Genomic DNA, 112,636 nt, shown 5'->3' on the forward strand with positions numbered 1-112,636 from the left:
GGCCCGAGGTTACGAACGGCGAGCGTGGGTCGTTGGGTACCGAGTTCTTGTTGACGGTGATGAAGGCTTTGCCTAGGGCAGCGTCAGCGTCTTTGCCGGAGATTTCCTGCTTGATCAGCGACAGCAGGAACAGGTGGTTCTGCGTGCCGCCGGAAACAACGTCGAAGCCGCGCTCGATGAACACTTCGGCCATGGCCTGGGCGTTCTTCACCACTTGTTGCTGGTAGGCCTTGAACTCAGGCTGCAGCGCTTCCTTGAAGCAGATCGCCTTGGCCGCGATGACGTGCTCCAGCGGGCCGCCCTGGGCGCCAGGGAATACCGCCGAGTTGAGCTTCTTCTCGATTTCTTCGTTCTTGCGCGCCAGGATCAGGCCGCCACGTGGACCGCGCAGGGTCTTGTGGGTGGTAGTGGTGACCACGTCGGCGAATGGCACGGGGTTCGGGTACACGCCAGCGGCGACCAGGCCAGCGACGTGGGCCATGTCGACGAACAGGTAGGCACCGACCTTGTCGGCGATGGCGCGGAAGCGGGCGAAGTCCAGGACCTGCGAGTAGGCCGAGAAACCAGCGACGATCATCTTCGGCTTGTGCTCGACGGCCAGGCGCTCGACTTCGTCGTAGTCGATCAGGCCGTTGCCGTCGATGCCGTACTGCACGGCGTTGTACAGCTTGCCCGAGGAGCTCACCGAGGCGCCGTGGGTCAGGTGACCGCCGTGGGCCAGGCTCATGCCCAGGATGGTGTCGCCCGCCGACAGCAGCGCCAGGTAGACCGCGGCGTTGGCCTGCGAGCCGGCGTGCGGCTGGACGTTGGCGTAGTCGGCGCCGAACAGTTCCTTGGCGCGGTCGATGGCCAGTTGCTCGACCACGTCGACGTATTCGCAGCCGCCGTAGTAACGCTTGCCTGGGTAACCTTCAGCGTACTTGTTGGTCAGGACCGAGCCCTGGGCTTCCATCACAGCGGGGCTGGTGTAGTTTTCCGAAGCGATCAGCTCGATATGCTCTTCCTGGCGCAGGGCTTCTTGCTGCATGGCTTCGAAGAGCTCGGCGTCGTACTTGGCAATGGTCAAATCACGGCTGAACATGGCGGTCCTCAAGGATCGGGGTAATTTGGGGGGGCATTCTAACCGATTGATCCGCGCCTGGCATATGAAGTGGCGTCAAGTCGCGGACCAATGGGCCTCATGTTGCAGGCCGCGCCGTTTGTGGGCTGGGCGGGGATTGGAATTGACTCTGGAGTCCGGTTTTTGCGGCGCGTGCGGTGTTCCGGTGGGATCGGCCTCCCTTTCACTTTCAGAGAATTCTGTATGCCGCAGCCGCTGCTTCACTGGAACATGAACAGCGTTTCGTTGGCGAACTGCGCATCGAACTGATTGGCCGGCATGGGCCTGCCGAACAGATACCCCTGCACCTCATCGCAACCATGCTCGCGCAGGAATTCCAGCTGTTCGTGAGTCTCCACGCCCTCGGCGATCACCGCCAGGTTCAGGCTGTGGGCCATGGCGATGATCGCGCGGGCGATCTGCGCATCCTGCTCGCCCTCGGGCAGGCCGTCGACGAAGGTGCGGTCGATCTTCAGCACATCGATCGGGAACTGCTTGAGGTAGTTGAGCGACGAATAGCCTGTGCCAAAGTCGTCTACCGCGATGCTCAGCCCAAGGTTCTTCAGGCTCGCCAGGATCTGCAACGCCTCGGTCACCTCGCGCATCAGGATGCTCTCGGTCAACTCCAGCTCCAGGCACGCAGGCGGCAGGCCGGTTTCCTCGAGGATCGTGGCGATGCGCGTGCCCAACTGGCCATCGGAGAATTGCCGCGCCGAGATGTTCACCGACACTTTCGGCACCCGCACCTTGTTCTTGTGCCAGACCTTCAGCTGCCGGCTGGCCTCGCGCAACACCCAGTCGCCGATATCCACCACCAGGCCCAGCTCCTCGATCACCGGGATGAAGTCCCCCGGCGGCACCAGGCCGCGGGTTGGATGGCGCCAGCGCAACAAGGCTTCGGCGCCGGTCAGGCGCTTGCCATCACCGCTGAACTGCGGCTGGTAATAGAGAATGAATTCGTCCTGCTCCAGGGCGTGGCGCAGGTCGCTTTCCAGCTCCAGGCGCTCCAGGGCGCTGGCGTTCATCTCGGTCTGGTAGAACTGGAAGTTGTTCTTGCCGCGTTCCTTGGCGTGGTACATGGCCGTGTCGGCGTTCTTCATCAGCTGGCTCAGCTCGTTGCCGTCCTGCGGGCTGAGGGCGATGCCGATGCTGGCGGTGACGAAGAACTCGCGGTTTTCCAGCACGAACGGCCGCACCAGGCTGGCAAGGATGTGCTCGGCCACGTGGATCGCCCGGTTCAGGGCCACCTCGCGGGTCGCGCCCGGTTGCAGCAGCAAGGTGAATTCATCGCCGCCCATGCGCGCCACGGTGTCGTCGTCATCGACACAGGCCAGCAGGCGCAGGGCCATGTCCTTGAGCATGCGATCGCCTGCGGCATGGCCGAGGGAGTCATTGATCGGCTTGAACCGGTCGAGGTCGAGGAACATCAACACCACCCAGGACTTCTGCCGCTCGGCGTGTTGCAGGGCCGTGTGCAGGCGGTCCTGGAACAGCGTGCGGTTGGGCAGGTGGGTCAAGGCATCGTAGTAGGCCAGGCGGTGAATGCGCTGCTCGCTGGCCTTGCGCTCGCTGATGTCGGTGAAGAAACACACATAGCTGGCCAGGTCGCCCTCATCGTCGAGCACGGCGGTAATCCCCACCCATGCCGGGTAGCGGTCGCCGTCGCGACGCTTGAGCCACACCTCGCCCTCCCAGCTGCCGCGCTGGTGCAGTTGCTTGAGGATGTAGCGCAGGTGGCTTTCCTGCTGGTCTTCGACCACCAGCATGGTCGGCAACTGGTCGAGCACGTCACCCACCGTGTGGCCGCTGACCCGGCTGAACGCTTCGTTGGCCTGGACGATGTAGCCGGCCGGGTCGGTGATGAGGATCGCCGAAGTGGAATGCTCGAACACCGTGGCAGCCATGCGCAGGTCTTTTTCCGCCCGGCGCTGCTGGCTGATGTCGCGGCCCACGCCGAGCACGCCCTCGAAGCGCTGCTGGTCGTCCCACACCAGCACCAGGCGCAGCTCGATGGGGATCTTGTGGCCATCGGCGCGCAGGCAGTCGAACAGGAACAGCTGGGTCGGCAACTGGCTGCGCAGCTGCGCCAGTTGCGCGTTGTCGCCCATGGCCTGGCTGACCCGCTCCATCAGGCTGTAGATGCCCGTGAGCTGGGCCGGGTTGGCGATGATCGACTGCCAGCCATTGGCGAAGATCCAGTCGGCCTGATAGCCCAGCACCGCATTCACCGACGGGCTCACATAGTTGAGCTGCAAGCGGCTGTCGGTGGAGAAGATCACGTCGCTGATGCTCTCGGCGAGCATGCGGTAGCGCTGCTCGCTGTCACGCAGCGACTGGCTGGCTTCGATCTGCACCGTGACGTCCTTGCCGATGCCGATGATCCGCGTCACCAGGCCATCGGCCTCGCGCGCCAGCACTTGCTCGCGGATGTCGTAGCAGCGCCAGTTGCCGTCGCGGTGGCGGAAGCGCAATTGCGTGTGCAGCGATTGGTCATGGCCACTGTCGCGCTGTTGCTGGCGCAGCGCCTGATAGTGCGCGGCGTCCTCGGGGTGCAGGAGCATTTCCCAGAAGCGGTCGCCCATGTGCGCCAGCTCATGGCGGTCGTAGCCCAACGTCTGGCCCAGGTGGCGGTTGCTGAAGATCATGCGCTGGCTCAGCACATCCTGCACGTACAGCTGGTCGGGCACCGTGCGCACCACGTCGGACCAGAAGCTTTCGCGCTGCAGCAGCGACAGCTCGACCTGCTTGCGGCTGGTGATGTCGCTGATGCTGAGGATCACTGCCTGGTAGTCGCGGCGCTGCTGCGGCAGGCGCGCCATCAGCCACAGGTGCAGTTCGCCGCCCAGTGGCGCGGGGATGCGCACTTCCAGCTCCAGTGACGGGCGCTGCTCGATCAAGGCATCGATCAACTGCGCCCCGACGCTGCCGCGACCGTCGCCGCTGCCATCGATCAAGCGTTGCCAAGCGCCCTGGTGGTTCTCGACATTGAGCAGCTGGCGCGCCACCTGGTTGATCTCGGTGATCTTCAGCTCGTGCAGCAGCGAGCGGCGCAGGTTGGGGTCCAGCGCCAGGCTTTGCTTGAGCCCGGCCAGGTTGCGCAGGTGATAGCGGTCGAGCTGGCCCGGCAGGCTCGACAGGTCGAGCACGCACAAGGCCACGCCGGTGCCCTCGAAGATGTCCTGGTAGCGCCGGCGGTCTTCGTGCAGGGCGCGCTGGCGGCGGCGCATGTTGGCCAGCGCCAGCACTGGCAGCAGGGCGCACAACAGCACCAGCAGGCACTTGCCGATCAGCGCAGGTAGTAGTTCATGGCGCGCCTGGCGCTCATCGAACAGGCCGCGCAGCTGCCAGGCGCTGTGGTCGATGAAGGCCAGCATCACGCTTTGCAGCGCCCCATTGTCGTCGGCCAGCGGGGCATGGCGCTCCAGCACCTCGCCACTGCGGCTGTTTTCCAGCAGCCACAACGGTTGGCCCGGCCCGTGCAGGCGGCCGGTGAGGGTGGGGTAGTAGTCGGCCGACAGGCGCAGCAGCCAGTAGCCGCGGTCCTGCTCGGGCGGCTGGCGCAGCAGCAGATAGACCGTGCGGTTATCTGCCGAGTTGGAGAAGTAGTGGCCGTGGCCCTGATTGAGCGCGAGCATTTCGCTGATCGCCGCCAGGTCCGGGCTGCCGGCCAGGCTGTCCCTGCGCGGGCGCCCGCTCTGGTCGAGCCAGGCCATCTCGCGCAATGCCGGCAGGCGCTCGCGCAGCGTCGCCATCAGGCTCGGCAGGGCGGCAGGCGTCGGCGCGGCGGCGTAGGGCTGGATCAGGTTGAGCACCTGCTGCGCCTGCAAGGCCATGTTCAAGCTCAACTGGTCGGCCAGCTTGGTGCTGACATCCAGGCTCATCCGGCGCTGGTCGTCCTGGGTGTGACGGTATTGCGAGAACAACTGCCACAGCAACAGGCTCAGCAGAATCAGTGCCAGCAAGGCCAATGCGCCTTTCACCGAGCCGCGCAGCGAAGCGACCGATGCCGGTGTAGCGGGGCGCAGCGGGGTCGGATGATTGAGATTGGTCAAGCGTTGGTCCTGCTATTGGGCTGGCGACGGCAGGTGGGAACGAGCACGGCGTATGCCGGTATCTGCAACAGGCCTTGACCGCGGCTGTGCACTATAAAGCCGGACATCCGAACGGGATAGCATGCCTGTGATTATGGCAATGTGCCAGCCCGAATATCTGCCGCCAGCGGTCGAGCTGTGCCGTGGGCGGTTCGGCAAGCCCGTGCATCCTGTGCGAGAATGCCGCCCGCTTCAATGACAACGCATCGGAGATGTTCGGTTTTGGTTACTCACTTTTCCACCAATGGCCTCGATTCCGCCTGTGGGCGCAGCAGTCAGACCCTTGTCAGCACTGCCGTGACCACGGACGTATCCTGCAAATCGTGCCAGCGCTCGCTGGTCAAGCCGAGCCCGGCGGCGGCGGCCGTACCCAAGTCGCCATCGCTGGCCGAGCTGCGCAAGACCGCCAAGACCGCCAAAACGGTCAGCGCGCCAGCCGCCCCGGCGCCTGCCGTCGTGCCAGCGCAGCCTGTACGCAGCGCAGGCTTCAGCGTCAAGGCCGCCTGGGCCGCACGTTTGACCGGGCAAGGCGACCGTTGCCGCCTGCCACGGGGCAAGGCGGCCAAACAGCGTCACGTCTGAGCCTGCGTCAGCTGCCGTGCCGGCCCCCAGCGTGCAGCGCCGAGGGGCCGGCACGGCACCAGGCCCCCACCATCCGACCACCCTGTGCAACGCTGCGCGTTGGCGTAGAATGGTCGACTTTGTTCACTACACCCTGTAAACACATCCCCCTGGCCGCGTGGCCGGGGCGCGCGTCGATGTCTTTACCTATCTGATTAGAGGGCTTGGTTTTGGCTCAATACGTCTACACCATGCATCGGCTGAGCAAGGTCGTGCCGCCGAAGCGGGAAATTCTCAAGAACATCTCCCTGTCGTTCTTCCCAGGCGCCAAGATCGGCGTACTCGGCCTGAACGGCGCCGGTAAGTCCACCCTGCTGCGGATCATGGCCGGCGTCGACAAGGAATTCGACGGCGAAGCGCGTCCGATGCCCGACATCAATGTCGGTTACCTGCCTCAGGAGCCGCAACTGGACCCGAGCAAGTCCGTGCGCGAAGTGGTCGAGGAAGCCGTCAGCGTGATCAAGGACGCCCAGGCCCGCCTGGACGAGGTCTACGCCGCCTACGCCGAGCCTGACGCCGATTTCGACAAGCTGGCTGCCGAGCAGGCCAAGCTCGAAGCCATTCTGCAGGCCGCCGACGGCCACAACCTCGAGCGCCAGCTCGACGTAGCCGCCGACGCCCTGCGTCTGCCGGCCTGGGATGCACGCATCGAACACCTGTCCGGTGGTGAGAAGCGCCGCGTCGCCCTGTGCCGTCTGCTGCTGTCGGCCCCCGACATGCTGCTGCTCGACGAACCGACCAACCACCTGGATGCCGATTCGGTGGCCTGGCTCGAGCGCTTCCTGCACGACTTCCCTGGCACCGTGGTGGCGATCACCCACGACCGTTACTTTCTCGACAACGTCGCCGGCTGGATTCTCGAACTCGACCGCGGCGCCGGTATCCCGTACGAGGGCAACTACTCGGGTTGGCTGGACGCCAAGTCCGATCGTCTGGCGCAGGAATCCAAGCAGCAGAGCGCCCACGAGAAGGCCATGAAAGAGGAACTGGAGTGGGTGCGCAAAGGCGCCAAGGCCCGTCAGTCCAAATCCAAGGCGCGTCTGCAACGCTTCGAAGAACTGCAATCGCAGGAATTCCAGAAGCGCAGCGAAACCAACGAGATCTACATCCCGGCCGGTCCGCGCCTGGGCGACAAGGTCATCGAGTTCAAGAACGTCACCAAGGGCTACGGCGACCGCGTGCTGATCGACAACCTGTCGTTCTCCATGCCCAAAGGCGCCATCGTCGGGGTGATCGGCGGTAACGGTGCCGGTAAATCGACCCTGTTCCGCATGCTGATGGGCAAGGAACAACCGGACTCGGGCAGCATCGAGATCGGCGAAACCGTGCAACTGGCCTGCGTCGACCAGAGCCGCGAAGACCTCGACGGCAGCAAGACCGTGTTCCAGCAGATCTCCGACGGCTCCGACCAGATCCGCATCGGCAGCTACGAGATTCCATCGCGCACCTACGTCGGCCGCTTCAACTTCAAAGGCGGCGACCAGCAGAAGTTCGTCAAGGACCTCTCCGGTGGTGAGCGTGGCCGTCTGCACCTGGCACTGACCTTGAAGGAGGGCGGTAACGTCCTGCTGCTCGACGAACCGTCCAACGACCTCGACGTCGAGACCCTGCGCTCCCTGGAAGAAGCCCTGCTGGACTTCCCAGGCGCGGCGATCGTGATTTCCCACGACCGTTGGTTCCTGGACCGTGTGGCCACTCACATCCTGGCCTACGAAGACGACTCCAACGTGGTGTTCTTCGAGGGCAACTACACCGAGTACGAAGCGGACCGCAAAAAGCGTCTGGGCGATGCTGCTGCCCAGCCGCACCGTGTGCGTCACAAGAAGCTGGCTCAGTAAGCCGGTTTCCGATGCACGATCATGGGGCCCAAGTGGCCCCATTTTTGTGCTCGCTTGAAAAGCCTGTGGGCCTATGAATCAGGGATAGCGAGCAGTGGCTTTGTATACATTTATATAAAACGCACCAAATAATTTCATAAAAACGACATTGCGCCCTGTTGCAGTGCGATTGCTTCTTGGTACATTCGGGAAAAACCAATAAGTCCAATCCTCTTGGTGAGATGTCTACCATGATCGAATCCGTCGACCATTTCCTCGCACGCCTGCAGCAACGTGACCCCGGCCAGGCCGAATTCCATCAGGCGGTAGAAGAGGTGCTGCGCACCCTGTGGCCGTTCCTCGAAGCCAATCCGCGTTACCTGCAATCGGGCATTCTCGAGCGCATGGTCGAGCCTGAGCGCGCTGTGCTGTTCCGGGTGTCGTGGGTAGACGATCAGGGCAAGGTCCAGGTCAACCGTGGCTATCGCATCCAGATGAACAGCGCCATTGGCCCGTACAAGGGCGGCCTGCGCTTCCACCCGTCGGTGAACCTGAGCGTGCTCAAGTTCCTGGCCTTCGAGCAGGTGTTCAAGAACTCCCTGACCTCGCTGCCCATGGGCGGCGGCAAAGGCGGCTCGGACTTCGACCCCAAGGGCAAGAGCGACGCCGAGGTCATGCGCTTCTGCCAGGCGTTCATGAGCGAGTTGTACCGCCACATCGGCGCTGACTGCGACGTGCCGGCCGGTGACATAGGTGTCGGTGCGCGCGAGATCGGTTTCATGTTCGGCCAGTACAAGCGCCTGGCCAACCAGTTCACCTCGGTGCTCACCGGCAAGGGCATGACCTACGGCGGCAGCCTGATCCGCCCGGAGGCCACCGGCTACGGCTGCGTGTACTTCGCCGAAGAAATGCTCAAGCGCAAGGGCCAGCGCATCGATGGCCGCCGCGTGGCGATCTCCGGTTCCGGCAACGTGGCCCAGTATGCGGCGCGCAAGGTCATGGACCTGGGCGGCAAGGTGATCTCGCTGTCCGACTCCGAGGGCACCTTGTACGCCGAGGCCGGCCTGAGCGACGCACAGTGGGACGCCTTGATGGAGCTCAAGAACGTCAAGCGCGGGCGCATCAGCGAGCTGGCCACGCAGTTCGGCCTGGAGTTCCGCAAGGGCCAGACGCCATGGAGCCTGGCTTGCGATATCGCCTTGCCCTGCGCCACCCAGAACGAGCTGGATCTCGACGATGCGCGGACCTTGTTGGGCAACGGCTGCATATGCGTGGCCGAAGGCGCCAACATGCCGACTACCCTGGCTGCGGTCGACCTGTTCATCGAGGCCGGCATTCTGTATGCGCCAGGCAAGGCGTCCAATGCTGGCGGCGTAGCCGTGTCGGGCCTGGAGATGTCGCAGAACGCCATGCGTCTGCTGTGGACGGCGGGGGAGGTCGACAGCAAGCTGCACAACATCATGCAGTCGATTCACCATGCGTGTGTGCATTACGGCGAGGAAGCCGACGGTACGGTGAACTACGTCAAAGGCGCCAACATTGCCGGGTTCGTCAAAGTAGCTGACGCCATGCTGGCGCAAGGGGTGGTCTAGTAGCCCATCGGCTGCCGCGCTTTGGCCTGTGGGAGCAACTGTCTTGCGCAGCCATCAAACCCGTGGCGATCTTCTTGTGGGAGCAAGACAGCTGCTCCCACAAAGTGAATCCCACCGGGTGATCCCTCAGGGTGCGGTGACGCAGCCTTTGCAAAGCCACTCACCCAATCTCGAGAATCTCGATCATCTGATCCCCCACCGGTCGCCGCCATACCACTTCATCCCCTGGCCCCGCGCCCAGCAAGGCCCGGCCCAGGGGTGAACCCCAATTGATCAGCCCGCGCCCGGCGTCGGCCTCATCTTCACCTACCAATTGCACAAGATGCTCCTGGTCCTGCTCATCGACGAAGCGCACCCGGCTACCGATCTGCACCTTGCTGCGCGAGGACGCCTGCGGTACCACCTGAGCGCTCTGCACCCGCGCGCTGAAGTAGCGCAGATCCCGCTCCGCATCGGCCAGGCGCTGTTTGTCGGCGCGCTCGCCCTGGGCCTGCAGTTCGCTGCGCAAGGCGTTGAGTTCGGTCACCCGCAGCTGCAGCTGCTGCAAGCCGTTGGCGGTCACGTAATTGGGTTGTTCGCTGACCCGTCGCTCTACCGGCTGAACAGCCTGGGCGGCGGCTTGATCTTCGTTGACGAATGCTCGGCTCATCAATGGCCTCCTTTTGCAGAAGACCAGCATGGCAGCCTGGCGGTTTCAGTGGATGTCCGCCTGCGACCTAGTCAGGGCGGTAGGCCCGTGCAGCGCCACGGTGCTTTTCCTGCTGCCACTGGCGCTCACGCTCGTCCCAGAACTGCTCATGGTACTCACGTTGCGCTTCGCTGTTCTGCATGGCCTGGCACTGGCGAAAGCCGTCGTCCCAGCCATTTTCGTACTGGCGCTCGTGCAGGTAGCGCTGCACGTTCTTGCGATACTCGCCGGCTATCGTCCCGGCCGCCTGGCGGCCGCTGCTGCAGCCGTCCTGGAAGCCATCGGCGAATGCCGGGGGATAACCGCGCTCGACCATTTGCTGGTGAGTGCTTTCACACCCTGCCAGCAACAATGCCAAGCACAAGCCTAAGCCTAATCGCGACATGACCACCTGGACCTTTGCAGCGTTACTGTCAGTCTAGGTGGCGATCTGTCGCAGCGCTGTCAAATCAATGTCAAAGGCTCGCGTGGCGCACACGTCAGTAGTGATACCACTTGAGCTCGAGCATCACCTCGTTCTGCGCCGTGGCCAGGTGGCTGAACTGGCGCGAAGCACTCAGGCGCAGGCCCAGGTTCTGGCTGATTTCCCACTGCTGGTTGAGGCTCACACTGCGGCGTACCTCGCCATTGGTGAAGTAATCGCCCTTGGCCTCCAGGGTCATGTTGCCCAAGCCGTTGCGCCACAACAGGCCGCTGTTGAACCCGGCTGCCGGGGCGATGAACTGGGCGAAGTCGTTGTGGTGCTCGACCCGCACCGTGCCCAGGGCAAAGCCCAGCAAGCCGTCGGCCAACTGCCAGGTGCCGCCGGCGCCGCCATTGACGTGGCTGACCAGCACCTCGTCGTCATGCTTGCCCGGCACCCGCTCGAGGCCGCCCGCCACCTGCCACGACCACGGCTTGAGCAGCGCGTTGCGCGGGGTCAGCGAGCGAATGGTCGCCAGATCGAGGCGCTGCACCTGCCAGTCGTTGCCCTCGTACTGACGCACCTTGAGCTGCAGGATTTCGATCTGCGCACCCAGCGGGAAGCCATAGGCGTTGTCGTTGAGGTCGTGATAGGCCATGCGCAGGCCGTACTCGGCATAGGCGCGGTCTTCACGCGTGCCGACGCCCAGCTGCCAGGTGCGCGAGTCGTGGCCATCCTCGGGCAAGCCGGGGCGCTCGATCTGCAGCGCTGGCGGCGGGTTGCTGTTGATCGCCCGCAACAGCTCGAAGCTGCGCTTGGCCTGGCCAGGGTCGCGCTCCTGACCATTGGCGCGGTAGCGCTCCAGGCGGTAGGCGGCGTCCTGCACCAGCGCCTGGCGCTCGCGCGGCATGGCCTTGAAGGCAGGGCTCTGCAGTTGCGAGGTGTCGGCGCTGACCGCCAGTACCTGCTGTTTTTCGGCGTGATCGAGCGGCTCGGCACGGGCCAGCAGCTCGCGCTCGCGGGAGGGGCGATAGACCTCGCTGGCCACCAGGCCAGACTGTTTGACGGCCTTGACCGTGTCGGTCGGAATGGCCGTGAGCGGAAACTGCGAGGTCAGGTCCAGGCTCGGCCGGGCCACTTGCAGCAGCTCCAGCAGGCGGTACGAGCAGTTTTCGTCGAAGAAGAAGTAATCGAACTGGATCTGCTTGAGTTCCCAGACGTGTTCGACCATGCGCCCGGTTTCTTCCGGCGTCAGGTCCAGCTGGTACTCCCACAGGTCGCGGTTCTCCAGGCTGCGGTATTCGGAGAGCTTTTCCTGGTAGGGCATCATCGCGAACAGGCCGGGGTAGCCGCCCATCAGGCCTTTCCAGGCGTACAGGATGCTGTTGTCGCTGCCTTCGATGTAGGCGCCGAAGTTGATCGCGTAACTGAGCAACGTGGTGTCGTCGCTGCGGGTATTGGACTGATCGATGCGCAGCAGGGTATGGCCGAACATCGACGAGGGGCTGTTCAGGTAGGCTGCGGGGAAGATCAACGCCGCGCTGTGCGGGTCGATCGACGTGTACCACGTCTTGTACTCCTGGCAGTCGGGTTGCGGCAGGCCTTGCAGGTCGAGCTGCTCGCGTAACCATCGGGTGCGCGCCGGGAACACGCATTGGGCATGTTTGTCGCCCAGGCTTGCAGGGGCGTACAGGGCTTGCACGGTGGCCGCCAGCTCCTGGTCGGGATGGTGCGCGCCGTCGGCGGCGAGGAAGAACTTGTCATCGTCCACATAGCTGCGCCAACCGCCGAGCTTGGCCGTTTCATAGTGACCCAGGGCGATCCAGTAAGGGGTGTTGGCCAGCTGTTGCAGGCGGCCTGGGTCCAGCACTGGCGTGGCATGAACAGGGGCGCAGGCAATCAGCGCCAGAGATGCGAGGCGTTTGAGCATGGGGGGCAACTACTTCTTGAAGATTGCCGAAAAGGCGAAACCCGCCCCGGGGTCGGGGCGGGCGTAGCTGCACTCAGGCCTCGGAAGCGTACTTGGCCAGGCGTGGGTCGTTCTTCAGAACGGCCAGGGTGTTGCTGTGCACGGTTTCAGCGTTCACGTCAGCACTGCTGAAGATCTGGTTGAAGTGCTGGTGGGTGACCGAGTTGAAGTAGCCACGGTCTTCCGGCGCTACGCCCAGAACCACAGCGTAGGTGGTCAGGGCTTCGCCCTGGCCCATAGCCATGTCTTCGGACAGTTCGTTCATCATGCCATTCATGGCGAACCAGGATTTGCCGCCGTAGGTCAGCGCGGCCTTGGTCGAGCAGCCGTTGGTGCCGGAGGTCATGCCGAAGGTGGCGTTACCCGAGGTACCGTTGGTGGTGGAGGCCAGGAAGTGGGCCGGGGTGCCGCGCTGGCCTTCGAACAACAGGTTGCCCCAACCGCAATTCGGGCCACCTGGCGCTTCTGCCATGGCGTTGAGGGAAACCACGGTGAACAGAGTACCCAGAAGAATCCGTTTCATAGCTTTGTTCTCTTATGTCTTAGACGTTAACCAAGGGTCAGGTTACTGGCAACGTGATTGCCAGGTCGGGAAAGCATTTCACCCACCCGCGCAGCTTGGAGTTTAGGCACGATCTAAAGGTTGCGTCATTGATTGCGAAAAATTTGCTTGGTTAACCGGTATCGCAGCTGCGACATAAAGTCCGCTGGAGCCTTGCAAGGCGCGCGCAGGCAGCGCCAGAATGCTGAGTATCTGCCCCGCCGAAGTAAGGAAACCCAATGCCCGATCCTGTCGCTGCGCGCCTGCGTCTTGCGCCTGAAGCCCTGACCCGGCGTTTCTCCCCCGAGCAGTTTGCCTTTACCCACACCGACGATCTGGAGCCGTTTCGCGGAGTCCTGGGCCAAGAACGTGCTGTCGAAGCCCTGCAGTTCGGCGTGGCCATGCCACGTCCCGGTTACAACGTGTATGTGATGGGCGAGCCCGGCACTGGGCGCTTCTCGTTCGTCAAGCGTTACCTCAAGGCCGAGGGCAAGCGTCAGCAGACCCCGGCCGACTGGCTCTACGTCAACCACTTCGACGATACCCGCGAGCCCCGGGCATTGGAGCTGCCCTCGGGCAGTGCGGCAGCGTTCATCAGCGACATGGGCGGGCTGATCGACAACCTGCTGGCCACTTTTCCGGCGGTGTTCGAACACCCTTCGTACCAGCAGAAGAAGGGCGCCATCGACCGCGCCTTCAACCAGCGTTACGACCGCGCCCTGGATGTGATCGAGCGCGCCTCGCTGGAGAAGGACGTGGCCCTGTACCGGGACGCCAGCAATGTGGCCTTCACCCCCATGGCCGACGGCAAGGCGCTGGATGAGGCAGAGTTCGCCCAGCTGCCCGAAGAGGTGCGCGAGCAGTTCCACGAAGACATCGCCCTGCTCGAAGAGCGCCTGAACGAAGAGCTGGCCAGCCTGCCGCAATGGAAGCGCGAGTCGAATAACCAGCTGCGCCAGCTCAACGAAGAAACCATCACCCTGGCCTTGCAGCCCTTGCTGGCGCCGCTGTCCGAAAAATACGCCGAAAACGCTGCGGTCTGCGCCTACCTGCAATCGGTGCAGCTCAACCTGTTGCGCACCGTGGTCGAGCAACTGGTCGACGACAGCAAGACCGACGCGGTGGCGCGCAAGCTGCTCGAAGAGCAGTACATGCCGAGCCTGGTGGTCGGCCATCACGCCGATGGCGGTGCGCCGGTGGTCTTCGAGCCGCACCCGACCTACGACAACCTGTTCGGGCGGATCGAATACAGCACCGACCAAGGCGCGTTGTACACCTCCTACCGCCAGCTGCGCCCCGGTGCGTTGCACCGGGCCAATGGCGGCTTCCTGATCCTCGAAGCGGAAAAGATGCTCGGCGAGCCGTTCGTCTGGGACGCGCTCAAGCGCGCCTTGCAGTCGCGCAAGCTGAAGATGGAATCGCCGCTTGGCGAGCTGGGCCGCGTGGCTACCGTCAGCCTCACGCCGCAGATGATCCCGCTGAACATCAAGTTGGTGATCATCGGCTCGCGCCAGCTGTACTACGCGCTGCAAGACCATGATCCAGACTTCCAGGAAATGTTCCGGGTGCTGGTCGACTTCGACGAAGACATGCCGATGGTCGACGAGAACCTCGAGCAGTTCGCCCAACTGCTGCGCACCCGCACCAACGAAGAGGGCATGGCGCCGCTGACCAGCGACGCGGTGGCGCGCCTGGCCACCTACAGCGCCCGCCTGGCGGAAAACCAGTCGCGCCTGTCGGCGCGCATTGGCGACCTGTTCCAGCTGGTCAGTGAGGCCGACTTCATTCGCCAGTTGGCCAGCGACGAAATGACCGACGCCGGGCATATCGAGCGCGCACTCAAGGCCAAGGCGTTCCGCACCGGCCGGGTCTCGCAGCGGGTGCTCGACGACATGCTGGCCGGGATCATCCTGATCGACAGCGAAGGCGCAGCCATCGGCAAGTGCAACGGCCTGACCGTGCTGGAAGTCGGTGACTCGGCATTCGGCATGCCCGCGCGCATTTCCGCCACGGTCTACCCCGGCGGCAGCGGCATCGTCGACATCGAGCGCGAGGTCAACCTCGGCCAGCCGATTCACTCCAAGGGCGTGATGATCCTGACCGGGTACCTGGGCAGCCGTTATGCCCAGGAATTCCCCCTGGCGATTTCCGCGAGCATCGCCCTGGAGCAGTCCTACGGCTACGTGGACGGCGACAGTGCCTCGTTGGGTGAGGCGTGCACGCTGATCTCGGCCCTGTCGCGCACACCGCTCAAGCAGTGCTTTGCCATTACCGGCTCGATCAACCAGTTCGGCGAAGTGCAGGCGGTGGGTGGGGTCAACGAGAAGATCGAAGGCTTCTTCCGCCTGTGCGAAGCACGCGGCCTGACCGGCGAGCAGGGGGTGATCATCCCGCGTGCCAACGTCGCCACGCTGATGCTCGACGAGCGGGTGCTGCAGGCGGTGGAAAACGGCGTATTCCATGTGTACGCCGTCAGCCAGGCCGACGAAGCCTTGAGCCTGCTGGTGGGTGAAGACGCCGGCGAGCTGGACGACAAGGGCCAGTTCACCGAGGGCAGCGTCAATGCGCGGGTGGTGGAGCGCTTGCGCGAGATCGCCGAAATGATCAGCGAGGAAGACATCGAGAAGGCGGAAAAAGAACGCCTCGAAGAGGTGATCGCCCAGGCTAAACCGGCCTGAGTCAAGAAACCGGCGCTAGCGGCCATGTGCTACCGTTCAGCGCCGGTTTTCCATCTTCGCCTGGCGATCTTCTATGCTGGAACTTAAGGACGGTATCAGGGTTCAGGATGGAAACAGCTCGGGTGTCCTGGGCTGAACAGGGCTTCATGGAGGGTACGCGGCCATGCGCAACCTCAGCCTTACTCGCCAGTGCCTGGGCCTGGTGACTCGCATCGAATGCAGCATCCGCCCACTGGCCGGGGATACTGGCATGTGGACCTTGCTGTTCGCGGCCGGCATGGCCGGCGAACAACCTTCCGCGATCAAGGCACAAGGGCCGTTCCACGGGCCGATGGTGGCCGAGTCGGTCCTCAGCGCCATCGTCGACAGCCTGACCTTGCACGGTTACCGCGTCGCCGACGACCCACAGATCTGGTGCCTGCATCTGCAAGCTCAGCTGCGCCGCATCAACGGCGAGCGCTGTCGCAACCTCGGCGACTACCAGTTTCATCCGGAAACCTGATCACACCCTGCGCCAGCGTGTCGCAGGCTTTTGCTGTCACAGGCGGCTGGCTATACTCGCGCTCGTTTCTCCAGTCACCTGACGAGTCCCAAACCCTCCATGGAACGTATTCTCGAAAACGCGATGTATGCCTCGCGCTGGCTGCTCGCCCCTATCTACTTTGGTTTGTCGCTAGGCCTGCTGGCACTGGCGCTGAAGTTTTTCCAGGAAGTGGTCCACGTCCTGCCCAATGTCTTCGCCCTCAGCGAAGCCGACCTGATCCTGGTGATCCTGTCGCTGATCGACATGTCGCTGGTCGGCGGCCTGCTGGTGATGGTGATGATCTCCGGCTACGAGAACTTCGTTTCGCAGCTGGACATCGACGAGAGCAAGGAAAAGCTCAACTGGCTGGGCAAGATGGATTCTTCATCGCTGAAGATGAAAGTGGCCGCTTCGATCGTGGCGATTTCGTCCATCCACTTGCTGCGGGTGTTCATGGACGCGCAGAACATCTCCACCGATTACCTGATGTGGTATGTGATCATCCACATGACCTTCGTCGTCTCGGCGTTCTGCATGGGCTACCTGGACAAGCTGACCAAGCACTGAGCCCCCCTGGGCGCCGCTACGGTCCAGCTGCCGAGCGGCGCCCAGTGTGCTAGGCTGCTCGCCCTTTTCATCAAGGGCGCGGCTGCACGGCGCCCTGCAGTGGAGCACGACAATGTCCGAACTCAACCTGTCCACCGACGAAACCCGCGTCAGCTACGGCATCGGCCGTCAGCTGGGCGGCCAGCTGCGTGACAACCCGCCACCGGGCGTTAGCCTGGAGGCCATCCTGGCCGGCCTGACCGACGCCTTCAACGGTGCCGACAGCCGCGTCAGCGAAGCCGACCTGTCGGCCAGCTTCAAGGTCATTCGTGACGTGATGCAGGCTGAAGCTGCTGCCAAGGCCGAAGCCGCTGCTGCCTCTGGCAAGCAGTTCCTCGCCGACAACGCCAAGCGTGACGGCATCACCACCCTGGCCTCGGGCCTGCAGTACGAAGTGCTGAGCACAGGTGAAGGCGCCAAGCCGAGCCGCGACAGCAACGTGCGCACCCACTACCACGGCACCCTGATCGACGGCACCGTGTTCGACAGCTCCTACGAGCGTGGTCAGCCGGCTGAATTCCCGGTGGGTGGTGTCATCGCTGGCTGGACTGAAGCCCTGCAGCTGATGAACGCCGGTAGCAAATGGCGCCTGTACGTGCCGAGCGAACTGGCCTACGGCGCCCAAGGCGTTGGCAGCATCCCGCCGCACAGCGTGCTGGTGTTCGACGTCGAGCTGCTCGACGTTCTGTAATGCCCGCTTGATGCGATTCGCGGCACTCGCCCGCTGCCACGGCCTAGCGCCGGGCAGCGGGCGGATGCCGTGAAACTGCCGGTTTCAATTCCAGTCTGTTCCCCCAGGGCGCAACGCCCGTGCATAGCAGAACAAAAACAGATTGCGCACCAGCTCCTTGAGCACGATCGGCTCGCTCGAATTCAACCCATTCAGGTCCAGGTCACCTTGGTCGCGCAGTTCGTCCAGGGCTTCTTCTTCGAGCACCGCGCACACTTCACCGGTTTCCCGATGAAGAATGCGCAGGTAGGGGTGGGGCCGGTCCAGCCAGGCGTCGATCAGATAAGTCATGGCTATTCTCCTTGGATAGCGGTTCCAATGAGAATAATTCTTATTATCAGAATAGCAAGTGCCAATTGGCGGATTTTGTCATCACACCTTACGCACGAACTCGGACTTGAGCTTCATGGCGCCGATGCCGTCGATCTTGCAGTCGATGTCGTGGTCGCCGTCGCACAGGCGGATGTTCTTGACCTTGGTGCCGACCTTGACCACCAGCGACGAGCCTTTGACCTTGAGGTCCTTGATCACGGTGACGGTGTCGCCGTCCTGCAGGACGTTGCCGACCGAATCTTTCTTCACCACGTCGTCGCTGGTGGCTTCGGCTTCAGCGTTGGCCGACCACTCGTGGGCGCACTCGGGGCAGATCAGCTGGGTGCCATCCTCGTAGGTGTATTCGGAATTGCAGTTGGGGCAGGGCGGCAAATTGCTCACTTCGGATCCTTAAACAGGCGGGCGGTTAAAGGCCCATATTGTATAAGGTTTTGTCGGGAAAGTGTTTCACCTGCCCAAACGCATCGCGGGCAAGCTGGTTGCCCAGCTTGCCCGCGATTGAAGCGAAGCGAGGGTCAGTGCGTGCGGGCGACTGCGAATTCGCTCAGCTCGACGAGGGCGTCGCGGTATTCGCTGGCCGGCAGCACTTCCAGGCAGGCGATGGCACGCTTGACGTAATCGCGGGCCATTTCGGCGGTGTACTTCAAGGCGCCGGAGTCTTGCACGGCCTGGCGAATCTGCTCCAGGTCCTCGAGCCCGCCTTTCTGGATGGCCTTGCGCACCAGTGCCGCTTGCTCAGGGGTGCCTTCGCGCATGGTGTAGATCAGCGGCAAGGTCGGCTTGCCTTCGGCGAGGTCGTCACCGACGTTCTTGCCCAGGGCTTCGGCGTCGCCTTCGTAGTCGAGCAGGTCGTCGACCAGCTGGAAGGCCACCCCCAGGTGGTCGCCGAAGGTGCGCAGCGCCTCGCGCTGTTCGGCGCTGGCGCCAGCCAGGGCGGCGGCGCTGTGGGTCGAGGCTTCGAAGAGCATCGCGGTCTTGCCGCGGATGACGTCCATGTACACCTCTTCGGTCGTGCTGGCATCGCGTACCCGCGACAACTGCAGCACTTCGCCCTCGGCGATCACCCGGGTGGCCTTGGACAGGATCTGCATCACCGGCATCGAGCCGAGCTCGACCATCATTTCGAACGAGCGTGAATAAAGGAAGTCGCCCACCAGCACGCTCGGTGCGTTGCCCCACAGGGCATTGGCGGTGGAGCGGCCACGGCGCATGCCGGACATGTCGACCACGTCGTCGTGCAGCAAGGTGGCGGTGTGCAGGAACTCGATGGTCGCCGCCAGCAGGCGCAGCTGGTCGCCTTCGCGGCCCAGGGCCTTGCCGCACAGCAGCACCAGCAGTGGACGCAGACGCTTGCCGCCGGCCGACGTGATATAGTCGCCGATCTTCGATACCAGCGGCACGCGCGAGGTCAGCTGCTTCTTGATGATCTCGTCGACGGCGCTGAAATCGTCAGCTACCGCGCGGTAGAAGGTTTGGGGTTGCATCGGCTGCTCCATTGGGGTTGCGCGGCATGCTAGGTCGCAGGTCCCGGTGTGTCAAGGCGCGGTGCCCGCGGGCCGGGGCCGGGACTTGCAAGCAAAACCGCGGTTGCGTACAATCGCGCACCCTAACTTCCTGGGCAGCACCTGCCTTACGCAATTGCACAGGGCCGTTCCAGCCCCATGCAGCCATGCCAGCCAATACTCATCATATAAAGCGCTGGGTGAGCAGGATTATCGGAGAAATACCCATGTCTTACGCAGTAATCGTTACCGGCGGCAAGCAGTACAAAGTCGCTGAAGGTGAATTCCTCAAGATCGAAAAACTGGAAATCGCCACTGGCGAGTCCGTGACCTTCGATCGCGTTCTGCTGGTTGCCAACGGTGAAGAAGTCACCATCGGCGCTCCAGTCGTCGCCGGCGCTAAAGTGGTTGCCGAAGTCGTTTCGCAAGGCCGTCACGACAAGGTCCGCATCATCAAGTTCCGTCGTCGTAAGCACCACATGAAGCGTATGGGCCACCGCCAGTGGTTCACCGAGATCAAAATCACCGGTATCCAGGCTTAATCGCCCGGTTCCCCTGAATTTATTTGGAGAATTGAACCATGGCTCACAAAAAGGCTGGTGGTAGTACTCGTAACGGTCGCGACTCAGAATCGAAACGCCTTGGCGTGAAGATGTATGGCGGCCAGGTTATCAAGCCAGGCAACATCATCGTCCGCCAGCGCGGCACCGAATTCCACCCAGGCTACGGCGTGGGCATCGGTAAAGATCACACCCTGTTCGCCAAGATCGAAGGCGTGATCAAGTTCGAGAAGAAAGGCGAGTTCAACCGCCGTTACGTGAGCATCGTCGCAGCCTAATCGCGACGTCGCTCCTGAAGCCCCGTCATGCGACGGGGCTTTTTCGTTTGTGGTGAGCCTCTTGCAAAGCTGTTTGTATGGGCTGCCGGCGTGGGTTTCTTCGGTCGTACGGGGCCGCCGCGCTCATTTTTGCAAGAGCCTCAGGTTTTTCAGTATTCAGCTCGCCGATCGGCGAGAGGCGGTTTTCAATGAAGTTTGTTGACGAAGTATCCATTCGGGTCAAGGCCGGTGACGGCGGTAACGGTTGCATGAGCTTCCGCCGCGAGAAGTTCATCGAGAACGGCGGCCCCAACGGCGGTGACGGTGGTGATGGCGGTTCGGTGTACATGGTTGCCGACGAAAACCTCAACACCCTGGTCGACTATCGCTACACCCGTCACCACGAAGCCCAGCGCGGCTCCAATGGCGGCAGCACCGATTGCACCGGCAAGAAGGGCGAAGACCTGTTCCTGCGCGTGCCGGTCGGCACTACGGTGATCGACGCCACCACCCAGGAAGTGATCGGCGACCTGGTCACCCCAGGGCAGAAGCTGATGGTCGCCCAGGGCGGCTGGCACGGCCTGGGCAACACCCGTTTCAAGTCCAGTACCAACCGTGCGCCGCGCCAGACCACGCCGGGCAAGCCGGGCGACCAGCGCGACCTGAAGATGGAGCTGAAAGTGCTGGCCGACGTCGGCCTGCTGGGCCTGCCGAACGCGGGCAAGAGCACCTTCATCCGTTCGGTTTCGGCAGCCAAGCCGAAAGTCGCCGACTACCCGTTCACCACCTTGGTGCCAAACCTGGGTGTGGTCAGCGTCGACCGTTGGAAGAGCTTCGTCATCGCCGACATCCCTGGCCTGATCGAAGGTGCCTCCGACGGTGCTGGCCTGGGTATCCGCTTCCTCAAGCACCTGGCGCGCACCCGCGTGCTGCTGCACCTGGTCGACCTGGCGCCGCTGGATGGCAGCAGCCCGGCCGACGCCGCGGAGATCATCATCAACGAGCTGACCCGCTTCAGCCCGTCGCTGACCGACCGTGAGCGCTGGCTGGTGCTGAACAAGTCCGACATGCTGATGGACGACGAGCGTGACGAGCGGGTCAAGGAAGTGGTCGAGCGTCTGCAGTGGGATGGCCCGGTGTATGTGATCTCGGCGATCTCCAAGCAGGGCACCGAGCAGCTGAGCCATGACCTGATGCGCTACATCGAAGACCGCGCCGACCGCCTGGCCAACGACCCAGCTTATGCCGCGGAAATGGCCGAGCTCGACCAGCGCATCGAAGACGAAGCGCGTGCCCAGCTGCAAGCCCTGGACGATGCGCGTACCTTGCGCCGTACCGGCGTCAAGAGCGTGCACGACATCGGCGACGACGATGCCTGGGATGATGATTTCGAGGACGACGAAGACGGCCCGGAAATCATTTACGTGCGCGACTGACCGGTTGCAGTACACTAAACGCCGCTCCTTTGAGCGGCGTTTTTGTATCCACGGTATCTATAGATTCGACATAGGTTGGAAGACGATGCGAAGCAAGGTGACGGGCGCCAAGCGCTGGGTCGTGAAGATTGGCAGTGCCCTGCTGACCGCCGACGGCAAGGGCCTCGACCGCGGCGCCATGGCCGTATGGGTCGAGCAGATGGTCGCGCTGCGTGAAGCGGGCGTGGAGTTGGTGCTGGTGTCCTCCGGGGCCGTGGCTGCCGGCATGAGCCAGTTGGGCTGGTCGTCGCGACCGAGTGCGATGAACGAGTTGCAGGCCGCCGCTTCGATTGGCCAGATGCGCCTGGTGCAAGCCTGGGAATCGAGCTTTGGCGAGCATGGCAAGCACACGGCGCAGATCCTCCTGACCCATGACGACCTGTCCGACCGCAAGCGTTACCTCAACGCCCGCAGCACCTTGCGCACCCTCGTGGACCTGGGCGTGGTGCCGGTGATCAACGAGAACGACACGGTGGTCACCGACGAGATCCGTTTCGGCGATAACGACACCTTGGCCGCGCTGGTGGCCAACCTGGTAGAAGCCGACCTGCTGGTGATCCTCACCGACCGCGACGGCATGTTCGACGCCGATCCGCGCAACAACCCTGAAGCCCAACTGATCTACGAAGCCCGCGCCGACGATCCGTCGCTGGATGCCGTGGCCGGTGGCACCGGTGGTGCGCTGGGGCGTGGCGGCATGCAGACCAAACTGCGTGCGGCGCGCCTGGCGGCCCGTTCCGGTGCCCACACCATCATCATCGGTGGGCGGATCGAGCGTGTGCTCGATCGGCTGAAGGCCGGTGAGCGCCTGGGGACCTTGCTGTCGCCCGAGCGCGGCATGTTGGCGGCGCGCAAGCAGTGGCTGGCCGGTCACCTGCAGACCCGCGGCACCCTGGTGCTGGATGCAGGGGCTGTGGAGGCCTTGCGCGGCGCCAACAAGAGCCTTTTGCCGGTGGGAGTGAAGACCGTGCAGGGCAGCTTCCGGCGTGGCGAGATGGTGGTCTGCGTCGGCCCCGATGGCGCAGAAGTGGCCCGCGGTCTGGCCAACTACAGCGCGCTGGAAGCGCAGAAGATCATCGGGCAGCCGTCCGATGCCATCGTCAGCACCCTGGGCTACATTGCCGAGCCTGAGCTGGTGCACCGTGACAATCTGGTGCTGGTATGAAACGTCTGAAGCAACTGTTGGCGCTGGCAGTTTTCAGCGTACCGATGCTGGCCGGTGCCGAAGAAATCGGCCAGGTGTCCACCGTGTTCAAGTTCGTCGGCCCTAACGATCGAATCGTTGTCGAGGCCTTCGATGACCCTAAGGTCGAGGGCGTGACGTGCTATTTGTCGCGGGCCAAGACGGGTGGCGTGAAGGGCGGCCTGGGCCTGGCCGAAGACCGCGCCGAGGCGTCGATCGCCTGTCGTCAGGTGGGGCCGATCAGCTTCAAGGGCGAGCTCAAGGATGGCGATGAAGTGTTCAAGGAGCGCACTTCGCTGGTGTTCAAGACCATGCAGGTGGTGCGCTTCCTCGACAAGAAGCGCAATACCCTGGTGTACCTGGTCTACAGCGACCGGGTTGTGGAAGGCAGCCCGCAGAATGCGGTGACTGCCATTCCGATTTTGCCTTGGGTGCAGTGATTGGCTGGGAGGCCTGCGGCCTCCAATCGCGACCTTCGGTCGCTCCTACCGTAGGAGCGACCATAGGTCGCGATGGGGCGCATGGCGGCCCCCAGGTTGTGGAAGGCAGCCTGCAGAATGCGGTGACTGCCATTGCGATTCTGCCGTGGGCGCAGTGATTGCCTGGGAGGCCTGCGGCCTCCAATCGCGACCTTCGGTCGCTCCTACCGGAGGAGCGACCATAGGTCGCGATGGGCCGCAAAGCGGCCCCCGGGTTGTCGAAGGCAGCCTGCAGAATGCGGTGAGTGCCATCCTGATTCTGCCTTGGGCGCAGTGATTGGCTGGGAGGCCTGCGGCCTCCAATCGCGACCTTCGGTCGCTCCTACCGTAGGAGCGACCATAGGTCGCGATGGGGCGCAAAGCGGCCCCCGGGTTGTGGAAGGCAGCCTCCAGAATGCGGTGACTGCGATCCTGATTCTGCCTTGGGTGCAGTGATTGGCTGGGAGGCCTGCGGCCTCCAATCGCGACCTTCGGTCGCTCCTACGGTAGGAGCGACCGCAGGTCGCGATGGGGCGCAAAGCGGCCCCCGGGTTGTGGATGGCAGCCCGCAGAATGCGGTGACTGCCATTGCGATTTTGCCTTGAGTGCAGTGATTGGCTGGGAGGCCTGCGGCCTCCAATCGCGACCTTCGGTCGCTCCTACCGTAGGAGCGACCATAGGTCGCGATGGGGCGCAAAGCGGCCCCGGGTTGTGGAAGGCAGCCTGCAGAATGCGGTGACTGCCATTCCGATTCTGCCGTGGGTGCAGTGATTGACTGGGAGGCCTGCGGCCTCCAATCGCGACCTTCGGTCGCTCCTACCGTAGGAGCGACCATAGGTCGCGATGGGCCGCAAAGCGGCCCCCGGGTTGTGGAAGGCAGCCTGCAGAATGCGGTGACTGCCATCCTGATTCTGCCTTGGGCGCAGTGATTGGCTGGGAGGCCTGCGGCCTCCAATCGCGACCTTCGGTCGCTCCTTCGGTAGGTGCGACCGCAGGTCGCGATGGGGCGCAAAGCGGCCCCCGGGTTGTGGAAGGCAGCCCGCAGAATGCGGTGACTGCCATTCCGATTTTGCCTTGGGTGCAGTGATTGCCTGGGAGGCCTGCGGCCTCCAATCGCGACCTTCGGTCGCTCCTACGGTAGGAGCGACCGCAGGTCGCGATGGGGCGCAAAGCGGCCCCCGGGTTGTGGAAGGCAGCCTGCAGAATGCGGTGACTGCCATTGCGATTCTGCCGTGGGCGCAGTGATTGCCTGGGAGGCCTGCGGCCTCCAATCGCGACCTTCGGTCGCTCCTACCGTAGGAGCGACCATAGGTCGCGATGGGCCGCAAAGCGGCCCCCGGGTTGTCGAAGGCAGCCTCCAGAATGCGGTGACTGCGATCCTGATTCTGCCGTGGGTGCAGTGATTGGCTGGGAGGCCTGCGGCCTCCAATCGCGACCTTCGGTCGCTCCTACGGTAGGAGCGACCGCAGGTCGCGATGGGGCGCAAAGCGGCCCCCCGGTTCTCAAACCAACGCTTCGGCCTGATCCTCACGCACGACCGCCTTCACCTCATCCAGACGGCTGATGTACTTCCAGTCGTCCTCGTCGATGTAGATGCCATTCGGCCCGCTGCCACCTTCAAGATCGATCGCCACGTGCGCCGATACCTGCGGCTTGACGCTCGCCAAGATCGGCACGAAGCCCAACTGCAAGCTGGTCTCCAACAGCGCCGCCTGGTTGCGTTCGTCGATGTCCGCCGCTTCGTCGAGGTAATAGGGCAGGCGAATCCGCCCGGCCAGGTCGCGGTCCATCAGGTGCAGCAACAGGTACATGTTGGTCAGCGCCTTGATGGTCATGGTCGTGCCGTTGGATGCAGCGCCGTCGATATCGGCATGAATGACCGGCTGGCTGTTGACCTTGGTGATCTCGAACGCCAGCTCGAACAGGTCCTTGAGGCCCAACTGGTTATGGTTGGCGGCCACCAGGCGCGCCAGGTATTCCTTGGCCTCTTCGTTCTTGTTGTCCTGCTCGGCGCTCTGGGTCAGGTCGAATACCGACAGGGTTTCGCCTTCTTCGTACTGGCCGGCGCTGTGGATAATCTGATCGATGTGCTTGAGCGCTTCCTTGTTCGGCGCCAGCACCACGCGGAAGCTTTCCAGGTTGGACACCTGACGCTTGTTGATCTCGCGGTTGAACAGCGCCAGCTGATGTTCCAGGCTGTCGTAATCGCTGCGGATATTGCGCAAGGTCCGGGCGATGTCGGTGACGGCAGCGCGGCGTGCCTTGGCCAGGGTCAGGGCCTCGTCGGTACGGTGCGCGTAGGCGTTGACCAGTAGCTGCAGGCGGCGCTCCATGTCGTCTTCGCTGTCGAACTTGGCCACGCCTTTGAGGCGCACCTGGGCATACAGCGCCTCGATCTGGTTGTCGACCCGTTGCAGGGCCTGCCAGCTGTCCTGGTAGTCGTTGAGCAGCGGCAACAGGTTGTCCATCGAATCGTCCACCGCTTCCATGAACGGCGTGCCGAAGGGCAGGTCGGCCGGCAGCAGCTGGCGACGGCGCAAGGCGTCTTCCAGGGTGCGCTGCTTGGATTCGAGATCGCCGATCTGCCGGCCAACCAGCTGCAGCTTGGCCGACAGCTGCTGAACGCGCTCGGTGAAGGCATCGCTCGAGCGCTTGAGCTCGTCCTGGGCGGCTTCGAGCTGTGCCAGTTGTTCGAGCTTCTCCGGCTCCTCGGCGCTCAGAGTTTCGCTGCGGCGGTAGTCTTCCAGGGCCTTCTGGGCATCCAGCACTTGCTGATACAGCGCTTCGGTCTGTGCCTTCGAGGCGTTGCGGTCGGCGGCGACCTGCTGCTGGGTCTTGAGCTGCTTGAGCTCTTTCTCCAGACGTTCCTTCTGATCGCGCAGCGCTGCGCGGTCAGCCAGTGCCTGCAACGCTGGCGGGTCGATGTGGGTAAGGTCGATCGACAGGCCTGGGGCTTCGAAGCGCTCGCCCTTGAACCTTTCAAGCACGGCTTCCAGGGACTTCACCCAAAGATCGCTGTCGTCCAGCTCGATGCCACGATCGCCCAGCGGCAAGCTGAACAGCGCACCGTTGAACAAACGCATCAGGCGGTCGACGTCCTGCTGCGAGAATTCCTCGCGCAAGCGGGCGTAGCTGTTGTTGTCGGCATGGTCGAGCTGCTGCTTGACCTGCTTGAGGCGTTTTTCCAGGTCGCGCACGCGTTCGTCGAGGTCTTCGGCACTGAACTGGCGTGACTGAGCCAAGGCACCGGCCAGTTCATCGTGTGCGTCCTTGGCCGCCAGCAGTTGCTGCTCGAGCATCTTCACGTCGTCGACCAGGGCGAAACGGTGCTTGAGCACCGCCAGCTCGCCCAGCCAGCGCTGGATGCCGGTGATCTCACGCTCCAGGCGCATCAGCTCCTGGGTGCCGCCGCGCTGGTCGTTCTGCAGGCGGTCCTGCTCGCTGCGCCAGTGCTCGGCCTGGATCACCAGCTCTTCCTTGCGCGCCATGGCGTATTCCTGCCAGGTGCCCAGCAGGTTGTCGAGCAGCGGCGAGAGGCGATGCAACTTGCCACGCAGGATGTCGCGCTGGGAAACACCCCCGGCCAGGGCCTCGACCAGCGGGCCGGCGGCCACCAGGGCGTTGTAGTCCTGTTCCATGCGGCGCACGTCGCGGAAGGCTTCTTCGCAGGCGGCGATGTAGTCGACGCTGCCTGAGCGCAGGCTGTGCTCGAAGGCATCGAGGAACAGCTGCTTGAGCTTGGCAGCAGTGATCTCGCGCATGTGCAGCAGGTTGATGAACAGGGCGCGGAAGGTCTTCAGGCTCTGCTCGCTGGTCGAGCGCAGCGGGATCAGCGTCAGGTCCAGCGGGCACGAGGTATGACCACCGACCAGCAGCCGACGCAACTCGTCGGGCTTGAGCTCGTAGGCCTTCAGTCCCAGGCGCTCGAGGTTGGTGAACAGCTCCTTCTGGCGCAGGCAGGTGTCATCTTTCTGGTAATGGGCCAAGTCCAGCTCGCCCTTGTAGGCGAAGAACTGATGACCGAAGCCGCCGCCCGGACCGCGCCCGACCACGCCAATCACGTGCGGGCCATGGGGCAGGTGCAATTCGCAGAGGATGTACGAGGTGTCGCTGGCGAAGTAGAAGCGGCGCGATTGCTCCAGGCTGTACTTGCCGAAGCTCATGTCGGACATGCGCGCCAGGATCGGGAACTGCAAGGCGTTGATCGACGCCGACTTACCCAGGTTGTTGGCCCCGTAGACCGACAGCGGATGCTCCAGTGGGAACAGGCCGAGGCTGTAGCCGGCGGTGTTGAGCAATGCGAAGCGGCGAATGCCGTAGCGTTCCTGGCTCATGCGTCAATCTCCTGTTGCTCTTCGCGGATGGCCCGGGCCAGGGCGTCTTCTTCGCTTTCTTCATCGCCGAACGGGGCGAGGTCCAGCGGGTCTTCGGTGTGCTCGAGCGCCTCGGGGCTTTCTTCCTCGGCCAGCACCGGCGTGGGCAGCGGCAGGTCGCTGTGCAGGCTGGCAGCCAGGTCGCGGTCCTGCTGCACCGACAGGCACACGTCGAGGAAACGGTGCATCGGCGGCAGGAAACGGTAGATGCCGCCCTCTTCATGGGCAAAGCCCAGCTGGGTCATGCGCCGCAGGATCTTTTCTTCGAGCTCTTCGACGGTCTGTACTTCAGCCTGCAGGAACAGGTCGCGGTACTTGTCCAGCAACGACGGCAGTTCGTCGCGGCCGATGCTGCCGCCGTCGAGCACGGCCATCGGGTCGCGGCCCTGGTCGGCCAGGTGCTCGACCAGGATGAAGGTGAACAGCGACAGGCGCTGGGCGGTCTTGTTGACCTGCGCGGCGGCCTGTTCGGGGACGAAGTAGTAGAAGCCGCGGGTGTCGCACACCAGGTCGAAGCCCAAGGCCTTGAACAGGGTGCGGTACTGGTCCTGGAAGTTCGACAGCTGGCTGTACATTTCCGGATCGCGGCGGCTGACGTGAAAGCCTTTGAACAGCTCGCGGAAGATCGGCGCGAGCTGGGACAGTTCGGAAAGATCAAGATGCATTGGCTGGGCTCGCGTGGGGTTCAGATGGCGTTTCGCGGCTGGACGTCAGGGCGAACGAGCGCAGGCTGACCAGGTGTTCGTGGGTGGCGTACTGGCGCCGCTCAAGACGCTTGCGCTTGAAACGCTTCTCACGCGACAGGCGCGAGAACCAGTACAGCAGTTCGTCGGTGGCGCCGTCTGGCTCCTGGTCCAGCAGCCAGACCATGAGGTCGGGCAGCGGCAGGGCGTCTTCGCAGCGCTCGAGCATCTCCTTCACGGTGCGCGGTGCACGCGGCAGCGGGCCTTTATGGGTCTTGTGCGCCTTGGGGAACTTGGCCGGTTTCGGCTCGAAGCGGGCCAGGACGTAGACATAGGCCTCGACCTGGCTGGCGCTGCCGAGGAAGGTGCTTTGCGGGCGAGTGAACAGCGGCATGGCGGCCTGGGGCACGGCGTCGATGCCCTTGCGCCGGATCACCGACAGGGCAAGCGCCGCGCCGCGGGTCACGGCGTTGTGCCGGCGCGCTTCTTCGCGCAGAGGCAGCAGCAGCTCGCGGGCATGGCGCAGGGTCAACTGGGCGCTGGTCTGCATCTCCAGGATGCGCGCATGGGTGCGCAGCAGCATGTCGTCATCGACCAGGTGGCCCAGGCGCGCTTGCTCGCCGAGCAGCTTGAGCAGCACCGTCTCGACCTTGCGCACGCCTTGTTCGAAGGCGCCATCGGCATTGACCAGCTGGATCATCGGCTCGACGTACTCGTCCCAGGTCGCCAGCACCTCGGCATAGCGCTGGCGCAAGGGAATCTGACGGTTGCTGGTCTTGGCCCGTTCGGCCACGGCGACCAGCGCCTGTTCGTCGTTGTCGAGTTTTTTCAGCACATCGCGCACGCGCATGTCGAGCAGGCGCAACTGGCGCGCCAGGTCATCGCTGTCGCGGTTGTCGAAAGCGTCCTGGATATGCCCGGCCAGGCGTTCCAGGTGGCGCAGGTAGGCCTCGATCTCCAGGCACAGGCCCAGCCGGTGCTCGCGCCGCAGGTAGGCGAGAAAGTCGTGAATCTGGGCATTGAGCTCGAAGCGGTTCGGGCTCTTGGCCACCGGCACCAGGATATCCAGGCGGATCCACACGTCGAGCAGCTGGGTGATGTCCTGCGGCGTGCTTTCCACTTGCTGGCGAGCCAGTTGCTGGCGCAGTTCCACCAGGCTCAGGGTGCCTTGGTCGAAACGCTCGCACAGCGGCTCGATCAGGGCCCAGTGTTCGGCTAGGGCGCGCAGGACGCGCTTGGGTTCGATCATTGGCGTCTACTCGTTGCCAAGTAAAAAGGGGGCGATTGTACTGCATCCGGGGGGGAGGATTTCACCCCTTGGTCTGTAATGAGGCATAACCCTGGCCGAAGTAGGGGTTTCACCGGTGTCGCCGGTAAATTTCCGCCGACCCGTTGCAGCACTGCCCGGCCAACAACGGTAGAATGTGCGTCGTTTGCAAACCCCGGACACCCCACCTTGCTGACCGAACCTCGCCGCCGCGCCTACCTTTCCGCCATGCAAGTGGCGCAATGGCTGCCGCGTGCCGAACTGCCGTTCGCCGCACCTTCACGCCCCGCGCTGCTGTTGCCGCAAGCGCCGCTGGAGGATGACGCGTTCGACGCACTAACGACCGCGCCGACGGCCAGCCCAGCCCCGGCCGTCGTGCAGACGCGTTCCGTCGAGCGGCCGAAAATCGAGATCCCGCGTCCGGGCAGCGGGCCCAAGGTCGTGGCCAAGCCGGCCGAGGAGCAGGCCCAGGCGCCTGCGCCGCGCCCCGCCCCGGTGCCGCCGCCACGCTTTGCGTTGCAGCTGCTGCGTGCCGGCGGTTGCCTGTTGCTGGTCGAACTGGCCACCGGGCAGCCGTTCCAGAGCCGCGACCCTTCGTACCTGCTGCTCAAGGACATGCTGCGCGCAGCCGGCCTGCCGGACGCCCCACAGATCATCGGCGAACCCGTACGCTGGCCGTTGTTCGTGCGCGGCACCATGGACCAGGGCCCGGAGGCCGCGCGCGATTTCGTGCAAGGGTTCATTCAGGCCCGCCTTGAAGAAACACCCTGCAGCCTGATCTGGTTGGTGGGGCTGCCGGCCTTGCGCTTCGCCGCCAATGCAGACACCGAAGCCTACTACCAGGTCTTGCAGATCGACGGCCTGGGCGCGGCCTGGGCGCTGCCGGGCCTTGAACTGTTGATGGACGAGCCGCAACGCAAGGCGGACGTCTGGAAAGCCATGCGCCAGCTGATGGCGCGCTGGAAGAGCGTTGAATGAGTGAATCGATCAGTTTCCGCCCGATGACCGAGGCGGATCTGGATGCCGTGCTGAAAATCGAATATGCAGCGTTCAGTCACCCCTGGACCCGTGGCATCTTTCAGGACGCACTCAAGTCCTACGAAGTGTGGCTGATGTTCGACGGGCAACAACAGGTCGGGCACGGGGTGATCAATGTGATCATCGACGAGGCGCATCTGCTCAACATCACCGTCAAGCCCGAGAATCAAGGCCGTGGCCTGGGGCTGAAGCTGCTCGAACACCTGATGGCGCGTGCTTATCAGCTCAATGGCCGGGAGTGCTTCCTGGAGGTGCGCGCCAGTAATCAGCCAGCCTATCGGCTGTATGAGCGCTACGGTTTCAACGAAATCGGCCGGCGCCGCGATTACTACCCGGTGGCGGGGGGGCGTGAAGATGCGCTGGTGATGGCCTGCACGTTGCTCGAGGACTGACGGCCGGAGGGCGACCCGCAGCGGGTGCTCGTCTTGTGTGGTGAGGGAATGCGTAGATCGAGCGCCCGCGCGGCGCTCGATCTCACCCGTGCCAAGAATGCTGTGGCGAACGCCGCTTAAGCCTTCGGACCACACGCCGTCTGTCGATCACAACGCCTTTGATGCCTCGATCGGCTTGCGCAGGTCACGCAGGGTTCGGTTCACTGGCCCGCTGTTGCACTTGGCGGCCGCCTGCTCTGGCGTGTATTTACGCACGCTGCGGAAGAACAATTCGCAGGTCTGCTTCTTCTGCGTCACCTGCCATTTGTCTGAGCAGGCCTGCAGGGTCATGTTCGGGTTGGCAGCCGGGTTGCGCCCCATGCCGGCCTGCCAGCAGGCCGCCGTGAGGTCCTGGCCCATCATCTTCAAGCCTGCCGCGTCGGCTGCGTCCTGGTCGCCGCCGTGGCTGTCCTTGTTCGCTGCGTACCAGATCGCGCTGGGGTGGTTGGCGCCGAGCACAGGCACCTGCATGCCTGTTTGCGGGCTGATGCTGACCAGGCCCAGTACACCTACCTGTGGGCCGTATTGCTGCTGCACCCAGCTGCGCACCGGGGCGCCGAAGGCGACCATGGGCAGCGCTTGCTCGGCACTTTGCAGGGTCATGTCCTTGACCATGCGCAGCTGATAGTCCTTGAAGTAACCATAGGTGCCGGTCAGGGCATCTCCGGCACTGGCGGGCGCTGCGATGGGGGCGATATCGATGATGGTCTGGTAGGCCGGCGTCTGGCTGGCGTCGACACCGTTGTACGTGAGCAGCTCGGCCCAGCGATCGGTGGTGTTCGAACGCAGATAGTCCTGCGCCTGGGTCAGCGAATAATCAGGCGGGAAGTGCAGCAATTCGATGCTGCGGCGGTTGTGCAACGCCATGCCCAGAGGCAGGAACAGGTACCAGTCATAGGACCATTTGCCGTCCTTGTTCAACTGCTTGGCGCCCTGATACGCCAGCTCGCCATTGTCGAGCAACCGCTGCAAGGGCAGGGCGTAGTCGGCCGGCACTTCGCTGATGGAAGCCCGCACCTGCTCGTTGGCACGGCTGACCTGTACCTTGGCAGTGGCATAGCCATCACGCCGTACGCTTTGCGTCAGGTAGTGCTCGACGGTCTGTTCCAGGCTCCAGTCGCGGTAGCAGATCACATGGCAGTTGTTGGGAAACGCGAACAGCCGAGCCACGCGCTGGGCGTCGCCCAGGACGATCTGGGCATCGGCCATGGCCGCGCCGCTGAAGGCGAAGGCGCCGAGGCAGGCGAGGGCAGTCTTGTGCATGCTTAACTCCTTGTTGAGGGCCACCAGGGTTGGCGGCGCAGCACATACTGGACAAGGGGCGAGGGGATGAGAAGAGCGACAGGCTTGATAGGCGCTGCTGGGGTGCTGCTCAGCGCCATGGCCCAGGCTGATGGGCGCGACCTGTGGATGTTCGCGCAGTGGGCCGGCGACCACCAAACCCGGCCGTTTCGCGAGATGCTGGTGCAAGCCCGCCTGTATGGCGTGGTGCCGATCCATCAACTGCTGCGCTCGGCGTCGGACTGGCAGTTGTGCCACGCCGCGCCGTTCGCGGTGCCACCGCATGGCAACTGGCCGGCAGTGCGTTCGACCCTGGCACTGCTGCAGACCCTGCGTCGGCAAAAGGTGGTGCCTGAGTTCGAGGTGGTTTCGGCCTACCGTGATCCGCTATTGAACCGCTGCGCAGGCGGGGCGCGGGACAGCGCGCACACCCGTGCCTTCGCCGTCGATGTGCTGTTGCCACCCTGGGCCGATCCCAATCCCCTGTGCCGCTTTTGGCAGCAGCAAGGTCAGGCGTGGAACATGGGCTTGGGTCGCTACCCGAGCGGGCGCATCCATATCGACACGGCGGGGTATCGGACTTGGGGTGGGGATGGCAGCGCCACGTCGTCTTTCTGCGGCAAAGCCTGACGACCGCGCTGGCTTTTTTGAGTGCAAAGAAAAAGGGCCTACCTTGCGGTAAGCCCTTTGACGTGTTTGGTGGCTACACAGGGACTTGAACCCCGGACCCCAGCATTATGAATGCTATGCTCTAACCAACTGAGCTATGTAGCCGATGGCGCGCATTATTCCCTTGTGAGGGGGGCATGTCAACACCTCGTTCAAAAAAAATTTGCACGCTTTCAAAAACTTAGCGGCGTGCCCGTACCCTTGCTGCGCGCGGAGCAAATAAAAGGTAGCTATGTATCTATTTGTTTCCCGATAATCGGATCCTATCTCCGCGCACGGTAACTCCCCCATGGCCACCAGTACCCCTTCGACCGCCAGCACCGGGACGGCGACCCAAGCCAATCCCCTGGTGATGCGCATCATCACCTTCTGTGCCCTGGCGCACCTGATCAATGACCTGATCCAGTCGGTACTGCCGGCGATCTATCCCATGCTCAAGGCCAACTACGACCTGAGCTTCGCCCAGATCGGCATGATCACCCTGACATTCCAGATCACCGCCTCGCTGCTGCAGCCATGGGTCGGCTTCTTCACCGACCGCCGCCCGACCCCCAACCTGTTGCCACTGGGTACGTTGTGTACCCTGGTCGGCATCGTCATGCTGGCGTTCGTCGGCAGCTTCCCGATGATCCTGCTCGCTTCGGCACTGGTTGGCATCGGTTCTTCGACCTTCCACCCGGAAACCTCGCGAATCGCCCGCCTGGCCTCCGGTGGCCGCTTCGGGCTGGCGCAGTCGACCTTCCAGGTCGGCGGCAATACCGGCTCGGCTTTCGGACCATTGCTCGCCGCCGCGATCGTCATTCCTTTCGGCCAGAGCCACGTGGCCTGGTTCGGTGTGGCGGGGCTGTTGTTCTTTGCCGTGACCCTGATGCTGCGCCGTTGGTACAGCGAACACCTGAGCCAGGCCAAGGCGCGTGCGGCGGTCAAGGCCAGCCACGGCATCTCGCGCGGGCGGGTGATCGCGGCGTTGATCGTGCTCGGCCTGCTGGTGTTTTCCAAGTACTTCTACATGGCCAGCTTCACCAGCTACTTCACCTTTTACCTGATCGAAAAATTCGGCGTGTCGGTGGCCAGTTCGCAGCTGCACCTGTTCCTGTTCCTCGGTGCGGTGGCTGCCGGCACCTTCTTTGGCGGGCCGATCGGTGACCGTATCGGGCGCAAGGCAGTGATCTGGTTCTCGATCCTGGGGGTGGCGCCGTTCACCTTGGCGTTGCCGTACGCCGACCTGTTCTGGACCAGCGTGCTGAGCGTGGTGATCGGCTTCATCCTGGCCTCGGCGTTTTCCGCCATCGTGGTGTATGCCCAGGAACTGGTGCCGGGCAGTGTCGGCATGATTGCCGGGATTTTCTTCGGGTTGATGTTCGGCTTCGGCGGCATCGGCGCAGCCCTGCTGGGCTATCTGGCTGACCTGCGCGGTATCGAGTATGTGTATGGCCTGTGTTCGTTCCTGCCGCTGTTCGGCTTGCTGGCGGTGTTCTTGCCGAGCACCGGCAAGCGCTGAAACGATTGGGGCTGCGTTGGCAGCCCCTTGACGAGCAGGATGACGCCACTGCAAGCCTTGCACCGGTAATTGACGATAGGCTCAGGCTTGGCCTAGAGTGCCGGCTCTTCTTCCAGACCCGTAGCCAACGCGATGCGCCGCAGCCCGTCACTCTCCCACACACGTCAGCCTGCCTTGCAGGCCATGCGTCGTGCGTGGCCGAGCGACACCGTGCTCAAGCGCCGTCGTAGCGTGCTGTTCGCCTTTACCTTCTCTCCGCACTTCGCGCCGAACTGACCTAGCGCCCGAGCCACCCCGCATGCTGCGGCGTGCGCGTGGGCGCCTGTAGCTGCACGTCTTTTTCAGGTTGCGAGGAGTTGTGAATGAACATGCGTTTGCTGGCGGGCTTGCTGTTCGCCGTTTCGGTCGTGGGCTTCAGCCTGGGCGCCAGTCTGCCGTTGGTCTCGTTGCGCTTGCACGAGGCCGGTGCCGATACGCTGAAGATCGGCATCATCTCGGCCATTCCTGCCGCCGGCATGATGCTCTCGGCGTTCATGGTCGACACCTGCTGCCGGCACCTGACCCGACGCACCATCTACCTGCTGTGCTTCAGCCTGTGCGCCGTGAGCGTCGCCTTGCTGGAGTGGGCCTTCTCGTCGCTGTGGCTGCTGGCGGCGCTGCGCCTAGGGCTGGGCATCGGCATGGGCGTGGCGATCATACTCGGCGAATCGTGGGTCAACGAGCTGTGTCCCGAGCATAACCGCGGCAAGATCATGGCGCTGTACGCCACCAGTTTCACTGGCTTTCAAGTACTCGGCCCGGCGCTGATCGCGCTGATCGGCGCCGGCAGCCCTTGGATCATCGGGGTGGTGACGCTCGGCTATGGCCTGGCTTTGCTGTGCATCGTGCTGACCGTGCCGGACGACCACGTCGAACACGCCGAGGAGAGCAAGAGCTTCGGCCTGGCGGGGTTCTTCAGGGTCGCTCCGGCGCTGTGCGTGGCCGTGCTGTTCTTCTCGTTCTTCGATGCCGTGGTGTTGTCGCTGCTGCCGGTGTACGCCAGCAGTCATGGTTTTGCCGTGGCGGTCGCGGCGTTGATGGTGACCGTGGTGTTCGCTGGCGACATGCTGTTCCAGTTGCCGTTGGGCTGGCTGGCCGACCGGGTCGAGCGCACGGGGTTGCACCTGGCCTGTGGCTTGGTGGCGATGACCATTGGCCTGGCCTTGCCTTGGTTGTTGCAGCTGACCTGGCTGCTGTGGCCGATGCTGGTGCTGCTGGGCGCGGTGGCAGGTGGCATCTACACCTTGGCCCTGGTGCTGATCGGTCAGCGCTTCAAGGGCCAGGACCTGGTCACCGCCAATGCCAGCGTCGGGCTGTTGTGGGGCGTGGGCAGCCTGGTAGGGCCGCTGGTCAGCGGCGCGGCGATGGACGTCGCCCCGCACGGCCTGCCGATGGCGCTGGCGGTGATGGCGGGGCTGTTCGTCTGCGTGGCCCGGCAGTCGTATCGCCGGGTCGGCAAGCTACGAGCCGTGGCTGACTGAGCCGCGAGTCGGCCTCAGAACGTGCCGCGCAAGGTCAACGATACGTTGCGCGGATCACCCCAGTAGTAACCGGTGGGGGTCGGCGCTACCTGGCGGTAGTACTTCTTGTCGAAGAGGTTGTTGGCGTTGAGCTGCAGCGAATAGTTGTCGTTGAAGCGATAATTGACCATCGCGTTGTACACCGCGTACCCCGACTGGCTGGCCACCGCGCCGGGGTTGACCCCACGGGCATTGGCCGGCGCTCGTGAATAGATCTCGCTCTGCGCCTGCACGCCGCCGCCGATGGTCCAGGCGTCGAGCGCGCCCGGCAGCCGGTAGCTGGTGAACAGCTTGAGCAGACGCTTGGGGTCGGTGGTGCGAATGGCATTGCCCTGGTTGGTCGGGTCGTTCAGGTAGCGGGTGGTGTTATAGGTGTAGCCGCCGCCAACGTTCCAGCCCGGCAGCACCTCGCCGGATACTTCCAGTTCGAAGCCCTGGCTGCGGTTCTTGCCCGCAGCGATCTTGCAGTAGCCGGTGTTCACGCCGCAGGGCTGACCGCTGGCGATATCGTCGATCGCGTTGCCGACCTGGTAAATGCGAAAGAACGCCAGCGAGGTATTCAAACGGCCTTCGTAGAACTCGCCCTTGATGCCGGTTTCGTAGGCTTCGCCTTCCACCGGCCGTAGTACCGAGCCGCTGACGTCGGTCGAGGTCTGAGGGTTGAAGATTTCCGTGTAGCTGGCATAGGTGCTGAAGTTGTCGTTGATGTCATAGATCAGCGCGGCGTACGGCACGACCTTGTTGTCGACGCTGAACGTGCCGCCACTGCTGGTGTTGTTTTCCTGCTCATAGTCGTACCAGTTGCTGCGCGCACCAATGATGGCGGTCAGCGGCTCGGCCAGCGAGATGCGCCATGTGGCGTAGGCACCCTCCTGGGTGGTGCGCGTACGCACCGGGTGGGCGAGGATGTCGATGTCAGGGTTGGACAGGCTGGTCTTGGGGTCCCACTGGCGGATATCGAAGTTGCCGGAGGTCACGAAATTGGTGGCCGAAGCGTAGGAATCGTTACGGATACGTTCGACGCCGAGCATCAGGTCGTGGCTGCGGCCGAACAGCTCGAATGGGCCGTTGAGGGTGGCGCTGAGGTTGTTCTGCAGGCTTTCGCCGCCATCACCCTCGGTGACCTGGTAGCTCATCAGGTATGGGTTGTTGGTCGGGTTGGCGGCGCCGCTCGCGCGGCTGAAGTAGGTTTGCTTGAAGCCGTCGTCAGCCAGCTTGAAATGGGTGCGCTGAGCCATCAGCTTGAGCTTCCAGTCGTTGTCGAAACGGTGTTCGAGCTCGGCAAAGGTCTGCAGGTTGCTGCGGTTCCAGCGGTTCCAGTCAGCGCCCAGGTAAGTGCTGCGGCCCAGCGGCAGCGGCGAGCCGTCGTAATCGGCAGGCAAGTTGCCCCACGCCCCGGTGGCATCGAGCTTGGTCCATTCAAGGCCGGTGGTCAGCGTGGTGCTGTCGCTCAGGTCGAAGGCCAGGACGCCATAGAACACCTCCTTGCGTTCCTCACGCGCGTCCTGGAAATGCGCCTTGTCGTCATGCACGGCAATCACCCGGCCGCGCACGTTGCCGCTCTCGGTCAGCGGCCCGGAGAGGTCGGCCACGTAGCGCTGGGCGTCCCAGGAACCGAGGGTCACGCTGCCTTCGCCCTGGAATGCATAAGTCGGGCGCTTGCGCACCCGGTTGACCGTGCCGGAGGGGTTGCCGGCGCCACGGATCATGCCGGTGGCGCCACGCAGGATTTCGGCGCGATCGATGATGGCCGAGTCGCTTTGAATGAACGAGCCGCCGCCACTGCTCTGCACGACGGTGGCGCCGTCGTATTGGATGGCGTCGATGGCGTAGCCGCGCGAGTAGTACTGCACGCGCTCGCTGTCGGTGAGGTTGACCACCACGCCTGGGGTTTGCTCGAGCAGGTTGGTGAGGTTGGTGATGTGCTGGTCGTCGATGCGCTGGCGGGTCACCACCGTGACCGACTGCGGCGTGCGCCGCAAGCTTTGCGCGGTCTTGCCGATGGTGACCGCGCCGGTGGTGTAGGAACCGCTGTGCTCGGTGGTTTCACCAAGTTGCTGACTGGAAATACTGGTCGCCCCCAGTTGCAACGCGCCACCAGCCTCGACCGGCGCGATCAGCAAGAAGCTGCTGTCACTTTCCTGCTGCACTTGCACGCCGCTGCCTTGCAGCACAATCGCCAGTGCTGTGGCGCGATCATGTTGTCCTTGCACACCTTGGCTGGTCAGGTCCTGCAGGCTGTTGGCGTCAAACGACAGGCTCAAGCCGCCTTGGCGTGCCAACTGATCCAGCGCCGCCGCCAGAGGCCCTGGCGCCACGTTCCAGGCGAGGGCCTGGCGCTGCTTGGCCGGCGCTGGCGCTGCAGGGGCTGCCCAGGCCTGACCTACGCTTATCCCAAGGCCCAGCACGGCGAGGCGCACCGCCAGGTGAAGGCGTTGGCCACGGGAAAAATGGGGGAGAATCATGGACGGCTCCTGAAGGGTTCTAGACCACTGTGCGGGTTTATTCCTCAAGGCCGGACGAGAATGAGATTCCCCCTCATTCTTTTTTCACTTTATTTATGCAGCGCCAATCGTCACCCAATAACGGGTGCGGTAGCTCACCCGCAGTGGCAAGCTGCGCGCGAGCAAATGCAGAATGCGCTCGGGGTCATCGAGCTGATAGGTGCCGGATACCTTCAGGGCAGCGACCTCTGGTGAGCAGCGCAGTACACCCGGGCGGTAGCGCGCCAGCTCTGCCACGAATTCCCCCAGTGGCATCTGTTGCACGCTGAGCACGCCGTCGGTCCAGCCCCAGGGATCGCCGTGCCATTGCGCGGGTTGGTAATCACCATTGCTCAGCACCTGCAGGCGCTCGCCGGCATGCACCTGCTGCTGCTTGGGCGAGGCGGGGAACAGCGTGACCTCACCCGCGCGCACTGCCAGCAGCAGGCCTCGATCGTTTTCGCGCAGCAACAACTGAGCGTCAGCCGTTGCCAGTTCGCCAAGGCGCGTGTGGATACGGAACGGGCGCGGATCGCCGCTGGCGCTGTCGAGGCTGACTTCACCGCGCACCAAGGTCAGTTCGCGTTGCACAGGGCTGTAGCGCAGGTCGATGGCGCTGGCGGTGTTGAGTTCGATGCGGCTGCCATCGCTGCCCTGCAGCCTTCGCCGTGCGCCGGTCGTTGTGCTGCTGTCGGCCATCAGCGCCGCGACACCCAACGGCTCGCGTGCGGCCCAGCCCAGGCTGCCGCCCACGGCCAGCACGGCGAGTAGCTTCAAGTGCTCGCGGCGGCTGACGCGCAGTCGGCGATGGCACTCGAGGGTATGTCGACTGAGGGTGCTGGGCAGCTCGGCCAGTTCATCGTTCAGCCCACTGACGCGTTGCCAGGCCAATGCGTTGAGCGCATCGGCCGCCAGCCAGTGATTGAATTGCGCCTCGATGGCCGGCCCCGGCCGATCGAAGCGTAGCTTGACCAGCCATTCGATAGCCTGGTCGACCTGCGCCTGGCTTGGCGCCTGTTCAGCCTTGCGCATAGCGCAACCGATAGCAGACGCCCACGGCCTTGGCCAAATCGCGTTCGACGGTCGCGCGCGACACCTTCAGTCGCAGGGCGATCTGGCTGATGCTCAGGCCATCGAGTTGCGCCAGCAAGAACGCCTGACGCGCCCGTGGCTTGAGTTGCGACAAGGCCCGGTCCAGGCGCTCGAGGGTGTCGAGAATCAGCAGCCGATGTTCTTCACTGGGGGCTTCGTTTTCAGGCAGCAGCGCCAGGCTTTCCTGATAGGCACGCTCCAGGGCACGCCGGCGGAACTGGTCGATCATCAAACCCCGGGCGATACTGCTGAGGTAGGCGCGTGGCTCGCGCAACGGCGCTATCTGGCGCGCCCGCAACAGGCGCACGAAGGTGTCCTGGGCGAGGTCTGCGGCATGTTCGCGACAACCCACCCGGCTGCACAGCCAGCCGCGCAGCCAGGCATGGTGGGACTGGTAGAGCAGGGCGACCTCGGCCGGTTTCAACGTGTCGTGGGTCTGCATCGTTACAGGGCCTGGTTCCGTGAGCGAGCGTGATTGTGAATAGTTCTCAATTCTATGCGGCCATGCTGGCACTGAGCAATGCCAGGGCGGCAATTACCCGCGCAAGATCCGGCAATCAGCCGATCAACCGCTGGGTTAAGCTGAATGCCTCGAACTGCTGGAGCCGAGCATGATCCTGGCCGACCTCTCGCCTGCGGGCTATCACGATGCCGTTGCCCACCTGAGTGCCACGGACCCTGACTGGGCACGGCACATCCAGGCGATCGGGCCGTGCCTGCACCGGGCCACGCCTGGCCGCGAGCCCTTTGAAGCGCTGGTGCGGGCGATTGCCTACCAGCAATTGCACGCGCGGGCGGCCGAGGCCATTCTCGGGCGCTTGTTGGCGCTGTTCCCGGATCAGGCGTTTCCAAGCCCAGAACAACTGTTGATGCTCAGCCCTGAGGTGCTGCGCGGGTGTGGCTTTTCAGCCAGCAAGCAGGCGACCCTTCGCGGCATTGCCCTGGCCCGCCTCGACGGCGTGGTACCTAGCCGGGCAGAGGCGCTGGCGCTTGCCGATCAGGTGTTGATCGAGCGCCTGGTGGCGTTGCGCGGGGTTGGCCGCTGGACCGTCGAGATGCTGCTGATCTACTGCCTCGAGCGTTCAGATATCCTGCCTGTGGACGACTTCGGCGTGCGTGAGGGCTATCGCCGACTCAAGGGGCTGGACACGGCGCCGACGCCGGCCCGGATGCGTGCATTGGGTGCAGCCTGGAGCCCTTATCGAACGGTGGCAGCCTGGTACCTGTGGCGCGCCTGAACCCGCCTGCGAGATCGAAGCGATGACAGCATTCACCACTGACGCCCAACGCTGGCACGCCGTCGCGATGCGCGATTCGAGCGCCGCCGGCCATTTCGTCTACGCCGTGCGCACCACCGGCGTGTACTGCCGACCGGATTGCAGTTCACGCCTGGCCAAACGGGAAAATGTCGCGTTTTTCAGCGATGCCGGCAGTGCCGAGGCCGCCGGTTACCGGGCCTGTCGTCGCTGCCTGGCCAAGGCCGAGCCCGCCCGGCGCGATGCGCTGGTGCTGCGCGCCTGCCGTTTGCTCGAAAGCGGCGATCCAGCCCCCAGCCTCGAGCAGCTGGGCATGCAACTGGCGGTCAGCCCGTTTCACCTGCAGCGGCTGTTCAAAGCTGTCACCGGGCTTTCCCCAAAGGCTTACGCCAGCGCGTTTCGTGCCAAGCGCCTGCGTGAGCGCCTGGCCGACGATCAGCGCTCGGTCACCGAGGCGATCTTCGCCGCCGGCTACAACTCCAACAGCCGCTTTTATGCAGACGCCGAGCAGCGCCTGGGCATGCGTCCTCGCACGTTTCGCGCAGGCGGCGCCGGGGCCACGCTGCATTTCGCTGTCGGCCAGTGTTTTCTTGGGGCCATCCTGGTGGCGCAGAGCGAGAAGGGCATCTGCGCGATCTTGCTCGGTGACGATCCCCAGGGCCTGCTCGAGCAGTTGCAGGATCAATTTCCCAAGGCCCGCCTGATCGGCGGTGATGCTGCCTATGAGCGCGTGGTCGCCGAGGTGGTAGGGTTCGTCGAGGCGCCGCAACTGGGCCTGAAACTGCCATTGGATGTGCAAGGCACCGCCTTTCAGGAGCGGGTCTGGCAAGCGCTCTGCCACGTGCCGCTCGGTAGCCGGGTCAGCTACACCGACATCGCCGAACGCATCGGCGCGCCGAAATCGGTGCGTGCCGTGGCCATGGCCTGCGCGGCCAATCCCATCGCCGTGGCCATCCCCTGCCACCGGGTGGTCCGCCGTGACGGCGAGCTCAGCGGCTACCGCTGGGGCGTCGAGCGCAAGCGCCTGTTGCTGGCGCGAGAAACGGCACTCTCCTGAACGCTGCAAGCGGCGTAGAATCCCCCGCCAAATCGATGTGTAAAGAGGAACATCCGATGAGGCGTGTCAGCCTTGCCCGATTCTACCTGGGGATCATGACCCTGATGCTGGCGCTGGCCGCCCCAGCCTGGTCGGCGCCGGCTGCGCCGGCGTCCGCGCTCAACGTCGCCGACCTGCCGGCACTGACCGAGGACGCCAGCTACGAGCAGTTGAGCGATCGCCTCGACCTGATCCGCCAGGGCGTTACCAGCAATGCCAACGATGACCTGCTGTCGCAGCTGCGCATGGCGGCGGTGCAGGTGCAGCGCCAGGCCGATGCCCTGGCTACCTTGCGCACCAGTGACGTGGCCAAGGTCAACGATCAGCTCAACGTGCTCGGCCCGGTGCAGCCTGACGAGGCTGAAAGCCTGACCCGCCAGCGCAAGCAACTGGATGCGCAACGCAAGGCGCTGGTGGCCGAGCAGGAACAAGCCACGCAGTTGACCCAGTCGGCGCGTGATCTGTCGACGCAGATCGTCAACCTGCGCCGCAGCCAGTTCAACTCGCAGATCCTCAGCCGCGCCGCCTCGCCCCTGAGCCCGGCCTTCTGGTCGAGCCTGATCCGCCCCACCGAGGATGACGTGGCGCGCTTGCGCGATCTGCGCGAGGAGGCCAGCGCGGCCTTGAATGATGCGTTCAGCGCCGAGCATCGCTGGTGGTTCATCGCCAGCGTGGTCGCCGCTTTCGCGGTGTGGATCTGGGTGCGGCGGCTGATCGAGCGGCTGCTGGCCAGTGCCATGGTGCATCGCCTGCCCGAAGGCCGGCTGCGCCGCAGTGCCCTGGCCCTGAGCGTGAGCCTGGCCACGCTGGGCACCATCGCCGGCTCGGTGTCGCTGTTGCGCTTGGGTCTGGAAAGCAGCGCCGAGCTTGGCTCGGACATCGCCAGCCTGACCAACCACTTCCTCACCTTGGTGGTGTTCAGCGCCTTCATCACCGGGCTTGGTCGCGCCATGCTGATGCTGCAGCGGCCGTCCTGGCGCTTGCCGCAGATCGCCGATGAAGTCGCCGCCGCCCTGGGCTGGTTCCCCAAACTGCTGGCGCTGGCGCTGATGGTGATGCTGACCATGGAGCGTATCAACAGCGTCATCGGCACCAGCCTGGCACTGACCGTGGCCACCAATGGCCTGACTGCGCTGGTGGTGGCGGCGATCTTCGCCCTGGCCCTGGTGCGTTACCGCCGCACGCTGCGCAAGCATGAGCTGCCACGCCCGGCCGGCTTGGCCGGGCTGATTCCGTTCGTGATCGTGGTCTGGGTCGGGCTGATCATCCTCGCGCTGCTGACCGGCTACCTGACCCTGGCCTATTTCCTCACCGCCAAGCTGTTGTGGATCAGTGTGGTGGCGGTGTGTGCCTACCTGCTCACCACGTTCTTCGCCGACCTGTGCGAAACCCTGCTGTCGCCGCGTCAACCCGGCGGCCTGGCGCTGGCCTCGACCCTGGGCCTGGCGCCGCGCCATCAGGCGCAAGCCAGCACCATCCTGGTGGGTATCAGCCGTACCGTGCTGCTGTTCCTGGCCGTATTGCTGGCGCTGATGCCTTCGGGTACCAGCCCCGGCGAGCTGTTGCTGAGCCTGGGCGATTGGGACGGCACCGGTGGCAAGGTGCTGGGCAATCTGAACATCGTGCCCCAGGATATTCTGCTGGCCGCAGCGATCTTCTGCGGCGGGTTGTTCGGCATCCGCGTGGTCAAGCGCTGGTTGAGCGAGCGGCTGTTGCCTGACACCGACATGGACGCAGGCATGCGCGCATCGTTGGTGACCCTGGTCGGTTACCTGGGCTTTTTGTTCCTGGCGATGCTGGTGATGTCGACCCTGCACATCAACCTGACCAGCCTGACCTGGGTGGTCAGCGCACTGTCGGTGGGTATCGGTTTCGGCCTGCAGCAGATCGTGCAGAACTTCATCTCCGGCCTCATCCTGCTCACCGAACGCCCGGTCAAGGTCGGTGACTGGGTGAGCCTGGCGGGGGTCGAGGGCGATATCCGTCGGATCAACGTGCGCGCTACCGAAATCCAGATGTCCGATCGCTCGACGGTGATCGTGCCCAACTCGCAGTTCATCTCGCAGAACGTGCGTAACGTCACCATGGGCAATGCCCTGGGCGTGGTCGGTATCACCCTGACCTTGCCGTTGGACACCGACGCCAACCTGGTACGCGAGCTGTTGCTTGCGGCCTTCCACGAGCATGAGGCGATCCTCGACGCGCCGGCCAGCTCGGTGAGTTTCAAGGACCTGACAGCGGCCGGCATGGTGATTGGCGTCAGCGGTTACGTGGCGGGGCCACGGCAGGTGTCGGGGACCCGCAGTGACCTGCTGTTCACCATTCTGGGACGTTTGCGCGAGCAGGGTATCGCCTTGTCGGCGCCGCAGAGCATGGTGTTGCTGCAGGACGGGGCGAAGGGCGGGGAGCCTTCCACGCAAGGGGCTTGAGCCGCGACGGGCGATCTTGCAAGGTCATGCGGGCTTGCGCTGACATGACCTTGCAAGCATGTGCCTGGGGGCTCAGCCCAGGCAGCGCGTTACATGCTTGACCGACTGATAGCCCGCCAGGCCCCACGGCCCCAGCTCGCGGCCGATGCCGCTGCCCTTGGTGCCGCCCCATGAGGTTTCGACGAACACCGCCTGCACCGAGTTGATCCACACATGGCCTACCTCCAGGGCATCAGCGACGCGCTCGGCGCGCGCCAGGTCGGCAGAGCAGACCGTCGCGACCAGGCCGAAGCGACTGTCGTTGGCCTCGGCGATCGCCTCCTGCTCGGTGCCGAAGCGTCGCGCGCACAGCACCGGGCCAAAGATCTCTTCGCGCCACAGGCGGCTGTCGGTGGGGACATCGACATACAGCGTCGGGCTGACGAACCAGCCATCACGCTGCAGTGCTTGGCCACCTGTCAGGCAGTCCAGGCCTTCTTCGCGTGCCGTGGCGAAATAACCGGCCACTTTCAGCCACTGCGCCTGGCTGGTGAGCGGCCCCATGTCGATCTCTTCAGTGAGCGGGTTGCCAATGCGCAGCGCTTCCAGCGCTGCCGTGAGGCGCGGCATCAATGTGTCGGCAATGCCCTCCTGCACCAGCAGGCGCGAAGTCGCCGAGCACATCTGCCCAGCGTTCCAGGTGATGCCGGCGACGATCCACGCCACCGCCTGATCAGGGTCGCAATCGTCGAACACCACGATTGCCGACTTGCCGCCAAGCTCCAGGGTCACAGGCCGGCACTGCGCCGAGGCGCTGCGCATCACCTGACTGCCTACGCTGTTGCTGCCGGTGAACGACAGTTTGTCCAGACCGCTGTGGTTGCTCAGGGCGGCGCCGGTTGGTGCCCTGCCGTTGACGATGTTCAGCACGCCGGCTGGCAGGCCTACGGCGTCGGCGATCTGGCCATAGGCTTGCTCGATCAGCGGCGTCACCTCCGACGGCTTGAGCACCACCGTGCAGCCGGCGGCGAGTGCCGGTGCCAGTTTCCAGGCACTGGTCACCAGGGGGAAATTCCACGGCACGATCAGGCCCACCACGCCCACGGGCTCCATGCGGGTTCTGGCCGTGAAGCCTGGCACGGCCAAGGGCACGTCGCGGGCTTGCGCGGGCAGTTGCTCGGCCATGTCGGCGTAATAGGTGAAGGTGGCGATGGCATCGTCCAGGTCGATTTCGGCCTCATGGCGTGGCTTGCCGTTATTGCGCATCTGCAGGCTGACCAGCGCCTCACGACGCTCGCCCAGCTGCTCGGCGAAGGCGCGCAGCAGGTTTGCGCGGACACGGGCATCGAGCTGTTTCCAATCATTCAGGGCAGCGCGCGCGGCCGCCACGGCTTCATCGACCTGAGCCGCGCTGGCTGCCCTGAATTCGGCGAAAGGCAAGCCGCTTGCCGGTTCGCAGACGCTGATGCAGTCGCTGCCTTGGCCCTCGACCCAGCGGCCGGCGATGTAATGGGAAGTTGTCATGGTCGGTATCCAGTCAGGCCATCTCGGCGCGAATTATCGGTGCACACGCCGCACGCTTGCAGCGCACCCAGCGCGGCCCTTGCGGGCCATACACCCCAGCGGGTTCAGGGAACAGGTTCAGCAGCAGCAGGTACAACATTGCTGCCAGGCCCAGGGTGACCGGCAGGCTCAGGTCGATGCCACCGGCCAGCTCGCCGAGCGGGCCGACGAACTGGTCGGGCAGGTTGACGAAGCACAGGCCTACCAGCGCGCTGGGCACCCACGCGCCCATGCCACGCCAGTTCCAACCGTGCCGGAACCAGTAATGCCCGCCGCGTTGGCCGCGGGTGAACACCTGCAGGTCGTCGGCATGGTAGAAGCCGCGGCGGGTGATCAAGCCGAGGATCATGATCACCATCCATGGGCTGGTGCAGGTGATGATCAGCACCGCGAAGGTCGACACGCTCTGCACCAGGTTGAAGGTGAAGCGGCCAATGAAGATGAAGCCGATCGCCAGCACCCCGATCAACAGCGTGGCTGCCGCACGGCTGAGCAAGCGCGGGAACACGCTGGACATGTCCAGGCCGGTGCCATAGAGCGCAGTGGTGCCGGTCGACATGCCGCCGATCACCGCAATCAGGCATACCGGCAGGAAGAACCAGCTCGGCGCTACCGCCAGCAATCCGCCCACGTAGTTGTTGGCCGCGATGTAGTCCGGTGCCTGGGTTGCCACCAGCGTGGCGGTGCACAAGCCGAACAGGAAGGGAATCAGCGTCGCTGCTTGGGCGCCGATCACCGCCAGCATGATGCGCGCCTTGGGCGTCTGTCGCGGAATGTAGCGCGACCAGTCACCGAGAAAGGCGCCGAACGATACCGGGTTGCTCATGGCCAGGATCGCCGCGCCCACGAACGCCGCCCAGAACCCCGCTTGACCCAGGTTCACGCTCCCGGCGAAGGCTGCATCGAACGGCCCGGCGAAGGCGACGATGCCGAGCAGGAACAGCAGGCTGGAAGCCCACACGGCGATCTTGTTCACCCACAACATGAAGCGAAAGCCGAAGATGCACACCACCAGCACCAGCACCGCGAACAGGCCGTAGGCCAGGCCCAGGGTCAGCTCGGTTTCGGGCAGGCCAGCCAGGCGCTTGGCGCCACCCACCAGGGCATCGCCCGAGCTCCACACCGACAGCGAAAAGAACGCCACCGCCGTGAGCAGCGACAGGAACGAACCGACGATACGCCCATGCACCCCGAAGTGCGCCCCTGACGATACCGCGTTGTTGGTGCCGTTGAGGGCGCCGAACAGGCCCATGGGGGCGAGGATCAGCGCGCCCACCCCAACGCCGAGCAGAATGGCCCAGACGCCGGCCTGGAAGGACAACCCGAACAGCACCGGGAAGCTGCCCAGTACGGCGGTGGCAAAGGTATTGGCGCCGCCGAAGATCAGGCGGAACAGGTCCAGTGGGGTAGCGTCGCGTTGATCGTCGGGGATCTGTTCGACGCCGTTGGTCTCGATAGTGGTCGAGTGGCTCATGGTGATGCTCCAGCGCGGTTGTTGTAGGGCCGCGCTTGGCGCTGCCCGTTCTTGTGGGTGCGATGGCAGTGCGGCAGGGCCGCGTAAGTTCGAATCAGGCTGGGCTCAGCACCGAGAGGTGCTCATGGCACGCCAGCCAACGCTCGCCATAGCGGCGAAAGACGATGGTCTCGCGCTCGGCCAACTGCTGCTCTTGACCGGCAGCACGAATGTGCGTGGCCACCTCGTGCATGAAGATCGCCACCTCGCCCTGCAGGCTGATCTGCGGGTTGCTGGACTGGCAGGCGAGCACGGCAAAACCTTCGGCTTGCCACTGGGCCCAGAGGTTTTCATAGGCGCGGCGGGTCAGCAGCGGTTGCGCCAAGGTGTGGAAGAGGAACGTGGCGTCTTCGCTGAAACAGGCGAAGTAACGGGCGCTGTCGTTGCTGGCAAAGGCGGCTACCAGCTCGGCCGCAGCCTGCTGTACCTGAAGTGTCTGGTCCACGGGAGTGGCCTCACGGTTTTTGTGATTGTGGTGAGGCGATTCTGGTGGGGCTTGGCTGAGAGAAAAATCGCTGGAGGGAAATAATCAGTTCAGGATTTTGTGAACCATTGGCAGGCGTGTTGCCGCAACTTGAAACCAAATGCTTCTGTTTGGAGTGGCTTGCGAAGTATCCAGATCACCTGGCATTGAGCACCGCCTGCCGGCTGACGGCAGAAACGACGACGCCCCCTTCGCAGCCTGTTGCAGCGCGAAGGGGGCGTCGGTGAGAGGGCGTTATACGTTGAAGCGGAAGTGCATCACGTCGCCGTCTTTGACGATGTAGTCTTTGCCTTCCAGGCGCCATTTACCGGCTTCCTTGGCACCGCTTTCACCCTTGAACTGGATGAAGTCGTCATAGGCCACCACTTCGGCGCGAATGAAGCCTTTCTCGAAGTCGGTGTGGATCACACCGGCTGCCTGCGGGGCAGTGGCACCGACGCGCACGGTCCAGGCGCGTACTTCCTGCACGCCGGCAGTGAAGTAGGTCTGCAGGTTGAGCAGCTCGTAACCGGCGCGGATCACGCGGTTCAGACCTGGCTCTTCCAGGCCCAGGGCCTCGAGGAACATGTCCTTCTCTTCGCCATCGTCCAGCTCGGCGATTTCGGCTTCGATCTTGTTGCACACCGGTACCACCACCGCGCCTTCTTCCTCGGCGATGGCCTTGACCACGTCCAGGTGCGGGTTGTTGTCGAAGCCGTCTTCGGCCACGTTGGCGATGTACATCACCGGCTTGCTGGTCAACAGGTGGAAACCGCGAATCACCGCCTTTTCGTCGTCAGCCATGTGCTTCATCAGGCTGCGCGCAGGCTTGCCCTCGGTGAAGTGCGGGATCAGCTTCTCCAAGATCGCCTTCTGCGCCAGGGCGTCCTTGTCGCCGCCCTTGGCGTTGCGGGCCACTTTCTGCAACTGCTTTTCGCAGCTGTCGAGGTCGGCGAAGATCAGTTCGAGGTCGATGATCTCGATGTCACGCTTGGGGTCGACGCTGTTGGAAACGTGAATCACGTTTTCGTCTTCGAAGCAGCGCACCACGTGGGCGATGGCGTCGGTTTCGCGGATGTTGGCCAGGAACTTGTTGCCCAGGCCTTCACCTTTCGACGCACCGGCCACCAAGCCGGCGATGTCGACGAACTCCATGGTGGTCGGCAGGATGCGGTTAGGCTTGACGATTTCCGCCAGTGCCGCCAGGCGCGCATCGGGCATCGGCACGATACCGCTGTTCGGCTCGATGGTGCAGAAAGGGAAGTTCTCGGCCGCGATACCAGACTTGGTCAGGGCGTTGAACAGGGTGGACTTGCCGACGTTGGGCAGGCCGACGATGCCGCAATTGAAACCCATGGATATTCCCCTCTCTAGGAAATCAGGCCTTCTGGCTGTGCAGCTCGCGCATGGCCTTGGCGAAATCGCCGGCCAGCACGTCCGGCAGCACGCCGAGGGCAAAATCGATGCTGGCGTCGAGCTTCTCCTGCTCGGCGCGCGGCGCGCGGCCCAGGACGAAGTTGGAGACCAGTTTGGCGTCGCCCGGGTGGCCAATGCCAAGCCGCAGGCGGTGGAAGTCGTTCTGGTTGCCGAGCTGCGCAATGATGTCACGCAGGCCGTTGTGCCCCCCATGGCCGCCGCCGCGCTTGAGCTTGGCAACGCCCGGAGGCAGGTCGAGTTCGTCATGCGCCACCAGGATCGCTTCCGGCTTGATGCGGAAGAAATTGGCCAAGGCCGCCACGGACTGGCCGCTGCGGTTCATGTAGGTGGTGGGGATCAACAAACGAACGTCGTTGCCCTGATGGCTGAACTTAGCCGTCAGGCCGAAATATTTTTTGTCAGCGCTCAGCGAAACGCGCTGGGCGCTGGCAATGCGTTCAACGAAAAGAGCCCCTGCGTTATGCCGGGTCTGTTCGTATTCGGGGCCGGGGTTACCCAGGCCGACGATCAACTGGATGGCGGTCACGTCAGGGGCTCTTCCTTGGAGTTGTTGGGTTACAGGCGCGGGGCGCACTGTAACCCGATCAACACCGGCGCGCGAGTGGATTACTCGGCAGCGCCTTCTTCTTCAGCTTCGGCGGAAACGCGCGGAGCGTGAACGTTGGCAACAGCTTTGTCATCACCGTGGGCCAGAGCGACGAACTCTACGCCTTTAGGCGCTTTCAGGTCCGACAGGTGGATGATGGTGCCGATTTCAGCGTTGCCCAGGTCGACTTCGATGAACTCAGGCAGGTCTTTGGCTTCGCAGGACACTTCGATCTCGGACTCAACGTGGGAGATCTCGCCGCCTTTTTTGACCGGGGCTTCTTCGTTGATGAAGTGAACCGGAACCTTGGCGGTCAGCTTCTGGCCAGCAACGACGCGAACGAAGTCGGCGTGCATGATGAAGCCTTTGGCTGGGTGACGCTGCAGGGCCTTGACGATGACGTCTTGCTTGGTGCCGTCGACGTTCAGCTGCAGAACGTGGCTGAAGGCAGCCTCGTCTTCGAACAGCTTGGTGATTTCCTTGGCCAGGATGGTCAGGGACTCAGCGTCCTTGTTGCCACCGTAAACCACGGCTGGGATGTGAGCGGAGTGACGCAGGCGGCGGCTCGCACCTTTCCCCAGGTCAGTACGCGCTTGGGCGTTCAGGGTAAAATCAGTCATTTTGTTTCTCCAAAATAGCCCCCCGAAGACGTTTGCGACCAGCGCCGACGGGGATGGCAAAAAAGCCCCGCCCCAACACATGCTGGGGCGGGGCGCTTCATATCAACACGGGTTCCGCTTAGCGGAACATCGCGCTGATCGATTCTTCGTTGCTGATGCGGCGGACCGCTTCAGCGACAACCGGTGCGATATCCAGCTGACGGATACGGTCACAGGCTTGAGCAGCGGCGGACAGCGGCACGGTGTTGGTCACCACCAGCTCGTCCAGGACCGACTTCTCGATGTTCTCGATCGCACGGCCCGACAGGACAGGGTGCGTGCAATAGGCGTAAACCTTGGCAGCACCGTGCTCTTTCAGGGCTTTGGCCGCGTGGCACAGGGTGCCGGCGGTGTCGACCATGTCGTCTACCAGGATGCAGGTGCGCCCTTCGACGTCGCCGATGATGTGCATGACCTCGGAGTGGTTAGCCTTTTCACGGCGTTTGTCGATGATGCCGAGATCGACACCCAGGGACTTGGCGACGGCGCGTGCGCGCACCACGCCACCGATGTCCGGGGAAACGATCATCAGATTCTCGAAACGCTGGTCTTCGATGTCGTCCACCAGTACGGGCGAGCCGTAGATGTTGTCGACAGGAATATCGAAGAAACCTTGGATCTGGTCAGCGTGCAGGTCGACGGTGAGTACACGGTCGATACCCACGACAGTGAGCATGTCAGCCACCACTTTGGCGCTGATGGCTACACGTGCCGAACGCGGACGGCGGTCCTGGCGGGCATATCCGAAATAGGGAATCACGGCGGTGATTCGGGAGGCTGAGGAGCGGCGGAAGGCGTCGGCCATCACTACCAGTTCCATCAGGTTATCGTTGGTCGGGGCACAGGTCGGCTGAATAATGAAGACGTCTTTACCGCGAACGTTTTCATTGATCTCAGTACTGATCTCACCGTCGGAGAACTTACCGACAGAGACGTCACCGAGAGGGATATGCAGCTGACGTACGACACGCCGAGCCAGATCGGGGTTAGCGTTCCCCGTAAAGACCATCATCTTGGACACGCGCAGTACCTGAAGGCTGAGGGTATACCTGGATGAGTATAAGGAAAATGGCAGGGGCGGCTGGATTCGAACCAACGCATGGCAGGATCAAAACCTGCTGCCTTACCGCTTGGCGACGCCCCTGTATCTGTTGCTGCGAACGCTTATGCGCTCGACTTCTTGACCAGACTTTGCAGCTTGCGATGCAACATCGAAACATTGCTTCCTTTCGCCACAAACCCTGTTTGGGTCGCTGAAAGAAGGGCCAGAACTTTATCAGCTTCGGCTTTGCTTGGGAAGGCCCCAAACACACAACTTCCAGTGCCGGTTAGTCGAGCCTCTGTGAACTTACCCAAAGAATTCAGCGCGTTGCGAACTTCTGGGTAACTCTGCTCTACCACCGGTTGGCAGTCATTTCGACTGTTTCCCTCGGGAACGGGGCGCATCTTAAGGGGGAGGGAATCACGTGTCAACTGCGGATGTGAAAAAATTTCTACTGTGCTGACAGACACTTGCGGCACAAGCACGACATACCAGGGCTCTTCAGGGTCCACCGGCGTGAGTTGCTCTCCAATGCCCTGGGCGAACGCGGCATGGCCGCGAACGAACACCGGCACGTCGGCGCCCAGGCTCAGACCCAGGGTCGCTAGACGGTCTTCATTCCAGTTCAGCTGCCAGAGGTGTGCCAGGCCCAGCAATGTCGTGGCTGCATCGGAGCTACCGCCGCCGATACCACCGCCCATGGGCAGCACCTTGTTCAGCCAGATGTCGGCTCCCAGTGCAGTGCCCGACTGCGCCTGCAACGCGCGCGCGGCGCGCACGATCAGGTTGCTGTCGTGGGGCACGGCCTGCAGGTCGCTATGCAGGCGAATCACGCCGTCCTGGCGCACGGCGAAGCTCAGCTCGTCGCCATGCTCGAGAAACTGAAAGACGGTTTCCAGTTCGTGGTAGCCATCGGCGCGGCGACCGATGATATGCAGCCACAGATTGAGCTTGGCCGGGGCGGGCAAGGTAAGCGTGTGCATGGGATCAATGCCCCAGCTGACGCGGTTGCCAGTCCTTGATCACCAGCGTCACGTCGAGGTCCTTGCCATGCAGTTTCATCCGCTCTGGCAGCCAGTAGCCGTTCTGCTCGGCGTAGCGCAGGTATTCGACCTGCCAGCCATCCTGGTCAAGGTTGGCCAGACGGCTGTCGCCGTCCAGGGTCAGCTTGCTCTTGCTATCGGGTGCCGGCAGGCCGCGCACCCACCAGACCAAGTGCGAAACCGGCAATTGCCAGCCCAATTGTTCTTCGAGCAGCGCTTCAGGGCTGTCGGCCTCATAGCGGCCCTGGTTGGCCACTTCCAGCACGACACCACCGGGACGCCCGGTCAGACGCGCAGCGCCACGGCCAAGCGGGCCGGCCAGGCGAATATCGTAGTAATCCTGGCGCTGCAGCCAGAACAGCGTGCCACTGCCGGAGTCGCGCGGCGCGCGAATGCCGACCTTGCCGTTGATCTGCCAACCGTCGAGGCTGCTCAGCTGTTCTTTATGGGCGCGCCACTGCTGCGGGTCGCCGTGGCCTTGCACGGCCTCGCGACTACCGAAGCCGGCGCAGCCGGCCAACAGGGCGATCAGGGTGAAGGTGATGCAATGGCGCAGGAACATGGCGTTAAAGAGTCTCGGATCCGGTCAGGCGCAGGAGGGTCTTGCGCAGGATAGGGCTGTCGGCCTGGGCTTCGAAGCCCTTGGCCCACACCTTGCGGGCTTCGCCGCGCTTGCCGTTGGCCCAAAGTACTTCGCCCAGGTGGGCAGCGACTTCGTGGTCGGGGAAGCGGGTAAAGGCCTGGCGCAGGTAGTCTTCAGCCTCGTCGAGCTGGCCCAGGCGATAGTTCACCCAGCCCATGCTGTCGAGCACGGCGGGGTCTTCCGGGGTCAGCTTGTAGGCTTTTTCGATCAGCGCCTTGGCTTCGGCGAAGCGGTTGGTACGGTCGGCGAGGGTATAGCCAAGGGCGTTGAGGGCCATGGCGTTTTCCGGCTCGCGGGCAATGATGGCGCGCAGGTCTTTTTCCATCTGCGCCAGGTCGCCACGCTTCTCGGCGAGCATCGCCCGCGTATACAGCAGGTTGAGATCGTCGGGGTAGCGCATCAGGGCCTGTTGCAGCACCTGCAAGGCCTGGGCGTCCTTGTTGTTGTTGCTGTAGCTTTCCGACTCGATCAGGTACAGCTGCACGGCGGCGTCTGGCTGCGCCTCGCGGGCCTCGGCCAGCAGGCGCGAGGCTTCGCTGCCGCGGCCGTTGGCGATCAGGATGTCGGCCTGGCGCAGTTGCGCCGGCAGATAATCAGCGCCGGCGCCGACCAGGGCGTACTCGCGCAAGGCGGCGGCCGGGTCATGGCGCTCTTCGGCGATGCGACCAAGGTTGAGATGAGCAGCGTCGACGTTGCTGTCGCGCTCGATCAACTCGCGCAGGTACACCTCGGCCTGGTCCCAATCCTTGTTCTCCATGCACACCAAGGCCAGGGAGTAACGCGATTCATCGTCATCGGGATACTGCTGCACCAGGCTCAGGAACTCGGCCTTGGCGTCGGCCATGCGGTCCTGTTCGACCAGGGTACGCGCGTAGGTCAGGCGCAGGCGTCGGTCTTCGGGGTTGTCACGGATCGCGCCACGCAGCAACGGCAGCGCTTCCGGGCCACGGTCCAGGGCTTGCAGCAGGCGCGCGCGCAGCAGAATCGGCGCGATCTCGCCGTTTTGCGCCGGGTGCGACTCGAGCAGGTCGAGGGCCTCTTCGGTCTTGCCGTCCTGGTTCAGCAGCAGTGCCTTGCCGAACACCAGCTGACTGTTGTCGGGGTACTTCACCAGCAGGCGGTCGAAGCTCTGCATCAAGCCGTCGCGGGTGCTTTGGTCGGTCTCGGCGGCAGAAAGGGCGAGGAAATCGAAATGGGTGTCGCCTTGCCCCTGTAGAACCTTCTCCATATAGACCATGGAGTCGTCGTAACGGCCAGCGCGCGCCAGCTGAATGGCAGCGGCGCGCTGGGCGTCGAGGTTGTGCGGATCGTTCTTGGCCCAGATCAGCGCGCTGTCCAGGGCTGGCTCATCGGCGCCCAGGTACTCGGCGATACGGTAGGCGCGCTCGGAGACGCCAGGGTCCTGGGTTTTCTCGGCCTGATCGGCATAGTTGGCCAGGGCGATGTCGAAGCGATTGCGTTGGCCAGCAAGCTCGGCCACCAGCAGGCTATAGAGGCCGTCCTGGGTAAACGATCCATACGCCACGGGCTTTTTCGCCACATCCTTGTCGGCCTCGGCAACGGGAGGCTCGGCAGTTTGCGGCGCCAGGCTCTGGCAGCCCTGGAGCAGGGCGAAGGCAAGCAGCAGTGCGTAGGGTCTGTTCATAGAGAGGCTTAACTGGGACTAACCGGCGGTCGGAGCATGATGACACAAGCGCGGGGGCAAACCCACCAGCGCCGTGATGGCTTAATTGCGACCTTCGAGGGGGATGTCGGTTCAACCGGGCGGAACGAGACACGCCGTTACAGAAACCCTTTCCACGGACTGCGCTGAGGGAGAGGGCGGGGCAACCTGAAAAAAATCCCACGCAGCTTGGCGCATTCTGCCGGGCTTGAACGGAACAGCCTTATGGGGTGGTAACGGTTGACCGGATATACATGGTGCTCTTGGAAACGGTGTCAGGAGGTCGGCGTGAGCCGGGCCTTGCGAACGCGTTTCGGGTTAACTGTCCATCATCTCAGGAGCTACACATGAGCGTTATCTCCAAATCACTCGAAGAGCTGCTCGCGACCATCTATGCGGACAACAAGGTGTCAATGAACGAGTTTCTGCAGTTACAGGCGGAATCGGATCGTCGCTGGGAAAAAGTCATCGATCAATTGGGCCCCAACACTACCCTGCTGGCTTTCCAGCAGTCCATGGATGTGGCCATGCACATGCTCCACCTAAGCGTCGAGCACATCAAGAAGCAAGAACTCACCGACCTCGGCGAGGCGGTGGTCAAAGATGCGATCAGCGCCCAGGTCGAGGCCGTGCGAGCAGGGTGCCTGCTGAGCTTCAAGGCGCTGAAGGTCGGCCCGAATACGCTTTGAGTCTCACCTAGCGCAAGCACCGCAATGGCGCGCAGCACGGGCCCCCTTACCGCCGCGCACCATTGGGGTATGGCCATTGGCGGGCCCGCCGCTTTACAGCTTTCGCCCTTCTGCGGGCAGGCCGGTCCGGTCTATCACGACGATAGCGAACGGTGGTTGTTCTAAAACCTGCGAAAGAGGACAATTATCGGCTTCACGTCACAATCAGCGACCTTGCATGGCCTTTCTTGCACTTGGTATCAACCATAAGACTGCCTCGGTAGACGTACGCGAGCGCGTGGCGTTTACCCCTGAGCAGCTGGTCGACGCCCTGCAGCAGCTCTGCCGACTGACCGCCAGCCGCGAGGCGGCGATCCTTTCGACCTGCAACCGCAGCGAGCTCTATATAGAGCAAGACCAGCTCAGCGCCGACGCCGTGCTGCAATGGCTGGCCGATTACCACCGGCTGAGCCTGGACGAACTGCGCGCCAGCGCCTACGTGCACGAAGAGCAAGAGGCGGTGAAGCACATGATGCGCGTGGCCTCTGGCCTCGATTCGCTGGTGCTGGGCGAGCCGCAGATTCTCGGTCAGATGAAATCAGCCTACGCCGTGGCGCGCGAAGCCGGTACCGTCGGCCCATTGCTCGGCCGGCTGTTCCAGGCGACCTTCAGCGCCGCCAAGCAAGTGCGTACCGATACGGCCATCGGCGAGAACCCGGTTTCCGTGGCCTTCGCGGCGGTCAGCCTGGCCAGGCAGATCTTCAGCGACCTGGGCCGCAGCCAGGCCTTGCTGATCGGCGCCGGCGAAACCATCACCCTGGTCGCCCGTCACCTGCATGAGCAGGGCGTGCGGCGAATCGTCGTGGCCAACCGAACCCTGGAGCGCGCCAGCATCCTGGCCGAGCAGTTCGGTGCCCATGCCGTGCTGCTGGCCGATATTCCCCAGGAATTGGCCAACAGCGACATCGTCATCAGCTCCACCGCCAGCCAGTTGCCCATTCTCGGCAAGGGTGCGGTGGAAAGCGCGCTCAAACAACGCCGGCACAAGCCGATCTTCATGGTCGATATCGCCGTACCGCGCGACATCGAGCCTGAAGTCGGCGAGCTCGATGACGTGTACTTGTACACCGTCGACGACCTGCACGAGGTGGTCGCGGAAAACCTCAAGAGCCGCCAGGGCGCTGCCCAGGCTGCGGAAGAGCTGGTTGCGGTGGGCGCCGACGATTTCATGGTGCGCCTGCGCGAGCTGGCTGCGGTCGATGTGCTGCGCGCCTATCGCCAGCAAAGCGAGCGGTTGCGCGACGAAGAACTGCAAAAGGCCCAACGCCTGCTGGCCAATGGCGGCAACCCCGAAGAGGTGCTGGCGCAACTGGCGCGCGGCCTGACCAACAAACTGCTGCACGCGCCCAGCGTGCAATTGAAAAAGCTCTCGGCCGAGGGCCGCGTCGATGCGCTGGCCATGGCCCAGGAACTCTTTGCCCTCAACGAGGGCTCGACGGACAAAACCCCGCAATGAAAGCGTCGCTGCTCAATAAACTGGATACGCTTCACGACCGCTTCGAGGAACTCACCGCGCTGCTGGGTGATGCCGAAGTCATTTCCGACCAGACCCGTTTTCGCGCCTATTCACGCGAATATGCCGAAGTCGAGCCGGTGATCGGCGCCTACAACGCATGGCGCAAGGTACAGGACGATCTCGAGGGCGCCCAGGCGCTGCTCAAGGACGCCGATCCGGATCTGCGCGAGATGGCCGTCGAGGAAGTGCGCGATGCCAAGGAGCAACTGCAGGTCCTCGAATCGCAGCTGCAACGCATGCTGCTGCCCAAGGACCCTAACGACGGGCGCAACGTGTTCCTTGAAATTCGTGCCGGCACCGGCGGCGACGAGGCTGCGATCTTCTCCGGCGACCTGTTTCGCATGTATTCGCGCTATGCCGAAAAACGCGGCTGGCGCCTGGAGATCCTCTCGGAGAACGAAGGCGAGCACGGCGGCTACAAGGAAATCATCGCCCGCGTCGAGGGCGACAACGTCTACGGCAAGCTGAAGTTCGAGTCCGGCGCGCACCGCGTCCAGCGGGTGCCGGAAACCGAATCCCAGGGTCGCATCCACACCTCCGCCTGCACGGTGGCCGTGCTGCCCGAGCCCGATGAGCAGGCCGCCATCGAGATCAATCCGGCCGACTTGCGGGTCGACACCTACCGCGCCTCGGGGGCGGGGGGGCAGCACGTCAACAAGACCGATTCGGCGATCCGCATCACCCACTTGCCGACCGGCATCGTCGTGGAATGCCAGGAAGAGCGCTCGCAGCACAAGAACCGCGCCCGTGCCATGTCCTGGCTGTCGGCCAAACTCAACGACATGCAGACCAGCGCCGCTCAGAACGCCATTGCCAGCGAACGTAAGTTGCTGGTGGGTTCCGGTGACCGCTCCGAGCGTATCCGTACCTACAATTATCCGCAGGGCCGGGTCACCGATCACCGCATCAACCTGACGCTTTACTCACTCGACGATATCCTGGCTGGCGGCGTGGAGGCGGTGATCGAACCCTTGCTGGCCGAATACCATGCCGACCAATTGGCTGCCCTGGGGGATTGATGACCATCATTGCCAGCCTGCTGCGCAACGCGCAGCTGCCAGATTCACCCTCCGCGCGCCTGGATGCCGAATTGTTGCTAGCCGCCGCCATTGGCAAATCGCGCAGCTACCTGCACACCTGGCCCGAGCGTATTGTCAGCAGCGAACATGCCGAGGCTTTCGCAGGCTATCTGACGCGCCGCCGCGCCGGCGAGCCGGTGGCCTATATCCTGGGTCAGCAAGGGTTCTGGAAGCTCGACCTGGAAGTCGCTGCGCATACCTTGATCCCGCGGCCGGATACCGAGCTGCTGGTGGAAACCGCCCTGCAACTGCAGTCGGCGTCACCGGCCAAGGTCCTTGACCTGGGCACCGGTAGCGGCGCCATCGCCTTGGCCCTGGCCAGCGAACGCCCGGCCTGGCGGGTGACGGCGGTAGACCGCGTCGAGCAGGCTGTTGCCCTGGCCGAGCGCAACCGCCAGCGCCTGGGCCTGGAGAACGTGCAGGTGTTGGTCAGCCACTGGTTCGCCAGCTTGGTCGGGCAGCGCTTCGACGTCATCTTGAGCAACCCGCCGTACATAAGGGCCGAAGACCCCCACTTGACAGAAGGCGATGTGCGCTTCGAGCCAAGCAGCGCACTGGTCGCAGGCGCCGACGGGCTGGACGATTTGCGCGCGATCGTCGAGCAGGCGCCTGCACACTTGCAGCCTGGCGGCTGGCTGCTGCTCGAACACGGTTACGACCAGGCCGAACAGGTGCGGGGGCTGCTTGCGGCGCAAGGCTTCAGCGATGTTGAAAGCCGCATGGACCTGGGCGGTCATCAACGGATTTCCCTGGGGCGTCTGCCATGCTGAGTGATCAGGAACTGTTGCGTTACAGCCGGCAGATCCTGCTGTCGCAGGTCGACATAGACGGCCAGCTGCGACTCAAGCGCAGCAAGGCGTTGATCGTGGGACTGGGCGGCCTCGGCTCACCGGTGGCGCTGTATCTGGCGGCAGCGGGAGTGGGCGAGCTGCACTTGGCCGATTTCGACACGGTGGACCTGACCAACCTGCAGCGCCAGGTGATCCATGACAGCGACAGTGTCGGCTTGAGCAAAGTCGACTCGGCGCTCCAGCGCTTGCAGGCGATCAACCCAGAGGTGGCGCTGGTCGCTCACCGTCAGGCGCTCGATGAAGACAGCCTGAGCGCTGCGGTGAAGGCGGTCGATCTGGTACTCGATTGTTCGGACAACTTCGCGACCCGTGAAGCGGTCAACGCGGCGTGCTTCGCCCACGGCAAGCCGCTGGTCAGCGGCGCCGCGATTCGCCTGGAAGGTCAGCTGTCGGTGTTCGATCCGCGCCGTGATTCCAGCCCTTGCTACCACTGTCTGTACGGCCATGGCAGCGAAGCGGAACTGACCTGCAGCGAAGCGGGCGTGATCGGCCCGCTGGTGGGGCTGGTGGGCAGCCTGCAAGCGTTGGAAGCGTTGAAGCTGCTGGCCGGTTTCGGCGAGCCGCTGGTGGGCCGGCTGCTGTTGATCGATGCCCTCAGCACGCGCCTGCGCGAGTTGCGGGTCAAGCGCGACCCTGCGTGCCCGGTCTGTGCGCAGCGCGATGGCTGAGCGTTCGGCGCCGGTGGGCGTCATGGACTCGGGCGTCGGTGGTTTGTCGGTGCTGGCCGAGATCCAGCGCTTGCTTCCCAACGAATCGCTGCTGTACGTGGCTGACTGCGGTCACGTGCCCTACGGCGAGAAATCGGCGGACTATATCCGCCAGCGCTGCCGCCATATTGCCCGGTTCTTTCGCGCCCAGGGCGCCAAGGCGATGGTACTTGCCTGCAACACCGCCACTGTTGCCGCTGTAGCAGACCTGCGCGCGTTGTACCCCGACTGGCCGCTGGTCGGCATGGAACCTGCGGTCAAGCCGGCCGCTGCGGCCACCCGCTCGGGGGTTGTGGGCGTATTGGCCACCACCGGCACCTTGCAGAGTGCCAAGTTCGCGGCTTTGCTCGACCGTTTCGCCAGCGATGTGCGCGTGGTCACCCAGCCTTGCCCGGGGCTGGTCGAACGCATCGAAAGCGGTGACCTGAGCAGCGAGCCGTTGCGCCAGCTGCTGTGGGGCTACGTCGAGCCACTGCTGGCGGCCGGCTGCGATACCCTGATTTTGGGCTGCACCCATTACCCATTTCTGCGGCCATTGCTGGCGCAGATGGTGCCTGCGGACGTTGCCGTCATCGACACCGGCGCCGCCGTGGCGCGCCAGTTGCAGCGCCTGCTGGGCGCGCATGAGCTGCTGGCGCAGGGGCCGTCCCGTGACACAGCGTTCTGGACCAGCGCCGAGCCAGATGCCCTTATCGCCATCCTGCCCACGCTCTGGCGGCCGTCCTCGAACGTGCAGCTTCTCGACGTGTAAAAAAATCGTGAAATAGCTGAACTATCGTACCAGTTCGGCTTTCTATGCCTGAGCCTGACACAAGGCGACACTTAAAACGGCATTGGAAAGAAGGACACATCTCATGAGAAAACTGCTCGGACTCGCGGCGTTCGCTGCACTCACGCTGGGGCAGGTGGCAGCCGTGCAAGCGGCGGACGCATCGTTTTCGGTGGGGCAGACCGGCGATTCGACAATGGTGTACCGCCTGGGCCTGCAGTCCAACTGGGACGCCAGCTGGTGGCAGACCAGCGTCGGTCGCATAACCGGTTACTGGGATGGTGCCTATACCTATTGGGATGGCGATGACACGGCAAGCAACCACAGCCTGTCGTTCGCACCGGTATTCGTTTATGAGTTCGCAGGCAATACCGTCAAGCCGTACATCGAGGCGGGGATCGGCGTCGCGGCGTTCTCCAGCACCGAACTTGAAAGCAACAAGCTGGGCTCGACCTTCCAGTTCGAAGACCGCATCGGCTTCGGCCTGCGTTTTGCCGGTGGGCATGAGGTCGGTGTACGGGCAATCCACTATTCCAACGCCGGCATCAAGCAACCCAACGATGGCGTCGAAAGCTACAGCCTGCATTACCGCATGGCGCTCTGATCAGCCAAGGCCCGGCCTCTTCGGTTTCGACCTGAAGAGGCTGGGTCTTGCCAGTCAACGCGCCATTGGCCACAGACTGGCGGTGTCCATCGTCTCCAGAATCAACTCCGGTTCGCGCAGGGCAAGGCGCGACAACAACTCGCTCGCTGCGCTTTGCGCGGTCCAGGATTGGGGTACGGCCTTTGCCGTGGTCAGTGGCGCCTTGAGTGACTGCGGCGCCACCACGGTCAGGTCGATGCCGCGTTCCTTGAGCGCCTCGCGCTGCTCCCGCGACCACTGCGGCAGGTTGTTCCAGCCCGCTGCAACGCGCGTCGGCGAATGCAGCTGCAAGGCTGAATAGCGATTGAAGATCATCATGACCTGCGGCATGCGGCCTTTGGCCAGCAGTGGCAGCGCCCCAGCCAGGCAGTGCTCGGCGGCCAGTTGATTATCGGTGACGATGGTTTCGAAGACCGCGTCGTTGGCCACGCCATCGGCTAGATAATCGGTGGTTCCGGCGTTGATGATCAACCCGTCCAGCGCAGGCCAAACATCGCACAGCTGCTGCGCAGCCCTGGCAGCCTGATCCTTCTTGTGCAGATGGCCGTCAAGCAGCAGCAGCTCGCTGCGGTACTGTGCGGCCAATTCATCCAGTTGCGCGCTTGCTCTGCCACTTGCGGCGACCCGGTGCCCTTGTTCGAGCAACCTTTGCACCAAGGCCAGTCCCAATCCGTTGCTGGCCCCTGTAACCCAGAAACTACGCGAATGATTCAAGGTGCTGCCCTCTGCTACCCCTAGCGGCGCGGAAGGTTTTTGAAGGCCTCCAGCGCCCGTTGGCGACTACTACTAAGATCGACGATGGGATTAGGATACTTACCGCTGGCAAAAAGATCCCTAGACTTGAAGGGCTGATGCACAGATTTATCGTCCAAATCCGCCAACTCTGGCAACCAGTGCTTGATGAACACTGCGTCTGGATCGAATCGCTCAGACTGTGAGGTCGGATTGAAAATCCGGAAGTAGGGGACTGAATCGGTTCCGGTTGATGCGCTCCACTGCCAGCCGCCGTTGTTGGCCGCCAGATCACCGTCGATCAAATGCTGCATGAAATGGCGCTCACCCAGGCGCCAGTCGATCAGCAGGTTCTTGCTGAGGAACATGGCGACGATCATGCGCAGACGGTTGTGCATCCACCCGCAGTGCAGCAACTGGCGCATGGCAGCATCGATGATCGGGAAGCCGGTACGGCCCTCTTGCCATGCCTTGAAATCATCCGGCGCGTCGCGCCAGGGCAGTGCTTCGGTGTGGGCGCGGAAAGCACGGTGGCGGGAGACCTGTGGATAACCGGTCAGGATGTGCTTGTAGAACTCGCGCCAGATCAGCTCGCTGATCCAGGTCTGTACCCCACTGTTGCCGCTGTCGAACTCGCCGCGGTTGCTGCTCAGCGCGGCGTGCAGGCAGTGCCGGGGCGAGATCACCCCGGCTGCCAGGTAGGCCGACAGCTGGCTGGTGCCAGGCTTGGCGGGCAGGTCGCGCAGGCGTTCGTAGTCTTCCACGGTTTCATCGAGAAAGCGGCTGAGCCTGGCCTGCGCCTCGCCTTCACCGGCAGGCCACTGGTCGATGAGTACGCGCGCGGGCTTTGCAAAGCCGTCGATATGCTGCGGGATCGGGTCGCTGGCGATGTCGAGTGGCTTTTGCGCCTTGATTCGAGGCGCCAGCGACGGCAGGCTGCGGTGCAGATGCTCAAGACAGACTTTCTTGAACTGACCGAACACCTGAAAGTAGTCACCGCTGCGGGTCAGGATGGTGCCTGGGCGGAACAGCAACTGGTCGAGGTGGCTGAACGCCTGGATCTGTGAGTCTTCCAGCAGCTTGCGCGTGGCGGCATCGCGACGCGCCTCGTGGATGCCGTACTCGTCGTTCCAGTGCACCGCGTCGATGCCGTGACGCCGGCAGACATCGAGCACGGCAGCCGGGGCCTGGTCCCAGGTGTCGATTTTGCGCACCAGCAAAGGAATGTGGAGTTTATCGAGTGCCTTGCGCAGTTCGCGCAGATTGCGCAGCCAGAAATCCACTTTGCACGGCGCATCGTCATGGGCCTGCCACTGGCCGGGGCTGGCCAGCCACAGGGCGACCGTCGGGCCGCGCTCGCAGGCCGCGCTAAGGGCGGTGTTGTCATCGATGCGCAGGTCGCTGCGCAGCCAGATCAATTGCATGGATTACTCTTCGATAGGGCGGCGGTCGGAGTGCTGCAGCGCGCGCAACGCTGCCTGGGGGGTGTCGAACAGACTGACCCCTGGCAGGTCGAGGCCACGCAGTTTTTCCTGGTGCAGCGCGAGGGTCGCGCCGCCCAGCAATTTGGGCCCGGCGATACCGTTCAGGGTGCGCTGCAGCGCCGCGATGTCGATGCGCGGGCCAAGGTGCAGCAGCACTGCCCGCGGTCGCAGGGCGTTGACGGCACGCTGTAGCTGCACGCCGCCCACGGGCTGCTCGAGCACTTCTACCGGGATACCGTTGCTGCTCAGCAGCCAGGTGCATAGCCACAGCCCCGGGTTCATCGGCTGTTCGCTGTCTTCGCACAGCAGCACGGCCGGACCTTGCAGCGACTGATTGTCGTGATAGACCCGCGCCCCCAGCTTGCTGCGCAGCCAGGTGTGGAAAAACACCTGCTCCAGGCGGGCGTTGAAATGGTTGCGCCAACGCACGGCCAGCGCTTCTTGAAGCGGCAGCAGCAACTGCTCGCACAAGGTGACCGCCGGATACAGCGCCATCACTTGGTTCAATTGCTGGTCGAGGGCCTGCTGAGACAGCTCGGCGATGGCGTCGATCAAGCGCTGCTGGCGGACTTGCCAGTCGCCTACAGGCACCTGTTCGGTGGGGAGTTCGAGCAACCCCTTGACCTGGCCAACCGATGCGCCACGCTGCAGCCAGGCCAGGATCGCTTCGACGCGTTCGAGCTGATCTGGCCCATACAGGCGATGGCCTTTGGCCGTGCGCTGCGGCTTCAGCAGGCCGTAGCGCCGCTCCCAGGCCCGCAGGGTCACCGGATTGACCCCGGTGCGCCGCGCCAGCTCGCCTATCGGCAGCAGTGCCTCAGACAGCATTGCGCAGGCCAAGGCTGTCTGGGTGGGGATGCAGATAGGCTTGCTGTTCCAGGTACGGGTCGGGGTGCTTGCGCAGATAGTGCTTGAGCAGGGTCAATGGCACTACCAGCGGCACTTCACCCTGTTGGTACTGACCGATGATGTGCTGCAGTTCGGCTTTGTCCTGCTGGGTCAGCGCGTCCTTGAAGTAGCCGCTCAGGTGCTGCAGCACATTGCAGTGGGTGCCACGGCTGGCGGGACGACGCAGGGCCTGCATCAGTTGGCTGAAATAGGCTTGACCGAGCACCTGCGGGTCGTCCTCGCGACGCATGGTGCCGAGCAGCCGGCCGAGTTCGCGATAGGCCTTGGGGTTGTTGGCCATCAACAGGTACTTGTAGCGGGAGTGAAATTGCACCAGGGCGCCACGGCTCAAGCCTTGCGCGCGCAGGTGCTGCCAGTCGGCGTAGGCGTAGACGCGACTGATGAAATTCTCGCGCAGCACCGGGTCGTGCAGGCGACCTTCTTCTTCTACCGGGAGGTCCGGGCGGCGGGCGCAGAACGCTGCGGCGTAGGCCCCCGTGCCGCCCTTGGGCGCTGGGTAGCCGTTGGCCTGGTAGACCTTGACCCGCTCCAGGCCGCACGATGGGGACTTCTGCATGAAGATGTAGCCGCAGATGTCCGTCAACTCGCCGGCCATCTGCTCGCCGTAACGGCGCAGCGGGGCGGTGAAATCTTCGTCGGGGTTGCGCGTGCCGACCACCGAGGGGTTATCAGGGTCACCGATCAGCCTGATTGGATCGCGCGGCACGCTCAAGCCGATCGCCACCTCAGGGCAGACGGTCTGCCACTCGAAGTGCGCCTCCAATTGTTCCCGGCACAGGTCGGAATTCTTGTGCCCGCCGTTATAGCGCACGTTGTGGCCGGTAAGGCAGGCGCTGATGGCGATACGGGGCTTATGCGGCAGAGTGGGTTCGTGCATGGCTGACTCCGAAAACTTGTACATTTGAGCAGTCGTGTACAACAAGGTTCCAGCCCCTGCAGGAACTTCTGCCGTCATTGAGACGATGACCCACGATCAACTACGCGTCATTCCAAGTGTTCGAGCAACCGCCGCGCTGCTTCCTGGCCGCTGAGCCACGCACCTTCGACGCGGCCAGAGAGGCACCAATCGCCACAGGCGTACAGGCCTTGATCGGCATCGGCCAGGGCGCCCCATTCATGCGTGCCGGCAGGCCGTGCATAAAGCCAGCGGTGCGCCAGGGCGAAGCTTGGCGCCGGCACGACGCAGCCGACCAGCTCGGCGAATTCGCCGCGCAGGTGCTCGATCACCGCTTCCTTGGCCAGGTCGATGTGCTGTTTGCTCCAGTCCGAGGTGGCGTGCAGCACCCAGGTGTCGAGCAGCGCTTCACGACCAGGCTTGCTGCGGTTGCGGGCGAGCCAGTCGAGCGCGCTGTTCTGCACGAAACAGCCTTGCATCGGGGTCGCCAGGGGCGCTTCAAAGCCCAAGGCGACAGCCCAGGTCGGCTCCATCTGCACGCCCGCGACGACCGCCGCCAGCTTGGGTGTGGCCGCCAGCAACGGTGTGGCTTGCGGAGCCGGCACAGCGATGACTACGCGGCTGAATGGGCCGTGGCTGCAGCCTTCGGTGTCCTGCAGGTGCCAGTAATCTTTGCCGCGAAACACTTCGGCAATACGGCAGCCGAAATTCACCGGCACGTCGTGCAGCAGCCCGCGGGTGATGGCGCTCATGCGCGGCACGCCGACCCAGCGGGTCTGCTCATCGGGGGAGGGGGTCAGTTCACCGTCGCGGTAGTTGTACAGCTGCGGCTTCCACTGTTCAGCCCAGCCGGCGCTGACCCATTGCTGGACTTGCTCGACAAAGCGGCGGTCGCGCGCGGTGAAGTATTGCGCGCCGAGGTCGAGCGCGCCGGCCTCGCTGCGTTTGCTGGCCATGCGCCCGCCACTGCCGTGGCCTTTGTCGAAAAGATGCACGGTTTGCCCGGCCTTGCGCAGCGCCTGGGCGGCGGAAAGGCCGGCGATACCGGCACCGATGATGGCAATAGGTACTGTCATGATGGCCTCTTCGAACCTTGCTGTAGGCAGACTACGCTGTCGAGCAAACCTGTACAATGCACAAAATTTGTATAAGGTTATACCGCATCATTGGCCTGATGGCCTATGTTTATCCGAGAGCGATTGGTCTGGAAAAGTGCCTTGATCTTAAAAATAGACCATGGCCGCAGCCTGCGAGGACACAGCCATGCATATCTTGCTGACAGGCGGTACCGGCTTGATCGGCCAGCACCTTTGCCGATACTGGCTCGCCAAGGGCCATCGGCTCACGGTATGGAGCCGGCGCCCTGAGCAGGTCCCCCGGCTGTGTGGCAGCACGGTAAGGGGGATCGCTCAGCTTCACGAGCTGGACGCCGACGACCCTCTCGATGCGGTGGTCAACCTGGCCGGTGCACCGATCGCCGATCGGCCGTGGACGGCGTCACGGCGCAGCCTGCTATGGGCCAGTCGCATCAGCTTGACCGAACAGTTACTGGCGTGGCTTGGCAGCCGTGAGCAACGCCCCGAGGTGCTGATCTCGGGATCAGCCGTAGGCTGGTACGGCGATGGCGGTGAGCGCGAGCTGACCGAAGCCTCGCCACCCGTGCGTGAAGACTTCGCCAGCCGGCTGTGCATCGCCTGGGAAGAAACCGCGCACCGTGCGCAGCACCTGAGCATCCGCGTGGTGCTGGTGCGCACCGGGCTGGTCCTGGCCAGCGATGGTGGCTTTCTGTCGCGCCTGCGCCTGCCTTTCAAGCTGGGGCTGGGCGGGCCGCTGGGGCACGGTCGGCAATGGATGCCATGGATCCATGTCGATGATCATATCGCCCTGATTGATTTTCTCATGCAGCACAAGGCCGCCAGCGGTCCCTATAATGCCTGCGCACCAGAGCCTGTGCGCAACCGCGAGTTTGCCAAGCAGCTCGGGCGGGCGTTGCATCGCCCTGCGGTGCTTGCGGTGCCTGGCTTGCTGCTCAAGGCTGGCCTGGGTGAGCTGTCGACGTTGCTGCTCGGCGGCCAGCGGGCGCTGCCGCAACGCGCGCTGGAAGCAGGCTTCACCTTCCGCTTCACCGACTTACCCTCGGCCCTGGGCGATCTGGCCACGGGTCTTTGAAATAGGATGCTGCATGACTGATCACGCTCTATTGCTGGTCAACCTGGGTTCCCCGGCTTCCACCTCGGTGACCGATGTGCGCCGCTACCTGAACCAGTTTCTCATGGACCCGTACGTGGTCGACTTGCCTTGGCCGCTGCGCCGTCTTCTGGTGTCGTTGATCTTGATCAAACGGCCGGAGCAGTCGGCCCATGCCTATGCCTCGATCTGGTGGGACGAAGGCTCGCCCCTGGTGGTGCTGACCCGGCGCCTGCAGGCGGCAATGGTCGAGCACTGGCCCCATGGGCCGGTGGAAATCGCCATGCGCTATGGCCAGCCGGCGCTACCCGATGTACTTGCGCGCCTGGCCGCGCAAGGCGTGCGCAAGGTGACCTTGGCGCCGCTGTATCCGCAGTTCGCCGACAGCACCGTGACGACTGTGGTCGAGCAGGCCAGGCAAACCATCGCCGAGCAGCAGTTGCCGTTGCAGATGCGCGTATTGCAGCCGTTCTACGACCAGCCAGACTATATCGACGCACTGGTCGCCAGCGCCCGTCCATACCTGGAGCAGGCGTACGACCACCTGCTGTTGAGCTTTCACGGCTTGCCAGAGCGGCATCTGAAAAAACTCTACCGGCCCGCTGCGCACGATCTGCGCGCCGCCGATTGTTGCAAGGACGCCAGTGCCGAGGTGCGCGCGGTGTGTTATCGCGGCCAGTGCCAATCGACCGCCAAGGCGTTCGCGGCGAAGCTGGGTATACCAGACGGTAAATGGTCGGTGTCGTTCCAGTCACGCCTGGGGCGTGACAAGTGGATCGAGCCCTACACCGAAACGCGCCTGGACGAGTTGGCCAAGTCGGGGGTCAAGAAGCTGCTGGTGATGTGCCCGGCCTTCGTCGCCGACTGCATCGAAACCCTCGAGGAGATCGGCATGCGCGGCAGTGAGCAGTTCGTCGAGGCTGGTGGTCAGGAGCTGGTCCTGGTGCCGTGCCTGAATGATCACCCGCACTGGGTGAAGGTGTTGGCGGGAATGTGCGAGAAGGCGTGAAGCGAAGGGGCCGCCAGGCGGCCCCATCGTGGTAACCGAGCGTGTTACGCGTCCGGACGCTTGTGCTTCCAGCCATCGTTGCCGGGCAGGATCAGGTTCAGGGCGATCGCCACCACTGCGCACAGGGCAATGCCTTTGAGGCCCCAGTCATCCGGACCGTCGCCGCTGCCGACCAGCACGCCACCGATGCCGAACACCAGGGTCACCGAGACGATCACCAGGTTGCGCGCTTCGGCCAAATCGATCTTGTGGCGGATCATGGTATTCATGCCCACCGCTGCGATCGAACCGAACAGCAGGCACAGGATGCCGCCCATCACCGGCACTGGAATGCTCTGCAACAGGGCGCCGAACTTGCCGATGAAGGCCAGGGTGATGGCGAACACCGCCGCCCAGGTCATGATCTTCGGGTTGTAGTTCTTGGTCAGCATCACCGCGCCGGTAACTTCGGCATAGGTGGTATTGGGCGGGCCACCGAACAAGCCTGCGGCGGTGGTGGCCAGGCCGTCACCCAGCAGGGTGCGATGCAGCCCCGGTTTTTTCAGGTAATCGCGGCCCGTCACGCTGCCCACGGCGATCACCCCGCCGATGTGTTCGATCGCCGGCGCCAGGGCGACCGGGACGATGAACAGGATGGCCTGCCAGTTGAACGCCGGTGCCGTGAAGTTGGGAATCTCAAGCCACGGCGCCGCAGCGATCTTGGCCGTGTCGACCACGCCAAAGACGAAGGCCAGAGCAAAGCCCACCAGCACGCCGGCGATGATCGGCACCAGACGGAAGATGCCTTTGCCGAACACGGCGACGATCAGGGTCGTCAGCAGCGCCGGCATGGAAATCAGCATGGCGGTCTTGTACGGCATCAGCGCAGTGCCGTCACCGGCCTTGCCCATCGCCATGTTGGCGGCGATCGGGGCCATGGCCAGGCCGATGGAGATGATCACCGGGCCAATCACCACGGGCGGCAGCATGCGGTCGATGAAACCGGTGCCCTTGATCTTCACCATCAGGCCCATGAAGGTGTACACGAAGCCTGCGGCCATCACCCCGCCCATGGTCTCGGCCAGGCCGAACTGACCTTTGGCGAGGATGATCGGAGTGATGAAGGCGAAGCTCGAGGCCAGGAACACCGGAACCTGGCGGCCGGTGACCAACTGGAACAGCAGGGTGCCGATGCCGGCGGTGAACAGCGCGACGTTGGGGTCGAGGCCGGTGATCAGGGGCATCAGCACCAGCGCGCCGAATGCCACGAAGAGCATCTGCGCGCCTGAGACGACCTGGCGCCAGAGCGGGTCGTTGAAGCCGTCCTGCATGGTCAGGCGTCCTTCTGCTTGGTGCCGAAGATCTTGTCACCGGCATCGCCCAGGCCTGGGACGATATAACCATGCTCGTTCAGCTGCTGGTCGATCGAGGCGGTGTAGATCTGCACGTCAGGGTGGGCTTTTTCCACCACTTCGATGCCTTCTGGGGCAGCGACCAGGACCATGGCGCGAATCTCTTTGCACCCGGCTTTCTTCAGCAAGTCGATGGTGGCGACCATCGAACCACCGGTGGCCAGCATCGGGTCGATGATCAGGGCCAGGCGCTGGTTGATGTCGGGGGCGAGCTTTTCCAGGTAGGTGTGCGCCTCGAAGGTCTGCTCGTTGCGGGCAACGCCGACGGCACTGACCTTGGCACCCGGGATCAGGCTGAGCACGCCATCGAGCATGCCGATACCGGCACGCAGAATCGGCACGACGGTGATCTTCTTGCCGGCGATCTTTTCAACTTGCACCTTGCCACACCAGCCGTCGATCTCGTAGGTTTCCAGCGGCAGGTCTTGGGTGGCTTCGTAGGTCAGCAGTGCACCGACTTCCTGGGCGAGTTCGCGAAAATTCTTGGTGCTGATGTCGGCACGGCGCATCAGGCCGAGCTTGTGGCGGATCAGCGGATGGCGGATCTCACGAGTTGGCATAGGGGGCTCCGAAAGGCGGGCAAAAAAACCGCGCTAGATTAATCTATTCAGCCTTTGCTGTCGTGTAGTCCTTTTGCACGTTAGTCCATAAATGCTTGATCTGTGACGAGCGGATGCGTACCTTTGCCCGCTTTTCCAAAATGCCCCCTGGAGAGCGCCATGTCCGCTGATCTCGAGCACATCCGTCAAGTCATGCGCGAGGCAGACTGCCTGTACACCGAAGCCGAAGTCGAAGCGGCGATCGCCTCGGTCGGCGAACACATCAGCAAAGACCTGGCCGATCTCAACCCCGTGGTGTTCTGCGTCATGAACGGCGGGCTGATCTTCGCGGGCAAGTTGCTGACCCACCTGCAATTCCCGCTGGAGGTTTCGTACATCCACGCCACGCGCTACCGCAACCAGACCAGTGGCGGCGAGTTGTTCTGGAAGGCCAAGCCGGAGGTATCGTTCATCGATCGCGACGTGCTGATCGTCGACGACATCCTCGACGAGGGCCACACCCTCAGCGCCATCATCGAGTTCTGCAAACATGCTGGCGCGCGCGCCGTGCACACTGCGGTGCTGATCGACAAGGACCACGACCGCAAAGCCAGCCCGGGCCTCAAGGCCAGCTACGCCGGGCTGCCCTGCATCGATCGCTATATCTTCGGCTATGGTATGGACTATAAAGGCTACTGGCGTAACGCCAACGGTATCTTCGCTGTCAAAGGACTGTAATCATGTCGCAGCCTGCTTTCATCGACCAAACGTTGTTCGCGGGGCTGGCGCGTAAAGCCGCGGACGCCCCGCGTGGGCGCCACCATCACAATTTTCACCAGATGGAAGACCCCTGCCACCGCCTGGCGGTCGGCTTGCAACCCGGCACCTACATCGCGCCGCACCGGCACCTGAGCGAAGACAAGGCCGAGACCTTGCTGGCGCTCAAAGGGCGTCTGGGCTTGTTGCTGTTCGACGAACAGGGTGCGGTGACCGACACGCGCGTTCTCGAGGCAGGCGGCGATTGCCTGGGGGTCGATCTGACGCCTGGGATCTTTCACAGCCTGGTGGTGCTGGAGGCCGATACCATCCTCTTCGAGTGCAAGGCTGGCCCCTACCGTGCCTTGGCCGAGGGCGAGCATGCGCCGTGGGCGCCGCGCGAAGGCGAGGCCGGTGTTGCCGACTACCAGGCGTGGATGGCCCAGCACTTCGAGCGATAAGCACCCTGCACCAGCATGCTAGAGTGCGCCTTCATGCCAAGGAGCCTCACATGCGTGCGATTCTTCCCCTGCTGCTGGCGGTGAGCCTGCCTCTCGCCGCAGCGCCGCTGCACAGCCAGTTCCTCCCGCCCGATGACCAGTCCCTGCGCCAGGAAGCGCCGACCGGCCAGCAATTGCTGCAAGTCACCGACTACGCCGTGGTGGTGGGCGCACAGCGTCCGTCCGACCAGCAGCCCATTCCGATCACTGCCTCGCTGCAGTTGCGTCTGAAGGGTAAACCGCTGAGCAAGGGTGCCACCATCAGCCAGGTGCTGCTGACCTTCGACGGTGAAGCGGGTAAAAGCCTGAAAAAGCCGGTCTACGATGACAAGACGCGCACCCTGAGCCTCAACTACCCGGCCAGCGATTACCGTGTGATCATGGATTTGCTGCGCAACGAGACGCTCTACGTGCAGTTTCTGACCTACGCCAATGGCCACATCTGGGCCGACTTGCACACGGGTACCGTACGTTCGCGTTGAGGCGCGCCGCCTGTGGGGGGTAAACTGCCGGCCTTCGAAATTCCATGATGGTCAGTTGGAGCCGGCAATGCGCAAAGACAAGAAGCAGGTGATTGGTGACGAAATCAGCGACGACTACGTGAAGTCGTTCCTTCAGTTCGAGCCTGCCGATGGGCTGACTTCACCTTCGCACCACAAGCTGATCAAGGCTTACCGCGGCCTGCGTGTGGACGACTTCGAGCGTTTCGTTGGCTTCTTCGTTGAAGCCGGCCTGGATCTGGACGGCAAGGACGAGCATGGCCAGAGCTTCGCGCAAGTGATCGCCGATCAGCGCAATGCCCCTGAGTACCTCGAGATCATCGCCAAGGCGCGTGGCTGATAAACAGCCAGGTAAAAAAAACGCCCCGAGAGGCGTTTTTTTTTGCCGGTCGGTCAGGCGTAGTGCTTGGCCGGGCTGTCTTCGACCAGCTCCAGCGCCGCATCGTTTTCGGCGCTGATCTTGCGGTACAGCGCAGCGTCGGTCGCCAGGACCTTCTCGCGGGCCGGGAAGATCTCGTTGAGCTTGGCTGCCCAGGCGCCTTTGGCCTGCTCGGGGAAGCAGCGCTCGATCAGCTCGAGCATGATCGACACGGTTACCGAAGCCCCAGGCGAGGCGCCCAGCAGGGCGGCCAGGCTGCCATCCTGGGCCGAGACCAGCTCGGTGCCGAACTGCAGGATGCCGCCTTTCTTCGGGTCCTTCTTGATGATCTGCACGCGTTGACCGGCCACTTCCAGGCGCCAGTCTTCGGCCTTGGCCTGCGGGTAGAAGCGGCGCAGCGATTCAAGGCGCTGTTCCATCGACTGCATCACTTCGCTGACCAGGTACTTGGTCAGGTCCATGTTGTCGCGGGCGACCGCGAGCATGGGGCCAAGGTTGCCCAAGCGCACTGACAGCGGCAGATCCAGCAGCGAGCCGTGCTTGAGGAACTTGGTGGTGAAACCTGCATAAGGGCCGAACAGCAACGACGTCTTGCCGTCCACCACGCGGGTATCGAGGTGCGGTACCGACATCGGTGGTGCACCGACCGCCGCCTGGCTATACACCTTGGCCTGGTGCTGCTTGACGATTTCCGGGTTGTCGCAGCGCAGCCACTGGCCACTGACCGGGAAGCCGCCAAAGCCTTTGCTTTCCGGAATACCGGACATCTGCAAGAGCGGCAACGCCGCGCCGCCTGCACCGAGGAAGACGAAGCGGGCATCGACTTCACGGGTGCTGCCGCTGTTGACGTCCTTGATGCTAACAGCCCAACCGCTGCCTTTGCGGCTGAGGCCGACGACTTTCTTGCTGTACTTGACCTGAGCGTCGGGGCGATCGCCGAGAAGCTTGAGCAGTTTCAGGGTCAGTGCGCCGAAGTTGACGTCGGTGCCCTTGGCGACGCGTGTTGCGGCGATGTGCTGGTCGGCCGGGCGGCCTGGCATCATCAGCGGCATCCACTGGTTCATCACCGCTTTATCTTCGGTGTACTCCATCTCGGCAAAGGCATGGTGCTGCTTGAGCAGCTCGAAACGCTTCTTGAGGAAGGCGATGCCTTTGTCCCCTTCGACGTAGCTCAGGTGCGGGACGGGGTTGATGAACGCACGCGCCGAGCCGAAGTTGCCTTGCTTGCTCAGGTAGGCCCAGAACTGGCGCGAGACCTCGAACTGGGTATTGATGTGCACGGCCTTCTTGATGTCGATGCTGCCATCGGCGGCCTGCGGGGTGTAGTTGAGCTCGCACAGACCGGCGTGACCGGTGCCTGCGTTGTTCCAGGGGTTGGAGCTTTCCGCGGCCCCCGAGTCCATCGCTTCGACGACCTCGAGCTTCAGGGTCGGATCCAGCTCCTTGAGCAGTACGGCCAGGGTGGCACTCATGATGCCCGCGCCTACCAGTACCACATCAACCGATTCGTTCTGCGCCATTTAACGCGTCTCCACAATCTACAGCTACCTAATTGACAGCACGGGACCGCTGGGGTTGCCAGGGTCGCCATGTCCGACTCTTCGCAGTTCTTGCCACTCGCGCGGACACCGCCAACCAGTCTTCGGGTTGCACTATTGAACCCCGAATGCCATGGGTGCGGCAATTCGACTTATGGTCAAGGTGTCGTGCGTGGGTTATGGAACGGCCTCAGGCGCTCATCCAGGATGAACGCTGATGCCGCCTGTTCAGGGCTGTTCGGGACACATCTGAAGCTTTTGCACATGCCAGACTGTTCATTTGCTCGCCACACTCTTGTGAAGTATTGAATACCGTTTTTTCACGCTCTTTTGGAGTCGTGAACCTCAAAAGGGGACTGCGCGTTGGCAACCCGCAGGTTCCTGCAATGCGAAGAGCCGAAACAGCAGGCGCGACAGCCGATGCAAGACCTCAGTGGAAGGCTCTCTGTGGGCGAAGCGGGTAGTGGTGCCGGGGTCAATCGGCAAATGCGGGGCCCGATCAGGAGACGTCCTTATAATCGGGGGGAGATTATAACGATGTCGCGCGCAGAAAGGTATGCAAGCGCACAAGCGGCCTGTGGAAAGCTGCAAGCGGCAAGCGCCAAGTAAAAGCGGATCGTGATCCGTTCGCGATCTGCTTGCAGCTTGCCGCTTGTGGCTTGCCGCTAGGTATACTGTGCGCCTTCGTCGCATTTTCTGGAGAAACGCGCATGTTGCAACGTCTGTTGTTCGGTTTGATTGCCGTGGCCAGCCTCAGCCTGGTCGGTTGTGCCCACAGCCCGCAACAACTCAGCCCGCAACCCACCCTCAAGGCCCAGCTCAATCCGGTCGGCCGTGGTCAGCCGGTGGTGGTCAAGGTGGTCGATGGGCGTCCTTCGCAATCGTTGGGCACCCGCGGTGGCATGTACCCTGAGACCAGCACCATCAGCGTCAGCGGCAATGACGTGGTGCCCAAGCTGCAAGCCCAGGCCGAAGCCGCGGTGCGCCTGCTCGGCTTTACCCCAACGGCCAACGCCTACAATGCGCCCCAGTTGACCGTGACCCTGGCCGAGCTCAAGTACCAGTCGCCCAAGGACAAGATGTACGTCACTGAAGCCACCATTGGTGCCACGTTCCGTGCCGACGTGTCCAACGCCAACCGCCGCTACAGTGGCCGTTATGGTGCGTCGCTGGACCAGCGCTTCGGCATGGCACCCAACCAGGACACCAACACCCAGTTGGTAGGCGATGTGCTCAGCGATGCGCTGACCCGGCTGTTCAAGGACCCGACCATCGGCCAGGTGCTTGGCGAGTAATCCCTGGGCGATCAGCGAAAAGCCCGCCACCTGGGTTCAGGCAGCGGGCTTTTTTGTGGCTGCGCGCGGGTGGGTTCACGCCGCTTCGATGTTGAAGTTCAACAGACTGACGCCCGTATCGGTATCGACCTCGGGCAGGTCAGCGTGCGAATGCCCGCCCAATGCGCAGTACACCAGCCATTGGCGGTCCTGAACGTTGATGGCGAAGCCATCGATCAGCGCCTGTTGTTCATCGCTTTGCGCCACCAGATAAAGGCGGTCCTGGTTTTCGGCATGCAGCATGCACCGGCTCCATTGATTCAAAGGGCGTCAGGATGGTCTGTTCTGATGACGAGCATGTGACAGATGAAATTAACCGACTGTTGGTCGCCGAGGCCCGGCGCGTCGCCGTGGCTGCGCTAGAATGCCGGGTTTTGCCGTCGCTATCACCGAGGTTAGGTCATGTCCGTGCAACTGCTCTGGGGCTTTCTGGTCGCTCATCCGATCAAGCTGATCAACCTGCTGGCGCTGTTGCTGACCTGTCCAGGTGGGTTGCTGCTGCACAATGCGCGGCGGCGCGAGGCGCTCGCCCGCCAGCGATTGGCGATGCAGGAAGGCCCGCTGCAAGGCGTTGATCGGCGGGTGCCGCGTTACTACTACAGCCTCGGCTTCGCCTGCCTGGCCATGGCCTTGCTGCTGTCGTGGCTGAGCACGTGGCCCTGAGTACCGGCGGGGCTGCAGGCAGCCCCGGGCCGGTCAAGCGACGGGCGCCTGTTGCTTGACCTGATACTGATTACGCACCGGCGTCGCGTACTGCAACACCAGGTAGGGCCGCTGCTCCTCGGGGCAGGCATCCAGACGGCGCTGCCACTCTTGCCTGGCCTTGGCCAGTTCATCGGCGGGGAACAGTTTTTCCGCGCTCGGCACCTGTAGCGTGTCGTCCTGGTCGCTCCACATCGCATAGGCCAGGTAGTGCACCGGGAACAGGCGATAGCCGCCGAGAATCTGCCGGTCGGTTTCCTGGGCCAGTTGCTTGGTGTCTTCGTAGTACTCGGTCACCGGCGGCGCGAAATGGATGTGCACGCGTCCTTTGTAACCGGTAATGCCCTTGGCAATGCTGTGGTCGTCCTCGCCGGGCGCTTTCTTGTAAGTGCCGGTGGTGGCGCGGATGTACAGCTCGCGCGCCTTGGCCTGATCGCACGGGTCGTATTCGTAGCTGATCGACACCGGAATCAGATTCAGGCTCTGGATCACGGCGCCGAACGGCTCGTCCTTGCGGCACATGTGGAACATCTTGAGGATCGCCGAATCGGTGCGATCATCGCCATCCTTGGCCCGGCCTTCGGCCTGGGCAATCCAGATCGAGGCGCCGTCGTTGCGGATCGAGTGGTTGATGTAGGCCGACAGCAGCTGGTAGGCGGCGAGTTTCTCGCGCCGGCCGCTGATCGAGCGGTGCACGATGAAGCTCTTGTTCAGGCGCATCATGTCGCTGACGAATGGCTTTTGCAGCAGATTGTCGCCAATGGCGATGCGCGGCGTCGGCAGGCCCGCGTGGTAGACCGCATAGTTGACGAACGCCGGATCCATGACGATGTCACGGTGGTTGGCCAGGAACAGGTAGGCGGTGCCTGACTTGAGCTGTTCGACCCCGGAATAGGTCACACCATCAGTGGCGCGCTCGATGGTCTGGTCGACGTAGTACTCGACCTTGTCCTGCAGGGTGGATACGCAGGTAACGCCGGCAAACTCCTTGCGCAGGCGGCGGGCGATCAGCGGCTTGAGCAGCCAGCCGAAAGCGCCGGCTGCACGAGGGAAGCGGAAGTGGGTGAGGATATCGAGAAATGCCGGGTCGCTGAACAGCCGTTCCAGAACGGCAGGGACCTCAGCGTCGTCGTAGGGTCGGATGGCATCGAATTCGCCCATCATGCTCTCTTGTTGGAAACGGCTAGGGTAATAAGTAAGGGGTGGGGCCCGAGAAAATGGTGCGGGCACACGCAATCCCTGTAAACAGACCTGCGATTATACGCACAAGTCACCCCGGAGGCCGCGATGCTCGATCAAGCGTTCTACGATTGCCCCTATTGTGGCGAGCAAGTCGAAACCACCGTTGACCTGTCAGGTGGTGACCAGCAATACATCGAAGACTGCCAGGTCTGTTGCAGGCCGATTCGCTTCGTGCTGCAGGTCCATGGCGAAGAGTGGATGCTGGATGTCTACAGTGAGAATGAGTGATGCGGCGTATCTACGAACCGGAAAACCTGCTCGAAGCAGAGATGCTGCGGGGCATGTTGCTCAGTGAAGGGGTCCAGGTGCATGTGATCGGCGGCGATCTGATCGGGGCTGCCGGAGAGTTGCCGCTGCATGGCCTGCTCGGGCTCGCAGTGCCCGATGAGCAGGCCGTTTACGCACGCCAGCTGATCGATGCGTACAATGGTGCCCAGCCGCTTGCCGGCGACGAGCCGGAGAGTCATCCCGGTACTTTGATCTGCTAGGTTTCGAATCGCCCATGTGTGGACGCTACGCCCTGTTTCGCTGGCCCCAGGCGCTGGCCAGCCTGCCGGGCTTCCCGCCCGGCCAGCCAGCGCAATGGAACATATCCCCCGGCGCCACGGTGCTGATCCAGCGCCAGCTCGATGGCCAACAGCAACTGGCCAAGGCGCGCTGGGGGCTGACGCCCGCCTGGCTCACCGACCTCTCGCGCACGCCGGCCCATGCCCGCGCCGAAACCCTGGCCGAGCAGCCGATGTTTCGCGAAGCCTTCGCCCAGCGGCGCTGCCTGATGCCGGCCAACGGTTTCTACGAATGGCGCGGGTCGGTGCGCAAACGACCCTTTTGGCTGACGCCGGGCGAGGGTGCATCGCTGTATTTCGCAGCAGTCTGGGAGGCCTACCCGGTGCAAGATCAGGTGTGGTTGAGCTGTGCGGTGGTGACTCAGGCGGCGATGAATCAGCGCCGGCCTTTGATTCTGGACCAGGCGGGCCAGACCGCCTGGTTGGACCCGGACACCGCGCAGGCGCGCCTGCACGAGTTGTTGGCCAGCCCGCCTGCGACACTGCGCGAGCGTGCCCTGGCGAACTTCGTCAACGACCCGAAACTCGATGCGCCACAGTGCCTGACGCCGGCCTAGATAAAATCTTCTCTGTGGCTCTGGCAGGGTAGGGCGACTCGGCCTAGGATACGGCGCATGTAGAAAGGGAGTGTTTTCATGCGTAAATTCTTTGCCGTCAGCCTGTTGAGTGCTGGCATCTTGCTGGCCGGCTGCCAGGCTGTGAATACCACCAGCGGCGGTGCGGTGGGCGTGCAGCGCCAGCAGTACATGTTCAGCATGCTGTCGACCGATGAGGTCAACCAGATGTATGCGCAGTCGTACCAACAGACGTTGGGCGAAGCGCAGAGCAAAGGTGTCCTGGACAAGTCCAGTAACGACGCCAAGCGCGTGCAGGCGATCGCCAGCCGGCTGATCGCCCAGGCGCCGAAATTCCGCCCTGACGCTGCGCAGTGGAACTGGGAAGTCAACGTCATCAAGAGCGACGAGCTCAATGCCAACTGCGGCCCAGGCGGCAAGATCATCGTGTACACCGGGCTGATCGATCAGCTCAAGCTCACCGACGCCGAAATTGCCGCCGTGGTGGGTCACGAGATCGCCCATGCCTTGCGTGAACACAGCCGCGAGGCGATGTCCAAGGCCTATGGGGTAGAGATGGCGCGCCAGGGCGCCGGCGCCTTGTTCGGCCTGGGCCAGAACAGCATGGCGATGGCCGACACGGTGGTGAACTACGCCATGACCCTGCCGAACAGCCGCGCCAACGAGAACGAGGCCGACCTCATCGGTCTGGAGCTGTCGGCCCGCGCCGGCTACGACCCGAATGCCGCGATCACCTTGTGGAACAAGATGAGCAAGGCCTCGGAAGGCGCTCCGCCCGAATTCATGAGCACCCACCCGGCCTCCAGCAGCCGCATCGCGTCGCTGCAAGCGGCCATCCCCAAAGTCATGCCCCTCTACCAGGCCGCCGCCACCCAGTAGGGCATTGAGCTGAAAGCTGCAAGCTGCAAGTACAAGCGGATCGTGATCCACTCGCGATCTGCTTGCAGCTTGCAGCTACCCCTCACCCCAGCCAGCCGCTGGTCTTCATGGCGGAATAGACGGCCACGATGGCCAGGACGAAGAACGCCGCGGCGGCCAGGCGACGGATAAGGGTGAGCGGGAGTTTGTCTGCCGCAAAGTTACCTGCCAGCACGACCGGCACGTTGGCGATCAGCATGCCCAGCGTCGTGCCGATGATGACCATGATCAGGTGAGGATACTGGGCGGCCAACATCACCGTGGCGACCTGGGTCTTGTCGCCGATCTCGGCCAGGAAGAAGGCGATCAACGTCGTCAGGAACGGGCCAAAACGGCGCGCAGGGTTTTCGTCGTCGTCCATCTTGTCCGGCACCAGGGTCCACAACGCCGTTGCGGTGAAGCTGGCGGCCAGGATCCAGTGCAGCACCGACTCGCTGAAAAAACCCCCTACCCAGGCGCCAACGGCGCCGGCCGCAGCATGGTTGGCCAAGGTCGCGGCGACGATGCCGGCAATGATCGGCCAAGGTTTGCGAAAGCGCGCGGCGAGGATGAGCGCCAACAGTTGCGTCTTGTCGCCGATTTCGGCGAGCGCAACGATTGCGGTGGGGACCAGCAGGGATTCCAGCATCAGGGTACCTAACGGGGGCGGGACAACACGGCTATGACACGTACAGCCTTCCCGCCCCGGGTAAGGTGTGCGTGTCATAGGTCTTGTCAAACCCAGGGCCTGTCTGTGCAGGTCGCTGGGTCGCACGCGCCATGGCCTGCGGGCCAAGTATGTTGACGCGTACCGGGCGAGCAGGGCGCTCGCGGGAGACTACTCCCCTAGGACGGAGCGGATTCTGCCTAGTCGAAACGGTTTCGGCAAGCCTTAGTTTTTATCCGCGTGTGGCACGATAGATGCGAAAGCCATCGGCCTCGGCGCAAGTCTGGCAGTTGCCCAGGGCCGCTTCGATCAACGGTTGATAACGCAGGAAGCTGTTAGCTACCAAGCGCATTTCCCCACCTTTTTGTAGATGATCGCTGGATTTCTTCAGCAGGTTTTCCGAAGCCTGGTAATGGGTGTGTACCCCGGTGTGAAACGGCGGGTTGCTCAAAATCACGCTCAGCTCGGTGGGCGCTGCGTCGATGCCATCGCCACTGATGACCTCGGCTTCGAGGTTATTGGCTGCCAAGGTCAGGCGACTGGCCGCGACGGCGAAGGCATCGACGTCGAGCATCGTCACCTTGCTCTGCGGGTAGCGCCGTTTCACCGCCGCCCCCAATACCCCTGCACCGCAGCCGAAGTCCAGTACAGCGCCGACTGGCAGGGCATCGAGGTGCTCGAGCAACAGCGCGGTACCGCGGTCGAGCCGGCCATGGCTGAAGACCCCGGGCAGGCTCACCACCTGCAGCGGGCCGTCGTTCAATTCCAGGGTGAAGCGCTCGGCCAGGCTTTCCAGCGGCCTTGCCGCTGGCGCATGTTCCACGGTCACCTGCCACAGCTGGCAATGGCGCGCGCTGTCGAGCTTGCGCGGTTTGCCGAAGGCTTGCAGCTGCTTGGCTGCGCCTTCGATACCGCCGCGTTTTTCGCCCACCAGGAACAGCTCGCGACCCGCCAGGCGCGAAGCCAATGCGTTGAGCAGATACGCCGCCAGTTCGCGCGACTTGGGCAGGAACAGCACGGCCGCCGCGAAGGCCGGCGCCGGGACCTCGACGCCATAATGACTGCGCCCGGCAAAACGACTGTCGAGCAGTGCCTGGTCGCCCGCGTGCCAGCTCCAGGCCTGGGCATTGGGCAGGTGCCCGAGCAGATCATCGGCCGGGGCGCCCGCCAGCAGCAGCGGGCCTTGGAACAGCTCTGCCTGGCGGAGCAACACTTCACTGCGCGGGTCCATGGACGACGCCTCCTGAAAAAGTCGCGCAGTGTAGCAGAGGCGCGGCTCGGGCTCAGCTGACCACGCGCCGTGGCTGGCCCTCGAAGAAGGCCTGGGCGTTCTCGCTCAACTGGCCGACGATGCGCTGGCGCGACTCCACGGCGCCCCAGGCACTGTGGGGCGTGATCAACAGGCGCGGGACATCGGGTTGCAGCAGCGGATTGCCATTGACCGGCGGCTCGACGCTCAGCACGTCGGTAGCGGCGCCGCCCAGGTGGCCGCTGCGCAAGGCATCGGCCAAGGCTTGTTCATCGATCAGGCCGCCGCGGGCGGTATTGACCACCAGCGCCCCTTTTTTCAGCAGCGCCAGCTCTGGCGCACCGATCATGTGACGGGTGTGGTCGTTCAGCGGGCAGTGCAGCGTCAAGGCATCGACCTGCGGCAACAGCTCAGCCAGCGGCAAGCGCTCGTCCCGCGCCGGCCGCCCAGGGATCTGCCCGCTCAACACACGCATGCCGAAGGCCTCGGCCAGGCGCGCCACCGCGCCGCCGAGTTCACCGTGGCCAAGCAGGCCCAGGGTCTTGCCCTGCAGCTCGACGATCGGGAAGTCCAGCAGGCAGAACTGGCTCGCCCTGGCCCACTGGCCGGCGGCCACGGCCTGCTGGTAATCGCACAGGCGGGTAGCCAGGGCCAGCAGCAGCGCGAGGGTGTGCTGGGCCACCGATGGCGTGCCGTAGCCTTGGCAGTTGCAGACGGTAATCCCTTGCGCGCGGGCGGCGGCCAGGTCGACATTGTTGGTGCCAGTGGCGGCCACCAGGATCAGCTTCAGCTGAGGGTTGGCGGCCAAGGTCGCGGCATCGAGCACGACCTTGTTGCTGACCACCGCGACAGCGCCCTGCAGGCGTTCGCTGACCTGCTCGGCGGCGGTGCTGGCAAACAGCTCGAAGCTGTCGAACTGCCGCGTCAGCGGCGTCAGGTCGAGGTCGCCAAGGTCCAGGGATTGGTGATCGAGAAACACGGCACGGCGCGGGCTGGGCATCGGGTAAGGCTCCGGGGCAGGGCGAGGATTGATCCTTCAGACCGCACAATGCCACTCATACCTTGCGCAGCCAAATCATTCCTTCGGCTGATTTGACCGTCACAGCGAGGCACTACAGTAGGTTCAGACTTGTTCGGTTCGCATCCAGAAAAGGGATCATCATGTTGCAGACCCGCATCATCAAGCCCACCGAAGGCGCCTACGCCTACCCACTGTTGATCAAGCGCCTGCTGATGTCAGGCGGGCGCTACGAAAAAACCCGCGAGATCGTCTACCGAGACCAGGTTCGCCTGACCTACACGCAGCTCAACGAACGCATCGCACGCCTGGCCAACGTGCTGACCACGGCCGGGGTCAAGGCGGGCGACACGGTGGCGGTCATGGATTGGGACAGTCACCGTTATCTGGAATGCATGTTCGCCATCCCCATGATCGGTGCCGTGGTGCACACCATCAACGTGCGCCTGTCGCCCGACCAGATCCTCTACACCATGAACCACGCCGAAGACCGCTTCGTGCTGGTCAACAGCGACTTCGTCAGCCTCTATCAAGGCATTGCCGGGCAACTGACCAGCGTCGACAAAACCGTGCTGCTGAGCGACGCGGGGGATCACAGCGCCGAGCTGCCGAACCTGGTCGGTGAGTACGAGCAGCTGCTCGCCGCCGCCAGCCCGCACTATGATTTCCCCGACTTCGACGAGCATTCCGTCGCGACCACCTTCTACACCACCGGCACCACCGGCAACCCCAAGGGCGTGTATTTCACCCACCGCCAGCTGGTCTTGCACACCCTGGCCGAAGCCTCGGTGACCGGTAGCATCGACAGCGTACGCCTGCTGGGCAGCAATGATGTTTACATGCCGATTACCCCGATGTTCCACGTGCACGCCTGGGGTATCCCGTACGCGGCGACCATGCTTGGCCTGAAACAGGTCTATCCTGGGCGCTACGAGCCGGACATGCTGGTCAAGTTGTGGCGCGAAGAAAAGGTCACGTTCTCACACTGTGTGCCGACCATCCTGCAAATGTTGCTCAATTGCCCAGCCTCCCAGGGCGAGCATTTCGCCGGTTGGAAAATCATCATCGGCGGCAGCGCGCTCAACCGGGCGTTGTACGATGCCGCCCAGGCGCGCGGTATTCAGCTGACTGCGGCCTACGGCATGTCGGAAACCTGCCCGCTGATTTCCGCCGCCCACCTCAATGACGAGTTGCAGGCCGGCAGCGAAGATGAGCGCGTGACCTACCGCATCAAGGCCGGTGTCCCGGTGCCGCTGGTGGAAGCGGCGATCGTCGATGGCCAAGGCAATTTCCTTCCCGCCGATGGCGAGACCCAAGGCGAGCTGGTGCTGCGCGCACCTTGGCTGACCATGGGCTATTTCAACGAGCCGGAGAAAAGCGCGGAGCTGTGGCAGGGCGGCTGGCTGCACACCGGTGACGTGGCCACCCTCGATGGCATGGGCTACATCGATATCCGCGACCGCATCAAGGATGTGATCAAGACCGGCGGCGAGTGGATTTCATCGCTCGACCTGGAGGACCTGATCAGCCGCCACCCGTCCGTGCGCGAGGTGGCCGTGGTGGGGGTTGCCGACCCGCAGTGGGGCGAGCGCCCGTTCGCCCTGCTGGTGCTGCGCGACGACAAGCTGATCGATGCGAAAACCCTCAAGGAGCACCTCAAGCCGTTCGTCGAGCAGGGGCATATCAACAAGTGGGCAATCCCCAGCCAGATTGCCGTTGTTACGGAAATTCCCAAGACCAGTGTCGGCAAGCTGGACAAGAAGCGCATCCGCCAGGACATCGTGCAGTGGCAGGCCAGTAACAGCGCGTTCCTGTCTACGCTGTGAACACTGTGTCATTTTGCCAGCAAGGGTTGCGAGCCGCAGGCTAGACGCTCGCCAACCTTGCCAAACGGAAAAAATCGGCCATGCTTCAGCTCGGCCAACGCATAACCCGGTAACCACCGGTGCGATCTGGCAGCAGGTGCGCAAATCACACTTTAGAGGGATCAAGCACCTGAGCCTGCTGGCTATAGTCAAGGCCAGGGGATCTTCAGGAATGGGGGAGAGCGGCACGCGCAAAACGTGCCGCCGTGGGTGAGAACCCGCGCACCGGTCGCTCGGGCCGTTTCTGAAAGGACTCACTGCCATAACAATAAAGTACATGGAGTAGCGTCGATGAAATCTGCAAATCCGTTCTGGCGCCGGGCCAAGCTGCCCCTGGCCGTCAGCATCGCTTCAACGCTTGCAAGTCCCGCTTTCGCTGTGAGCTTCAACATCGGTGAAATCGAGGGCCAGTTCGACTCGTCGCTCTCCGTCGGCGCCAGCTGGTCTACCGCCAATCCCAACCGGAACCTGATCGGCGTCAACAACGGCGGCAAGGGCCTGTCGCAGACCTCCGACGACGGCCACCTGAATTTCAAGAAGGGCGAAACCTTCTCGAAGATCTTCAAGGGTATCCATGACCTCGAACTCAAGTACGGTGACACCGGCGTGTTCGTGCGCGGCAAATACTGGTACGACTTCGAGCTCAAGGACGAAGGCCGCCAGTTCAAGGACATCAGTGACTCCAACCGCAAGGAAGGCGCCAAGTCGTCCGGCGCGCAGTTGCTCGATGCCTTCGTCTACCACAACTACTCGATCGCCGATCAACCTGGCTCGGTGCGTTTCGGCAAGCAGGTGGTCAGTTGGGGCGAAAGCACCTTCATCGGCGGTGGCATCAACTCGATCAACCCGATCGACGTGGCAGCGTTCCGCCGTCCGGGATCGGAAATCAAGGAAGGCCTGATCCCGGTCAACATGTTCTACGTCTCGCAGAGCCTGACCGACAATTTGTCGGCCGAAGCCTTCTATCAGCTCGAGTGGGACCAGACCGTCGTCGATAACTGCGGCACCTTCTTCTCGCAACCGGACATCATCGCCGATGGTTGCACCGACAACCTGCGCGTGCTCAACAGCAGCCGTGCGGTGCCGGCGGCGGCGCAGCAGTTCCTCGCCACCCGTGGCGTGAACATCAACGAAGAGGGTGTGATGGTGGCCCGGGGCGGCGACCGCGATGCCCGCGACAGCGGCCAGTTCGGCGTGGCCTTGCGCTACATGTTCGAGCCGCTGGACACCGAATTCGGCGCCTACTTCATGAACTACCACAGCCGGGCGCCGATCTTCAGTGCTACCGGTGCCGCGCCATCGGTGTTCCAGGGCATCGCCGCACTGCCCGCGCAGCTGCGCGCGCTGGCGCCGCTGATCGTGGCCGGCAACTCCAAGTACTTCGTAGAGTACCCCGAAGACATCCGCCTGTATGGCCTGAGCTTCTCCACCACGCTGCCCACCGGCACCGCCTGGAGCGGTGAAATCAGCTACCGGCCCAATGCGCCGGTGCAGTTGAACACCACCGACATCCTGTTCGCCGGGGTACGACCGCTGGGCGGCGCCTTGACCAATGCCTCACTGCTGACCGGCACCCCGGGCCAGGACCTGCACGGCTACCGGCGCAAGGAGGTCACCCAGTTCCAGACCACCCTGACGCACTTCTTCGATCAGGTCATGGGCGCCAGCCGCATGACCGTGGTCGGCGAACTGGGCGTGACCCACGTCGGCGGCCTGGAAAGCGCCCACGACACCCGTTACGGCCGCGATCCGGTGTTCGGCCCTGGCCCACTGCCGGCTACCGGCGGTGCCAACACCTGCCAGGCGCTCAATACCAGCACCATCGCCGGTGCAGGCGCCGGGGCCTCGACCGCCAACCTCAACCGCAAGTGCGAGAACGACGGCTACACCACCAGCACCTCCTGGGGCTACCGTGCCCGCGTGATCTGGGACTACAACGACGTGTTCGCCGGGGTCAACCTGCGTCCCAACGTGGCCTGGTCCCATGACGTGTCGGGTTACTCGCCAGGACCTGGCGGCAACTTCGAGGAAGGCCGCAAGGCGGTCAGCCTGGGCCTGGACGCCGAGTACCAGAACACCTACACCGCCAGCCTGTCGTACACCAATTTCTTCGACGGCAAGTACAGCACCGTGGATGATCGCGACTTCGTCGCCCTCAGCTTCGGCGTGAACTTCTAAGCATACTGATCCAGGACGACACGAGATGAACAAGACCAGAAGTCTGCTGCAAGCCGGTGTACTGGGCCTGTCCCTGCTGGCGACCAGCGTCATGGCTGCGGTTTCCGCCGATGAAGCGGCCAAGCTGGGCAGCACCCTGACGCCAATGGGCGCCGAGAAGGCTGGCAATGCCGACGGTTCGATCGGCCCGTGGGAGCCGCTGTCGAAAACCGCTGGCAGCGTCGATGCCAAAGGCTTCCTCGCTGACCCGTATGGAGCGGAAAAGCCGCTGTTCACCATCACCGCGCAGAACGCCGAGCAGTACAAGGACAAGCTTTCGCCAGGCCAGCTGGCGATGCTCAAACGCTACCCGGACAGCTACCGTATCCCGGTGTACAAGACCCACCGCAGCTCCACGGTGCCTGACGATGTGTTCGCTGCCATCAAGAAGAACGCCACCGCGACCACGCTGGTCGAGGGCGGCAACGGCCTGAACAACTTCCAGACTGCCGTGCCGTTCCCGATCCCCAAAAGTGGGGTCGAGGTGATCTGGAACCACATCACCCGCTACCGCGGCGGCAGCGTCAGCCGCCTGGTGACCCAGGTCACGCCGCAGCAGAACGGCTCCTATAACCCGGTGTATTTCTCCGATCAGTTCGTGTTCCGCGACAAGATGAAGGACTACGACCCGAGCAACCCGGGCAACGTCCTGTTCTACTTCAAGCAGGAGGTGACCGCGCCGGCACGTCTGGCGGGCACCGTGCTGCTGGTGCACGAGACCCTCGATCAGGTCAAGGAGCCGCGCAAGGCCTGGATCTACAACGCCGGGCAACGGCGCGTGCGCCAGGCCCCACAGGTGTCCTATGATGGCCCAGGCACCGCTGCCGACGGCCTGCGCACCTCCGACAACCTGGACATGTACAACGGGGCACCCGACCGCTACGACTGGAAACTCGAAGGCAAGAAAGAGCTGTACATCGCCTCCAACGCCTTCAAGCTCGATGATCCGAAGCTCAAGTACGCCGACATCGTCAAGGCCGGGCACATCAACCAGGACCTGACGCGCTACGAGTTGCGCCGTGTCTGGCATGTGGTCGCGACCCTCAAACCTGGCCAACGGCATATCTACGCCAAGCGTGACTTCTACATTGACGAAGACACCTGGCAGGCCGCGGTGATCGATCAGTACGATGGCCGCAACCAGCTGTGGCGCGTGTCCGAAGCGCATGCTCAGCCGTACTACAACAACCAGGTGCCTTGGTACACCCTGGAAGCCATCTACGACCTGCAATCCGGTCGTTACCTGGCCCTGGGCATGAAGAACGAAGAGAAAAAAGCCTACGATTTTGGCTTCACCGCCAGCAAAGCCGATTTCCAGCCAGCCGCCCTGCGCCAGTCGGGTATCCGTTGAGCTGAACCCTGCAACTCCGTGTGACCTCCCAGAACGCCCCGGCTTGCCGGGGCGCTTCTGTTTTGGTCGCCGATAAAACCGCTGAATGCCCCGTCAAAACCCCGCTCCAGCCCCCTGACAATCGGCCGTGTCGTTTTTTGTCGCAGACTTTTCCCGGGTGAAGCGACCCGTCGCCTTCAAATGCGCGGCATTACCCGCTAGTCTCGCAAGCATCCCTACCGCCGTAGTCTTCCCAATCGAACGAGCCGGCCATGACCGATCTGTCCCGTACGCATGGAGTCGCCAGTCAGGCCCTGGGCTTGCTGGACGGGCGTTTCTTCCGGCCACCGCAGCCCGACGGGCACGTGCCGCGGCCACGCCTGTGCCAACGTCTGCAGGGCGGTCTGGCTGGCCGTCTGCTATTGGTCAACGCACCTGCGGGCTTCGGCAAAAGCTCGCTGGCGATCGAGTTCTGCGAATCGTTGCCTGGGCATTGGCGCAGCCTCTGGCTGGGCCTGAGCCAGCGCGATGCCGATCCCGGGCGCTTCCTCGAGCGTCTGCTCGAGGGCTTGCAGCACTATTGCCCAGCCCTGGGAGGGCAGGCGATGGGCCTGCTGAAAATGCGCCAGCGCCACCAGCCGTTCGCCTTCGAGGAATGGCTCGACAGCCTGCTCGATGAACTGGCTCTCTATCTACAGGCCGATTCGCCGCTGCTACTGGTGCTGGACGACTACCACCTGGCCCAGGGCCCAGTCCTCGATCGCTGTCTGCAGTTTTTCCTCAACCATCTACCAGCCGGCCTGGTCCTGCTGGTGACCAGCCGGCAGCGCCCGGACTGGCACCTGGCGCGGCTGCGCCTGTCCAGGCAGCTGGTCGAACTCAGCGAACAGGACCTGCGTTTGACGCCTGAAGAATCACTGGCGGTGATCGGCCACCCGCCCAGCGGGCTTGGTGGTCAAGCGCTCGACAACCTGATCCAGCGCAGTGACGGCTGGGTGGCCGGGCTGCGCTTCTGGCAGCTGGCAGCCAGCGAGGCGGGTGAGCAAAGCGGTCTGCCTCAAGCCCTGCACGGTGGCGAGGGGCTGATCCGCGATTATCTGCTGGAAGAGGTCATCGACATGCTGCCGGGCGATGTGCAGGCCTTTCTGGACGACACCGCCTGCCAGGAACGCTTCTGCGCCTCGCTGTGCGATGCGCTGCGCGAGCGCAACGACAGCGAGGCGATCATGCGTTATCTGCAGGCGCACCAGGTGTTCCTGGTGCCCTTGGACGAGCATGGCCACTGGTACCGCTATCACCACCTGTTCTCTGATTTGCTGCGCAGCCGCCCGTCCAGCCAACCCCTGTCCCGCCTGCACCTGCGTGCCTGCACCTGGTTCCAGGCCCAGGGCCTGCTCGATGAGGCGGTCGAACAAGCGCTGCGCGCCGGTCACCTGGACGTGGCCGCCGATCTGGTGCAGAGCCTGTCGGAAGAACAACTGCTGGCCGAGCAGAACGTGGGCATGCTGCTGCGCTGGAAGATGGATCTGCCCGACAGCCTGTTGATCAGCACCCCGCGCCTGATCGTGCTGTACAGCTGGGCGTTGGGGCTGGCCTGCCAGCTGGACGCTGCAGAAGAACTGGCCGGTTACCTCAGCCGCTTTCTGCCTGCGCCGTCAGCCACCGCGCAGAAGTCGATGCTGGCGCAGTGGCTGGCGCTCAGCGGCATCATCGCCCGCGGCCGCGGCGATCGCGAAACGACCCTGGCCTATTGCGGCGAAGCGCTGCAGAGCCTGCCGTGCAAGCGTTATGGGCAACGCCTGCTGTGTTTGTCGACGCTGTCGAACCTGGCGATTGCCGACGGGGACTTCTGGCGCGCACGCGGCTGGAACCGTGAGGCGCTGGAGCTGGCGCAGCGGGTCGGCAATCCGCTGTTCGAGGCCTTGGCCCACTACGACCGCGCCAGGGTGCTGCATGCCCGCGGCGAAGTCCTGCGCGCGCTGGATGAAGTGCGTCAGGGGCTGCAGCGCCTGCAAGGTTTGTCGGCGCAGCGCCTGTATGCCGTGCGCGCACGTCTCACGCTGTACGAAGGCTACCTGCTGGTGGCCCGACTGCAACCTGGGCCGGGGCGAGCGCGCTTGCGCGCTGGGCTCAGCGAAGCCCGTGCCTGCCGCGACATCAGCGTGCTCATCGGGCACTGCGTGATTGCCTCGCTCGACGGCCGCGAAGGCCGTTATGCCGAGGCCTTCGGCGAACTGGCCGAGGCCGAGCGCTTGATGCACATCTGGGACGTGCCGCCGATCTTCTACCTGGCGATGATCACCTTGGTCAAATGCGAGCTGTGGCTGGCGCAAGGGCGTATCGACCTTGCCGAGTCCTGGTTGTTGCGGCTGGGGCAAACCTACGGCGGCGAGCATCCGGCGGCAGCACCAGAGTTTCACCCGCTGCTGGCTTTGCACGTCGAGTTGCAGCAAGCCTTGCTCGAGCGCGTGCAACAGCGGCGCGGCGATGCCGCAGCCCGCCTTGGCGCGCTGGTGGAGCGCGGCCAGGCCAGCGGCGGCCTGATGTTGACTGTGCATGCGCTGTGTCAGTGGGCTGAGCTGTTGTTGGCCGAGGGGCAGCCTGCGCAGGCGGCGCACCTGCTGCCCAAGGCCTTGAGCGCGGCGCGCGGCGGGGTGGTGCAGCCTTTCCAGCGCCTGATCGAGCTGCACCCTGGGTGGTTGCGCGAACAATTGCTGGCGCAGCCGACGTGCCCGCCCCAAGCCGAACTGCTGACACGCCTGCCCGAGGCTTCCCTGCCGTCGGGCACTTGCGGCGATGGCTTGAGCGCACGGGAGCTGGCGGTGCTCGAGCTGATCGCGCAAGGGTGTTCCAACCAGCAGATCAGTGAACGCTTGTTCATCTCGCTGCACACCGTCAAAACCCACGCCAGCCATATCAACAGCAAGCTGGGCGTGGAGCGTCGCACCCAGGCAGTGGCCCGCGCGCAGGCCCTTGGCTTGCTGGACTGAAACTGGTCGGCAGCGGTCGCTCGCGGTAAAATAATGGCACCTTGCCATCTTGCGGGTTTGCAGCTCCCCAGTACTCATCTTTACTGACCGCTTGCCGATACAGGTTTCGGCGATGCGTATCGCCGCGCGCCCTTCACCCATTTTCCCAATACAGGTCGAGTTGATGCTGCAGTACGGGCAAAAGAGCTTTCTGATCGTCGATGACTTCACCGACTTTCGCACGTCGACCCGGTCCATGTTGCGGGAACTGGGCGTGCGCGACGTAGATACCGCCGACAGTGGCGAGCAGGCCCTGCGCATGTGTGCGCAGAAGCGCTATGACTTCATCCTGCAGGATTTCCACCTGGGCGACGGCAAGAAGAACGGCCAGCAGGTGCTTGAAGACATGATCCTCGACAAGCTGATCAGCCACGAGTGCGTGTTCATCATGGTCACGGCCGAAAGCAGCCAGGCCATCGTGCTCAGCGCGTTGGAGCACGAGCCCGATGCCTACCTGACCAAGCCGTTCAATCGTGTGGGCCTGGCGCAGCGTCTGGAAAAACTGACCCAGCGCAAGACCTTGCTCAAGCCGATCCTGCAAGCCCTGGACCGCGGCAAGCCGGCCGAGGTCCTGGTGGCCTGCGCCGAGTTGTGCAAGAAAGATCCGCGCTTCGCGCCGCTGTGCCTGCGCTATCGCGCCGATGCGTTGCGCGACCTCAACCGTTTCGATGAACTGGAGAAGTTTCTCAAGAGCATTCTCGCCAGCCGTCCGCAGCCGTGGGTCTATTCGGCGTTGGGCAGCCTGATGCACAAGCGTGGCCAGCACGCCCAGGCCCAAGGGGTTTACGAGCAGGCGCTGAAGGCCTTTCCGATCATGCCAGGGCTGTACGACGGCATGGCTGAGGTGCTGGTGGCGCAGGGCGAGACCAAGCGCGCGCAAGGCATGCTCGAAGAAGCCGTGCGCCTGTCACCGCTGGCAGTGCGGCGTCAGGCGGCGCTGGGCAAGCTGGCGCTGGACAACGAAGATTTCGAGGGCGCCTCCAAGGCTTTTCGCCATGCCGTCAACCAAGGCCAGAGCTCACGCTACAAGGACGCCGAGAGCAACCTGGGGCTGGCGCAGGCGCTGATGAGCAAGAATGCAGGCTTTGGCCTGGATGCTCGCGCCCGGGTCGAGATCAACACCGTGCTCAGCGAGGTGGCCAAGGACAATGTCGATGACCAGGGCCTGCAAGTGCGCGCGCGGCTGATGAAGGCGGCCAGCCTGCAACAGGCCGGCGACCCCGAGACGGCTGCCAAACTCACCGAACAGGCCATGCAGCGGCTGGAGAAAATGGACCAGTTCTTCTCGGTCGAGGCCGCCCTGACCGTGGCCCGGCAGCTGCAGTCGTTGGGCCAGGAAGCCGCCGGGGGCAGCATTCTCAAAGGCTGCGTGGAAACCTACGGGGACGATCCGAACGTCATGCAGAGCGTGGCCAAGCTGACCGACGATCCAACGGTGCTGGGCGCGGTCACCGAAGCGGTCGACCTCAACCGGCAAGGCGTGCGCAGCTACCAAACCGGGCAGGTCAACGAGGCGTTGCAGATGTTTCGCAAGGCGCTGTCGCTGCAGCCGAAAAACATCAGTATCGCGCTCAATACCGCGCAGGCCTTGTTGCGCATCGGCGGTGAGCCAACCCCGCCGGCCATCGAGCAGGAATGCCGGGACTGCCTGACCCGCGTGGCGGGGATACCCAGCAGCGACAGCCGCTACCAGCGCTACCGCAAACTGCATATGAAGGTCTTCGGCGCATGAGCCAGGATAACCAGGGGCTGGACTTTTCCACGGTGATCGCCTCGACCGTGCATGACTTGAAGAACTCGCTGTCGGCGCTGATCCAGTCACATGAGCAATGGCGTGCACGCCTGCCCGAGGCGCTGCGTGGCGGCAGTGAGCAGGGCGTCATCGAACACGAGTTTCGCCACCTCAACGGCATGCTGGTACAGATGCTGGGCCTGTACAAGCTGGGCGTGAATCAATTGCCCGTATGCCCGGACTACCATGAGCTCGATGACTTCATCGAGGCGCAGTTGGCGGCCCACCACCAGGCGCTGCAGCACAATGACATCCTCGCCACCTGGCGCATCGACAGCGACAACCCGCTGGGCTTTTTCGACCGCGAACTGGTGGCGACGGTGATCGCCAACGTCATCACCAATGCCACGCGCTACGCCGGTCATGCGTTGCTGATCAGCATTGGCGAAGAGCACGGGCAACTGGTAATCAGCGTCAATGACGACGGCCCAGGCTACCCGGCGCGCATGCTCGAGCGTCAGCAGGATTACGTGCAAGGCATCGACTCGCAAAGCGGCAGCACCGGGCTGGGTTTGTACTTCGCGGCGCGGATTGCAGCGCTGCATGAGCGTGATGGCGTGCGTGGACGGATCGAAATTGCCAACGGCGGTGCCCTGGGCGGCGGCTTGTTCAGGTTGTTCTTGCCGTGAGCGAGCGCTCTAGGTAGGGCTGCGCACGCCACCGACGAGAAGGCGGGAATGGAATTTTTCCTGGGTTTGGCGATCCAAACCTGGCAAAGATCCACCCGTGATCTGCCGCCCACACGAATTTTATGTAGGAGCTTGTCCATGTTCACCATGCGCCGTCTGATTATCGTCGCGACCGCTGCAGCCTTGATGACGGGCTGTGCCGGGCAGAATCCGTATGACAACCAGGGCCAGGCCCAAGGTGAGTCCGCTGGCATGAGCAAGACCGCCAAGTATGGCGGCCTGGGTGCATTGGCCGGCGCCGTCGCCGGTGCCGCCATCGACCATAACCACCGCGGCAAAGGTGCGCTGATCGGCGCTGCTGCGGTAGGCGCCGCTGCCGCCGGCTATGGCTATTACGCCGATAAGCAAGAAGCCGAACTGCGCGCGAAAATGGCCAATACCGGCGTCGAGGTGCAGCGTCAGGGCGATCAGATCAAGCTGATCATGCCGGGTAACATCACCTTCGCTACCGATTCTGCGAATATCTCTCCAAGCTTCTACAACCCGCTGAACAACCTGGCCAACTCGTTCAAGCAGTTCAATCAGAACACCATCGAAGTGGTCGGTTTCACCGACAGCACGGGTAGCCGCCAGCACAACATGGACCTCTCGCAACGGCGCGCCCAGGCCGTCAGCACCTACCTGACTTCCCAGGGTGTGGACGCCTCGCGGGTGTCGGTGCGCGGCATGGGCCCGGATCAGCCGATCGCCAGCAACGCCGATGCCAATGGCCGCGCGCAGAACCGCCGCGTCGAAGTCAACCTCAAGCCGATTCCAGGTCAGCAGTATGACCAGCAGCAGGGTCAGGTACAGCAGTACCCGTGATCGGTCTGTGATGTCGGCGGCCAGCCCTGGCTGCCGACGTTTCGCAACATTCGTCTATCTTGCGTCGACACTGGCCTGAATCGCGGTCAGTGCGATGGTGTGGACGATGTCATCCACTTGGGCGCCGCGCGGCAGGTCATTGACCGGCTTGCGCAGGCCTTGCAGCATCGGGCCCAGGCTGACTCCATCAGTGCTGCGCTGCACCGCCTTGTGCGTAGTGTTGCCGGTGTTCAGGTCCGGGAACACGAACACGGTGGCGCGGCCGGCCACCTGGCTGTTCGGTGCCAGCTGCCGGGCAACCTGCGGGTTGGCGGCAGCGTCATACTGCAGTGGCCCGTCGATCAGCAGCGCTTGCTCGGCAGCCTGGGCCAGGCGTGTGGCCTCGCGAACCTTTTCCACTTCCTCGTCGCTGGCCGAATCGCTCGAATAGCTGATCATCGCTACCCGCGGCGCGATGCCGAAGGCCTGCGCCGACTCAGCACTCTGCCGGGCGATCTCGGCCAGTTCGCTGGCGCTGGGGTGCGGATTCATCACGCAGTCGCCGTAGACCAGTACCTGGTCGGGAAACAGCATGAAGAACACCGACGACACCAGGCTGGCGCCGGGCGCGGTCTTGATCAACTGCAAGGCGGGGCGAATGGTATTGGCGGTCGAGTGCACCAGCCCCGAGACCAGGCCGTCGACTTCGCCCAAAGCCAGCATCATGGTGCCGATCACCACCGGGTCTTCGAGCTGCTGCTCGGCCATCGGCGCGTTGAGGTTCTTGCTCTTGCGCAACTGCACCATCGGCTCGACGTAGCGCCCGCGAATCAAATCGGGATCGAGTACCTCCAGGTCTGCCGGCAAGGCGATGCCCTGAGCGCGGGCCACCGCCTCGACGTCCTCGGGTTTGGCCAGTAGCACACAGCGGGCGATGCCGCGCGCCTGGCACAGGGCTGCTGCCTGGACCAGCAACGGTTCGGCGCCCTCGGGCAAGACGATGCGTTTGTTGGCCTGCTGCGCGCGCTGAATCAGCTGATAGCGGAACACCGCCGGCGACAGGCGCAGTTCACGCGGCGTGCCGCAGCGTTGGTGCAACCAGGCAGCGTCCAGGTGGCTGGCAACGAAGTCGGTGATGAATTCGGCGCGGTCGCGGTCGTCCACCGGGATCTCGCGATTGAGCGAGTTGAGCAGATTGGCCGTGTCATAGGAGCCGGTACTGACCGACAGAATCGGCAGGCCTGCCTGCAGCGCGCCCCGGCACAGGCCGAGAATGCGCGCGTCGGGCTTGCTGTCGCTGGTCAGCAGCAGGCCGGCCAGGGGCACGCCGTTGATCGCGGCCAGGCTTACCGCGAGGATGATGTCGTCGCGATCGCCCGGGGTCACCACCAAGGTGCCCGAGGTCAACAGCGGCACCGTGTTGGCCACGGTGCGCGCGCAGATGATGATCTTGTTCATTCGCCGTTGCTCGTAGTCGCCGGCGTTGAGCACCTGGGCGCCGAGCAGCTCGGCCACATCGCGGGTGCGCGGGGCGTTGAGCTCGGGCTGGAAGGGAATGCAGCCAAGCAGACGGAAGTCGTTGCCGCGCAGCAACGGCGAATGCTCGCGCAGGCGGGTGGCGTAATCGCTCATGCTCTCGTCGCTGCGCACCTTGTTCAGGATGACGCCCAGAACCTTGGGGTCGCGCGGGCCGCCGAACAGTTGCGCTTGCAACTCCACCCGCCCAGAAAGCTCGCTGAGCGCCTCGTTTTCCGGGGCCGAGACCAGGATCACCTCGGCGTCCAGGCTCTTCGCCAGGTGCAGGTTGACCCGCGCCGCGTAGCTGGCATGCCGGGTCGGCACCATGCCTTCGACCACCACCACGTCGTTGCCGATGCAGGCTTGCTGGTACAGGCGGATGATCGCCTCGAGCAGCTCGTCCAGCTGGCCGTCGCCAAGCATGCGCTCGACCTGGGCAAGGCTCAGCGGTACCGGCGGTTTGATGCCGTGGGTACGCGCCACCAACTCGGTAGAGCGCTCGGGGCCAGTATCGCCTGGATGTGGCTGGGCGATCGGCTTGAAGAAGCCGACTTTCAGCCCGGCCCGCTCCAGGGTGCGTATCAGGCCCAGGCTGATGGACGTCAAGCCGACGCCGAAGTCTGTCGGCGCTATGAAAAATGTCTGCATGCGTGCTTCTCGAAATAAGCGGTGCAAGGAATCAACGCCCAAGGGTAGCGCCATCGGCCCCTCGTGCGCACCAGCCGCAGGCGAATACCTGGCCGATGCGCTGCGCGCGCTGAGCGCCATCGAGCACCCACGGGCGCGCCTGCCAGGGCGGCTGGTGGCGCAGGTGCTGGGTATGCCCGCAGGACAACTCGACCACCCAGTGGCCTTCCTGGTCCTGATGAAAGCCGGTGATCCGACTGATGGGCCGCCCCTGGTCCGCACTGCGGTCGCAATCGGACGGTGCCTTGGTTACACTTGTGCGCTCTACATACTTTTGCAAAAGGTCTTGCCCCATGCTGATCGCCGCCAACAAGGCAGTCTCCATCGACTATACCCTGACCAACGACGCCGGGGAGACCATCGACAGCTCCGCCGGTGGTGCGCCGCTGGTTTACCTGCACGGTGCCGCCAACATCATCCCAGGCCTGGAAAAAGCCCTGGAAGGCAAGCAAGCCGGCGACGAGCTGACCGTTGCCATCGAGCCGGAAGACGCCTACGGCGAGTACCTGGCCGAGCTGGTCAGCACCCTGAACCGTAGCCTGTTCGAAGGCGTCGACCAACTGGAAGTCGGCATGCAGTTCCACGCTTCGGCGCCGGACGGCCAGATGCAGATCGTCACCATCCGCGACATCGACGGCGATGACGTCACTGTCGACGGCAACCACCCACTGGCTGGCCAGCGCCTGAACTTCCAGGTCAAGGTCGTCGACGTGCGTGATGCCAGCGAAGAAGAAATCGCGCACCGCCACGTGCACGGCGAAGGTGGCCATCACCACTGATTTTCTGCGCTAAGCTCAGAAAGTCGCCAGGCGCTCGGACCAGCCGGCATGCCTCCCACAGGGGGCGCGCGGCTCGGACGGGCGCCTTTTTAGTGGGCGCCATTCGCCACCGCGGCAACCGTGAACCTGAGAGGGCAATGATCATGAGTGCATTTCACGAGCTGACGTTGAAGGCGCTGAACGGCGAAGACCTGCCCCTGGCGCCGTTCAAGGGCCAGGTGCTGTTGGTGGTCAATGTCGCCTCCAAGTGCGGGCTGACGCCGCAGTACGCTTCGCTGGAAAAGCTGCAGCAGCAATACAAGGGCAAGGGCTTCAACGTGCTTGGCCTGCCTTGCAACCAGTTCGCCGGGCAGGAGCCGGGCAGCGAGAAAGACATTGAGGAGTTCTGCAGCCTGAATTATGGCGTCAGTTTTCCCCTGGGGGCCAAGCTCGAGGTCAATGGGCCGCAGCGCCACTCGCTGTATCGCCTGCTGGCCGGCGAGGGGGCCGAGTTTCCTGGCGACATCAGCTGGAATTTCGAGAAATTCCTGGTCGGCAAGGATGGCCGAGTGCTCGCGCGCTTTGCGCCACGCACGGCGCCGGATGATCCAGCGGTGCTGCAAGCGATCGACAAGGCGTTGCTGTAAGGACGAATCACTCCTATCAATAATGCTGGGCTTGCGTACCGCCAGCCCCTAGGCTCTGGCGCATCGTCCATTCAAGCGGAAGCCCCCCATGCCCAGCAACGCACTGTTCCAGCCCGTCACCCTCGGCGCACTGCAATTGCCGACCCGCGTGGTCATGGCACCGATGACCCGGACTTTTTGCCCTGGCGGCGTCCCGCATGCCGGTGTGGTGGAGTATTACCGGCGGCGTGCTGCGGCAGGTGTCGGCTTGATCATCACCGAAGGCACTACGGTCGAGCACCGCGCCGCCAACGGCTATGCCAACGTGCCGCGTTTCCACGGCGAGGATGCGCTGGCAGGTTGGCAGCAGGTGGTTGAGGCCGTGCATGCCGAAGGTGGGCGCATCGTGCCGCAGTTGTGGCATGTCGGCGCGGTGCGTCGCTTGGGCACCGAGCCGGATGCCAGCGTGCCGGGCTACGGTCCGAGCGAAAAGGTCAAGGACGGCCAGGTGCTGGTTCATGCCATGACCCACGAGGATATCCGTGAAGTGATCGCCGCGTTCGCCCAGGCGGCGCGTGACGCCAAGGCCATCGGCATGGACGGTGTGGAAATCCATGGCGCGCACGGTTACCTCATCGACCAGTTCTTCTGGGCTGCCAGCAACCGTCGCAGCGACGAGTATGGCGGGGATCTGGCCGGGCGCTCGCGCTTTGCCATCGAACTGATCCAGGCGGTGCGGGCTGCGGTCGGGCCGGACTTTCCGATCATCTTCCGCTTCTCGCAATGGAAACAGCAGGACTACAGTGCCCGACTGGTGGATACCCCCGAAGCGCTGGCGGTGTTTCTGGCTCCGCTGTCCGCCGCGGGCGTGGACATCTTTCACTGCTCGACGCGACGCTTCTGGGAACCTGAATTCCCAGGCTCGGTGCTCAACCTGGCGGGCTGGGCCCGCACGCTGACCGGCAAGCCGACCATCACCGTAGGGAGCGTCGGGCTAGACGGCGAATTCCTGCAATTCATGGTGGATACCGACAAGGTTGCCCAACCTGCGAGTCTGGAAGATTTGCTGCGCCGGCTCGACGATCAGGAGTTCGACCTGGTGGCAGTTGGCCGGGCCTTGCTGGTGGATGCCCAATGGGCGCAGAAGGTGCGCGATGGGCGTGAAGCGGAGGTCTTGCCGTTCAGCCGCGAGGCGTTGGCGCACCTGGCTTGATGGCAAGCGCCGCGCCTGCCGCCAGTGGCGTCCGTGCGCTCTGGTGGCAGGCGGCCAGCAAGTACGACTCGAACTGTTCGACGACCGCCGGCCAACTTTGGCGACTGGCGTGCTGCCGGGCGTTCAAGCGCACCCGGCGTAGTGTTTCGCTGTCTTCGAGCAGCCAGCAGGCGGCTTCGATGAATGCACGGTGATCGCCTGGCATGGCCAGCGCCCCGCTGTGACCGGGACTCACATGCTGGGCGGCAGCCGCTTGATCGTAGGCCACCACTGCCAGTCCCGACGCCATGGCCTCGAGCACCACGTTGCCAAAGGTTTCATGCAGGCTCGGAAACAGGAACAGGTCGCCGCTGGCGTAGTGTTCGGCAAGTGCCTCGCCGGTTTGCGCGCCGCAGAACAGCGCGTCTGGCAACTGGCGTTGCAAGGTGGCGCGATAGGGCCCATCGCCCACGATGACCAGCCGCAGTCGCCGCTGCGCAGACTGGTGTTGCAAGGCGTGCCAGCAGGGCGCTAGCAGTGCCAGGTTTTTCTCCGGCAACAGTCGACCGACGTGCAGCACGGCGATGTCCTTAGCGCCAAGGCCCCAGCGCTCGCGCAGGGCCTGGCTGCGACGGCTGGGGTTGAACAGTTGCGCATCGACCCCTCGGTCCAGCACCGACACATGCGCGAAACCGCGCCGTTGCAGGGCCAGGCTCAGGCTGACGCTGGGCACCAGGGTGGCAGCGCTGCGCCGATGAAACCAGCGCAGGTAGTGGGTCAGCACGCGCACCAGCGCGCCCAGGCGCAGCTGGTCGCACACGCGCGGTACGTTGGCGTGATAGCCACTGACCACGGCAATTCCCAAGCGCCGTGCGGCACGCAAGGCGCTCAGGCCCAAAGGCCCTTCGGTGGCAATGTACAGCACGTCGGGACGCTGCCGGCGCCAGCGGCGCGTAAGCGTATGCATGGAAACAGCGCCCCACTGCAGCGCTGGGTACCCCGGAAGCCGCCAGCTGCGGCAGAGCAATAGCTCGGGCCCTGCGCGCATGGCCTCGTCGCAATGGCGGGTCCGCACAATTTCTACCCGATGGCCGCGCCGACGCAGCCCTTCGCTCAGTTGCGCAAGGGTGTGGGCCTCGCCGCCCATCTGCGCAGGGGCGGTTTCACTGACCAGGGTGATGCGCAGCGCACGTGTATTCATCGGTCAAGTGTCGAGCTGCACGGTTGCGGACACATGACCACTGCATGACGCTGCGATGACGCCGGCCAGCTTTCTTTCGCGCCGGTACTCAAGCGGCAGGCGCTGCAGCCGATGAAGAAGCATCCGAATCGGCAGATGCGCTCCGGGAGAGCGGTGATGTTCAACAACAAGCTCAAGAAAGAAATCCAGCAACTGCGCGAAGAGCTGATGGCCGTCGAGCAGGTCAAGAACAGCCTCGACAGCGAGATGCTGGTGCTGCAGCTCGACCCCCAGGGCTGTATCGAGCAGGTCAACGGCAATTTCGAGAGCGAAATGCACTACCGCGCCGAGCAGCTGATAGGGCGCAACATCGAAGACATCGTCCCGGCACATGTGAAGAAACTCGACTTCTATCAGCGCATGAAGCACGCCATCACCCGTGGCGAGCACCTCAACGGTGCGTTCCGCCTGCTGCGGGGCAACGGCCAGGAAGCCTGGCTACGCTCGATTCTGCAGCCGGTGAAGAACGCCCAAGGGCAGATCTGCTATTTCACCCTGCATTCGAGCGATCTGACTCGCACCATTGCCGCCTCGCGTGAACATGAAAGCCTGATCAAGGCGTTGATGCGCTCCACCGCGGTGATCGAGTTCAACCTCGATGGAGAAGTGCTGACTGCCAACGAGCGCTTCTTGCACACCATGGGCTACAGCCTCGAGCAGTTGCGCGGCAAGCATCACCGGATTTTCTGCGAGCCGAGCGAAGCCAATGCTGCCGGGTATCAGGCATTCTGGGAAAAGCTGCGGCGCGGTGAGTTCGTTGCCGACCGCTTCAAGCGCCTGGATGCCCATGGCCGCACGATCTGGCTCGAAGCTTCCTACAACCCGATCTTCGACGCCCATGATGTGCTGTACAAGGTGGTCAAGTTCGCTACCGTGATCACCGATCAGGTCAACCAGGAGCAGGCGGTGGCGCAGGCCGCAGACATTGCCTACACCACCTCGTTGGAAACCGACGGCTGCGCCCGCCGCGCCACCGAAGTGGTGACCCAGACGGTAGAGGTGATGCGTGGGCTGGAAGGCTCGATGCAGAACGCGGCCGAAGGCATCCAGGCACTGGACAAGCAGTCCAAGGTGATTGGCGCGATCATCAAGACCATCAGCGATATTGCCGGGCAGACCAACCTGTTGGCGCTCAATGCCGCCATCGAGGCGGCGCGCGCCGGCGAGCAAGGCCGCGGCTTTGCCGTGGTCGCCGACGAGGTGCGCCAACTGGCCTCGCGGACCAGCAGCGCGACCGAGGAGATCGCCAAGGTGGTGCAGCAGAACGAGCAGTTGGCCCAGGCGGCGGTGGACATCATCGACACCAGCAAGCGCCAGGCCGAGCAGGGCCTGGCGTTGGCGGCCGACACCGGTGGGGTCATCGTCGAGATTCAGGACGGGGCGAAAAAGGTGGTGGACGCGGTAGGCCAGTTTTCCAGCCAGTTGAGCCTCTGAGGCCGCGGCGAGCGGAAAGGGCACAGCACAGGCCCTTCCCGCCCGCTAGCGATCAGCCGGCTTGCTCTGTTTGCTTGATATGCCGATAGACCTGCGCGCAGGCCTCATTGACTGCCGCCAGGTCGATCTGCAGATGGTATTGCTCGCTATTGACCCCACGGGCGCCGAAAATCCCACCCATTAGGCCGATGCCAGGGGCTTCGCTGTTGAGCACGGCATCGACCAGCAGTTCGATCAGCGGCTGGCTGTAGTTGACCTCCCCGCTGTCCGCATCCCACGTGGTGTAGTGCAGCCGCTCGATCGGCTCATCGATCCCCACGGCTTGCAAGGCCTCGCGCAGGCGCCATTTGACCCGCTGCTCGGCGATCGCCGACCCCTGCAAGTGCTCAGGGATTGCGGACAGGTCGATGAAGTCTTTGGCCTTGACGTCGGTGAATTCCATGGTTGCGCTCCAATGCTAAGGGGCCCTGGGAGTAGGGCCGGGGACTGATTGGAAGTCATCGATGAACCGTAAAGGCTCTATTTATGTACCCCTGCGTGGTGCAATCAGGCGCCGCTGCCATGCAAACCGCTGAACCTCATCAGGGCTTGCGCACGATCGTTTCCAGCCTATCAGCGTGTGAAAGAGACATTTCCTACAGCGTTCTCAGGAATCTCCTAGGTCACTCCATGATGTGATTGCCCTCCACAGGCTAGGCAGGGGACGCCTTTTGCAATTCAGGCATAACCCGTCTGCCCTCCACATCAGAGAGGATTTATGCAGACCATGCTGGATTTGATTCACAACGCAACGCTACAGGCCTGGATCTGGGGGCCGTTGATGGGCGTTATTCTCGGTGCGCTGTTCGCAGGGTTGACCAGCGCTCCGACGGTCAATGCTCCCGTCACAGTCAGCCAGACGAAAAACGTCTATCTCACCAAGGTGATCGTCACCGATCCGCGCACGTCCTCAGGTGATGATGACAAGGGCACCATGGTCATTTTGATCGGTGCCGGTTTGGGCCTGGCCTTTTTGGTGTGGAAATATGCAGTCCACTTCGACGAGGTGCACAATGGCTTGATGGGGCTGCTGTTGACATTGCTGGCCTTCAGCTTGACCACTGCCGTGGTGTCCTTTTTCAAAGGGCAATTCACCTCGAGCAGTTGGGCGTTGTACATCGCCGCACCCTGTTCGATTCTGGTAGCGTGCGCAGCGCTGCTGTCATTGGCGAGGGTATCCTTCGATCCCGCCCTGACCCCCCTGGCTACTCAGCATACCTTCTTGAGTTTCTACACCCAAGGCCTGTCGTCCTACGGGCAGATCTTCATGATGTTCCAGGTATTGGGCGTGGCGTTGATCTTTCTCGTCATGGTATTCACCGGAGTCGCCTTGCTTCATTACCTGGCGCTGATGAATCAACGCAGCTACAGCCCGCTGCAAGGTCTGTGGATATTCTTGACCGGGCTGACCCTGGCGTTTTCGGGGGCGCGCTGGTTGTTCGTGATGGCCTTGTTGCTCGGGTTGAGCGCCTTGTTGATTGAGCCAGGCCTGATGACCAAATGGGTCACGCAACGATAGACCCATTGCCGTGCACGGGGCTGCTCACCAGCCCCTGGTCGAATCAGCCGCGCTCGCGCACCCAGAACAACGTTGCCCCAGCCACCGCCGCCGGCATCATCAGCACGTTGACCACCGGGATCAGCAACGCCAGGTAGGTGATGCCGCCAAACCCCAGGGACTGCCAGCGTTTCTGACGCAGCCAGGCGAGCATGTCCTGCCAGCTCATCTTGTTGTTGTCGGCCGGGTAGTCGATGTACTGGATGGCCATCATCCACACCCCGAACAGCAGCCACAGGGGGGCGGCGATCACGTTGACCACGGGGATCAGCGACAGGATGAACAAACCGATGGCGCGTGGCAGAAAGTAGCCCAGCTTGCGCATTTCGCGGCCGAAAGTGCGCGGCACCATGGCCACCAGTTCGCCCCAGCTGAACGCCGGGAACGGGTCTTGTCCGCGGACCACCACCTCGACCTTTTCTGCGAGAAAACCGTTGAACGGCGCGGCGATGACGTTGGCAACCAAGGTGAAGGTAAAGAACACCATCAGCACCAACAGGGCGACGAACAGCGGCCAGAGGATGTAGGAAAGAAAGCTTAGCCAGTCGGGTAGCGTCGGCATCAAGGCATCGAGCCAGAGGCTGAACTGATGGCCGGCGAAGTAGATCAGGCCACCAAACAACAGCAGGTTGATCGTCAGCGGCAGCAGCACGAACAGACGCAGACCTGGGCTGAGCACCAGTTTCAGGCCCTCGCGCAGGTACTGGGGGCCGGAGAGGACAGGGCTTGGCATCGGGATACTCCGCATAATGGGGAAACGCGCTGACCTTACCGAGTTTGTGACAGCGACGAAAGGCGCATGCACGCTGAGACATCGGTCGTAACAAAGCGCGCAACCCATGCGAGAGGACGCTGGGGCGGATAGAGGTTGCCTATGAGGTGGATTGTCGAAGGATATTTCCTTAATCTTTGCCTCCTCGCTACAGTGCGCTCAAGTTTACGGTTCAAGGACCTGCGCGTTGTAGCCTTCCCCAAGTGCTGCGTGGGTCCTTTTTAAATTGCAGCTGGCGCAGCCTGGCACAGTGATGCCGGGGGCTGCGGCCGGCTCGACAGGAGTTCGACATGTCTGAAGTACGTCATTCGCGCGTCATCATCCTCGGTTCCGGCCCTGCCGGTTACAGCGCTGCGGTCTATGCCGCGCGTGCCAACCTCAAGCCGTTGCTGATCACCGGCATGCAGGCCGGTGGCCAGCTCACCACCACTACCGAGGTCGACAACTGGCCGGGCGACCCCCACGGGCTGACCGGCCCAGCCCTGATGCAGCGCATGCAGGAACACGCCGAGCGTTTCGAGACCGAGATCGTCTTCGACCACATCAATGCTGTCGACCTGGCCAACAAGCCCTTCACCCTGCAGGGTGACAGCGGCACTTACACCTGCGACTCGCTGATCGTCGCTACCGGTGCCAGCGCCCGTTACCTGGGTCTGCCATCGGAAGAAGCGTTCATGGGCAAGGGCGTATCGGCCTGCGCGACCTGCGATGGCTTCTTCTACCGCAACAAGCCGGTGGCCGTGGTCGGCGGTGGCAACACGGCCGTCGAAGAGGCGCTGTACCTGGCCAATATCGCCAGCAAGGTGACCCTGGTGCACCGCCGTGAAACCTTCCGCGCCGAGAAGATCCTGGTCGACAAGCTCAACGCCCGTGTCGCCGAAGGCAAGATCGAACTCAAGCTCAACGCCACCTTGGACGAAGTGCTCGGTGACAACATGGGTGTGACCGGTGCACGCCTGAAGAACAACGATGGCAGCAGTGACGAAGTCAAGGTCGACGGCGTATTCATCGCCATTGGCCACACCCCGAACACGTCGCTGTTCGAAGGTCAGCTGACCCTCAAGGACGGTTACCTGGTAGTCCATGGCGGCCGTGAAGGTAACGCCACCGCCACCAACGTCGAAGGCGTGTTCGCCGCAGGCGACGTGGCTGACCATGTCTACCGTCAGGCGATCACCTCCGCCGGCGCCGGCTGCATGGCGGCACTGGACGTCGAGCGCTACCTGGACGGTCTGGCCAACGCCTCGTTCTGATCGAGGTACAAAAAACCGGCCGCCCTGGCCGGTTTTTTCATGCCTGGTATTTACTTACAGACTCAGACGCATCGACAGGTCCACCGCCTTCACATCCTTGGTCATCGCACCGATGGAAATGTAATCGACGCCGGTTTCCGCGATTGCTCGCAAGGTGTGCTCGTTGACCCCGCCGCTGGCCTCCAGCTTGGCTTTGCCAGCGGTGATCCGCACCGCTTCGCGCATCTGCTCATGGCTCAATTCGTCGAGCATGATGATATCGGCTCCGGCCTCCAGCGCCTGGCGCAGTTCGTCCAGGCTTTCGACTTCGATTTCCACCGGTTTGCCAGGGGCGATGCGATGGGCTGCGGCCACGGCTTCGGCAACCCCGCCGCTGGCGGCAATGTGGTTTTCCTTGATCAGGAAGGCGTCGTACAGACCGATACGGTGGTTGTCGCAGCCGCCACAGGTGACCGCGTATTTCTGCGCCAGGCGCAGGCCGGGCAAGGTCTTGCGGGTGTCGAGCAGGCGCACCGCAGTGCCCTCGACCAGGTCGGCCAGCGCCCGTGCCCGGGTGGCTACACCTGAGAGCATCTGTAGAAAGTTCAGCGCGCTCCGCTCGCCGGTGAGCAGCGAGCGTGCCGGACCTTCCAGGTGGAACAGCGGTTGATTGGCCATGGCCCGCTGGCCGTCGACCACCTGCCAATGCACCGCCACGCGCGGATCGAGCTGGCGGAACACTGCGTCGACCCAGGCCGTGCCTGCGATCAGGCAATCTTCGCGGGTGATGATGGTGGCCTTGGCCAGGCGCTCAGCCGGGATCAGTTGCGCGGTAATGTCGCCGCTGCCGATGTCTTCGAGCAACGCGCGGCGCACGTTGGCTTCGATCTCGGCGGTCAGGTCGGCAAGGCGTAGATTCGGCATGGTGGACTCCACAAGCTAGGTGCCGGCGATTATAGGGCAGGGCAGCCGCGCGGGGTACCGCCACGAGGCGACTGACCTTTGGTCAGTCCGAGTGAGCATAAGCTGTTGAATTATGGTCAGTAGCGGGTCAGATAACAGTGCTGGCGGCTGTCACATTTTTTATCGATAATGGCGCCCAACATTTGGCGTCATAGCTTTGACGAAACAAACGGTTTTCTCGTTCAGCTCACCCTACAAGGAGTCAGGGATGCTTAAAGAAGGCAAGGTGGTGCCCCTGGCGGCCGCCATCGATCGAGGCCAGCGCGCGCCGTTGCCTTGCCTTCCGGTATTGCTGCTACAGGTTCGTGACAACGCTGCCTTGCAACTGCGCCAAGGCTTGCAGGCTTTGTTCGACAATGCCGATGACACCCTGTTCGAGATGGCCGATCGCGCAACCGAGCGCTTCGACCAGAATCTGTACTTCGAGGCCATGCGCGACCTGCGGTTGAAACGCAAGAGCATCGAGCGCGGTTTTCTCGATACCTTCTATGAAGCCTTCTCGCAGATGGGACACTACGACCCCCTGGTGCAAGCGGCGAACAGCGATCTGCGCAACCCGTCGCAGCTCGAGCGGGCGGTCGCCATCGATGGCATGGTCGCGCGGGTGCTGTCGCGTGATGGGGTGGCCCTGCAGCAGCTGACCGTGCGCCTGCATTATGTGCTCGAGCGCACCTTCGACGAGCAGCGCAACCCGCTCGGGCCGGCCGCCTTGTGCGGTTATTTCCTCGATGCCGGGCGCAACCTGGGCGTGGGCCTGCGGGTCAAGCTGGTGCTGCTCAAACTGTTCGAGCGCTATGTGTTGCGCGACATCGACCTCTTGTATGCCCAGGCCAACCAGCTGCTCGCGGCAGCTGGCGCCTTTCCGGAGTTGAAGCCGGCGCCGTGCCGGCGTGCCGAGGACCGTCGCCTGAAAGCGCGGCGGGTAGCTGCTGCTCGCGCGTCGGCCGGCGTCGGCGCAGACACGGCTGGGCGAGCGTTCATGCGCTCGCTGGAAAGTGCGCTGGCGCCTTACCGTGGCCAGATCGCTCCGCGCGTGCAAGCCGTGGCGTCGGCCGAGCCCATCAGCACGGCGGACCTGCTGCGCCTGCTCTCGCACTTGCAGCACTACGTGCCCGCCAGTGGCGAGGATGAAGACTTCGAGCTGGGCCAGCAACTGGAGCAGCTGCTGTTGCGCGTCAGTGTGCGCAGCGGTACACGCCGGCGCATCGCCTGTGCCGACCTGGACGTGATCAGCCTGGTGGGGCTGTTGTTCGCCTTCATCGAGGCCGATGACAACCTGCCGCAAAGCCTGCGCGCGTTGATCATGCGCCTGCATATACCGGTGCTCAAGGTGGCATTGCTGGACAACAGCCTGTTCAGCCGGGCCAGTCATCCGGTCAGACGCCTGATGAACGAAATGGCCGCAGCAGCCTTCGGTTGGGAAACCGGCAATGACGGATTGCGCGATAGCCTGCACCTGCGCGTAGAGCGGATCGTGCAGCGCTTGCTCAGTGACTTCGGTGAAGACCCCGCGCTGTTCGCCGAACTATTGGAAGATTTCCTCGCGTTCAGTCATGACGAGCGCCGGCGCAACGAACTGCTCGAGCAACGCACGCGCGATGCCGAGGAGGGCCGCGCGCGCGCCCTGCAGGCCCGGCAACAGGTGCAGCAGGCGCTCAACCAGCGCCTGCGTGGGCGTAGCCTGCCGCAGGTGGTGGTGCAGATGCTGGTGCAGTCCTGGAGCCAGGTGCTGTTGATGGCCTGGCTCAAGCATGGCGAGTCTTCCAGTGCCTGGCAGCAGGCCCTGGCGACCATGGACAGTCTGTTGGCCAGCATCGCCCCCCAGCAGCACCCGCAGCGCCTGCTGCAACAGGTGCCGGGCCTGCTCAAGGCCCTGCGGGACGGCCTGGCCAGCGTAGCGCTGGAGTCGGCAGCCACCCGCGAATTCTTCATGCACCTCGAGCAATTGCACCTGCGCGCCTGTGGCGCCAGCGAGTTGCCCGCGGGCAGTGCCGAACTTGCCGAGGTGTTGGTGGCCGATGACGTGGTGCTGGCGATCGCTGACGAGTCTGCCGGCCTGTCGGTGGGCCTGCATGATGGGCAGGCAGCGCAATTGCGTCTGGTGCAGCGCTTGCGCATCGGCAGTTGGGTAGAATTGCTCGACGATGACGAGCCGCTGCGCTGCAAGCTGGTGGCGCGGGTCGACAGCAATGACCGGCTGGTGTTCGCCAACCGTACCGGCATGAAAGTTCACGAATGCACGGCGGCAGGCCTTGCGCAAGCGCTGCGCCGAGGCGAAGCGCGACTGCTGGATGACGGCTTGTTGTTCGAGCGCGCGCTGGTCTGCGTGCTGGCGGGCCTGCGCCAACAGTCGGCGCCGTGAGCCGGCGCCCTTACAATCATTCACATGCACAGTGGTCAGCAGCCAAGGCATACTCGGGCCTTGTACCTGCGCCGCTCAGGATTTGCCCCATGCTATTGGACCGAGCCACTGGCTGGTTCCACGGAACCGGCATCAGCCGCTGCCCGTCGCCGAATTACAACGCCCGCCCGCCAGGCGAGACGGTTTCGCTGCTGGTGATCCACAACATCAGCCTGCCGCCAGCCTGCTTCGGCACGGGCAAGGTTCAGCAGTTTTTCCAGAACACGCTGAACCCCGATGAGCATCCCTACTTCGCCAGCATCAGCCACCTGACCGTGTCGGCGCACCTGTTCATCGAGCGCGACGGCGGCGTGACGCAATTCGTGTCATTGCACGACCGTGCCTGGCACGCAGGTGTTTCCAGTTTCGAGGGGCGCGAAGGCTGCAACGATTTTTCCATCGGGATCGAACTGGAAGGCACCGACGAGCTGCCCTACAGCGACGCCCAATATGCCGTGCTGCAGCGCCTGACGCGGCAGATCCAGGCGGCCTGTCCGGCCATCGACGTGGCACGCATCCAGGGCCACAGCGACATCGCGCCGCAGCGCAAGACCGACCCTGGCCCGGCATTCGACTGGTCGCGCTATCGCCAGGCTCTGACCGACAACGAGGACAACCTATGAGTTTTCTGGTGCTGCTGTTGGCGCTGTGGATAGAAAAGTTCTCGGCCCTGCGCCATCAACTGCAACGCGACGGCTTCTTGCGCGCAGAATTGGCGCGTCTGGAGCGTACGGGCAAGGTCGAGCCTTGGTGGATACTGACCTTGCTGGTAGTAGCGCCGCTGGCGCTGCTGGCGTTGCTGCTGCATGTGCTCGAGCCGGTGGCCTATGGCTTGCTGGCCTTGCCGGTGCATCTGCTGGTGCTGATCTACAGCCTGGGGCGCGGCGATGCCAAGGCTGCCCTTGGACCTTACCGGGATGCTTGGCGACGCGGCGACGAGCAAGCTGCGCGGGACGTGGCCGCGCGCGACCTGGGCCTTGAGGCCGATGACCCACAGGCGCTGCTGGTGCGCGTGCAGGGGCATCTGTTGTGGCAGGCATATCAGGGCTTTTTCGCGGTGATCTTCTGGTATTTCGTGTTGGGCCCTCTGGCCGCGCTGGCCTACCGGCTGGTGGCGCTGATCGCCGAGCATGCCGGGCAACCCGCCGTGCAGCTGCAAGCAGCGCGATTGCGCCACATTCTGGACTGGTTGCCGGTGCGGGTGCTGGCGGTGAGCTTCGCGCTGGTCGGCAATTTCGTCGCGGTCATGCGCGTCATGCTGCACGAGCTGCTCAATGGGCAGATCAGTGCGGCGCACCTGGTGACCAAGGTTGGTCGTATCGCCGATGACAGCGCGCCACAAGAGACTAGCCAGCGTGCACTTGCCGGGCTGGACAGCCTGTGGGATCTGCTCTTGCGCAGCGCCGTGCTCTGGTATGCGGCCTTCGCGTTATGGACGGTGCTGGCCTGATCGGCAGCCAGGCGCGCGATTAACCTTAAGTTACAAACCTCCGATTCGATCTGCGCTATACAGGTGGCCTAGTGCTATCTCTGCAGAACAACAAGAATCCAGGAGGTGCCCCGTGCAGCGCTTGCTCGACCCGGCCATCGCACTGATGAATCGGCTGAGCTTCGGTCAGAAGTTCAGCCTCATCAGTGTGTTGTTTTTCCTGCCCATGTTGGCCACCAGCGTTTATCTGGTGCGCGACGCTTACCAACAGTTGCACAGCACGCGCAGTGAGCTGCACGGCATCGCTGCGTTGAGCGCCAGCGTGCGCCTGCGCGCCGAGCTTGAGGAATTGGGCAGCCTGGTGCAGATCAATGCGGTGCTCGGCCAGTCCGGCCAGTCCGGCGATCTGGATACCCGTATCACCCAATCCCAGGACCAGGTGCAAGCGCAACTCACTGCCCTGCAAGGCGATGACGCAGTGGCTCAGGCGCAGCTTGCCGAGCTCTCGGCTGCCTTCACCAGCGCGCGGGCCGAGTCGTCGCTGCAGAACAAAGCGGTGCAGCTCGACAGGCTGCTGGTCCAGGCGCAGCGACTCGGCCGGCAAGTTGCCAGTCAGTCAGGGCTGAGCCAGGACGCCCAGGCCTCACTGCGCCAGCTCAGCGAACTGCTGGTGGTCGCCACCGCTACGGTGACCCAGACCCTCGGCGAGGGCCGCACCTTGGGCGCCATCGCATTGGGCAGAGGCTTCATCGATTCGACCGGCAGCGCGCGCTTCGACGATCTGCTGCAACGTCTGGAGCGATTGGAGGCGGATTATCGGTTGCGACTTGACGAGGCCCTCGGGCGAGCCCTCGAGGCCGATACGGCAGTGTCCCGCGCTGCCCAGGCCAGCCTGGCCACGGTCGCGCAAGCGGCAGGCGTATTCGAGGAGCAGGTCGTCGTGGCGCAGACCTTGGATACCCCATGGCCACGGTTCTACCAGCAGGTCAGCGAGCTGCTGGTGCCGACCGAGCGCTTGAACGATGCGCTGCTGGCGCAGCTGCGCGACCAATTGCAGATACGCCTGGACCACCAGCGCCTGCGCATGCTGGCCCTGGCTGCGCTGCTAGGCGGTGTGTTTGTGCTGATCGTCTACCTCTACGGTGGCTTCTACGCCTCGACCCGCACGACCCTGCGCGGCTTGGGCACGGCCATGGGCCAAGTGGCCGCAGGCGACATGACCGTCAGCTTCCGGGCGCGCAGCCGCGATGAGCTGGGTGCCCTCGGCGAAGATTTCAGCGAAACCGTGCGGCGCATTCGAGGGCTGATCGATCAGGTCGGGCAGACGGTGACAGCTGTCGAATTGCAGGCCGGGCAGGTGCTGGCAGTGTCAGCACGCAGCAACCAGGCCATCGGCGGGCAGCGTGAGCAGATCGAACAAGTGGCCACGGCCATGAACCAGATGAGCGCCACCGTGCAGGCGGTGGCGCGCAGCGCAGCGCTGGCAGCCGATGGGGCGGAGCAGGTGAATCTCGAGAGCGCCAATGGCCGCAGCCTGGTGCAAGGCCAGCAGGACAGCATCGGTCGGCTTGCCGGCGAAATCGACAGCAGTGTGCTGGCGATCAACCGCCTGGCAGACGACAGCCAGGCGATCGGCCAGGTACTGGAGGTGATACGCGGTATTGCCGAGCAGACCAACCTGCTGGCCTTGAATGCGGCCATCGAGGCGGCGCGCGCCGGTGAACAGGGACGCGGTTTTGCCGTGGTGGCCGATGAAGTGCGCACCTTGGCCCGGCGCACGCAGGACTCTACTGCGCAGATCGCGCAGATGATCCAGCGCTTGCGCGAAGGCGTGGCGCAGGCGGTGCAGGCCATGGCCGGTAGTCACCAGATGGCCGCGAGCACGGTCGATGAAGCGCAGCAGGTGCAGCAGGCGCTGGGCACTATTCTTGGCGCCGTGGGTGGGATCGTCGAGCAGAACCAGCAGATTGCCGTCGCGGTCGAGCAGCAGACCGCCGTGGCGCATGACATCGACCGCAACCTTGTGGCGATCAACCTCGCCGCCCAGGACACCAGCCAGGGCGCTTGTCAAACCGAGGACGCCAGCCGCGCCTTGTCGCAACAGGTGATGGAGCTCAAGCGCTTGATCGGTGCGTTCAGGGTGTAGCGCGGTGGCGGCGCTGTGCGGCTACCAGCCAAACAGGGCGCAGGCATTGCGAGTGCTGGCCTGCGCCAGCGCGTCGGCGTCGACGCCCAGCAATGGCGCCAGTGCTTGCGCGATCGCCGGCAGGTGCTCGGGGCTGTTGCGCTGGCCGGCGAACATGGCCGGGGCCATGTCGGGCGCATCGGTTTCCAGGACCAGGCCCTCCAGTGGCAGGCGCGCGAGGGTCTTGCGCAGCCGCAGTGCCTGCGGCCAGGTCGCGGCGCCGCCAAGGCCCAGGCGAAAACCCAGCTTGAGGTATTCACGCGCCTCTTCGTAACTGCCGGCGAAGGCGTGGATCACGCCTGCCCGTGCAGGTTTGTAGCGCTTGAGGGTGGCAATCACCTGGGCGTGGCTGCGGCGCACGTGCAGCAAGGACGGCAGCTCGAACTCGCAGGCCAGTTGCAGCTGCGCCTCGAACAGGGCCTGCTGGCGCGCTCTGTCCAGGCCCTCGAGGTAATAGTCCAGGCCGTACTCACCGACCGCGCAAAGCCGCTGAGCGCCGTGCAGGCGCTCGAGCCACTGGCGCAATAGCGCCAGATGCTCAGGCTGGTGCTGGTTCAGGTACACCGGATGCAGGCCCAATGCCGCGTAAACGTTATCGTGCGTACGAGCCAGGTCCCAGACCCGCTGAAGATTGTCTGCATGAACGCCTAGCACCACCAC

General features: G+C 63.6%; 101 protein-coding genes, 2 tRNA genes, 2 pseudogenes and 1 riboswitch (2 of these 106 only partly in view). Of the genes and pseudogenes, 57 read left to right on the plus strand and 48 right to left on the minus strand.

What is annotated here, in order from left to right; genetic code table 11:
- Window positions 1-1,081, minus strand: partial view of a serine hydroxymethyltransferase gene (gene glyA / locus ACLEJW_RS00290; RefSeq protein ID WP_145191621.1) — the 5' portion only. 173 nt of this gene lie to the left of the window's left edge; only the first 1,081 of its 1,254 coding nucleotides appear in the window; the start codon lies at window positions 1,079-1,081; its stop codon lies beyond the left edge, outside the window.
- A 239-nt stretch (window positions 1,082-1,320) separates the two neighbouring features.
- Window positions 1,321-5,151, minus strand: coding sequence for a sensor domain-containing protein (locus ACLEJW_RS00295; RefSeq protein WP_440776825.1), 3,831 nt, complete (start codon window positions 5,149-5,151; stop codon window positions 1,321-1,323).
- 261 nt (window positions 5,152-5,412) lie between these two features.
- Between ACLEJW_RS00295 and ACLEJW_RS00300 the strand changes: the two genes are divergently transcribed.
- The 3 genes from ACLEJW_RS00300 (at window position 5,413) to gdhA (ending at window position 9,220) form a co-directional block, all read left to right on the plus strand.
- Entirely contained in the window at window positions 5,413-5,772 is a 360-nt protein-coding gene (locus ACLEJW_RS00300; protein WP_440776826.1) for a hypothetical protein, read from the plus strand.
- 209 nt (window positions 5,773-5,981) lie between these two features.
- Window positions 5,982-7,649: an energy-dependent translational throttle protein EttA gene (gene ettA / locus ACLEJW_RS00305; protein WP_440776827.1), complete on the plus strand. Its 1,668-nt coding sequence runs from the start codon at window positions 5,982-5,984 to the stop codon at window positions 7,647-7,649.
- A gap of 230 nt (window positions 7,650-7,879) precedes the next feature.
- On the plus strand, window positions 7,880-9,220 hold the full coding sequence (gdhA, locus tag ACLEJW_RS00310; RefSeq protein ID WP_440776828.1) for an NADP-specific glutamate dehydrogenase: 1,341 nt from the start codon (window positions 7,880-7,882) through the stop codon (window positions 9,218-9,220).
- A gap of 160 nt (window positions 9,221-9,380) precedes the next feature.
- Here gdhA and ACLEJW_RS00315 read toward each other — a convergent pair whose 3' ends face one another.
- The 4 genes from ACLEJW_RS00315 to ACLEJW_RS00330 form a co-directional block, all read right to left on the minus strand.
- Window positions 9,381-9,869, minus strand: a complete 489-nt coding sequence (locus tag ACLEJW_RS00315) for a GreA/GreB family elongation factor (protein WP_313302108.1) — start codon at window positions 9,867-9,869, stop codon at window positions 9,381-9,383.
- Between the two features lie 67 nt (window positions 9,870-9,936).
- Window positions 9,937-10,293, minus strand: a complete 357-nt coding sequence (locus ACLEJW_RS00320; RefSeq protein ID WP_440776829.1) for a hypothetical protein — start codon at window positions 10,291-10,293, stop codon at window positions 9,937-9,939.
- Between the two features lie 94 nt (window positions 10,294-10,387).
- Window positions 10,388-12,241: an Lnb N-terminal periplasmic domain-containing protein gene (locus ACLEJW_RS00325; protein ID WP_145191639.1), complete on the minus strand. Its 1,854-nt coding sequence runs from the start codon at window positions 12,239-12,241 to the stop codon at window positions 10,388-10,390.
- A 73-nt stretch (window positions 12,242-12,314) separates the two neighbouring features.
- Window positions 12,315-12,803 (minus strand): DUF3015 domain-containing protein, encoded by a 489-nt coding sequence (locus ACLEJW_RS00330; RefSeq protein WP_145191641.1) that lies wholly within the window; start codon window positions 12,801-12,803, stop codon window positions 12,315-12,317.
- Between the two features lie 257 nt (window positions 12,804-13,060).
- On the opposite strand from ACLEJW_RS00330, the gene ACLEJW_RS00335 reads away from it, so the two are divergent.
- From ACLEJW_RS00335 to ACLEJW_RS00350, 4 genes are all read left to right on the plus strand, one after another.
- A complete protein-coding gene (locus ACLEJW_RS00335) occupies window positions 13,061-15,499 on the plus strand; it encodes a Lon protease family protein (protein ID WP_145191644.1) in 2,439 nt (812 codons plus the stop codon).
- 163 nt (window positions 15,500-15,662) lie between these two features.
- On the plus strand, window positions 15,663-16,001 hold the full coding sequence (locus ACLEJW_RS00340; protein WP_145191647.1) for a PA4575 family protein: 339 nt from the start codon (window positions 15,663-15,665) through the stop codon (window positions 15,999-16,001).
- Between the two features lie 99 nt (window positions 16,002-16,100).
- Entirely contained in the window at window positions 16,101-16,589 is a 489-nt protein-coding gene (locus tag ACLEJW_RS00345) for a TIGR00645 family protein (RefSeq protein ID WP_003247486.1), read from the plus strand.
- A gap of 112 nt (window positions 16,590-16,701) precedes the next feature.
- On the plus strand, window positions 16,702-17,319 hold the full coding sequence (locus tag ACLEJW_RS00350; protein WP_313302096.1) for an FKBP-type peptidyl-prolyl cis-trans isomerase: 618 nt from the start codon (window positions 16,702-16,704) through the stop codon (window positions 17,317-17,319).
- Between the two features lie 84 nt (window positions 17,320-17,403).
- Here the strand turns inward: ACLEJW_RS00350 and ACLEJW_RS00355 are convergent, their stop codons facing one another.
- From ACLEJW_RS00355 to ACLEJW_RS00365, 3 genes are all read right to left on the minus strand, one after another.
- Entirely contained in the window at window positions 17,404-17,649 is a 246-nt protein-coding gene (locus ACLEJW_RS00355; protein WP_145191652.1) for a PA4570 family protein, read from the minus strand.
- 81 nt (window positions 17,650-17,730) lie between these two features.
- A complete protein-coding gene (locus ACLEJW_RS00360; protein ID WP_313302093.1) occupies window positions 17,731-18,072 on the minus strand; it encodes a zinc ribbon domain-containing protein YjdM in 342 nt (113 codons plus the stop codon).
- 134 nt (window positions 18,073-18,206) lie between these two features.
- On the minus strand, window positions 18,207-19,175 hold the full coding sequence (locus ACLEJW_RS00365; RefSeq protein ID WP_145191657.1) for a polyprenyl synthetase family protein: 969 nt from the start codon (window positions 19,173-19,175) through the stop codon (window positions 18,207-18,209).
- A 245-nt stretch (window positions 19,176-19,420) separates the two neighbouring features.
- Between ACLEJW_RS00365 and rplU the strand changes: the two genes are divergently transcribed.
- From rplU to ACLEJW_RS00390, 5 genes are all read left to right on the plus strand, one after another.
- Window positions 19,421-19,735 (plus strand): 50S ribosomal protein L21, encoded by a 315-nt coding sequence (gene rplU, locus ACLEJW_RS00370; protein WP_008092021.1) that lies wholly within the window; start codon window positions 19,421-19,423, stop codon window positions 19,733-19,735.
- A gap of 38 nt (window positions 19,736-19,773) precedes the next feature.
- Window positions 19,774-20,031, plus strand: coding sequence for a 50S ribosomal protein L27 (gene rpmA / locus ACLEJW_RS00375; protein ID WP_023533198.1), 258 nt, complete (start codon window positions 19,774-19,776; stop codon window positions 20,029-20,031).
- 188 nt (window positions 20,032-20,219) lie between these two features.
- Entirely contained in the window at window positions 20,220-21,446 is a 1,227-nt protein-coding gene (cgtA, locus tag ACLEJW_RS00380) for an Obg family GTPase CgtA (RefSeq protein WP_145191660.1), read from the plus strand.
- Window positions 21,447-21,531: 85 nt separating this feature from the next.
- Entirely contained in the window at window positions 21,532-22,650 is a 1,119-nt protein-coding gene (proB, locus tag ACLEJW_RS00385) for a glutamate 5-kinase (RefSeq protein ID WP_145191663.1), read from the plus strand.
- Window positions 22,647-23,108, plus strand: coding sequence for a CreA family protein (locus ACLEJW_RS00390; RefSeq protein WP_145191666.1), 462 nt, complete (start codon window positions 22,647-22,649; stop codon window positions 23,106-23,108). The genes proB and ACLEJW_RS00390 overlap by 4 nt, the downstream gene beginning before the upstream one ends.
- A 1,520-nt stretch (window positions 23,109-24,628) precedes the next feature.
- Here the strand turns inward: ACLEJW_RS00390 and mksF are convergent.
- The 3 genes from mksF to mksB are packed head-to-tail and all read right to left on the minus strand — an operon-like array spanning window position 24,629 to window position 29,431.
- Window positions 24,629-27,460, minus strand: coding sequence for an Mks condensin complex protein MksF (gene mksF / locus ACLEJW_RS00395; RefSeq protein WP_313458316.1), 2,832 nt, complete (start codon window positions 27,458-27,460; stop codon window positions 24,629-24,631).
- Window positions 27,457-28,164, minus strand: coding sequence for an Mks condensin complex protein MksE (gene mksE / locus ACLEJW_RS00400; protein ID WP_145191672.1), 708 nt, complete (start codon window positions 28,162-28,164; stop codon window positions 27,457-27,459). The genes mksF and mksE overlap by 4 nt, the downstream gene beginning before the upstream one ends.
- Entirely contained in the window at window positions 28,154-29,431 is a 1,278-nt protein-coding gene (mksB, locus tag ACLEJW_RS00405; RefSeq protein WP_440776830.1) for an Mks condensin complex protein MksB, read from the minus strand. The genes mksE and mksB overlap by 11 nt, the downstream gene beginning before the upstream one ends.
- Before the next feature lie 207 nt (window positions 29,432-29,638).
- Here mksB and ACLEJW_RS00410 point away from each other — a divergent pair, with 207 nt between their 5' ends.
- Window positions 29,639-30,427 carry an energy transducer TonB gene (locus ACLEJW_RS00410; RefSeq protein WP_313458321.1) on the plus strand — a complete coding sequence of 263 codons (789 nt, stop codon included), beginning with the start codon at window positions 29,639-29,641 and terminating at the stop codon, window positions 30,425-30,427.
- Window positions 30,424-30,879 (plus strand): ribosomal protein S18-alanine N-acetyltransferase, encoded by a 456-nt coding sequence (rimI, locus tag ACLEJW_RS00415; RefSeq protein WP_313458323.1) that lies wholly within the window; start codon window positions 30,424-30,426, stop codon window positions 30,877-30,879. The genes ACLEJW_RS00410 and rimI overlap by 4 nt, the downstream gene beginning before the upstream one ends.
- 147 nt (window positions 30,880-31,026) lie before the next feature.
- Here rimI and ACLEJW_RS00420 read toward each other — a convergent pair whose 3' ends face one another.
- Complete coding sequence (locus ACLEJW_RS00420; protein WP_313458325.1) at window positions 31,027-32,181, minus strand: hypothetical protein; 1,155 nt, start codon at window positions 32,179-32,181, stop codon at window positions 31,027-31,029.
- 66 nt (window positions 32,182-32,247) lie between these two features.
- Here ACLEJW_RS00420 and ACLEJW_RS00425 point away from each other — a divergent pair, with 66 nt between their 5' ends.
- A complete protein-coding gene (locus ACLEJW_RS00425; protein ID WP_145191684.1) occupies window positions 32,248-32,829 on the plus strand; it encodes a D-Ala-D-Ala carboxypeptidase family metallohydrolase in 582 nt (193 codons plus the stop codon).
- 67 nt (window positions 32,830-32,896) lie between these two features.
- Here the strand turns inward: ACLEJW_RS00425 and ACLEJW_RS00430 are convergent.
- Window positions 32,897-32,973: transfer RNA gene (locus ACLEJW_RS00430), tRNA-Met, on the minus strand.
- A 184-nt stretch (window positions 32,974-33,157) separates the two neighbouring features.
- On the opposite strand from ACLEJW_RS00430, the gene ACLEJW_RS00435 reads away from it, so the two are divergent.
- Together ACLEJW_RS00435 and ACLEJW_RS00440 are read left to right on the plus strand one after the other, a co-directional pair.
- Window positions 33,158-34,369, plus strand: coding sequence for an MFS transporter (locus tag ACLEJW_RS00435; protein WP_313301475.1), 1,212 nt, complete (start codon window positions 33,158-33,160; stop codon window positions 34,367-34,369).
- 362 nt (window positions 34,370-34,731) lie between these two features.
- Window positions 34,732-35,889 carry an MFS transporter gene (locus tag ACLEJW_RS00440; protein WP_313458329.1) on the plus strand — a complete coding sequence of 386 codons (1,158 nt, stop codon included), beginning with the start codon at window positions 34,732-34,734 and terminating at the stop codon, window positions 35,887-35,889.
- Window positions 35,890-35,903: 14 nt separating this feature from the next.
- Here the strand turns inward: ACLEJW_RS00440 and ACLEJW_RS00445 are convergent, their stop codons facing one another.
- The 3 genes from ACLEJW_RS00445 to ACLEJW_RS00455 all read right to left on the minus strand — a co-directional run bounded on the left by ACLEJW_RS00445 (window position 35,904) and on the right by ACLEJW_RS00455 (window position 39,945).
- The gene (locus ACLEJW_RS00445; RefSeq protein WP_440776831.1) at window positions 35,904-38,393 is read right to left on the minus strand and encodes a TonB-dependent siderophore receptor; all 2,490 of its coding nucleotides are present in this window, start codon (window positions 38,391-38,393) and stop codon (window positions 35,904-35,906) included.
- 93 nt (window positions 38,394-38,486) lie between these two features.
- Window positions 38,487-39,443, minus strand: coding sequence for a FecR domain-containing protein (locus ACLEJW_RS00450; RefSeq protein WP_440776832.1), 957 nt, complete (start codon window positions 39,441-39,443; stop codon window positions 38,487-38,489).
- Window positions 39,430-39,945, minus strand: coding sequence for a sigma-70 family RNA polymerase sigma factor (locus ACLEJW_RS00455; RefSeq protein WP_145191697.1), 516 nt, complete (start codon window positions 39,943-39,945; stop codon window positions 39,430-39,432). The genes ACLEJW_RS00450 and ACLEJW_RS00455 overlap by 14 nt, the downstream gene beginning before the upstream one ends.
- Window positions 39,946-40,114: 169 nt before the next feature.
- On the opposite strand from ACLEJW_RS00455, the gene ACLEJW_RS00460 reads away from it, so the two are divergent.
- The 3 genes from ACLEJW_RS00460 to ACLEJW_RS00470 are packed head-to-tail and all read left to right on the plus strand — an operon-like array spanning window position 40,115 to window position 44,284.
- Window positions 40,115-40,741 (plus strand): DNA-3-methyladenine glycosylase family protein, encoded by a 627-nt coding sequence (locus ACLEJW_RS00460; RefSeq protein WP_440776833.1) that lies wholly within the window; start codon window positions 40,115-40,117, stop codon window positions 40,739-40,741.
- A 22-nt stretch (window positions 40,742-40,763) separates the two neighbouring features.
- A complete protein-coding gene (gene ada / locus ACLEJW_RS00465) occupies window positions 40,764-41,816 on the plus strand; it encodes a bifunctional DNA-binding transcriptional regulator/O6-methylguanine-DNA methyltransferase Ada (RefSeq protein WP_440776834.1) in 1,053 nt (350 codons plus the stop codon).
- A gap of 56 nt (window positions 41,817-41,872) precedes the next feature.
- The gene (locus ACLEJW_RS00470; protein WP_440776835.1) at window positions 41,873-44,284 is read left to right on the plus strand and encodes a DUF3772 domain-containing protein; all 2,412 of its coding nucleotides are present in this window, start codon (window positions 41,873-41,875) and stop codon (window positions 44,282-44,284) included.
- Window positions 44,285-44,356: 72 nt separating this feature from the next.
- Here ACLEJW_RS00470 and ACLEJW_RS00475 read toward each other — a convergent pair whose 3' ends face one another.
- From ACLEJW_RS00475 to ACLEJW_RS00525, 11 genes are all read right to left on the minus strand, one after another.
- Window positions 44,357-45,787 (minus strand): aldehyde dehydrogenase family protein, encoded by a 1,431-nt coding sequence (locus ACLEJW_RS00475; protein WP_313301452.1) that lies wholly within the window; start codon window positions 45,785-45,787, stop codon window positions 44,357-44,359.
- Window positions 45,788-45,800: 13 nt separating this feature from the next.
- Window positions 45,801-47,300, minus strand: a complete 1,500-nt coding sequence (locus tag ACLEJW_RS00480; RefSeq protein WP_313301449.1) for a purine-cytosine permease family protein — start codon at window positions 47,298-47,300, stop codon at window positions 45,801-45,803.
- Between the two features lie 94 nt (window positions 47,301-47,394).
- Window positions 47,395-47,784 carry a YybH family protein gene (locus tag ACLEJW_RS00485; protein ID WP_145191714.1) on the minus strand — a complete coding sequence of 130 codons (390 nt, stop codon included), beginning with the start codon at window positions 47,782-47,784 and terminating at the stop codon, window positions 47,395-47,397.
- Between the two features lie 273 nt (window positions 47,785-48,057).
- Window positions 48,058-49,158, minus strand: a complete 1,101-nt coding sequence (gene ychF, locus ACLEJW_RS00490; RefSeq protein WP_145191716.1) for a redox-regulated ATPase YchF — start codon at window positions 49,156-49,158, stop codon at window positions 48,058-48,060.
- 22 nt (window positions 49,159-49,180) lie between these two features.
- Window positions 49,181-49,765, minus strand: coding sequence for an aminoacyl-tRNA hydrolase (gene pth, locus ACLEJW_RS00495; protein ID WP_054894616.1), 585 nt, complete (start codon window positions 49,763-49,765; stop codon window positions 49,181-49,183).
- Between the two features lie 80 nt (window positions 49,766-49,845).
- Window positions 49,846-50,445, minus strand: coding sequence for a 50S ribosomal protein L25/general stress protein Ctc (locus ACLEJW_RS00500; protein WP_313301441.1), 600 nt, complete (start codon window positions 50,443-50,445; stop codon window positions 49,846-49,848).
- A gap of 118 nt (window positions 50,446-50,563) precedes the next feature.
- Window positions 50,564-51,505: a ribose-phosphate pyrophosphokinase gene (locus ACLEJW_RS00505; protein ID WP_003247410.1), complete on the minus strand. Its 942-nt coding sequence runs from the start codon at window positions 51,503-51,505 to the stop codon at window positions 50,564-50,566.
- A gap of 48 nt (window positions 51,506-51,553) precedes the next feature.
- A tRNA-Gln gene (locus tag ACLEJW_RS00510) sits at window positions 51,554-51,628 on the minus strand.
- 20 nt (window positions 51,629-51,648) lie between these two features.
- Window positions 51,649-52,509, minus strand: coding sequence for a 4-(cytidine 5'-diphospho)-2-C-methyl-D-erythritol kinase (gene ispE, locus ACLEJW_RS00515; RefSeq protein ID WP_145191722.1), 861 nt, complete (start codon window positions 52,507-52,509; stop codon window positions 51,649-51,651).
- A gap of 4 nt (window positions 52,510-52,513) precedes the next feature.
- Window positions 52,514-53,131 carry a lipoprotein insertase outer membrane protein LolB gene (gene lolB / locus ACLEJW_RS00520; RefSeq protein ID WP_145191725.1) on the minus strand — a complete coding sequence of 206 codons (618 nt, stop codon included), beginning with the start codon at window positions 53,129-53,131 and terminating at the stop codon, window positions 52,514-52,516.
- Between the two features lie 4 nt (window positions 53,132-53,135).
- Complete coding sequence (locus ACLEJW_RS00525; RefSeq protein ID WP_313458343.1) at window positions 53,136-54,857, minus strand: tetratricopeptide repeat protein; 1,722 nt, start codon at window positions 54,855-54,857, stop codon at window positions 53,136-53,138.
- Between the two features lie 365 nt (window positions 54,858-55,222).
- On the opposite strand from ACLEJW_RS00525, the gene ACLEJW_RS00530 reads away from it, so the two are divergent.
- The 7 genes from ACLEJW_RS00530 (at window position 55,223) to ACLEJW_RS00560 (ending at window position 61,129) form a co-directional block, all read left to right on the plus strand.
- On the plus strand, window positions 55,223-55,564 hold the full coding sequence (locus tag ACLEJW_RS00530) for a hypothetical protein (RefSeq protein ID WP_145191731.1): 342 nt from the start codon (window positions 55,223-55,225) through the stop codon (window positions 55,562-55,564).
- A gap of 217 nt (window positions 55,565-55,781) precedes the next feature.
- Entirely contained in the window at window positions 55,782-57,059 is a 1,278-nt protein-coding gene (gene hemA, locus ACLEJW_RS00535; protein ID WP_440776836.1) for a glutamyl-tRNA reductase, read from the plus strand.
- Window positions 57,056-58,138 carry a peptide chain release factor 1 gene (prfA, locus tag ACLEJW_RS00540; RefSeq protein ID WP_440776837.1) on the plus strand — a complete coding sequence of 361 codons (1,083 nt, stop codon included), beginning with the start codon at window positions 57,056-57,058 and terminating at the stop codon, window positions 58,136-58,138. The genes hemA and prfA overlap by 4 nt, the downstream gene beginning before the upstream one ends.
- Entirely contained in the window at window positions 58,138-58,968 is an 831-nt protein-coding gene (gene prmC, locus ACLEJW_RS00545; protein WP_313296412.1) for a peptide chain release factor N(5)-glutamine methyltransferase, read from the plus strand. The genes prfA and prmC overlap by 1 nt, the downstream gene beginning before the upstream one ends.
- Window positions 58,962-59,717, plus strand: coding sequence for a molybdopterin-synthase adenylyltransferase MoeB (locus ACLEJW_RS00550; RefSeq protein ID WP_313646600.1), 756 nt, complete (start codon window positions 58,962-58,964; stop codon window positions 59,715-59,717). The genes prmC and ACLEJW_RS00550 overlap by 7 nt, the downstream gene beginning before the upstream one ends.
- Window positions 59,710-60,507 carry a glutamate racemase gene (gene murI, locus ACLEJW_RS00555; RefSeq protein ID WP_440776838.1) on the plus strand — a complete coding sequence of 266 codons (798 nt, stop codon included), beginning with the start codon at window positions 59,710-59,712 and terminating at the stop codon, window positions 60,505-60,507. Before ACLEJW_RS00550 ends, murI begins: the two co-directional genes overlap by 8 nt.
- Window positions 60,508-60,610: 103 nt before the next feature.
- Window positions 60,611-61,129: an acyloxyacyl hydrolase gene (locus tag ACLEJW_RS00560; protein WP_145191750.1), complete on the plus strand. Its 519-nt coding sequence runs from the start codon at window positions 60,611-60,613 to the stop codon at window positions 61,127-61,129.
- A 54-nt stretch (window positions 61,130-61,183) separates the two neighbouring features.
- Here ACLEJW_RS00560 and ACLEJW_RS00565 read toward each other — a convergent pair whose 3' ends face one another.
- The 5 genes from ACLEJW_RS00565 to ACLEJW_RS00585 form a co-directional block, all read right to left on the minus strand.
- Complete coding sequence (locus ACLEJW_RS00565; RefSeq protein ID WP_440776839.1) at window positions 61,184-61,882, minus strand: SDR family oxidoreductase; 699 nt, start codon at window positions 61,880-61,882, stop codon at window positions 61,184-61,186.
- A 20-nt stretch (window positions 61,883-61,902) separates the two neighbouring features.
- The gene (gene phrB / locus ACLEJW_RS00570; RefSeq protein ID WP_440776840.1) at window positions 61,903-63,324 is read right to left on the minus strand and encodes a deoxyribodipyrimidine photo-lyase; all 1,422 of its coding nucleotides are present in this window, start codon (window positions 63,322-63,324) and stop codon (window positions 61,903-61,905) included.
- A 3-nt stretch (window positions 63,325-63,327) separates the two neighbouring features.
- On the minus strand, window positions 63,328-64,212 hold the full coding sequence (locus ACLEJW_RS00575; protein ID WP_145191758.1) for a MerR family transcriptional regulator: 885 nt from the start codon (window positions 64,210-64,212) through the stop codon (window positions 63,328-63,330).
- The gene (locus tag ACLEJW_RS00580) at window positions 64,202-65,170 is read right to left on the minus strand and encodes a YbgA family protein (RefSeq protein WP_313458353.1); all 969 of its coding nucleotides are present in this window, start codon (window positions 65,168-65,170) and stop codon (window positions 64,202-64,204) included. The genes ACLEJW_RS00575 and ACLEJW_RS00580 overlap by 11 nt, the downstream gene beginning before the upstream one ends.
- A 107-nt stretch (window positions 65,171-65,277) precedes the next feature.
- Entirely contained in the window at window positions 65,278-66,264 is a 987-nt protein-coding gene (locus ACLEJW_RS00585) for an NAD(P)/FAD-dependent oxidoreductase (protein ID WP_145191764.1), read from the minus strand.
- A 187-nt stretch (window positions 66,265-66,451) separates the two neighbouring features.
- Between ACLEJW_RS00585 and ACLEJW_RS00590 the strand changes: the two genes are divergently transcribed.
- Window positions 66,452-67,357 carry a TIGR01777 family oxidoreductase gene (locus ACLEJW_RS00590; RefSeq protein WP_440776841.1) on the plus strand — a complete coding sequence of 302 codons (906 nt, stop codon included), beginning with the start codon at window positions 66,452-66,454 and terminating at the stop codon, window positions 67,355-67,357.
- Window positions 67,358-67,370: 13 nt separating this feature from the next.
- The gene (hemH, locus tag ACLEJW_RS00595; RefSeq protein ID WP_145191769.1) at window positions 67,371-68,384 is read left to right on the plus strand and encodes a ferrochelatase; all 1,014 of its coding nucleotides are present in this window, start codon (window positions 67,371-67,373) and stop codon (window positions 68,382-68,384) included.
- A gap of 44 nt (window positions 68,385-68,428) precedes the next feature.
- Here the strand turns inward: hemH and ACLEJW_RS00600 are convergent, their stop codons facing one another.
- On the minus strand, window positions 68,429-69,694 hold the full coding sequence (locus tag ACLEJW_RS00600) for a uracil-xanthine permease family protein (RefSeq protein WP_145191771.1): 1,266 nt from the start codon (window positions 69,692-69,694) through the stop codon (window positions 68,429-68,431).
- A 2-nt stretch (window positions 69,695-69,696) separates the two neighbouring features.
- Window positions 69,697-70,335 (minus strand): uracil phosphoribosyltransferase, encoded by a 639-nt coding sequence (gene upp, locus ACLEJW_RS00605; RefSeq protein ID WP_145191774.1) that lies wholly within the window; start codon window positions 70,333-70,335, stop codon window positions 69,697-69,699.
- A gap of 159 nt (window positions 70,336-70,494) precedes the next feature.
- On the opposite strand from upp, the gene ACLEJW_RS00610 reads away from it, so the two are divergent.
- The 4 genes from ACLEJW_RS00610 (at window position 70,495) to ACLEJW_RS00625 (ending at window position 72,410) form a co-directional block, all read left to right on the plus strand.
- Window positions 70,495-71,052: a hypoxanthine-guanine phosphoribosyltransferase gene (locus tag ACLEJW_RS00610; protein ID WP_145191776.1), complete on the plus strand. Its 558-nt coding sequence runs from the start codon at window positions 70,495-70,497 to the stop codon at window positions 71,050-71,052.
- A gap of 2 nt (window positions 71,053-71,054) precedes the next feature.
- Entirely contained in the window at window positions 71,055-71,531 is a 477-nt protein-coding gene (locus tag ACLEJW_RS00615) for a WbuC family cupin fold metalloprotein (protein ID WP_145191779.1), read from the plus strand.
- A 50-nt stretch (window positions 71,532-71,581) separates the two neighbouring features.
- Window positions 71,582-72,052 (plus strand): hypothetical protein, encoded by a 471-nt coding sequence (locus ACLEJW_RS00620; protein WP_313296453.1) that lies wholly within the window; start codon window positions 71,582-71,584, stop codon window positions 72,050-72,052.
- A gap of 67 nt (window positions 72,053-72,119) precedes the next feature.
- On the plus strand, window positions 72,120-72,410 hold the full coding sequence (locus tag ACLEJW_RS00625; protein WP_145191785.1) for a PA4642 family protein: 291 nt from the start codon (window positions 72,120-72,122) through the stop codon (window positions 72,408-72,410).
- A 53-nt stretch (window positions 72,411-72,463) separates the two neighbouring features.
- On the opposite strand, the gene mqo is transcribed toward ACLEJW_RS00625, so the two are convergent.
- Window positions 72,464-73,969 (minus strand): malate dehydrogenase (quinone), encoded by a 1,506-nt coding sequence (gene mqo / locus ACLEJW_RS00630; protein WP_145191788.1) that lies wholly within the window; start codon window positions 73,967-73,969, stop codon window positions 72,464-72,466.
- Window positions 73,970-74,697: 728 nt separating this feature from the next.
- Here mqo and ACLEJW_RS00635 point away from each other — a divergent pair.
- Window positions 74,698-75,282, plus strand: a complete 585-nt coding sequence (locus ACLEJW_RS00635) for a YajG family lipoprotein (protein ID WP_145191791.1) — start codon at window positions 74,698-74,700, stop codon at window positions 75,280-75,282.
- Between the two features lie 75 nt (window positions 75,283-75,357).
- Here ACLEJW_RS00635 and ACLEJW_RS00640 read toward each other — a convergent pair whose 3' ends face one another.
- Window positions 75,358-75,564 carry a hypothetical protein gene (locus ACLEJW_RS00640; protein WP_145191794.1) on the minus strand — a complete coding sequence of 69 codons (207 nt, stop codon included), beginning with the start codon at window positions 75,562-75,564 and terminating at the stop codon, window positions 75,358-75,360.
- 159 nt (window positions 75,565-75,723) lie between these two features.
- On the opposite strand from ACLEJW_RS00640, the gene ACLEJW_RS00645 reads away from it, so the two are divergent.
- Window positions 75,724-75,984 (plus strand): hypothetical protein, encoded by a 261-nt coding sequence (locus tag ACLEJW_RS00645; protein ID WP_145191796.1) that lies wholly within the window; start codon window positions 75,724-75,726, stop codon window positions 75,982-75,984.
- Window positions 75,985-76,017: 33 nt separating this feature from the next.
- Here the strand turns inward: ACLEJW_RS00645 and ACLEJW_RS00650 are convergent, their stop codons facing one another.
- Window positions 76,018-77,187 (minus strand): 1-acyl-sn-glycerol-3-phosphate acyltransferase, encoded by a 1,170-nt coding sequence (locus ACLEJW_RS00650; RefSeq protein ID WP_313296466.1) that lies wholly within the window; start codon window positions 77,185-77,187, stop codon window positions 76,018-76,020.
- Between the two features lie 123 nt (window positions 77,188-77,310).
- Between ACLEJW_RS00650 and ACLEJW_RS00655 the strand changes: the two genes are divergently transcribed.
- The 4 genes from ACLEJW_RS00655 (at window position 77,311) to ACLEJW_RS00670 (ending at window position 79,285) form a co-directional block, all read left to right on the plus strand.
- Window positions 77,311-77,493: a CPXCG motif-containing cysteine-rich protein gene (locus tag ACLEJW_RS00655; protein WP_145191802.1), complete on the plus strand. Its 183-nt coding sequence runs from the start codon at window positions 77,311-77,313 to the stop codon at window positions 77,491-77,493.
- Complete coding sequence (locus ACLEJW_RS00660; RefSeq protein WP_145191805.1) at window positions 77,493-77,753, plus strand: putative signal transducing protein; 261 nt, start codon at window positions 77,493-77,495, stop codon at window positions 77,751-77,753. The genes ACLEJW_RS00655 and ACLEJW_RS00660 overlap by 1 nt, the downstream gene beginning before the upstream one ends.
- A gap of 14 nt (window positions 77,754-77,767) precedes the next feature.
- Entirely contained in the window at window positions 77,768-78,388 is a 621-nt protein-coding gene (locus ACLEJW_RS00665) for an SOS response-associated peptidase (protein ID WP_313296473.1), read from the plus strand.
- A 78-nt stretch (window positions 78,389-78,466) separates the two neighbouring features.
- Entirely contained in the window at window positions 78,467-79,285 is an 819-nt protein-coding gene (locus ACLEJW_RS00670; protein WP_145191811.1) for a M48 family metallopeptidase, read from the plus strand.
- Window positions 79,286-79,367: 82 nt separating this feature from the next.
- Here the strand turns inward: ACLEJW_RS00670 and ACLEJW_RS00675 are convergent, their stop codons facing one another.
- From ACLEJW_RS00675 to ACLEJW_RS00685, 3 genes are all read right to left on the minus strand, one after another.
- Window positions 79,368-79,949, minus strand: coding sequence for a TMEM165/GDT1 family protein (locus ACLEJW_RS00675; RefSeq protein WP_313458467.1), 582 nt, complete (start codon window positions 79,947-79,949; stop codon window positions 79,368-79,370).
- A gap of 91 nt (window positions 79,950-80,040) precedes the next feature.
- Window positions 80,041-80,162, minus strand: a riboswitch (yybP-ykoY riboswitch).
- 40 nt (window positions 80,163-80,202) lie between these two features.
- Entirely contained in the window at window positions 80,203-81,201 is a 999-nt protein-coding gene (locus ACLEJW_RS00680; RefSeq protein ID WP_440776842.1) for a methyltransferase, read from the minus strand.
- 52 nt (window positions 81,202-81,253) lie between these two features.
- The gene (locus ACLEJW_RS00685; RefSeq protein WP_440776843.1) at window positions 81,254-82,219 is read right to left on the minus strand and encodes a 2-hydroxyacid dehydrogenase; all 966 of its coding nucleotides are present in this window, start codon (window positions 82,217-82,219) and stop codon (window positions 81,254-81,256) included.
- 161 nt (window positions 82,220-82,380) lie between these two features.
- Between ACLEJW_RS00685 and ACLEJW_RS00690 the strand changes: the two genes are divergently transcribed.
- The 7 genes from ACLEJW_RS00690 (at window position 82,381) to ACLEJW_RS00720 (ending at window position 93,963) form a co-directional block, all read left to right on the plus strand.
- Window positions 82,381-84,063, plus strand: a complete 1,683-nt coding sequence (locus ACLEJW_RS00690) for a fatty acid--CoA ligase (RefSeq protein ID WP_440776844.1) — start codon at window positions 82,381-82,383, stop codon at window positions 84,061-84,063.
- Window positions 84,064-84,393: 330 nt separating this feature from the next.
- The gene (locus tag ACLEJW_RS00695; protein WP_145191825.1) at window positions 84,394-86,280 is read left to right on the plus strand and encodes a DUF1302 domain-containing protein; all 1,887 of its coding nucleotides are present in this window, start codon (window positions 84,394-84,396) and stop codon (window positions 86,278-86,280) included.
- Window positions 86,281-86,305: 25 nt separating this feature from the next.
- Complete coding sequence (locus tag ACLEJW_RS00700) at window positions 86,306-87,670, plus strand: DUF1329 domain-containing protein (RefSeq protein WP_313458385.1); 1,365 nt, start codon at window positions 86,306-86,308, stop codon at window positions 87,668-87,670.
- A 251-nt stretch (window positions 87,671-87,921) separates the two neighbouring features.
- Window positions 87,922-90,639: a LuxR C-terminal-related transcriptional regulator gene (locus ACLEJW_RS00705; RefSeq protein ID WP_313296485.1), complete on the plus strand. Its 2,718-nt coding sequence runs from the start codon at window positions 87,922-87,924 to the stop codon at window positions 90,637-90,639.
- A gap of 163 nt (window positions 90,640-90,802) precedes the next feature.
- The gene (locus ACLEJW_RS00710) at window positions 90,803-92,410 is read left to right on the plus strand and encodes a tetratricopeptide repeat-containing response regulator (RefSeq protein WP_145191987.1); all 1,608 of its coding nucleotides are present in this window, start codon (window positions 90,803-90,805) and stop codon (window positions 92,408-92,410) included.
- On the plus strand, window positions 92,407-93,099 hold the full coding sequence (locus tag ACLEJW_RS00715; protein WP_313296488.1) for a sensor histidine kinase: 693 nt from the start codon (window positions 92,407-92,409) through the stop codon (window positions 93,097-93,099). The genes ACLEJW_RS00710 and ACLEJW_RS00715 overlap by 4 nt, the downstream gene beginning before the upstream one ends.
- Window positions 93,100-93,237: 138 nt before the next feature.
- On the plus strand, window positions 93,238-93,963 hold the full coding sequence (locus ACLEJW_RS00720; RefSeq protein WP_145191833.1) for an OmpA family protein: 726 nt from the start codon (window positions 93,238-93,240) through the stop codon (window positions 93,961-93,963).
- 54 nt (window positions 93,964-94,017) lie between these two features.
- Here ACLEJW_RS00720 and pta read toward each other — a convergent pair whose 3' ends face one another.
- Complete coding sequence (gene pta / locus ACLEJW_RS00725; protein WP_145191835.1) at window positions 94,018-96,108, minus strand: phosphate acetyltransferase; 2,091 nt, start codon at window positions 96,106-96,108, stop codon at window positions 94,018-94,020.
- Window positions 96,109-96,139: 31 nt separating this feature from the next.
- A complete protein-coding gene (locus ACLEJW_RS00730; protein ID WP_145191837.1) occupies window positions 96,140-96,442 on the minus strand; it encodes a DUF3565 domain-containing protein in 303 nt (100 codons plus the stop codon).
- Between ACLEJW_RS00730 and ACLEJW_RS00735 the strand changes: the two genes are divergently transcribed.
- The 3 genes from ACLEJW_RS00735 (at window position 96,441) to ACLEJW_RS00745 (ending at window position 98,744) form a co-directional block, all read left to right on the plus strand.
- Window positions 96,441-96,926, plus strand: coding sequence for an FKBP-type peptidyl-prolyl cis-trans isomerase (locus tag ACLEJW_RS00735; protein WP_313296495.1), 486 nt, complete (start codon window positions 96,441-96,443; stop codon window positions 96,924-96,926). The two genes, ACLEJW_RS00730 and ACLEJW_RS00735, sit on opposite strands and share 2 nt — an antisense overlap.
- A 143-nt stretch (window positions 96,927-97,069) precedes the next feature.
- Window positions 97,070-97,552, plus strand: a complete 483-nt coding sequence (locus tag ACLEJW_RS00740; protein WP_145191842.1) for a glutathione peroxidase — start codon at window positions 97,070-97,072, stop codon at window positions 97,550-97,552.
- Window positions 97,553-97,640: 88 nt separating this feature from the next.
- A complete protein-coding gene (locus tag ACLEJW_RS00745) occupies window positions 97,641-98,744 on the plus strand; it encodes an NADH:flavin oxidoreductase (protein ID WP_440776845.1) in 1,104 nt (367 codons plus the stop codon).
- Here the strand turns inward: ACLEJW_RS00745 and ACLEJW_RS00750 are convergent.
- Window positions 98,713-99,924 carry a glycosyltransferase family 4 protein gene (locus tag ACLEJW_RS00750; RefSeq protein WP_440776846.1) on the minus strand — a complete coding sequence of 404 codons (1,212 nt, stop codon included), beginning with the start codon at window positions 99,922-99,924 and terminating at the stop codon, window positions 98,713-98,715. The two genes, ACLEJW_RS00745 and ACLEJW_RS00750, sit on opposite strands and share 32 nt — an antisense overlap.
- A gap of 246 nt (window positions 99,925-100,170) precedes the next feature.
- Here ACLEJW_RS00750 and ACLEJW_RS00755 point away from each other — a divergent pair.
- A pseudogene (locus ACLEJW_RS00755) lies at window positions 100,171-100,809 on the plus strand (PAS domain-containing protein); the annotation flags it as partial.
- 228 nt (window positions 100,810-101,037) lie between these two features.
- Window positions 101,038-101,397, plus strand: a pseudogene (locus tag ACLEJW_RS00760) (methyl-accepting chemotaxis protein); the annotation flags it as partial.
- 52 nt (window positions 101,398-101,449) lie between these two features.
- Here the strand turns inward: ACLEJW_RS00760 and ACLEJW_RS00765 are convergent.
- Window positions 101,450-101,839, minus strand: coding sequence for a hypothetical protein (locus ACLEJW_RS00765; RefSeq protein ID WP_313296510.1), 390 nt, complete (start codon window positions 101,837-101,839; stop codon window positions 101,450-101,452).
- 324 nt (window positions 101,840-102,163) lie between these two features.
- Between ACLEJW_RS00765 and ACLEJW_RS00770 the strand changes: the two genes are divergently transcribed.
- Complete coding sequence (locus ACLEJW_RS00770) at window positions 102,164-102,955, plus strand: hypothetical protein (RefSeq protein WP_313296513.1); 792 nt, start codon at window positions 102,164-102,166, stop codon at window positions 102,953-102,955.
- A gap of 43 nt (window positions 102,956-102,998) precedes the next feature.
- Here the strand turns inward: ACLEJW_RS00770 and cysZ are convergent, their stop codons facing one another.
- On the minus strand, window positions 102,999-103,727 hold the full coding sequence (gene cysZ, locus ACLEJW_RS00775; RefSeq protein ID WP_145191857.1) for a sulfate transporter CysZ: 729 nt from the start codon (window positions 103,725-103,727) through the stop codon (window positions 102,999-103,001).
- A gap of 329 nt (window positions 103,728-104,056) precedes the next feature.
- On the opposite strand from cysZ, the gene trxB reads away from it, so the two are divergent.
- Complete coding sequence (gene trxB / locus ACLEJW_RS00780) at window positions 104,057-105,019, plus strand: thioredoxin-disulfide reductase (RefSeq protein WP_440776847.1); 963 nt, start codon at window positions 104,057-104,059, stop codon at window positions 105,017-105,019.
- A 54-nt stretch (window positions 105,020-105,073) separates the two neighbouring features.
- Here the strand turns inward: trxB and nadC are convergent, their stop codons facing one another.
- Window positions 105,074-105,922, minus strand: a complete 849-nt coding sequence (gene nadC, locus ACLEJW_RS00785; protein WP_145191863.1) for a carboxylating nicotinate-nucleotide diphosphorylase — start codon at window positions 105,920-105,922, stop codon at window positions 105,074-105,076.
- Between the two features lie 247 nt (window positions 105,923-106,169).
- On the opposite strand from nadC, the gene ACLEJW_RS00790 reads away from it, so the two are divergent.
- The 4 genes from ACLEJW_RS00790 (at window position 106,170) to ACLEJW_RS00805 (ending at window position 111,937) form a co-directional block, all read left to right on the plus strand.
- On the plus strand, window positions 106,170-108,323 hold the full coding sequence (locus tag ACLEJW_RS00790) for a DUF1631 domain-containing protein (protein ID WP_313296520.1): 2,154 nt from the start codon (window positions 106,170-106,172) through the stop codon (window positions 108,321-108,323).
- Between the two features lie 89 nt (window positions 108,324-108,412).
- Window positions 108,413-108,985, plus strand: coding sequence for a 1,6-anhydro-N-acetylmuramyl-L-alanine amidase AmpD (gene ampD / locus ACLEJW_RS00795; RefSeq protein WP_313296522.1), 573 nt, complete (start codon window positions 108,413-108,415; stop codon window positions 108,983-108,985).
- Window positions 108,982-109,812: a regulatory signaling modulator protein AmpE gene (gene ampE / locus ACLEJW_RS00800; RefSeq protein ID WP_313296525.1), complete on the plus strand. Its 831-nt coding sequence runs from the start codon at window positions 108,982-108,984 to the stop codon at window positions 109,810-109,812. Before ampD ends, ampE begins: the two co-directional genes overlap by 4 nt.
- 1,420 nt (window positions 109,813-111,232) lie before the next feature.
- Window positions 111,233-111,937 (plus strand): methyl-accepting chemotaxis protein, encoded by a 705-nt coding sequence (locus ACLEJW_RS00805; RefSeq protein WP_440776971.1) that lies wholly within the window; start codon window positions 111,233-111,235, stop codon window positions 111,935-111,937.
- A gap of 21 nt (window positions 111,938-111,958) precedes the next feature.
- Here ACLEJW_RS00805 and ACLEJW_RS00810 read toward each other — a convergent pair whose 3' ends face one another.
- A protein-coding gene (locus tag ACLEJW_RS00810; RefSeq protein ID WP_440776848.1) for a TatD family hydrolase crosses the window boundary here: on the minus strand, window positions 111,959-112,636 show its 3' portion. It continues 99 nt past the right edge of the window; only the last 678 of its 777 coding nucleotides appear in the window; its start codon lies beyond the right edge, outside the window — the gene reads right to left on this strand; its stop codon occupies window positions 111,959-111,961.

Source organism: Pseudomonas sp. SMSB3 (assembly GCF_052041965.1).
Lineage (GTDB): Bacteria > Pseudomonadota > Gammaproteobacteria > Pseudomonadales > Pseudomonadaceae > Aquipseudomonas.

Bases quoted from the DNA above. Each gene is read 5' to 3' on its own strand.
- prmC (WP_313296412.1), top strand. From the start codon at position 58,138: ATGACCATCATTGCCAGCCTGCTGCGCAACGCGCAGCTGCCAGATTCA.
- rimI (WP_313458323.1), top strand. From the start codon at position 30,424: ATGAGTGAATCGATCAGTTTCCGCCCGATGACCGAGGCGGATCTGGAT.
- ACLEJW_RS00560 (WP_145191750.1), top strand. From the start codon at position 60,611: ATGAGAAAACTGCTCGGACTCGCGGCGTTCGCTGCACTCACGCTGGGG.
- mqo (WP_145191788.1), bottom strand. From the start codon at position 73,969: ATGGCGCAGAACGAATCGGTTGATGTGGTACTGGTAGGCGCGGGCATC.
- ychF (WP_145191716.1), bottom strand. From the start codon at position 49,158: ATGGGTTTCAATTGCGGCATCGTCGGCCTGCCCAACGTCGGCAAGTCC.
- hemH (WP_145191769.1), top strand. From the start codon at position 67,371: ATGACTGATCACGCTCTATTGCTGGTCAACCTGGGTTCCCCGGCTTCC.
- ACLEJW_RS00580 (WP_313458353.1), bottom strand. From the start codon at position 65,170: ATGCACGAACCCACTCTGCCGCATAAGCCCCGTATCGCCATCAGCGCC.
- ACLEJW_RS00345 (WP_003247486.1), top strand. From the start codon at position 16,101: ATGGAACGTATTCTCGAAAACGCGATGTATGCCTCGCGCTGGCTGCTC.
- ACLEJW_RS00445 (WP_440776831.1), bottom strand. From the start codon at position 38,393: ATGATTCTCCCCCATTTTTCCCGTGGCCAACGCCTTCACCTGGCGGTG.
- ACLEJW_RS00585 (WP_145191764.1), bottom strand. From the start codon at position 66,264: ATGACAGTACCTATTGCCATCATCGGTGCCGGTATCGCCGGCCTTTCC.
- lolB (WP_145191725.1), bottom strand. From the start codon at position 53,131: ATGTTCCTGCGCCATTGCATCACCTTCACCCTGATCGCCCTGTTGGCC.
- gdhA (WP_440776828.1), top strand. From the start codon at position 7,880: ATGATCGAATCCGTCGACCATTTCCTCGCACGCCTGCAGCAACGTGAC.
- ACLEJW_RS00740 (WP_145191842.1), top strand. From the start codon at position 97,070: ATGAGTGCATTTCACGAGCTGACGTTGAAGGCGCTGAACGGCGAAGAC.
- ACLEJW_RS00390 (WP_145191666.1), top strand. From the start codon at position 22,647: ATGAAACGTCTGAAGCAACTGTTGGCGCTGGCAGTTTTCAGCGTACCG.
- ACLEJW_RS00355 (WP_145191652.1), bottom strand. From the start codon at position 17,649: ATGACTTATCTGATCGACGCCTGGCTGGACCGGCCCCACCCCTACCTG.
- ACLEJW_RS00325 (WP_145191639.1), bottom strand. From the start codon at position 12,241: ATGCTCAAACGCCTCGCATCTCTGGCGCTGATTGCCTGCGCCCCTGTT.
- ACLEJW_RS00440 (WP_313458329.1), top strand. From the start codon at position 34,732: ATGAACATGCGTTTGCTGGCGGGCTTGCTGTTCGCCGTTTCGGTCGTG.
- ACLEJW_RS00625 (WP_145191785.1), top strand. From the start codon at position 72,120: ATGCGCAAAGACAAGAAGCAGGTGATTGGTGACGAAATCAGCGACGAC.
- ACLEJW_RS00685 (WP_440776843.1), bottom strand. From the start codon at position 82,219: ATGCCCAGCCCGCGCCGTGCCGTGTTTCTCGATCACCAATCCCTGGAC.
- phrB (WP_440776840.1), bottom strand. From the start codon at position 63,324: ATGCAATTGATCTGGCTGCGCAGCGACCTGCGCATCGATGACAACACC.
- ACLEJW_RS00610 (WP_145191776.1), top strand. From the start codon at position 70,495: ATGTCCGCTGATCTCGAGCACATCCGTCAAGTCATGCGCGAGGCAGAC.
- ACLEJW_RS00620 (WP_313296453.1), top strand. From the start codon at position 71,582: ATGCGTGCGATTCTTCCCCTGCTGCTGGCGGTGAGCCTGCCTCTCGCC.
- ACLEJW_RS00480 (WP_313301449.1), bottom strand. From the start codon at position 47,300: ATGAGCCACTCGACCACTATCGAGACCAACGGCGTCGAACAGATCCCC.
- ACLEJW_RS00745 (WP_440776845.1), top strand. From the start codon at position 97,641: ATGCCCAGCAACGCACTGTTCCAGCCCGTCACCCTCGGCGCACTGCAA.
- ACLEJW_RS00705 (WP_313296485.1), top strand. From the start codon at position 87,922: ATGACCGATCTGTCCCGTACGCATGGAGTCGCCAGTCAGGCCCTGGGC.
- ACLEJW_RS00455 (WP_145191697.1), bottom strand. From the start codon at position 39,945: ATGCAGACCCACGACACGTTGAAACCGGCCGAGGTCGCCCTGCTCTAC.
- ACLEJW_RS00805 (WP_440776971.1), top strand. From the start codon at position 111,233: ATGAGCGCCACCGTGCAGGCGGTGGCGCGCAGCGCAGCGCTGGCAGCC.
- ACLEJW_RS00500 (WP_313301441.1), bottom strand. From the start codon at position 50,445: ATGACTGATTTTACCCTGAACGCCCAAGCGCGTACTGACCTGGGGAAA.
- ACLEJW_RS00690 (WP_440776844.1), top strand. From the start codon at position 82,381: ATGTTGCAGACCCGCATCATCAAGCCCACCGAAGGCGCCTACGCCTAC.
- ACLEJW_RS00655 (WP_145191802.1), top strand. From the start codon at position 77,311: ATGCTCGATCAAGCGTTCTACGATTGCCCCTATTGTGGCGAGCAAGTC.
- ACLEJW_RS00665 (WP_313296473.1), top strand. From the start codon at position 77,768: ATGTGTGGACGCTACGCCCTGTTTCGCTGGCCCCAGGCGCTGGCCAGC.
- ACLEJW_RS00335 (WP_145191644.1), top strand. From the start codon at position 13,061: ATGCCCGATCCTGTCGCTGCGCGCCTGCGTCTTGCGCCTGAAGCCCTG.
- ACLEJW_RS00635 (WP_145191791.1), top strand. From the start codon at position 74,698: ATGTTGCAACGTCTGTTGTTCGGTTTGATTGCCGTGGCCAGCCTCAGC.
- ACLEJW_RS00320 (WP_440776829.1), bottom strand. From the start codon at position 10,293: ATGTCGCGATTAGGCTTAGGCTTGTGCTTGGCATTGTTGCTGGCAGGG.
- ACLEJW_RS00450 (WP_440776832.1), bottom strand. From the start codon at position 39,443: ATGCGCAAGGCTGAACAGGCGCCAAGCCAGGCGCAGGTCGACCAGGCT.
- ACLEJW_RS00460 (WP_440776833.1), top strand. From the start codon at position 40,115: ATGATCCTGGCCGACCTCTCGCCTGCGGGCTATCACGATGCCGTTGCC.
- ACLEJW_RS00680 (WP_440776842.1), bottom strand. From the start codon at position 81,201: ATGGACCCGCGCAGTGAAGTGTTGCTCCGCCAGGCAGAGCTGTTCCAA.
- ACLEJW_RS00600 (WP_145191771.1), bottom strand. From the start codon at position 69,694: ATGCAGGACGGCTTCAACGACCCGCTCTGGCGCCAGGTCGTCTCAGGC.
- ACLEJW_RS00715 (WP_313296488.1), top strand. From the start codon at position 92,407: ATGAGCCAGGATAACCAGGGGCTGGACTTTTCCACGGTGATCGCCTCG.
- trxB (WP_440776847.1), top strand. From the start codon at position 104,057: ATGTCTGAAGTACGTCATTCGCGCGTCATCATCCTCGGTTCCGGCCCT.
- ACLEJW_RS00650 (WP_313296466.1), bottom strand. From the start codon at position 77,187: ATGATGGGCGAATTCGATGCCATCCGACCCTACGACGACGCTGAGGTC.
- nadC (WP_145191863.1), bottom strand. From the start codon at position 105,922: ATGCCGAATCTACGCCTTGCCGACCTGACCGCCGAGATCGAAGCCAAC.
- ACLEJW_RS00340 (WP_145191647.1), top strand. From the start codon at position 15,663: ATGCGCAACCTCAGCCTTACTCGCCAGTGCCTGGGCCTGGTGACTCGC.
- ACLEJW_RS00730 (WP_145191837.1), bottom strand. From the start codon at position 96,442: ATGGGGCAAGACCTTTTGCAAAAGTATGTAGAGCGCACAAGTGTAACC.
- ACLEJW_RS00645 (WP_145191796.1), top strand. From the start codon at position 75,724: ATGTCCGTGCAACTGCTCTGGGGCTTTCTGGTCGCTCATCCGATCAAG.
- ACLEJW_RS00765 (WP_313296510.1), bottom strand. From the start codon at position 101,839: ATGGAATTCACCGACGTCAAGGCCAAAGACTTCATCGACCTGTCCGCA.
- prfA (WP_440776837.1), top strand. From the start codon at position 57,056: ATGAAAGCGTCGCTGCTCAATAAACTGGATACGCTTCACGACCGCTTC.
- mksE (WP_145191672.1), bottom strand. From the start codon at position 28,164: ATGCATCTTGATCTTTCCGAACTGTCCCAGCTCGCGCCGATCTTCCGC.
- ispE (WP_145191722.1), bottom strand. From the start codon at position 52,509: ATGCACACGCTTACCTTGCCCGCCCCGGCCAAGCTCAATCTGTGGCTG.
- murI (WP_440776838.1), top strand. From the start codon at position 59,710: ATGGCTGAGCGTTCGGCGCCGGTGGGCGTCATGGACTCGGGCGTCGGT.
- proB (WP_145191663.1), top strand. From the start codon at position 21,532: ATGCGAAGCAAGGTGACGGGCGCCAAGCGCTGGGTCGTGAAGATTGGC.
- ACLEJW_RS00615 (WP_145191779.1), top strand. From the start codon at position 71,055: ATGTCGCAGCCTGCTTTCATCGACCAAACGTTGTTCGCGGGGCTGGCG.
- ACLEJW_RS00700 (WP_313458385.1), top strand. From the start codon at position 86,306: ATGAACAAGACCAGAAGTCTGCTGCAAGCCGGTGTACTGGGCCTGTCC.
- mksB (WP_440776830.1), bottom strand. From the start codon at position 29,431: ATGATCGAACCCAAGCGCGTCCTGCGCGCCCTAGCCGAACACTGGGCC.
- ACLEJW_RS00530 (WP_145191731.1), top strand. From the start codon at position 55,223: ATGAGCGTTATCTCCAAATCACTCGAAGAGCTGCTCGCGACCATCTAT.
- ACLEJW_RS00470 (WP_440776835.1), top strand. From the start codon at position 41,873: ATGAGGCGTGTCAGCCTTGCCCGATTCTACCTGGGGATCATGACCCTG.
- ACLEJW_RS00575 (WP_145191758.1), bottom strand. From the start codon at position 64,212: ATGCTGTCTGAGGCACTGCTGCCGATAGGCGAGCTGGCGCGGCGCACC.
- ACLEJW_RS00435 (WP_313301475.1), top strand. From the start codon at position 33,158: ATGGCCACCAGTACCCCTTCGACCGCCAGCACCGGGACGGCGACCCAA.
- ACLEJW_RS00770 (WP_313296513.1), top strand. From the start codon at position 102,164: ATGCTGGATTTGATTCACAACGCAACGCTACAGGCCTGGATCTGGGGG.
- ACLEJW_RS00590 (WP_440776841.1), top strand. From the start codon at position 66,452: ATGCATATCTTGCTGACAGGCGGTACCGGCTTGATCGGCCAGCACCTT.
- ampD (WP_313296522.1), top strand. From the start codon at position 108,413: ATGCTATTGGACCGAGCCACTGGCTGGTTCCACGGAACCGGCATCAGC.
- ada (WP_440776834.1), top strand. From the start codon at position 40,764: ATGACAGCATTCACCACTGACGCCCAACGCTGGCACGCCGTCGCGATG.
- rplU (WP_008092021.1), top strand. From the start codon at position 19,421: ATGTCTTACGCAGTAATCGTTACCGGCGGCAAGCAGTACAAAGTCGCT.
- cysZ (WP_145191857.1), bottom strand. From the start codon at position 103,727: ATGCCAAGCCCTGTCCTCTCCGGCCCCCAGTACCTGCGCGAGGGCCTG.
- ACLEJW_RS00330 (WP_145191641.1), bottom strand. From the start codon at position 12,803: ATGAAACGGATTCTTCTGGGTACTCTGTTCACCGTGGTTTCCCTCAAC.
- ACLEJW_RS00425 (WP_145191684.1), top strand. From the start codon at position 32,248: ATGAGAAGAGCGACAGGCTTGATAGGCGCTGCTGGGGTGCTGCTCAGC.
- ACLEJW_RS00660 (WP_145191805.1), top strand. From the start codon at position 77,493: ATGCGGCGTATCTACGAACCGGAAAACCTGCTCGAAGCAGAGATGCTG.
- ACLEJW_RS00475 (WP_313301452.1), bottom strand. From the start codon at position 45,787: ATGACAACTTCCCATTACATCGCCGGCCGCTGGGTCGAGGGCCAAGGC.
- ACLEJW_RS00640 (WP_145191794.1), bottom strand. From the start codon at position 75,564: ATGCTGCATGCCGAAAACCAGGACCGCCTTTATCTGGTGGCGCAAAGC.
- cgtA (WP_145191660.1), top strand. From the start codon at position 20,220: ATGAAGTTTGTTGACGAAGTATCCATTCGGGTCAAGGCCGGTGACGGC.
- ACLEJW_RS00790 (WP_313296520.1), top strand. From the start codon at position 106,170: ATGCTTAAAGAAGGCAAGGTGGTGCCCCTGGCGGCCGCCATCGATCGA.
- ACLEJW_RS00695 (WP_145191825.1), top strand. From the start codon at position 84,394: ATGAAATCTGCAAATCCGTTCTGGCGCCGGGCCAAGCTGCCCCTGGCC.
- ACLEJW_RS00720 (WP_145191833.1), top strand. From the start codon at position 93,238: ATGTTCACCATGCGCCGTCTGATTATCGTCGCGACCGCTGCAGCCTTG.
- mksF (WP_313458316.1), bottom strand. From the start codon at position 27,460: ATGAGCCAGGAACGCTACGGCATTCGCCGCTTCGCATTGCTCAACACC.
- ACLEJW_RS00420 (WP_313458325.1), bottom strand. From the start codon at position 32,181: ATGCACAAGACTGCCCTCGCCTGCCTCGGCGCCTTCGCCTTCAGCGGC.
- hemA (WP_440776836.1), top strand. From the start codon at position 55,782: ATGGCCTTTCTTGCACTTGGTATCAACCATAAGACTGCCTCGGTAGAC.
- ACLEJW_RS00365 (WP_145191657.1), bottom strand. From the start codon at position 19,175: ATGCAACCCCAAACCTTCTACCGCGCGGTAGCTGACGATTTCAGCGCC.
- ACLEJW_RS00550 (WP_313646600.1), top strand. From the start codon at position 58,962: ATGCTGAGTGATCAGGAACTGTTGCGTTACAGCCGGCAGATCCTGCTG.
- ACLEJW_RS00750 (WP_440776846.1), bottom strand. From the start codon at position 99,924: ATGAATACACGTGCGCTGCGCATCACCCTGGTCAGTGAAACCGCCCCT.
- ACLEJW_RS00350 (WP_313302096.1), top strand. From the start codon at position 16,702: ATGTCCGAACTCAACCTGTCCACCGACGAAACCCGCGTCAGCTACGGC.
- ACLEJW_RS00710 (WP_145191987.1), top strand. From the start codon at position 90,803: ATGCTGCAGTACGGGCAAAAGAGCTTTCTGATCGTCGATGACTTCACC.
- rpmA (WP_023533198.1), top strand. From the start codon at position 19,774: ATGGCTCACAAAAAGGCTGGTGGTAGTACTCGTAACGGTCGCGACTCA.
- pta (WP_145191835.1), bottom strand. From the start codon at position 96,108: ATGCAGACATTTTTCATAGCGCCGACAGACTTCGGCGTCGGCTTGACG.
- upp (WP_145191774.1), bottom strand. From the start codon at position 70,335: ATGCCAACTCGTGAGATCCGCCATCCGCTGATCCGCCACAAGCTCGGC.
- ACLEJW_RS00735 (WP_313296495.1), top strand. From the start codon at position 96,441: ATGCTGATCGCCGCCAACAAGGCAGTCTCCATCGACTATACCCTGACC.
- ACLEJW_RS00525 (WP_313458343.1), bottom strand. From the start codon at position 54,857: ATGAACAGACCCTACGCACTGCTGCTTGCCTTCGCCCTGCTCCAGGGC.
- ACLEJW_RS00315 (WP_313302108.1), bottom strand. From the start codon at position 9,869: ATGAGCCGAGCATTCGTCAACGAAGATCAAGCCGCCGCCCAGGCTGTT.
- ampE (WP_313296525.1), top strand. From the start codon at position 108,982: ATGAGTTTTCTGGTGCTGCTGTTGGCGCTGTGGATAGAAAAGTTCTCG.
- ACLEJW_RS00670 (WP_145191811.1), top strand. From the start codon at position 78,467: ATGCGTAAATTCTTTGCCGTCAGCCTGTTGAGTGCTGGCATCTTGCTG.